The sequence below is a fragment of the Sphingobium amiense genome (genome assembly GCF_003967075.1).
Classification (GTDB): Bacteria; Pseudomonadota; Alphaproteobacteria; order Sphingomonadales; family Sphingomonadaceae; genus Sphingobium; species Sphingobium amiense.
The window spans coordinates 562,379-676,746 of sequence record NZ_AP018664.1 but is presented as its reverse complement, the minus strand read 5'-3'; the positions used below and the strand labels follow the sequence as shown (position 1 = coordinate 676,746).

General features: G+C 63.5%; 104 protein-coding genes and 1 pseudogene (2 of these 105 running past the window's edge). 43 read left to right on the top strand and 62 right to left on the bottom strand.

Annotated features, from left to right (window positions below; all coding sequences use genetic code 11):
- Positions 1–486, bottom strand: the 5' portion of a protein-coding gene (gene gpmA / locus SAMIE_RS03155; protein ID WP_066702900.1) for a 2,3-diphosphoglycerate-dependent phosphoglycerate mutase. 201 nt of this gene lie to the left of the window's left edge; only the first 486 of its 687 coding nucleotides appear in the window; its start codon is at positions 484–486; the stop codon falls past the left edge of the window.
- 157 nt (positions 487–643) lie between these two features.
- Between gpmA and sppA the strand changes: the two genes are divergently transcribed.
- Positions 644–2,521 carry a signal peptide peptidase SppA gene (sppA, locus tag SAMIE_RS03150; protein WP_066702864.1) on the top strand — a complete coding sequence of 626 codons (1,878 nt, stop codon included), beginning with the start codon at positions 644–646 and terminating at the stop codon, positions 2,519–2,521.
- Positions 2,522–2,576: 55 nt separating this feature from the next.
- Here sppA and desA read toward each other — a convergent pair whose 3' ends face one another.
- Both desA and SAMIE_RS03140 read right to left on the bottom strand, forming a co-directional pair.
- Entirely contained in the window at positions 2,577–3,980 is a 1,404-nt protein-coding gene (desA, locus tag SAMIE_RS03145; RefSeq protein ID WP_066702866.1) for a syringate O-demethylase, read from the bottom strand.
- A 38-nt stretch (positions 3,981–4,018) separates the two neighbouring features.
- Positions 4,019–4,729, bottom strand: coding sequence for an alpha/beta fold hydrolase (locus SAMIE_RS03140; RefSeq protein ID WP_066702869.1), 711 nt, complete (start codon positions 4,727–4,729; stop codon positions 4,019–4,021).
- Positions 4,730–4,845: 116 nt separating this feature from the next.
- On the opposite strand from SAMIE_RS03140, the gene SAMIE_RS03135 reads away from it, so the two are divergent.
- From SAMIE_RS03135 to SAMIE_RS03120, 4 genes are all read left to right on the top strand, one after another.
- The gene (locus SAMIE_RS03135; protein ID WP_066702904.1) at positions 4,846–5,715 is read left to right on the top strand and encodes a methylenetetrahydrofolate reductase; all 870 of its coding nucleotides are present in this window, start codon (positions 4,846–4,848) and stop codon (positions 5,713–5,715) included.
- 28 nt (positions 5,716–5,743) lie between these two features.
- Entirely contained in the window at positions 5,744–6,598 is an 855-nt protein-coding gene (gene purU, locus SAMIE_RS03130) for a formyltetrahydrofolate deformylase (RefSeq protein WP_066702872.1), read from the top strand.
- 3 nt (positions 6,599–6,601) lie between these two features.
- Positions 6,602–6,964, top strand: coding sequence for a dihydroneopterin aldolase (locus tag SAMIE_RS03125; protein ID WP_066702874.1), 363 nt, complete (start codon positions 6,602–6,604; stop codon positions 6,962–6,964).
- A gap of 175 nt (positions 6,965–7,139) precedes the next feature.
- Positions 7,140–9,644 carry a TonB-dependent receptor gene (locus SAMIE_RS03120; RefSeq protein ID WP_066702878.1) on the top strand — a complete coding sequence of 835 codons (2,505 nt, stop codon included), beginning with the start codon at positions 7,140–7,142 and terminating at the stop codon, positions 9,642–9,644.
- Positions 9,645–9,715: 71 nt separating this feature from the next.
- Here the strand turns inward: SAMIE_RS03120 and SAMIE_RS03115 are convergent, their stop codons facing one another.
- The gene (locus SAMIE_RS03115) at positions 9,716–10,393 is read right to left on the bottom strand and encodes a response regulator transcription factor (protein WP_066702881.1); all 678 of its coding nucleotides are present in this window, start codon (positions 10,391–10,393) and stop codon (positions 9,716–9,718) included.
- Between the two features lie 205 nt (positions 10,394–10,598).
- Between SAMIE_RS03115 and SAMIE_RS03110 the strand changes: the two genes are divergently transcribed.
- Entirely contained in the window at positions 10,599–11,963 is a 1,365-nt protein-coding gene (locus SAMIE_RS03110) for a cation:proton antiporter (protein WP_066702885.1), read from the top strand.
- Here SAMIE_RS03110 and SAMIE_RS03105 read toward each other — a convergent pair.
- The 12 genes from SAMIE_RS03105 to rimP all read right to left on the bottom strand — a co-directional run bounded on the left by SAMIE_RS03105 (position 11,960) and on the right by rimP (position 24,703).
- Complete coding sequence (locus SAMIE_RS03105) at positions 11,960–12,976, bottom strand: sensor histidine kinase (RefSeq protein ID WP_066702888.1); 1,017 nt, start codon at positions 12,974–12,976, stop codon at positions 11,960–11,962. The two genes, SAMIE_RS03110 and SAMIE_RS03105, sit on opposite strands and share 4 nt — an antisense overlap.
- A 163-nt stretch (positions 12,977–13,139) precedes the next feature.
- Positions 13,140–15,461 (bottom strand): polyribonucleotide nucleotidyltransferase, encoded by a 2,322-nt coding sequence (gene pnp / locus SAMIE_RS03100; RefSeq protein WP_066702890.1) that lies wholly within the window; start codon positions 15,459–15,461, stop codon positions 13,140–13,142.
- 174 nt (positions 15,462–15,635) lie between these two features.
- Complete coding sequence (gene rpsO, locus SAMIE_RS03095) at positions 15,636–15,905, bottom strand: 30S ribosomal protein S15 (RefSeq protein ID WP_009822385.1); 270 nt, start codon at positions 15,903–15,905, stop codon at positions 15,636–15,638.
- 17 nt (positions 15,906–15,922) lie between these two features.
- Positions 15,923–16,909, bottom strand: a complete 987-nt coding sequence (gene truB / locus SAMIE_RS03090) for a tRNA pseudouridine(55) synthase TruB (RefSeq protein WP_126516720.1) — start codon at positions 16,907–16,909, stop codon at positions 15,923–15,925.
- Between the two features lie 33 nt (positions 16,910–16,942).
- Positions 16,943–17,521: a thymidine kinase gene (locus tag SAMIE_RS03085; protein WP_066703511.1), complete on the bottom strand. Its 579-nt coding sequence runs from the start codon at positions 17,519–17,521 to the stop codon at positions 16,943–16,945.
- Positions 17,522–17,533: 12 nt separating this feature from the next.
- Positions 17,534–18,430: an alpha/beta hydrolase family protein gene (locus SAMIE_RS03080; protein ID WP_066703513.1), complete on the bottom strand. Its 897-nt coding sequence runs from the start codon at positions 18,428–18,430 to the stop codon at positions 17,534–17,536.
- Positions 18,431–18,495: 65 nt separating this feature from the next.
- Positions 18,496–18,897 (bottom strand): 30S ribosome-binding factor RbfA, encoded by a 402-nt coding sequence (rbfA, locus tag SAMIE_RS03075; protein WP_066703516.1) that lies wholly within the window; start codon positions 18,895–18,897, stop codon positions 18,496–18,498.
- 95 nt (positions 18,898–18,992) lie between these two features.
- On the bottom strand, positions 18,993–21,557 hold the full coding sequence (gene infB, locus SAMIE_RS03070) for a translation initiation factor IF-2 (protein ID WP_066703519.1): 2,565 nt from the start codon (positions 21,555–21,557) through the stop codon (positions 18,993–18,995).
- A 65-nt stretch (positions 21,558–21,622) separates the two neighbouring features.
- Positions 21,623–22,285 (bottom strand): DUF448 domain-containing protein, encoded by a 663-nt coding sequence (locus tag SAMIE_RS03065; protein ID WP_066703522.1) that lies wholly within the window; start codon positions 22,283–22,285, stop codon positions 21,623–21,625.
- Between the two features lie 63 nt (positions 22,286–22,348).
- Positions 22,349–22,585 carry a tautomerase family protein gene (locus tag SAMIE_RS03060; RefSeq protein WP_066703530.1) on the bottom strand — a complete coding sequence of 79 codons (237 nt, stop codon included), beginning with the start codon at positions 22,583–22,585 and terminating at the stop codon, positions 22,349–22,351.
- Between the two features lie 7 nt (positions 22,586–22,592).
- Positions 22,593–24,164 (bottom strand): transcription termination factor NusA, encoded by a 1,572-nt coding sequence (gene nusA, locus SAMIE_RS03055; protein WP_066703533.1) that lies wholly within the window; start codon positions 24,162–24,164, stop codon positions 22,593–22,595.
- Between the two features lie 14 nt (positions 24,165–24,178).
- Positions 24,179–24,703: a ribosome maturation protein RimP gene (gene rimP / locus SAMIE_RS03050; protein WP_066703536.1), complete on the bottom strand. Its 525-nt coding sequence runs from the start codon at positions 24,701–24,703 to the stop codon at positions 24,179–24,181.
- A 231-nt stretch (positions 24,704–24,934) separates the two neighbouring features.
- On the opposite strand from rimP, the gene SAMIE_RS03045 reads away from it, so the two are divergent.
- Entirely contained in the window at positions 24,935–26,071 is a 1,137-nt protein-coding gene (locus SAMIE_RS03045) for a PQQ-dependent sugar dehydrogenase (RefSeq protein ID WP_066703575.1), read from the top strand.
- 69 nt (positions 26,072–26,140) lie between these two features.
- Here the strand turns inward: SAMIE_RS03045 and SAMIE_RS03040 are convergent, their stop codons facing one another.
- From SAMIE_RS03040 to tpiA, 3 genes are all read right to left on the bottom strand, one after another.
- The gene (locus tag SAMIE_RS03040; RefSeq protein ID WP_066703539.1) at positions 26,141–27,772 is read right to left on the bottom strand and encodes a CTP synthase; all 1,632 of its coding nucleotides are present in this window, start codon (positions 27,770–27,772) and stop codon (positions 26,141–26,143) included.
- Positions 27,773–27,862: 90 nt separating this feature from the next.
- Complete coding sequence (secG, locus tag SAMIE_RS03035; protein WP_066703545.1) at positions 27,863–28,237, bottom strand: preprotein translocase subunit SecG; 375 nt, start codon at positions 28,235–28,237, stop codon at positions 27,863–27,865.
- Between the two features lie 98 nt (positions 28,238–28,335).
- Positions 28,336–29,100 carry a triose-phosphate isomerase gene (gene tpiA, locus SAMIE_RS03030; RefSeq protein WP_066703549.1) on the bottom strand — a complete coding sequence of 255 codons (765 nt, stop codon included), beginning with the start codon at positions 29,098–29,100 and terminating at the stop codon, positions 28,336–28,338.
- A 207-nt stretch (positions 29,101–29,307) separates the two neighbouring features.
- Between tpiA and SAMIE_RS03025 the strand changes: the two genes are divergently transcribed.
- Together SAMIE_RS03025 and trpE are read left to right on the top strand one after the other, a co-directional pair.
- Positions 29,308–31,257 (top strand): peptidylprolyl isomerase, encoded by a 1,950-nt coding sequence (locus tag SAMIE_RS03025; protein WP_066703552.1) that lies wholly within the window; start codon positions 29,308–29,310, stop codon positions 31,255–31,257.
- Position 31,258: 1 nt separating this feature from the next.
- Entirely contained in the window at positions 31,259–32,779 is a 1,521-nt protein-coding gene (gene trpE / locus SAMIE_RS03020) for an anthranilate synthase component I (RefSeq protein ID WP_066703555.1), read from the top strand.
- Positions 32,780–32,783: 4 nt separating this feature from the next.
- Here the strand turns inward: trpE and SAMIE_RS03015 are convergent, their stop codons facing one another.
- Positions 32,784–33,509, bottom strand: a complete 726-nt coding sequence (locus tag SAMIE_RS03015; protein WP_066703558.1) for an extensin-like domain-containing protein — start codon at positions 33,507–33,509, stop codon at positions 32,784–32,786.
- 3 nt (positions 33,510–33,512) lie between these two features.
- Entirely contained in the window at positions 33,513–34,286 is a 774-nt protein-coding gene (locus SAMIE_RS03010; protein WP_066703561.1) for an NUDIX domain-containing protein, read from the bottom strand.
- A 178-nt stretch (positions 34,287–34,464) separates the two neighbouring features.
- Here SAMIE_RS03010 and SAMIE_RS03005 point away from each other — a divergent pair, with 178 nt between their 5' ends.
- The 5 genes from SAMIE_RS03005 (at position 34,465) to SAMIE_RS02985 (ending at position 42,588) form a co-directional block, all read left to right on the top strand.
- Positions 34,465–37,572 carry a response regulator gene (locus SAMIE_RS03005; protein ID WP_066703564.1) on the top strand — a complete coding sequence of 1,036 codons (3,108 nt, stop codon included), beginning with the start codon at positions 34,465–34,467 and terminating at the stop codon, positions 37,570–37,572.
- Entirely contained in the window at positions 37,569–38,432 is an 864-nt protein-coding gene (locus SAMIE_RS03000; protein ID WP_174522259.1) for a CheR family methyltransferase, read from the top strand. The genes SAMIE_RS03005 and SAMIE_RS03000 overlap by 4 nt, the downstream gene beginning before the upstream one ends.
- Positions 38,422–40,284: a response regulator gene (locus tag SAMIE_RS02995; protein ID WP_066703569.1), complete on the top strand. Its 1,863-nt coding sequence runs from the start codon at positions 38,422–38,424 to the stop codon at positions 40,282–40,284. The genes SAMIE_RS03000 and SAMIE_RS02995 overlap by 11 nt, the downstream gene beginning before the upstream one ends.
- A gap of 131 nt (positions 40,285–40,415) precedes the next feature.
- The gene (nhaA, locus tag SAMIE_RS02990) at positions 40,416–41,597 is read left to right on the top strand and encodes a Na+/H+ antiporter NhaA (RefSeq protein ID WP_066703572.1); all 1,182 of its coding nucleotides are present in this window, start codon (positions 40,416–40,418) and stop codon (positions 41,595–41,597) included.
- Between the two features lie 262 nt (positions 41,598–41,859).
- Positions 41,860–42,588: a tyrosine-type recombinase/integrase gene (locus SAMIE_RS02985; protein ID WP_126516719.1), complete on the top strand. Its 729-nt coding sequence runs from the start codon at positions 41,860–41,862 to the stop codon at positions 42,586–42,588.
- A gap of 78 nt (positions 42,589–42,666) precedes the next feature.
- On the opposite strand, the gene istB is transcribed toward SAMIE_RS02985, so the two are convergent.
- Together istB and istA are read right to left on the bottom strand one after the other, a co-directional pair.
- A complete protein-coding gene (gene istB / locus SAMIE_RS02980; protein ID WP_126516718.1) occupies positions 42,667–43,449 on the bottom strand; it encodes an IS21-like element helper ATPase IstB in 783 nt (260 codons plus the stop codon).
- Positions 43,439–44,962, bottom strand: coding sequence for an IS21 family transposase (gene istA, locus SAMIE_RS02975; RefSeq protein WP_126516717.1), 1,524 nt, complete (start codon positions 44,960–44,962; stop codon positions 43,439–43,441). The genes istB and istA overlap by 11 nt, the downstream gene beginning before the upstream one ends.
- A gap of 73 nt (positions 44,963–45,035) precedes the next feature.
- On the opposite strand from istA, the gene SAMIE_RS02970 reads away from it, so the two are divergent.
- Together SAMIE_RS02970 and SAMIE_RS02965 are read left to right on the top strand one after the other, a co-directional pair.
- Positions 45,036–46,610: a PAS domain-containing sensor histidine kinase gene (locus SAMIE_RS02970; protein ID WP_332004663.1), complete on the top strand. Its 1,575-nt coding sequence runs from the start codon at positions 45,036–45,038 to the stop codon at positions 46,608–46,610.
- 306 nt (positions 46,611–46,916) lie between these two features.
- On the top strand, positions 46,917–49,985 hold the full coding sequence (locus SAMIE_RS02965; protein ID WP_066697710.1) for a TonB-dependent receptor: 3,069 nt from the start codon (positions 46,917–46,919) through the stop codon (positions 49,983–49,985).
- Between the two features lie 138 nt (positions 49,986–50,123).
- Here SAMIE_RS02965 and SAMIE_RS02960 read toward each other — a convergent pair whose 3' ends face one another.
- The gene (locus SAMIE_RS02960) at positions 50,124–50,945 is read right to left on the bottom strand and encodes an alpha/beta fold hydrolase (protein ID WP_197724664.1); all 822 of its coding nucleotides are present in this window, start codon (positions 50,943–50,945) and stop codon (positions 50,124–50,126) included.
- Positions 50,946–51,711: 766 nt separating this feature from the next.
- On the opposite strand from SAMIE_RS02960, the gene SAMIE_RS02955 reads away from it, so the two are divergent.
- Both SAMIE_RS02955 and SAMIE_RS02950 read left to right on the top strand, forming a co-directional pair.
- The gene (locus tag SAMIE_RS02955) at positions 51,712–52,311 is read left to right on the top strand and encodes an HD domain-containing protein (RefSeq protein ID WP_232037357.1); all 600 of its coding nucleotides are present in this window, start codon (positions 51,712–51,714) and stop codon (positions 52,309–52,311) included.
- Positions 52,312–52,528: 217 nt separating this feature from the next.
- Positions 52,529–53,827: an NAD(P)/FAD-dependent oxidoreductase gene (locus tag SAMIE_RS02950; RefSeq protein WP_066697723.1), complete on the top strand. Its 1,299-nt coding sequence runs from the start codon at positions 52,529–52,531 to the stop codon at positions 53,825–53,827.
- Positions 53,828–53,856: 29 nt separating this feature from the next.
- Here the strand turns inward: SAMIE_RS02950 and SAMIE_RS02945 are convergent, their stop codons facing one another.
- Positions 53,857–54,429, bottom strand: coding sequence for a carboxymuconolactone decarboxylase family protein (locus SAMIE_RS02945; protein WP_066697725.1), 573 nt, complete (start codon positions 54,427–54,429; stop codon positions 53,857–53,859).
- Positions 54,430–55,571: 1,142 nt separating this feature from the next.
- On the opposite strand from SAMIE_RS02945, the gene SAMIE_RS02940 reads away from it, so the two are divergent.
- Positions 55,572–57,026, top strand: a complete 1,455-nt coding sequence (locus SAMIE_RS02940) for a catalase (protein ID WP_126516715.1) — start codon at positions 55,572–55,574, stop codon at positions 57,024–57,026.
- Between the two features lie 181 nt (positions 57,027–57,207).
- Here the strand turns inward: SAMIE_RS02940 and SAMIE_RS02935 are convergent, their stop codons facing one another.
- The gene (locus tag SAMIE_RS02935) at positions 57,208–58,137 is read right to left on the bottom strand and encodes a retropepsin-like aspartic protease (RefSeq protein ID WP_066697729.1); all 930 of its coding nucleotides are present in this window, start codon (positions 58,135–58,137) and stop codon (positions 57,208–57,210) included.
- A 366-nt stretch (positions 58,138–58,503) separates the two neighbouring features.
- Positions 58,504–59,157 (bottom strand): TetR/AcrR family transcriptional regulator, encoded by a 654-nt coding sequence (locus tag SAMIE_RS02930; protein ID WP_083952379.1) that lies wholly within the window; start codon positions 59,155–59,157, stop codon positions 58,504–58,506.
- An 11-nt stretch (positions 59,158–59,168) separates the two neighbouring features.
- Between SAMIE_RS02930 and SAMIE_RS02925 the strand changes: the two genes are divergently transcribed.
- The gene (locus SAMIE_RS02925) at positions 59,169–59,795 is read left to right on the top strand and encodes an isochorismatase family cysteine hydrolase (RefSeq protein ID WP_066697734.1); all 627 of its coding nucleotides are present in this window, start codon (positions 59,169–59,171) and stop codon (positions 59,793–59,795) included.
- A 103-nt stretch (positions 59,796–59,898) separates the two neighbouring features.
- Here SAMIE_RS02925 and SAMIE_RS02920 read toward each other — a convergent pair whose 3' ends face one another.
- The 6 genes from SAMIE_RS02920 to SAMIE_RS02895 all read right to left on the bottom strand — a co-directional run bounded on the left by SAMIE_RS02920 (position 59,899) and on the right by SAMIE_RS02895 (position 65,355).
- Positions 59,899–60,696 carry an alpha/beta fold hydrolase gene (locus tag SAMIE_RS02920; RefSeq protein ID WP_066697737.1) on the bottom strand — a complete coding sequence of 266 codons (798 nt, stop codon included), beginning with the start codon at positions 60,694–60,696 and terminating at the stop codon, positions 59,899–59,901.
- A 245-nt stretch (positions 60,697–60,941) separates the two neighbouring features.
- Positions 60,942–61,331, bottom strand: a complete 390-nt coding sequence (locus SAMIE_RS02915; protein WP_197724663.1) for a nuclear transport factor 2 family protein — start codon at positions 61,329–61,331, stop codon at positions 60,942–60,944.
- Between the two features lie 29 nt (positions 61,332–61,360).
- Entirely contained in the window at positions 61,361–62,260 is a 900-nt protein-coding gene (locus SAMIE_RS02910) for an alpha/beta fold hydrolase (RefSeq protein ID WP_197724662.1), read from the bottom strand.
- A gap of 156 nt (positions 62,261–62,416) precedes the next feature.
- Positions 62,417–63,943, bottom strand: a complete 1,527-nt coding sequence (locus SAMIE_RS02905; RefSeq protein ID WP_197724661.1) for an MFS transporter — start codon at positions 63,941–63,943, stop codon at positions 62,417–62,419.
- A gap of 34 nt (positions 63,944–63,977) precedes the next feature.
- Positions 63,978–64,526 carry a carbonic anhydrase gene (locus SAMIE_RS02900; RefSeq protein WP_066697750.1) on the bottom strand — a complete coding sequence of 183 codons (549 nt, stop codon included), beginning with the start codon at positions 64,524–64,526 and terminating at the stop codon, positions 63,978–63,980.
- A gap of 436 nt (positions 64,527–64,962) precedes the next feature.
- The gene (locus SAMIE_RS02895) at positions 64,963–65,355 is read right to left on the bottom strand and encodes a response regulator (RefSeq protein ID WP_066697753.1); all 393 of its coding nucleotides are present in this window, start codon (positions 65,353–65,355) and stop codon (positions 64,963–64,965) included.
- A 986-nt stretch (positions 65,356–66,341) separates the two neighbouring features.
- Between SAMIE_RS02895 and SAMIE_RS23270 the strand changes: the two genes are divergently transcribed.
- Genes SAMIE_RS23270 through SAMIE_RS23265 form a run of 3 tightly spaced genes read left to right on the top strand, consistent with a single transcriptional unit; the run spans position 66,342 to position 68,013 of the window.
- Positions 66,342–66,860 (top strand): RNA polymerase sigma factor, encoded by a 519-nt coding sequence (locus SAMIE_RS23270; protein ID WP_162849024.1) that lies wholly within the window; start codon positions 66,342–66,344, stop codon positions 66,858–66,860.
- Positions 66,857–67,867 carry a FecR family protein gene (locus tag SAMIE_RS02885; protein WP_066697756.1) on the top strand — a complete coding sequence of 337 codons (1,011 nt, stop codon included), beginning with the start codon at positions 66,857–66,859 and terminating at the stop codon, positions 67,865–67,867. The genes SAMIE_RS23270 and SAMIE_RS02885 overlap by 4 nt, the downstream gene beginning before the upstream one ends.
- Positions 67,867–68,013: a hypothetical protein gene (locus SAMIE_RS23265; RefSeq protein WP_157077753.1), complete on the top strand. Its 147-nt coding sequence runs from the start codon at positions 67,867–67,869 to the stop codon at positions 68,011–68,013. The genes SAMIE_RS02885 and SAMIE_RS23265 overlap by 1 nt, the downstream gene beginning before the upstream one ends.
- A gap of 359 nt (positions 68,014–68,372) precedes the next feature.
- Here the strand turns inward: SAMIE_RS23265 and SAMIE_RS02880 are convergent, their stop codons facing one another.
- From SAMIE_RS02880 to SAMIE_RS02870, 3 genes are read right to left on the bottom strand one after another with little or no spacing between them, the layout of a single operon-like run.
- Positions 68,373–69,566, bottom strand: a complete 1,194-nt coding sequence (locus SAMIE_RS02880; protein WP_066697760.1) for an acetyl-CoA C-acyltransferase — start codon at positions 69,564–69,566, stop codon at positions 68,373–68,375.
- 48 nt (positions 69,567–69,614) lie between these two features.
- Positions 69,615–70,040 (bottom strand): muconolactone Delta-isomerase family protein, encoded by a 426-nt coding sequence (locus SAMIE_RS02875; RefSeq protein WP_083952382.1) that lies wholly within the window; start codon positions 70,038–70,040, stop codon positions 69,615–69,617.
- A complete protein-coding gene (locus SAMIE_RS02870; protein ID WP_066697762.1) occupies positions 70,037–70,906 on the bottom strand; it encodes an alpha/beta fold hydrolase in 870 nt (289 codons plus the stop codon). The genes SAMIE_RS02875 and SAMIE_RS02870 overlap by 4 nt, the downstream gene beginning before the upstream one ends.
- Positions 70,907–71,186: 280 nt before the next feature.
- Here SAMIE_RS02870 and SAMIE_RS23260 point away from each other — a divergent pair, with 280 nt between their 5' ends.
- Entirely contained in the window at positions 71,187–71,663 is a 477-nt protein-coding gene (locus SAMIE_RS23260; protein ID WP_232037356.1) for a DUF302 domain-containing protein, read from the top strand.
- A gap of 47 nt (positions 71,664–71,710) precedes the next feature.
- Here SAMIE_RS23260 and SAMIE_RS23705 read toward each other — a convergent pair.
- Positions 71,711–71,983 (bottom strand): annotated as a pseudogene (locus SAMIE_RS23705) (LytTR family DNA-binding domain-containing protein); the annotation flags it as partial.
- A gap of 115 nt (positions 71,984–72,098) precedes the next feature.
- Here SAMIE_RS23705 and SAMIE_RS23700 point away from each other — a divergent pair.
- Entirely contained in the window at positions 72,099–72,320 is a 222-nt protein-coding gene (locus tag SAMIE_RS23700) for a hypothetical protein (RefSeq protein WP_066697777.1), read from the top strand.
- Positions 72,321–72,519: 199 nt separating this feature from the next.
- Here the strand turns inward: SAMIE_RS23700 and SAMIE_RS02855 are convergent, their stop codons facing one another.
- Complete coding sequence (locus SAMIE_RS02855) at positions 72,520–73,011, bottom strand: hypothetical protein (protein WP_066697783.1); 492 nt, start codon at positions 73,009–73,011, stop codon at positions 72,520–72,522.
- A 570-nt stretch (positions 73,012–73,581) separates the two neighbouring features.
- A complete protein-coding gene (locus SAMIE_RS02850; protein ID WP_066697786.1) occupies positions 73,582–74,076 on the bottom strand; it encodes a response regulator in 495 nt (164 codons plus the stop codon).
- A gap of 80 nt (positions 74,077–74,156) precedes the next feature.
- Between SAMIE_RS02850 and lpdA the strand changes: the two genes are divergently transcribed.
- Complete coding sequence (lpdA, locus tag SAMIE_RS02845; protein ID WP_197724660.1) at positions 74,157–75,614, top strand: dihydrolipoyl dehydrogenase; 1,458 nt, start codon at positions 74,157–74,159, stop codon at positions 75,612–75,614.
- Between the two features lie 34 nt (positions 75,615–75,648).
- Here the strand turns inward: lpdA and SAMIE_RS02840 are convergent, their stop codons facing one another.
- Genes SAMIE_RS02840 through SAMIE_RS02830 form a run of 3 tightly spaced genes read right to left on the bottom strand, consistent with a single transcriptional unit; the run spans position 75,649 to position 78,018 of the window.
- Positions 75,649–76,503 (bottom strand): SAM-dependent methyltransferase, encoded by an 855-nt coding sequence (locus SAMIE_RS02840; protein ID WP_126516713.1) that lies wholly within the window; start codon positions 76,501–76,503, stop codon positions 75,649–75,651.
- Between the two features lie 30 nt (positions 76,504–76,533).
- A complete protein-coding gene (locus SAMIE_RS02835) occupies positions 76,534–77,538 on the bottom strand; it encodes a nitrilase-related carbon-nitrogen hydrolase (protein WP_232037355.1) in 1,005 nt (334 codons plus the stop codon).
- Positions 77,539–77,574: 36 nt separating this feature from the next.
- Positions 77,575–78,018 carry a MarR family winged helix-turn-helix transcriptional regulator gene (locus tag SAMIE_RS02830; RefSeq protein ID WP_083952385.1) on the bottom strand — a complete coding sequence of 148 codons (444 nt, stop codon included), beginning with the start codon at positions 78,016–78,018 and terminating at the stop codon, positions 77,575–77,577.
- Between the two features lie 155 nt (positions 78,019–78,173).
- Here SAMIE_RS02830 and SAMIE_RS02825 point away from each other — a divergent pair, with 155 nt between their 5' ends.
- Positions 78,174–78,464: a hypothetical protein gene (locus SAMIE_RS02825; RefSeq protein WP_126516712.1), complete on the top strand. Its 291-nt coding sequence runs from the start codon at positions 78,174–78,176 to the stop codon at positions 78,462–78,464.
- A gap of 336 nt (positions 78,465–78,800) precedes the next feature.
- Here the strand turns inward: SAMIE_RS02825 and SAMIE_RS02820 are convergent, their stop codons facing one another.
- The 5 genes from SAMIE_RS02820 to SAMIE_RS02800 all read right to left on the bottom strand — a co-directional run bounded on the left by SAMIE_RS02820 (position 78,801) and on the right by SAMIE_RS02800 (position 82,064).
- Positions 78,801–79,373, bottom strand: coding sequence for an RNA polymerase sigma factor (locus tag SAMIE_RS02820; RefSeq protein ID WP_066697795.1), 573 nt, complete (start codon positions 79,371–79,373; stop codon positions 78,801–78,803).
- A 291-nt stretch (positions 79,374–79,664) separates the two neighbouring features.
- Positions 79,665–80,117 carry an SRPBCC family protein gene (locus tag SAMIE_RS02815; protein ID WP_066697797.1) on the bottom strand — a complete coding sequence of 151 codons (453 nt, stop codon included), beginning with the start codon at positions 80,115–80,117 and terminating at the stop codon, positions 79,665–79,667.
- 60 nt (positions 80,118–80,177) lie between these two features.
- Positions 80,178–80,456 (bottom strand): DUF1330 domain-containing protein, encoded by a 279-nt coding sequence (locus SAMIE_RS02810; protein WP_066697806.1) that lies wholly within the window; start codon positions 80,454–80,456, stop codon positions 80,178–80,180.
- Positions 80,457–80,458: 2 nt separating this feature from the next.
- Positions 80,459–81,325, bottom strand: coding sequence for an NAD(P)H-dependent oxidoreductase (locus SAMIE_RS02805; RefSeq protein ID WP_083952387.1), 867 nt, complete (start codon positions 81,323–81,325; stop codon positions 80,459–80,461).
- Between the two features lie 49 nt (positions 81,326–81,374).
- On the bottom strand, positions 81,375–82,064 hold the full coding sequence (locus tag SAMIE_RS02800; RefSeq protein WP_083952388.1) for a flavodoxin family protein: 690 nt from the start codon (positions 82,062–82,064) through the stop codon (positions 81,375–81,377).
- 125 nt (positions 82,065–82,189) lie between these two features.
- On the opposite strand from SAMIE_RS02800, the gene SAMIE_RS02795 reads away from it, so the two are divergent.
- Positions 82,190–83,092 carry a LysR family transcriptional regulator gene (locus SAMIE_RS02795; protein WP_066697808.1) on the top strand — a complete coding sequence of 301 codons (903 nt, stop codon included), beginning with the start codon at positions 82,190–82,192 and terminating at the stop codon, positions 83,090–83,092.
- Positions 83,093–83,116: 24 nt separating this feature from the next.
- Here the strand turns inward: SAMIE_RS02795 and SAMIE_RS02790 are convergent, their stop codons facing one another.
- The 6 genes from SAMIE_RS02790 to SAMIE_RS02770 form a co-directional block, all read right to left on the bottom strand.
- Positions 83,117–83,905 (bottom strand): SDR family NAD(P)-dependent oxidoreductase, encoded by a 789-nt coding sequence (locus SAMIE_RS02790; RefSeq protein WP_066697810.1) that lies wholly within the window; start codon positions 83,903–83,905, stop codon positions 83,117–83,119.
- A gap of 37 nt (positions 83,906–83,942) precedes the next feature.
- Positions 83,943–84,476 (bottom strand): MFS transporter, encoded by a 534-nt coding sequence (locus SAMIE_RS23695; RefSeq protein ID WP_332003986.1) that lies wholly within the window; start codon positions 84,474–84,476, stop codon positions 83,943–83,945.
- Between the two features lie 38 nt (positions 84,477–84,514).
- On the bottom strand, positions 84,515–85,369 hold the full coding sequence (locus tag SAMIE_RS23690) for an MFS transporter (protein ID WP_232037354.1): 855 nt from the start codon (positions 85,367–85,369) through the stop codon (positions 84,515–84,517).
- Between the two features lie 16 nt (positions 85,370–85,385).
- The gene (locus tag SAMIE_RS02780) at positions 85,386–86,669 is read right to left on the bottom strand and encodes an MFS transporter (RefSeq protein ID WP_066697812.1); all 1,284 of its coding nucleotides are present in this window, start codon (positions 86,667–86,669) and stop codon (positions 85,386–85,388) included.
- Between the two features lie 58 nt (positions 86,670–86,727).
- The gene (locus SAMIE_RS02775; protein ID WP_066697828.1) at positions 86,728–88,341 is read right to left on the bottom strand and encodes a Na+/H+ antiporter; all 1,614 of its coding nucleotides are present in this window, start codon (positions 88,339–88,341) and stop codon (positions 86,728–86,730) included.
- Between the two features lie 103 nt (positions 88,342–88,444).
- The gene (locus tag SAMIE_RS02770) at positions 88,445–89,263 is read right to left on the bottom strand and encodes an SDR family NAD(P)-dependent oxidoreductase (RefSeq protein ID WP_066697830.1); all 819 of its coding nucleotides are present in this window, start codon (positions 89,261–89,263) and stop codon (positions 88,445–88,447) included.
- 410 nt (positions 89,264–89,673) lie between these two features.
- On the opposite strand from SAMIE_RS02770, the gene SAMIE_RS02765 reads away from it, so the two are divergent.
- The 5 genes from SAMIE_RS02765 (at position 89,674) to SAMIE_RS02745 (ending at position 93,059) form a co-directional block, all read left to right on the top strand.
- Positions 89,674–90,291 carry a glutathione S-transferase family protein gene (locus SAMIE_RS02765; RefSeq protein ID WP_066697833.1) on the top strand — a complete coding sequence of 206 codons (618 nt, stop codon included), beginning with the start codon at positions 89,674–89,676 and terminating at the stop codon, positions 90,289–90,291.
- 52 nt (positions 90,292–90,343) lie between these two features.
- Complete coding sequence (locus SAMIE_RS02760) at positions 90,344–91,033, top strand: SDR family NAD(P)-dependent oxidoreductase (protein ID WP_066697835.1); 690 nt, start codon at positions 90,344–90,346, stop codon at positions 91,031–91,033.
- 35 nt (positions 91,034–91,068) lie between these two features.
- On the top strand, positions 91,069–91,686 hold the full coding sequence (locus SAMIE_RS02755; RefSeq protein WP_066697837.1) for an isochorismatase family cysteine hydrolase: 618 nt from the start codon (positions 91,069–91,071) through the stop codon (positions 91,684–91,686).
- Between the two features lie 62 nt (positions 91,687–91,748).
- Positions 91,749–92,222: a DUF4126 family protein gene (locus SAMIE_RS02750; protein WP_066697840.1), complete on the top strand. Its 474-nt coding sequence runs from the start codon at positions 91,749–91,751 to the stop codon at positions 92,220–92,222.
- A 147-nt stretch (positions 92,223–92,369) separates the two neighbouring features.
- Complete coding sequence (locus SAMIE_RS02745) at positions 92,370–93,059, top strand: type 1 glutamine amidotransferase domain-containing protein (RefSeq protein WP_066697842.1); 690 nt, start codon at positions 92,370–92,372, stop codon at positions 93,057–93,059.
- Between the two features lie 74 nt (positions 93,060–93,133).
- Here SAMIE_RS02745 and SAMIE_RS02740 read toward each other — a convergent pair whose 3' ends face one another.
- Positions 93,134–93,706 carry a TetR/AcrR family transcriptional regulator gene (locus SAMIE_RS02740; RefSeq protein WP_066697844.1) on the bottom strand — a complete coding sequence of 191 codons (573 nt, stop codon included), beginning with the start codon at positions 93,704–93,706 and terminating at the stop codon, positions 93,134–93,136.
- A 205-nt stretch (positions 93,707–93,911) separates the two neighbouring features.
- On the opposite strand from SAMIE_RS02740, the gene SAMIE_RS02735 reads away from it, so the two are divergent.
- The 7 genes from SAMIE_RS02735 (at position 93,912) to SAMIE_RS02705 (ending at position 101,619) form a co-directional block, all read left to right on the top strand.
- The gene (locus SAMIE_RS02735) at positions 93,912–95,567 is read left to right on the top strand and encodes an MFS transporter (RefSeq protein WP_066697846.1); all 1,656 of its coding nucleotides are present in this window, start codon (positions 93,912–93,914) and stop codon (positions 95,565–95,567) included.
- A complete protein-coding gene (locus SAMIE_RS02730) occupies positions 95,564–96,682 on the top strand; it encodes an HlyD family secretion protein (RefSeq protein ID WP_066697848.1) in 1,119 nt (372 codons plus the stop codon). Before SAMIE_RS02735 ends, SAMIE_RS02730 begins: the two co-directional genes overlap by 4 nt.
- Positions 96,683–96,708: 26 nt before the next feature.
- Positions 96,709–98,103: an efflux transporter outer membrane subunit gene (locus tag SAMIE_RS02725; protein ID WP_126516711.1), complete on the top strand. Its 1,395-nt coding sequence runs from the start codon at positions 96,709–96,711 to the stop codon at positions 98,101–98,103.
- Positions 98,103–98,990: a hypothetical protein gene (locus SAMIE_RS02720; RefSeq protein ID WP_066697857.1), complete on the top strand. Its 888-nt coding sequence runs from the start codon at positions 98,103–98,105 to the stop codon at positions 98,988–98,990. The genes SAMIE_RS02725 and SAMIE_RS02720 overlap by 1 nt, the downstream gene beginning before the upstream one ends.
- A gap of 61 nt (positions 98,991–99,051) precedes the next feature.
- The gene (locus tag SAMIE_RS02715; RefSeq protein WP_066697858.1) at positions 99,052–100,035 is read left to right on the top strand and encodes a quinone oxidoreductase family protein; all 984 of its coding nucleotides are present in this window, start codon (positions 99,052–99,054) and stop codon (positions 100,033–100,035) included.
- Positions 100,036–100,091: 56 nt separating this feature from the next.
- A complete protein-coding gene (locus tag SAMIE_RS02710; protein ID WP_066697859.1) occupies positions 100,092–100,721 on the top strand; it encodes an isochorismatase family cysteine hydrolase in 630 nt (209 codons plus the stop codon).
- 157 nt (positions 100,722–100,878) lie between these two features.
- Positions 100,879–101,619, top strand: a complete 741-nt coding sequence (locus tag SAMIE_RS02705; protein WP_162849023.1) for a DJ-1/PfpI family protein — start codon at positions 100,879–100,881, stop codon at positions 101,617–101,619.
- 121 nt (positions 101,620–101,740) lie between these two features.
- Here SAMIE_RS02705 and SAMIE_RS02700 read toward each other — a convergent pair whose 3' ends face one another.
- The 7 genes from SAMIE_RS02700 to SAMIE_RS02670 form a co-directional block, all read right to left on the bottom strand.
- Positions 101,741–102,022: a hypothetical protein gene (locus SAMIE_RS02700; protein WP_066697864.1), complete on the bottom strand. Its 282-nt coding sequence runs from the start codon at positions 102,020–102,022 to the stop codon at positions 101,741–101,743.
- Positions 102,023–102,151: 129 nt separating this feature from the next.
- On the bottom strand, positions 102,152–103,396 hold the full coding sequence (locus tag SAMIE_RS02695; protein WP_066697866.1) for an MFS transporter: 1,245 nt from the start codon (positions 103,394–103,396) through the stop codon (positions 102,152–102,154).
- Positions 103,397–103,642: 246 nt separating this feature from the next.
- Positions 103,643–105,721: a catalase gene (locus SAMIE_RS02690; protein WP_066697868.1), complete on the bottom strand. Its 2,079-nt coding sequence runs from the start codon at positions 105,719–105,721 to the stop codon at positions 103,643–103,645.
- A gap of 175 nt (positions 105,722–105,896) precedes the next feature.
- The gene (locus tag SAMIE_RS02685; protein ID WP_066697873.1) at positions 105,897–106,901 is read right to left on the bottom strand and encodes an alpha/beta fold hydrolase; all 1,005 of its coding nucleotides are present in this window, start codon (positions 106,899–106,901) and stop codon (positions 105,897–105,899) included.
- A gap of 81 nt (positions 106,902–106,982) precedes the next feature.
- Positions 106,983–107,840, bottom strand: coding sequence for an enoyl-CoA hydratase/isomerase family protein (locus SAMIE_RS02680; RefSeq protein ID WP_066697875.1), 858 nt, complete (start codon positions 107,838–107,840; stop codon positions 106,983–106,985).
- Between the two features lie 68 nt (positions 107,841–107,908).
- Positions 107,909–108,337 carry an OsmC family peroxiredoxin gene (locus SAMIE_RS02675; protein WP_066697883.1) on the bottom strand — a complete coding sequence of 143 codons (429 nt, stop codon included), beginning with the start codon at positions 108,335–108,337 and terminating at the stop codon, positions 107,909–107,911.
- A gap of 90 nt (positions 108,338–108,427) precedes the next feature.
- On the bottom strand, positions 108,428–109,222 hold the full coding sequence (locus SAMIE_RS02670) for an alpha/beta fold hydrolase (RefSeq protein ID WP_066697885.1): 795 nt from the start codon (positions 109,220–109,222) through the stop codon (positions 108,428–108,430).
- Between the two features lie 253 nt (positions 109,223–109,475).
- Here SAMIE_RS02670 and SAMIE_RS02665 point away from each other — a divergent pair, with 253 nt between their 5' ends.
- The 3 genes from SAMIE_RS02665 (at position 109,476) to SAMIE_RS02655 (ending at position 112,964) form a co-directional block, all read left to right on the top strand.
- A complete protein-coding gene (locus SAMIE_RS02665; protein WP_083952393.1) occupies positions 109,476–111,593 on the top strand; it encodes an ATP-binding protein in 2,118 nt (705 codons plus the stop codon).
- Between the two features lie 120 nt (positions 111,594–111,713).
- Positions 111,714–112,544, top strand: a complete 831-nt coding sequence (locus SAMIE_RS02660; protein WP_083952394.1) for a response regulator transcription factor — start codon at positions 111,714–111,716, stop codon at positions 112,542–112,544.
- A gap of 48 nt (positions 112,545–112,592) precedes the next feature.
- Positions 112,593–112,964: a response regulator transcription factor gene (locus SAMIE_RS02655; protein WP_066697889.1), complete on the top strand. Its 372-nt coding sequence runs from the start codon at positions 112,593–112,595 to the stop codon at positions 112,962–112,964.
- 172 nt (positions 112,965–113,136) lie between these two features.
- Here the strand turns inward: SAMIE_RS02655 and SAMIE_RS02650 are convergent, their stop codons facing one another.
- Positions 113,137–114,368, bottom strand: the 3' portion of a protein-coding gene (locus tag SAMIE_RS02650; RefSeq protein ID WP_066697892.1) for an NAD-dependent succinate-semialdehyde dehydrogenase. It continues 145 nt past the right edge of the window; 1,232 of the gene's 1,377 nt are visible here — the last part of the coding sequence; the start codon falls outside the window, past its right edge; its stop codon occupies positions 113,137–113,139.

The following is a 114,368-nucleotide window of genomic DNA, read 5'->3' as shown; positions in this document are numbered from 1 at the left end:
CGCCTCCCAATAGGGCAGCACGCGGGCGATCGTGTCCTTGAGGCTTTCGGTCGAGGGAATGGCGATGCCGTCATAGCGGCGGTCCTTCGTCAGGTCGAACTCGCCGCCCGGCTCCAGCACCGGCGGCGGAATGTCGAAGCTGCGCCGCCACACCTTCACCTGATCGTCGCCATGCTTTGCCGCCGTCTCCGCCTTGTTAAGGCCGGTGAGGCCGCCATAATGGCGTTCGTTCAAACGCCAGTCCTTTTCGACCGGAAGCCACAGCCGGCCCATTTCCTCCAGCGCCAGATTGAGCGTCTTGATCGCGCGCGTCTGGAAGCTGGTATAGCACTGGTCGAAATCCAGCCCCTTTTCCGCCATCAGGCGGCCCGCCGCCCGCGCTTCCTCCACGCCCTTGTCGGTCAGGTCCACGTCCCACCAGCCGGTGAAACGGTTTTCCAGATTCCAGGCGGACTGGCCATGGCGGATGAGGACGAGTGTGGGCATGAGGCGCGTCTCCTGCACGATAGCGGCAAATGATGCGCATCCCATAGCGAGCAAAATCGCGCGCGCAAGCTTGTCGCCCGCATGGGCCGCCCCACATTGCAGTCGAACAAGGCTTGCGATAGCCAGAAGCGGCCTGACTTTTTGAAGGACTGAACATTTGGCTTTTGTGAAGGGCGCCTGGCGCATCCTGGTCGCGATCAAGGACGGACTTGTGCTCCTGTTCCTGCTGCTGTTTTTCGGTGCGCTTTACACCGCCCTCTCCTATTCGCCCAAGCCCGCCCAGACGGTGCAGGCAGGCGCATTGCTGCTCGACCTCGACGGCAGCATCGTCGAGCAGCCGACCGAGATCAGCGCGTCGCAACTTTTGAGCGGATCGGGAAACGAGGCGCGCGAATATCGGCTGTCCGACATCGTCACCGCGCTCGATGCCGCAAAAGGCGACGCGAAGGTGAAGGCGGTGGTGCTCAACCTCGACGGCTTTACCGGCGGCGGGCAGGTCGCGCTGGCGCGCGTGGGCAAGGCGCTGGACGCGGTGCGCGCGGCGAAGAAGCCGGTACTCGCCTTCGCAACGCTCTACACCGACGACAGCTATCAACTGGCGGCGCATGCGAGCGAGGTTTGGGGCGATCCGCTGGGCGGCGTCGCGATCATGGGGCGCGGCGGCTCTAACCTCTATTACAAGGGGCTGATCGACAAGCTGGGCGTCAACACCCATGTCTATCGCGTCGGCACCTACAAGAGCTTCGTGGAGCCGTTCGTCCGCGCCGACCAGTCCCCCGAAGCCAAGCAGGCGAACCAGGCGCTCGCCAATGCGCTGTGGGAGGATTGGCAGCAGGATGTGGCCAAGGCGCGGCCCAGGGCGAAGATCGCATCCTACGCCGCCGATCCGCTGGCGGCGGCGCAGGCGAGCGGCGGCGACATGGCCAAGGCCGCACTGGCGGCGGGCCTGGTCGACAAATTAGGCGATGAAAGCGCTTTCGGCGCGCGCGCGGCTTCGCTCGCGGGAGAGGCTGCCGCGAACAAGGCGGGCGACTTCGCGACCATCGACCTTGCCGCCTATGTCAAGGCGCGCAAGCCCGCCAATAACGGGCAGATCGGCGTGCTCACCGTGGCGGGAGACATCGTCGATGGCGAAGCCGGGCCGGGAACGGCGGCGGGCGACACGATTTCCGACCTGCTTCTGACGGCATTGAGCGAGCGGAACCTCAAGGCGCTGGTGGTGCGGGTAGACTCGCCGGGCGGATCGGTCATGGCGTCGGAGAAGATCCGCAGCGCGATACTACAGGCGAAGGCGCAGGGGCTGCCGGTCGTGGTGTCGATGGGCAATGTCGCGGCGAGCGGCGGCTACTGGGTATCGACGCCAGCCGACCTGATCTTCGCCGAGCCGGATACGATCACCGGCTCCATCGGGGTGTTCGGCATCATCCCGAGCTTTGAGGGAACGCTGGCAAAGATGGGGATCACGACGGACGGCGTGCGCACCACGCCCCTGTCGGGCCAGCCCGATGTCGCTGGCGGAACGACGCCGGAGTTCGACCGGATCATGCAACTGGGCGTCGAGGATATTTACCGCCGCTTCGTCGGCCTCGTCGCGCAGTCGCGCCGCAAGACGCCGCAGGCCATCGACGCCATCGCGCAGGGGCGCGTGTGGGACGGCGGCACGGCGCGGCAACTGGGCCTCGTCGACCGCTTCGGCGGCCTGGACGACGCCATCGCCGAAGCCGCGCGCCGAGCGAAGGTCGATCCCGCGACCGCCCGCCCCTATTATATCGAGAAGCAGCCCGACAAATGGGCGCAGTGGCTGGAGTCGCTGGCCAATTACGATCGCGAGGATGCGCGCGCGCCCCGCGACATGCTGGCGCGGCAGGCGTGGGTGCAGCGGCAGTGGGCGGTGCAGGCGGTCGCGGACGTGAAGGCGCTGGTGACGGGCGCGGGCGTGCGGGCCGACTGCCTGGAATGCCGGGGCTATGGCGCGCCGCGTGCGGGCGGCAACGAGCGAGGGGTGATGGCGACCATTGCAGCGCTCTGGCGCTGAATCGAAAACGAGGGCGGCCGACGCCACCCCCGTCTCTGCCCTGCTCAGGTGAGGATCAGGCCGCCTGCGTGCGCCAGCCGTCGGCATAGGCATCGCGCGCCACTTCCGAATAGGGCGCGGGCGACACGATCGCCTTGATTTCGGTCTGGACGTGCGGTTCGACCGTGGGCTTCGTGGTGCCGCCGTCCGGCTCGCCCCACAGTAGCGTCACTTCGGTGCCGGGTTCGGCGACCGATTCGTCTACCATCGCCAGTGCCAGCATCCGCCCGGCGTTGACGGTATAGCCGATCCAGGTGGAGAGGCCCACGGGCTTTCCGTCCTTCAGCACCGTGTCATAGGGGTGCATGGCGTAGACGGCGCTCGGAAATTCGATGAACTTCGCCTTGTCACTGCCCTGCGTCAGCATCGAACTCATGACACGGACGACATCGGCATTGTCGAGCGCCAGAGTCACCTTGCGGCGGTGCGGCTGGTCCTTCATCTTCTCCAGCGCCTCGCGGCCGATGAACTCATGGTCGAACTTGACCATGATGCCGTAACCCAGATCCCACGGGGTCAGGTAATAATCCTCGATATTGCCGGACACGAAGCTGCCGCCGAGCGACGTCATGCCCTCATAGGATTTCGCGCCCAGCCATTCCCTGAAAGCGCGCGTGCCTTCGCCGGTGTAGACGGCAGGCAGCGGCGAAGGAATCCAGCCCGACTCCAGCGTATTGGAGCTGTAGGTGCGGCCGCCGACCAGCGTCAGCCCATCGTCCTTGCCCGCTTCGATCAGCGCGTTGCGGACGGTGTCATAATCCTTCCACGGGCCGAACAGTTCGTAGCCCGGCTGACCTGCCATGCCGTGACGCAGGGCGCGCACCTTCGCACCGGCGATTTCGATTTCGGCCATGTGGAAGAATTTGAGATCGGGCGGCGTCTGGCCCATCGCCTTTTCGAGGATCGGCATGGCGTTGGGCCCCTGCAACTGGAAGCGATAGTTGCGGCGATAGCCCTTTTCCGCTTCGGGGCGGGCGGCGGTGCGCTCGTCGCGCTCGACCGTGACGTTCCACTTGCCACTTGCGGCATGAAATTCGACCCATTCGATAGAAGGCGCGCGACCGACGAGTTCGAATTTATTCTCTTCCAGATAGAAGAGGATGACGTCGCCGATGACATAGCCTTCGGGCGTGACCGGCGCGAACTGCTTGGCGCGGTTGGGGACGAAGCCCTTGAAGCTGTTGGGCGCGAGATAGGCGAGCATGTCGAACGCGTCGGGACCAGTCACGAGCAGATCGACCATGTGATAGCTCTGGTTGAACAGAACCGCGGTTTCCGCCCACGCCCGCTGCTCGTCGCGCCAGTTGGAATATTCCGCCGGAACGCCGGGATAGGCATTCGGCCCGGTCTGCTGGTTGCGCAGAAATTCGACGATGTCGCCCTTTTCGTCGAGCAACTGTTGCAGGGTCTTGCCACTCATTCAAACTCTCCTTTGGGATAGAAAAGGCATGGATCGGGTCATTGCGCCGGCGCCGCCAGCCATTGCGCCAGCACCGCGCTGAAGGCTTCGGGCTGTTCCGCGGGCATCATGTGCCCCGCGCCTTCGACGATGCGAAGCTGCGCGCCGGGGATGGCGGCGGCGATCTCCTCATGCTGGGAGACGGGCGACCAGAGATCTTCGCGTCCGACAATGGCATAGGTCGGGCAGCGGATTGTGGGGAGAAGACCGGACAGGTCGGGGCGGTGAAGCAGCGCCTCGACCTGCGCCCGGAACACCGCAAGCCCGCTGCTCACAGCCATGGCGTGAAGCCGCGCGATCAGGGCCGGGTCGCGCAGCGCGCCCTCCCCCACCATAGGCGGCAGCCATTCGTCGACGAGCGCGATCATGCCTTCGCGGCAGCCTTTCTCGTAAAGGGCGTAGCGCTTTTCACGCTCACCGGCCCGGACTGTATGAATGCCCGTGTCCACCAGCGCGAGCCGTTCCACCCGCTCGGGCGCACGGCGGACGATTTCCAGAGCCACGCGCGCGCCCATGGAATGACCGATCAGCGCGATCCGTTCGGGCAGGCGCGCAAGCGCATATTCCGCCATCGCCTCGATACGGTCGCAGCCTGCGTAGAAGCCGTCGATGACAACCGCGCCGGGCAAGCGCTCGAGCACGGCGGCGAACATGCGCGAATCGCACATCAGCCCCGGCAGAATCGCTGGAACGGCATCCCTCACAAGCATATTTTCTCATTCATGAAATTTCATCTATACGAATTAATTCCACCGGGCTAGGGGTAAAAGCATCGGCGTCGGCAGATAATGGCCCTGACGACCGGCCGCCCGCACAGGAGAGAATGATGTCGGCATCCATGATCCATCCCAATTGGGAGCGGCCGCCCGTGCACATGATGGACGGCTATTCGCTGGAGATTACGGCTAAGGATGTCGATGCGCTGGCGCAGGCGTCGGCGGCCATCCTGCCCGAGACACCGGTCGCGATCACGTTCCTGCCCGGCGAGACGCTGGAGGCCCGCGTTGATGCCGCGCGGCAGGTGCGCGCTCTGGGTTTCGAGCCGATGCCGCATTTTTCGGCGCGGCGTCTGGTTTCCGGCGACGATTTCGAAACCTATCTGGCGACGGTAGTGCGCGAAGCGGGCGTCACGCGCAGCTTCGTCATCGCCGGCGATCCCGCCGAAGCCGCCGGTCCCTATTCCGACAGCATGGCGCTGATCCGCACGGGCGCGTTCGAACGCGCGGGCATCAGGGCGGTCGGCATCGGCGGCCATCCCGAAGGCCATCCCAACATGACGGCAGAGCAGACGTTCGAGGTGCTGGTCGCCAAGTGCCGCGAGATCGAGGATCGGGGCATGGCGCCGCTGATCGTCACGCAGTTCAGCTTCGATGCGCAGCCGGTGCTCGACTGGCTGCTTCTGTTGCGCGCGCGCGGGATCGACGCGCCCGTCAGGATCGGCGTTCCGGGACCGGCGGGCATCAAGACACTGATGCGCTTTGCGGCCCGATGCGGCGTGGGCGCTTCGGCGGCGGTGCTGGGCAAATATGGCATCTCGATCACGAAATTGCTGGGCACGGCAACGCCGGACCGGCTGGTCGATGCGCTTGCCAAGGGGCTTGGTCCCGACCATGGCAAGGTCCGGCTGCATTTTTACCCGTTCGGCGGCATCGCGAAGACCGTCGAGTGGATCAACGATTACAGCGCGCGCCAGTGACCGGCAGCGCGAACAGCGGAGGAGCGACGTGACCCAATATTGCACCCTGACCCTGCAATGCGCCGACCGTCCCGGCCTTGTCGCGGATGTCGCCGGACTCCTCGCGCAGCAGGGCGGCAACATCACCGATGCACAGCAGTTCAACGACCGCTTTACCGACCGCTTCTTCATGCGGATCGAGTTCGCGATCGCCGATGAAAAGGTCGAGTCGTTCCGCGACGCCTTCGCCCCGCTGGCGGAACTGCGCGGCATGGAGTGGGCGCTGCGGCTCAGGAGCGAGCGGCAGAAGGTGCTGCTGTTCGTGTCGAAATTCGACCATTGCCTCGGCGACCTGCTCTATCGCTGGCGGATCGGGGAAATCGCGATGGACGTGGTGGGCATCGTGTCCAACCATCCCAGATCGGTGCTGACCACATCGCTGATCGACGACGTGCCCTATCACCATCTGCCCGTCACAAAAGACAGCAAGGCGGAGCAGGAAGCGCAGATCAAGGCGCTGGTCGAGGAAAGCGGCGCGGATCTGGTCGTGCTGGCCCGCTATATGCAGATCCTGTCGGACGATCTTGCGGGATTTCTGTCGGGCCGCTGCATCAATATCCATCACAGCTTCCTGCCCGGCTTCAAGGGCGCCAAGCCCTATCACCAGGCCTATGATCGCGGCGTCAAGATGATCGGCGCGACGGCCCATTATGTGACCGCCGACCTCGACGAAGGGCCGATCATCCATCAGGATGTAGAAGCCATCAACCATGGCGATACCCCCGACGATCTGGTGCGCAAGGGGCGCGACATCGAACGCCGCGTGCTTGCGACGGCGGTGCAGCATCATCTGCAGGGCCGGGTGTTCCTGAACGGCGCGCGCACGGTCGTCTTCCGGGCCTGATCGGTGTCGGGCATTAAGGTGAAGGTGCGCGACCTGCCGTTGCTGGCGGACATCGGCATCAATCCGGACGAGATCGGGCGGCGCCAGCCGCTCGTCGTCACGGTCGAACTGAGCCTCGTCCCCGGCAGCGTCGAGGGCATAGCCGACACGGTCGATTATCGCCGGATCGCGCAGGCGGCCGAGGATCTGGCGGCCGTCCATATCCCGCTGATCGAAACCTTCGCGCAGCGTCTGGGCGCATTATGCCTGCAATTCCCCCGCGTCGTCGAAGCGCGGGTCGCCATCGACAAACCATTCGCACTTACACGCGGCCTTGCCGGGGTGGAGGTGACGGTGAGGCGAGGTGATGCGGCTTCCGAAGAATAGTTTGCGCGGAGGAGGGAGATCGCGCCCCCGCAAATCAGCGGCCCGATCCATTTATGAAGCGAAAATGAAGATTATGATCCGCGACTGTCTTCAGACTTAAATCTAACTGTCTTCATAGCGCCATATCAGCCGGCCCGACGAACACCGACTCGTTCCAGAGGGGCCAATTACCGCTATGTTTGACCGTATTACCAAGGCAACCCTGCTCGCCAGCGCGGCTCTTGTCGCGATGAACGCGCCTGTCGCCATCGGGCAGGATCAGGCGCCGCAGACGTCCACCGCTGCCGATGCCGACATGGGCCTTGGCGAAATCGTCGTCACCGCGACGAAGCGCGAAACCAATCTTCAGGAAACGCCGATCGCGATGGCGGTTCTGGGCACCGAGGCGCTGAAAGACCGCCACGTCCAGAGCCTCTACGATCTGGCAGACGGCTCCGTCCCGTCGCTGCGCATCGCCACGTTCGAGGCGCGGCAGAGCGCTCTCACCATCGGCATTCGCGGCATCGTACCGCTCGACGCCAACCAGCCCGCGCGCGAACAGGGCGTCGGCATCTATGTCGATGGCGTCTATCTCGGCCGCCAGCACGGCCTCAACGCCGCGCTGTTCGACGTGGAGCGCGTCGAGGTTCTGAAAGGGCCGCAGGGAACGCTGTTCGGCCGCAACACCGAAGGCGGCGCTCTCAGCATCGTCAGCAAGGCGCCGTCCGGCGAATGGGGCGGACGCCTCGACGCGGGCATCGGCAATTACGGCGCGCGCACCGGCAGCTTCCACATCAACCTGCCGAAAACCGCCGGGTTCAGCATCAAGCTGGACGGCGTGATCCAGCATCAGGACGAAACCACCAAGAACCCGCTCGCGGGACAGGTCGGCTGGAACTATTATAACCGCAAAGGCCTGCGCGCCGCGGTTCGCTGGGAACCGACCAGCAGCATCACCAACGATTTCAGCTACGATGTCGCGAAGGACGAAAATACGCCCTTCTACAGCCAGTTGCTGAACTATAACCCCAACAACTGCGTCGCCGGTCCGGTCGCCAACTCGCCGCGCTGCCAGTTGCCGGGCATCAACTACACCACGCTTAGCGGCACCGTGCGGCCCGTCCTCCCCGGCGTGGTCATCAACGGCGACACGCGCATGAAAACCGCCGACATCGGCGTGCCGCAGCAGGTCAGCACCGACAAGACGCACGGCTTCACCAACAATCTGCGCTGGACCGTGTCACCCGAGATCGAACTGCGCTCCATCACCGCGTGGCGCGGCGTCGATGTCGAACAGTGGGACAATTCAGGCGGCGCGCACCGTCCGCCGATCGTCAACCTGACCGCATCCTGCACGCAGGCCGCCCCGTGCGGGTTCAGCCGCTATAGCCTCGCGGGTCTGCGCCAGCGCCAGTTCACGCAGGAACTGCAGGCGGTCGGCTCGGTCGGCTCGGTCGATTATGTCGCTGGCCTCTTCTACTTCAACGAGCATGTCAGCGACGACGCGTCCACTCCGAACTCGAATGGCGTCTACCTCAACGGGCAGGGCCAGCCGGTTTACGTGACCCTCGATCCCTGCCGCGGCTCGGGCGGTTTCGGTTCGATCCGGGGCTGCCGCTCGATCGACCGCGCGTCCGAAGTCTGGTCCAAGAGCTATGCCGCCTACGGCCAGCTCACCTGGAACGCTACGTCCCAGCTCCACTTCACGGTCGGCGCGCGTTACACGCAGGACAAGAAGCGTGGCGTGCTGCATTTCTTCCGCAACGTGAACTACGACCTTCCCGCAAACGCCGCGATCGTGGCCGGCAATGGCTATAAGCCGCTGGATGAGAAGTGGAACCGCTTCAACCCGATGGCGACGATCGCCTATGACGTGACCAACGACGTTCATGTCTATGCGAAATATGCGACCGGCTATCGCGCAGGCGGCGCGAGTTCGCGCACGGCCAATTATGAGGCGTTCGATCCTGAAGACGTGAAATCCTACGAAGCGGGCCTGAAGGCCGACTTCTGGGATCGTCGCGCCCGGTTCAACCTCGCAGCCTATATGATGGACCGCAAGGACAGCCAGATCGACATCAGCTTCATCCAGTTCGCGGGCGGCTCCAGCGTCAATGTGCTGCGCACGATCAATGCGGGCGGAACGACCAAGATCCGCGGCATCGAAGCCGACCTGACGGTGCAGCCGGTGGACGGCCTGACGCTGAACGCCTCCTATGCCTACACCTATACCAAAATCCCGCTGGTGCCGATCACCTTCACTGCCGGGGGCGTGACCTCACAGCCCTACCTCCAGCAGTTCTACATCCCCTTCACGCCGCGTAACGCGGCGAGCGGGTCGGTCGATTACAGCCTGCCCATCGGCGGCGACGCCGCCGTCAAGTTCCACGTCGATGCGAACTATGCGCAGGCGACACAGGCTTTCGACCAGTTCGAAACCAAGGCTGACGCGTCCTTCCTGGTGAATGGCCGCATCTCCTTCGCCGATCTGGACGTGGGATATGGCCGCAAGCTGACCCTGAGCGTCTGGGGCCGCAACCTGTTCGACAAGCAATATGTGTTCCGCCGCGATCCGTCGAACAGCCTGCCCGCCGCGCCGACGACCAACATCACGACCGGAAACATCGGCAACGTGCTGGGCGACTACGGCAACTTCAACGCGCCGCGCACTTTCGGTGCCGAAGCCAGCATCCGCTTCTGAACGCAAGCACCTGACGCGGAAAAACCGGTGCGGCCCCCTCGCCGCGCCGGTTTTTTCATGGAATGGAGACGTCACGCCCGCAGCGTGTAGCCGATGCCGCGCCGGGTGCTGATAGGATCATCGCCGCGCTCCATCAGTTTCACGCGCAGATTGCGGATATGCGCCTCGATGACATTGGCAGCGGGCACGACGCTCAGTCCCCATATTTTTTCGATCAGCATGGGCCGGGTGACGACCGATCCCGCATTGCGCGCCAGTTCCAGCAGCAGCCTGAATTCCATTTGCGACAGGTTGAGCGGATCGCCGCCGCGCCAGGCCTGCATTCTCGACGGGCTGACGACGATGTCCCCGGCGCTGACGGTATCGGCAGGACTTGCCGACATGCGGCGCGCCCGCACCAGTGCATTGATCCGCGCGTTCAGCTCCAGAGGATCGACCGGTTTGACGACATAGTCGTCCGCCCCGGCCTCCAGCCCCTCCACTTTGTCATAGACGCGGCCCATCGCGGTCAGCATGAGGACAGGAACCGTCACTCCCGCGTCCCGGAGCTTACGCACCACGGTGATCCCGTCCATCACGGGCATCTTCCAGTCGAGAATCACGACATCGAACGCCCGGCGGCCCAGCAGTTCCAGCGCAGCGCCCCCGTCATCGGCGGTTTCGACCTCGTGCCCGAAATCGGAGAGCTGCCGGACCAACTGCCCCTGCAACAGGCGATCATCTTCGGCAACGAGGATATGGAAGGTCATTGGGCATTGTCCGACGCTGGTCTGTCAGCTTTCGATCCTAGCCGGACATAGCGTCGTTGGCGATGGAGCCGCGCGCATGTTTGCGCTATCATGGACGCGGCGGCGCGGCAGCTTGTGGAAATCGCTTGCAACAGGGCGGAGGGTTGCGCTCTGCTCAAGGCGATAACTGCACGCATGCAGAAATGTCGGGGATGGGAGGCAATCGGTGAGTCTGGCAAGCGAATCCTGGGCTGTGCTGGCGGATCTGCTGGGACCGCACGGCCCGGTCGTCAATGGCGTCCGCGCCTATACGCCGTCCGATTTCAGCGTCCATTTCTTCCTCCAGATTGCGGTCATCATCGGCGTCTGCCGCCTTGTCGGATGGCTGGGGCAGCGCTTCCTGAAGCAGCCGCAGGTGGTCGGGGAGATGATCGCCGGCGTATTGCTCGGGCCGTCGCTGCTTGGCCTGTTCTTTCCCGAATTCCAGAATGCGCTGTTTCCCAAAGAAACACGCAATATCCTCTATGTCGGCGCGCAACTGGGTGTCGGCCTTTATATGTTCATCGTCGGCCTGACCCTGCGCCTCGATCATTTCCAGTCGAAGGCGCGCAGCGCCGCAATGGTGTCGGCAGCAGGCATCCTCGCCCCATTTCTCTTCGCGGTGCTCATCACGCCGACACTCCTCACGGTGCCCGGCCTCTTCGCGCCCGGCATCAGCAACGGCAACGCGACCCTGTTCATGGGCGCATGCATCGCGCTGACCGCCTTTCCCATGCTGGCGCGCATCATCAATGAAAATGGTCTGGCCCATTCGTCGCTGGGCACGCTGACCCTGACGGCGGGCGCGTTCGACGACGCCGCTTCCTGGTGCGTGCTGGCTCTGGTGCTCGCCGCGTTCGGGGCCGGACCTGGCGTGGCGGTGATCGCGATCGGCGGTGCCGTGCTCTATGCGGCGTTCATGCTGCTGCTGGGCCGGCGGCTGCTGGCGCCGCTCGGCCGCGCGGTGGAGCGGCGCGGCAGCATGAGCATGCAGGTGCTGGCGATCACCATAGCGCTGTTCTGCCTGTCCGCGTTCCTGATGGACGCCATCGGCATCCACGCGATCTTCGGCGGTTTCCTGATCGGTGTCTGCATGCCGCGCGGCCTGTTCGTGGAGCAGATCAAGGAGAAGGTCGAACCCATCGCCGTCGTGCTGCTCCTGCCGATGTTCTTCACCTATTCCGGGCTGAACACGCGGCTCGACATGGTCAATTCGCTCGACCTGCTGTTGCTGGCGCTCGGCATATTGGCCGTTTCGATCATGGCGAAATTCGGAGCATGCTATGCCGCCGCGCGGATTGCGGGAGAAGATAACCGCACGGCGCTGGGCATCGGCGCGCTGATGAACTCGCGCGGCCTGATGGAACTCATCATCATCAACATCGGCTTGCAGAAGGGCATCATCCAGCCTGCGCTCTTTTCGATGCTGGTGCTGATGGCCGTCATCACGACCGTGATGGCGACGCCGCTGTTCGAGGCCGTCTATGGCCGCAGGGCGCGGGCGTCAGGCCTGCTGGAGCCAGTAGACCCCACGCTGGCGCGGGCGGGCTAGACGCAGGCGGCGGGCAGGTCGAGCCGGGCGATGGCCCCCTGCTGCGGTCCGGGAAGCAGCGCAAAACGTCCGCCAAGCTGACTGGCGAGCGCGCTCGCGATCCGCAGGCCGAGCGATGGCCCCGCTTCGATTTCGAAATCGGACGCGACGCCCCTGCCATCGTCGGAAATTTCGAGCGACAGCCCCTCCCCCGACTGTTCGAGCTGCACATGAATGCGGCCGGAGGTGTCGGGCAGCCCATGCTCCATCGCGTTGCTGACCGCTTCTGCCACCACAAGCGCGAGCGGCATGGTGATGTTGGGGTCCAGCATGAGGCCATCGGGCGCGCTGACCGAGATATGGACATCCTCACGCCCGGACGCCGCCAGAAGATCCTCCGTCAGCATCACGAGGAAGGCGCGCATGTCATTGCCGGCGCCCGAAGGATCGTAGAGCGCGCGGCTGATCCGGCCGATCAGGGCGAGCCGTGACGAGGCGTCGTCCAGCGCGCGTCGTGCCGCATCATGGTCGATATGACGCCGCTGCAAACCCAGCATCGCAGCGGCTACCTGAAGATTGTTCGACACGCGATGCTGAAGTTCGCGGAAGAGCAGCTCGCGATTGTCGGCGAGCGCGCGGCTCCGTTCGCGCTCCACCGCCAGATTATAATTTGCCCGCTGCATGAAATGGATGAGCGTGATGTCGATGACGACGACGCCCGTGTAGAAAAGCATCGCGACGGCGACCGCCGGGTTGAAAACCAGATCGCGATAGGGCGGGATAAAAAAATACCAGGAAAGCATGCCGCATGAAATGGCGGCGAACATTCCGGGGCGAACGCCGAACAGGAAGGACGCGAGAATCACGGCGGGGAAGAAGGTGACGAACGGATAGCCGGTCGGCAGAAGCGGCTTGGCCGCGAACCGCAGCGCCATCGCCCCGACGCAGAAAAGCGCCGTGAACACATAGGCATAGACCGGCCTGTCAAGGACAAGCGGCAGCCGTTCCACGAACCGCTCGTTATTGCGCTGCATGATATTCCCCGACAGTCTGTCGTTACCCTAGCAGAACTTTCGCCTCTTGCCTTGATCGAGGTTTATAAGCCGGTCGGTGCCAAAGCAATATGGGGCGCCCGGTTAACCGGACGCCCCATATTTCGGTCATTTCATCCCGATGGCGCGCGGAGACGCCGACCGGTCAGTCTTGGGTCAGGAAGTCAGGCAGACCGGCGCTGGAACCATCGTCATCGCCGCCCTTCCCGCCTTCGCTACGCGGGCCGCGATCCCGGCGGGGACCGCGGTCACCGCCACGACCACCACGGTCGCCGCCGTCACGGCGCGGGCCACGGCCCCGATCGCCACGATCACCCCGGTCGCCGCGCGGTTCGCGCGGTTCGCGGGCGGGACGGGTGTCTTCCAGTTCCTCGCCGGTTTCCTGATCGACGACGCGCATGGACAGGCGAACCTTGCCGCGCGGGTCGATTTCGAGAACCTTGACCTTCACTTCCTGGCCTTCTGACACGACGTCGGTCGGCTTTTCGACGCGCTCGTTACGCATTTCGGAGACGTGGACGAGACCGTCCTTGCCGCCCATGAAGTTCACGAATGCGCCGAAGTCGACGATGTTGACCACCTTGCCGGTGTAGACCTTGCCGACTTCCGCTTCCTCGACGATGCCGAGAATCCACTTCTTGGCGGCTTCGATCTGGGCGGTGTCGGAAGAGCTGATCTTGATGATCCCTTCGTCGTCGATGTCGACCTTCGCGCCGGTTTCCGCCACGATCTCGCGAATGACCTTGCCGCCCGTGCCGATGACGTCGCGGATCTTGGACTTGTCGATCTGGATCGTCTCGATGCGCGGGGCGTGCGCCGACAGTTCGGTGCGGGTCGAGGACAGGGCTTTGCTCATCTCACCCAGAATGTGCGCGCGGCCTTCCTTCGCCTGACGCAGCGCGACCTCGAAGATTTCCTGCGTGATGCCGGCGACCTTGATGTCCATCTGCATGGTGGTGATGCCCGCTTCCGTGCCCGCCACCTTGAAGTCCATGTCGCCGAGGTGATCCTCGTCACCCAGAATATCGCTGATGACGGCGAAATCCTTGCCTTCCAGGATCAGGCCCATGGCGATGCCGGACACAGGACGCTTCAGCGGGACGCCCGCGTCCATCATCGAGAGCGAACCGCCGCAGACGGTCGCCATCGAGGAGGAGCCGTTGGACTCGGTGATGTCGGACAGGACGCGGATCGTATAGGGGAACTCGTCCTTGCTCGGCAGCACGGGGTGCAGCGCACGCCACGCCAGCTTGCCATGGCCGACTTCGCGACGGCCCGGCGCGCCGAAGCGGCCCACTTCACCGACCGAGTAGGGCGGGAAGTTGTAGTGCAGCATGAAGTTTTCATAGTGCAGGCCGGTGAGGCCGTCGATCATCTGCTCCGCATCCTTGGTGCCGAGCGTGGTGGTGCAGATCGCCTGCGTTTCACCGCGGGTGAACAGCGCCGAACCGTGGGTGCGCGGCAGGAAGCCGACCATCGCCTCGATCGGGCGGATCTGGGTGGTGGTGCGGCCGTCGATGCGCTTGCCTTCCTTGAGGATGGCGGTGCGGACGATTTCGGCTTCCAGCTTCTTGGTGAGCTTGATGCCCGCCATCACGGTCTGCGCGTCGAGGCCGTCAGCCGCGAACTGGGCCTTCGCCTTGGCGCGGGCTTCGTTGAGCGCGTTCGAACGGGCGGACTTGTCGGTCAGCTTGTAGGCGGCCGCAATGTCCTTGCCGATCAGCTTGGTCAGCTTCTTCTTGAGATCGCCGAGATCGTCGCCCTTGGCGATGTCCCACGGATCTTTCGCGGCCTGCTCGGCGAGGTCGATGATCGCATTGGCGATCTTTTTGCTCGCTTCATGCGCGAAGAGGACGGCGCCGAGCATGACGTCTTCCGAAAGCTCCTTGGCTTCGGATTCGACCATCATCACGGCGTCGTGCGTGGCGGCGACGACGAGGTCGAGTTCGCCGGTCTTCACTTCGTCGAGCGAGGGGTTGAGCTGATATTCGCCGTCCTTGTAGCCGACGCGCGCTGCGCCGATGGGACCAAGGAAGGGCACGCCCGACAGGGTCAGCGCGGCCGATGCAGCGATCATCGCCACAATGTCAGGCTCGCTTTCACCATCGAAGCTCAGAACCTGAGCAATAACGTTGATTTCGTTATAGAAACCTTCGGGGAAGAGCGGGCGGATCGGGCGGTCGATCAGGCGGGAAACCAGCGTTTCCTTTTCCGTCGCGCCGCGTTCACGCTTGAAGAAGCCGCCGGGGATACGGCCGGCAGCGGAATATTTTTCCTGATAGTGGACGGTCAGCGGGAAGAAATCCTGCCCTTCCTTCACCGACTTGGCGGCGGTCACGGCGCACAGCACCACCGTCTCGCCATAGGTCGCCAGCACGGCGGCGTCGGCCTGACGCGCAATGCGACCGGTTTCGAGAGTCAGGGTCTTTCCTGCCAGCTCGATCGAAACTTTCTTTACATCAAACATGCTTGTTCCTTCGCCCGCCACGGCCCTATTGCCCGGCGGGGCCTCATCTGCGGGCTAACCGGCCCGCTGCGGTGTGGGGCATCCTGTGGCCCCTTGAACGAAACGGGTCGCCGAATTGCGCCCGCCCCGGAATCGGAAACGGCCCCGCTTGGGGCCGTTCCTTCTGTAGCAGACTTACTTGCGCAGGCCCAGCTTGGCGATGAGGTCGCTGTAGCGCCCCTCATCCTTCTTCTTGAGATAGTCCAGCAGCGAACGGCGCTTGTTGACCAGCATCAGCAGGCCGCGACGGCTGTGGTTATCCTTGTGATGACCCTTGAAATGCTCGGTCAGGTTCGAAATGCGCTCCGACAGGATCGCAACCTGGACTTCCGGCGAACCGGTGTCACCTTCGGCGCGGGCATGTTCCTTGATCAGCGCTTCCTTGCGCTCAGCGGTAATCGACATCGGGCTTCCTTTCGTATCTAGAGATTGAAGCCGCGCACCACCCGGATTTCCGGGCCACTGGACTGCACCAGCGCGATGGGCGTTTCGCCCAGCATCGCCAGCAGAAGACCGGTGTGCGGTTTCCCCACGAGCGCCTTCCCCTGGCGGAGAGCGAGCGCTTCATCGGGAGTGACGGGGAGAGCCGGGATGTCGTCCAGCCCCGCCGTCAACGGCAGCATAAGACTGCCGAGGCCGCCGCCCCTAGCAGCTTCGTCCAATTTGTCCAGTGAAATCGCCGGATCGAGCGTGAACGGGCCAGCCTTCAGGCGGCGCAGCATGGTGACATGGCCGACCGTGCCCAGCGCCAGCGCGATGTCGCGGGCGAGGCTGCGGATATAGGTGCCTTTGGAGACGTGGGCGGTGAGGGTGATCTGATGAACATCCTCCCCTGGAAGGGGAGGTGGCTGGCCACCGGCCAGACGGAGGGGTATCGCCCTCTCGATAGCCGGATACCCCTCCACCGGCTGCGCCGGTCCCCCTCCCCTTGCAGGGGAGGATCTGATGTGCAGCGCGTGGATCGTCACCGCCCTCGTCTTCATCTCCACTTCCTCGCCCTTGCGCGCGAGGTCGTAGGCGCGCTGGCCGTCGATCAGGATCGCGCTGTAGGCGGGGGGTGCCTGTTCGATAGGGCCGGTGAAGCGGGGCAGGATCGCCTCGACCTGCGCCAAGGTCGGGCGACGGTCGCTGCGGGCGACCGCCTTCCCCTCCAGATCGAGCGTGTCGGTCTGGACACCGAAGTGAACAGTAAAATCGTAAATTTTGTCGCTGTCGAGCATCCGTCCCGCGAGCTTGGTCGCCTCGCCGACCGCGATCGGCAGCACGCCGGTCGCCAGCGGATCGAGCGTGCCGCCATGCCCGACCTTGACCTTGCCCGCGCCACTATGACGCAGGGCGCGCTTGACCGCGCTGACGGCCTGGGTGGAGCCGAGGCCCAAGGGTTTATCGAGGATGATCCAGCCGTGCATGGCGGCGGGACTTAGCCGGACGGGCGGCGACTGTCAGCCCTGCATCTGTTCGACGAAATGACGGCGGCAGAGCGCGATGTAGCGGTCGTTACCGCCGATGTCGGTCTGTGCTCCATGCAGGATCGCCCTGCCCTGCGCATCGACACGCAGGTTCATCGTCGCCTTGCGCCCGCAGTCGCACACCGTCTTGATCTCGCTCAGCACATCCGCAATGCCCAGCAGGTGCGCGCTGCCGGGAAAAAGTTCGCCCTGAAAATCGGTGCGCAGGCCGTAGCATAGGACAGGAATGCCCAAGCGGTCGGCGACGGCAGCCAGTTGCCACACCTGATCGCGGGTCAGGAACTGCGCTTCGTCCAGCAGCACGCAGGAGAGCGGCGTTTCACGATGCCGGGCGGCAATGGCGGCGAAGATGTCGATCCCCGGTTCGAACAGATGCGCCTGCGCCTCCAGCCCGATGCGCGAAACGATCCGTCCGCGCTGGTAGCGGTCGTCCACTGCTGCGGTCCAGAGCATCGTCGCCATGCCGCGTTCGCGATAGTTGAAGTCCGATTGCAGCAGCGTCGTCGATTTGCCCGCGTTCATCGAGCTATAATAGAAATAAAGCTTGGCCATCGGCGCGATCCTCTAGCGGATCGTGGGCGCGACGCCAGCGAGGAAGCGGACGAGCGCGTCGGCCAGCGCGATCCGCCTGTCGGAAAAGCTGTGATCGGTCGGCCAGATGGTGAGCCGCGCTTGCGGATTGGCGGCCTGCGCATCGGCGGCGGCGCGGCGTGCCTGATCGCCGATGCCCCGCTCCGCCCCGACGATGCTGAGCGGGCGGCGGCCGTAGCCGGCGAGGCGGCGGCCAAGGTCGAACTTGGCGGGGTCGCCCCTGATCTCGGCAGTGAGGCTTTCATAGGTCGCGCCCGCGAGCGGGGGCAGATCGCCCGCCACCTCCGCTTTCCACGCCGCTTCGCCCTGCGGCGTAGAGAGAGCCGATACCGTCTGCGACGGGTCCCACGGGTCGATCAGGAACAGGCCCGCGACGCGCGGCTCCGCCGCCGCCACATCGGCCGCCATGAAGCCGCCCATGCTGTGCCCGGCAACGACGATGGCGCTGGTGTCGATGCGGAATTTCGCCACGGTTGCGGGCTGCTGGAGGAACTGGAGCGCGGTGAAGGCATCATCCGACGCATGACCGAAGGAGAAAGTGCCGGGGCTGCCCCAACTTCCGCGGTAATGGAGCGTCAGGACGTTCCAGCCCGCGCGGCGCGCCGCCTGCGCCAGATCGAGATTCTGCTCGTTGCCGGGAAAGCCGTGGAGCAGCAGGAGCGTGGGATGGGTGCCGGGGCCGGACGCGGTATACATCACCGCATTCATCGCCCCGTCCTGCGCGGGAATGACGAAGGCGCTCATGCCCGCCGGATAGGCCGCGTCGGGCGCGGGATCGGCGATGACGGCGGACAGCGGCGCAGGTTCTTTCGCAAGGCCGGCGCCTGTCGTGGCCAAAAGGGCCGCCGTCGCCCACATGATGCTCTTCATCCGCCTGCCCTTCGCGCTTTAGTCAACCCCGTCACGGTAGCGCGGTGGCGTGGCGGCGTCGAAGATTATTCCTCGGCATCCTCGTCCAAAGCCAGATCGCGGGCGACCTTGGGATCGCGCAGCAGCCGGTCGATATGCGTGCCTTCGTCGAAGCTCTCGTCCGCGAGGAATTTGAGCTTTGCCGCGTATTTGAGGCGGATACGGGTCGCGACCTCACGCTGGAGATAGGCGGTATTGGTGCGCAGCGCCTTGAGCACTGCTTCCTCATCCTGCCCGAGAAGCGATTTTATGAACACGGTGGCGTGGCGCAGGTCGGGCGACATGCGCACTTCGGTGACGCTCACGACATGGCTGGCGAGCACATCGTCATGCACGTCGCCGCGCTGGAGGATGTCGGACAGGACATGACGCACCTGTTCACCGACGCGGAGCAGGCGGACGGACGGGCCTTCGGATGAAGCAACCATATGCAATCCTCGTCACCCCAGCGAAGGCTGGGGTCTCAGGCGACAGCGTGATGGGCACGAGACCCCAGCCTTCGCCGGGGTGACGCGTTTCCCTGTCACAGCGTGCGCTGGCGTTCCTCGACCTCGAACAGTTCGAGGGTGTCGCCGACCTTGATGTCGTTCGTGTCCTGAAGCACTGCGCCGCATTCCATGCCCGCACGGACTTCGGAGACGTCGTCCTTGAAGCGGCGGAGCGAGGCGATGTTGGTGCGCGACACGATGACATCGTCGCGGGTAAGGCGCGCGGCCAGCCCCTTGCGGATGATGCCGTCCATGACCAGCAGCCCTGCCGCCTTGTCCTTCTTGCCCGCCGGGAACACCTGGAGCACTTCGGCGCGGCCGACGATCGTTTCGATGCGCTCGGGCGCGAGCTGACCCGCCATTTCGCCACGAACCTCTTCGAGCAGGTCGTAGATGACGTCATAGTAGCGCAGCGAGATTTTTTCGCGCTCGGCGAGCTGGCGCGCCTTCGCATTGGGACGGACGTTGAAGCCGATCAGCGGCGCGCGGCTGGCGGCGGCCAGCGTGACGTCGCTTTCGGTGATCGCGCCGACGCCCGAATGGAGAATGCGCACCTTGATCTCGTCGGTCGAAATGCGGTTGAGCGAAGACACGATCGCTTCGACCGAACCCTGCACGTCGCCCTTCACCACAACGGGATATTCGATGACGGTCGTGTTGAGCGCCGAGAACATATGTTCGAAGCTGGTCGGCGCGGCGGTCGTGCGCTTCTTGGTCGCCTGTTCCTGACGGTAAGAGGCGACTTCGCGGGCGCGGGCTTCATTCTCGACGACGGTGAGCTGGTCGCCCGCCATCGGCACGCCGGACAGGCCCAGCACCTCGACCGGGGTCGAGGGACCGGCGGTCTTCACCTGCTGGCCCTTGTCGTTGATCATCGCGCGGACCTTGCCGCTTTCCGAACCGATGACGAAGGTGTCGCCGATCTTGAGCGTGCCCTTGCGGACGAGAACGGTGGCGACCGCGCCGCGGCCCTTGTCGAGCTGCGCCTCGACCACATTGCCTTCGGCGGGGCGGTCAGGATTGGCGGTCAATTCGAGCAGTTCGGCCTGCAGCAGGATCTTGTCGAGCAGTTCGTCGAGGCCGGTGCGCTTGAGCGCGGAGACTTCGACATCCTGCGTTTCGCCGCCCATATCCTCGACCACGATTTCATGTTCGAGCAGGCGTTCGCGCACCCGCTGCGGGTTGGCGTCGGGCTTGTCGACCTTGTTGATCGCCACGATCATCGGCACGCCGGCGGCCTTGGTGTGATTGATCGCCTCGATCGTCTGCGGCATCAGCCCGTCATCGGCCGCCACCACCAGGATGACGATATCGGTGACGTTCGCACCGCGCGCGCGCATTTCGGAAAAGGCTTCGTGGCCCGGCGTGTCGAGGAAGGTGACGAGATCGCCATTCTTCGTCTTGATCTGATAAGCGCCGATATGCTGCGTGATGCCGCCGCTTTCGCCCGACACCACATTGGTGCCGCGCAGCGCGTCGAGCAGCGAGGTCTTGCCGTGATCGACATGGCCCATGATCGTCACGACCGGCGGACGGGCCTTCAGCGTTTCGGGCGCGTCGACTTCGCCCTCCATGCCGATTTCGACGTCGGCATCGGACACGCGCTGGATGCGGTGGCCAAATTCCTCGACCAGCAGTTCGGCGGTGTCCTGATCAATCGGCTGATTGAGCGTGACGGCGGTGCCCATCTTGAAGAGAGCCTTCACCAGATCCGCGCCCTTTTCGGCCATACGGTTGGCGAGTTCCTGCACGGTGATGCTTTCGGGCACCACAACATCGCGGACCTGCTTCTCCCGCTGCTGGCTGCCGCCCGAATAATGGGCGCGGCGTTCCTTTTCGCGGGCGCGCTTGAGGGCAGCGAGGCTGCGCGCGCGGGCGCTGTCGTCATCCGCGAGGGCGCGGGTGACGGTGAGCTTGCCCGACTGGCGGCGATTGTCGTCGGCGCGCTTGGTGCGGTCCGGCTTGGCGGGTTCGGGGCGCTTGGCGGGCGTCACCGGCGTGAAACGGCGCGGCGGCGGAGCGGCCGAAACAGGCTGCGGCGTCGCGGCTTCGTCGCGGACCTCGGGCGCCGCCTCGGCCACAGGCGCGGCTGGCGTCTCGACCGGATCGGCGGAAGCAAGAGCAGGAGCAGGAGCAGCCTCGGGCGCGGCGGTTTCGGTGGAGAGGCGATTTTCCTCTGCCCGGCGCTTTTCTTCCTCGCTCGCGGCGGCGCGCGCGGCATCTTCGCGACGGCGCGCGTCTTCCAGCGCGGTCATGCGCGCTTCTTCCGCCTCGCGCAGCAGCTTGGCCTGCAGTTCCTGACGCGACATCAGGCTCTGCGGCGCGGGACGCGCGGGCGCGGCCGGCTGCGGCGCGCGCTGCTCCGGCGCAGGCGCTGCGGGGCGCTGCGCAGGCGTCGGATCGGGCTGGGGCGCAGTCGCGGGAGCAGCGCCGACGCTTTCGCCCGGCTTGCCCAGGACACGGCGCCGCTTCACCTCGACCACGACCGTATTCTTGCGGCCATGGCTGAACTGCTGCTGCACCTGACCGGATTCCACGGTCCGCTTGATGCCCAGCGGCTTGCGACCCAGAACCGGCTTGTCTTCCTTGCTGTCACTCATACGACTGAACTATACCCTTCACTTACGTCCGACCGGAAAGGCCCGTCGGCGCCTTATACAGATGCTTAGCCGCTGACGCCCGCCGCATCGGCGGAGCCATGCTCCGCCTGCGCAGGCGTTCCGGTAACGCAACCCAGATAGCTTTCCAAGCGGCCTATGGCCGCGCGCAGGCGTGAAGCAGCGCGCGAGTCGATCACCGCGATATGGACGACATTATCGCGCCCCATTGCCATAGATAGGGCATGCCGGTCCACAGGCAAGGTGATACCCGCCAAATCCGTGCCTTCCGCCTCCTGCCCGACGCGCAGCGCCTGATCGAGCTTGCGATTGCCGTCCGGGGCGGCATCGCTGGCGTGGAGCAGCAGGTGAACCTGCCCTTTTCGGCATGCGACGTCGATCTTTTCCGATCCCGTCAGAGCCATCGAAGCGCGCGCCTCCAGCCCCAGCCGGTCGAGCAGCGCGCGGCGCAGGCCATCCTCGATCAGTGCGGGCAGGTCGTCCGGGATGGCGAGGTCGTTCGTCTTGAACGCGCGGGCGAGCGCGCCCCGGAGCTTCCCCTTCGCCAGCGCGGTTTCGAGTTCGGCGCGGCTGACGCCGATCCACGCCCCCCGCCCCGGCGCCTTGGCGCGAATGTCGGGCAACACCTGCCCTTCCGGTCCCACTGCGAGCCGGATCAGCATTTCAGGATCGGCGCGGTCGCCGGTCAATATGCATTTGCGTTCGGTCATGCGCGCTCCTCCGTCCAGGCGGATAGCAAGGCAAGTCCGACGCTAGGGAGGGCGGCTATTCTCTCATCGGGGAGTGACCGCGGCATTGGCGTCCTCCCTTGGTTGCGCCGCCGAGGCGCGGTCGGCGAGCAGTTGCCCGCCGGCCGCGTAATTTTCGGTGGAGATTTCGGAGATCACGATCTGGACGGCAGCCGCTGGCTTTCCCAGCCGCTCCACGAGCGACCGGGTCACATCGGCAGCGATCGCGGCTTTCTGCTCGCGGGTGGCGCTGCCGGCCAGGCGGATGTCGACGAAGGGCATGAGCTGCTTACGCTTCCTCTTCGAACCAGTGGGCGCGGGCGGCCATGATGATTTCATTGCCCTGCTCGTCGCTGAGGCCATAGGCGGCAAGAATACCGCCCTTGTCCTCATTGCCGCTGTCATTCTTGCGACGGCGCTGATCGACGCGCTTCTTCTGCACCAGTTCGTCGGTGGCGAGATCGGCGAGGTCGTCGAGCGTCTTGATGCCCGCCTTGCCCAGAGTCACCAGCATGGCTTCGGTCAGATGCGGCATGTCGGCCAGCGCATCCTCGACGCCCAGCGCCTGACGCTCTTCGCGCGCAGCGGCTTCGCGGCGCTCCAGCGCTTCCTGCGCACGGCTCTGAAGCTCGGCAGCCAGTTCCTCGTCGAAGCCCTCGATCGAGGCGAGTTCGTCCACCTCGACATAGGCGACTTCTTCCAGTTCGCCAAAGCCTTCGGCCACCAGAAGCTGCGAAAGCGTCTCGTCCACGTCCAGTTCGTTCTGGAACAGTTCGGAACGGGCGACAAATTCCTTCTGGCGCTTCTCGCTCGCGTCGGCCTCGGTCATGATGTCGATGGCCTTGCCGGTGAGCTGGCTGGCGAGACGAACGTTCTGGCCGCGGCGGCCGATGGCGAGGCTGAGCTGATCGTCAGGGACGACGACTTCGATCCGCTCTTCTTCCTCGTCGATCACGACGCGGGCGACCTGAGCGGGCTGGAGCGCGTTGACGACGAAGGTCGCGGTATCCTCGCTCCAGGGAATGATGTCGATCTTCTCGCCCTGCATTTCCTGCACGACGGCCTGCACGCGGCTGCCCTTCATGCCGACGCACGCACCGACCGGGTCAATGCTGGAATCGCGGCTGATGACGCCGATCTTGGCGCGGCTGCCCGGATCGCGGGCGGCGGCCATGATGGTGATGACGCCGTCGTAGATTTCGGGGACTTCCTGCGCGAACAGCTTCTTCATGAATTCGGGATGCGCGCGGCTGAGGAAAATCTGCGGCCCGCGATTTTCGCGGCGCACGTTGAGCACGACTGAGCGGATACGATCTCCGACGCGGACCACTTCGCGCGGGATCTGCTGGTCGCGGCGGATAACGCCTTCGGCGCGGCCAAGGTTGACGACGACATGGCCGAATTCGACCGACTTGACGACGCCGGTGATGATCTCACCCACGCGATCCTTATATTCCTCAAACTGGCGCTCGCGCTCGGCATCGCGGACCTTCTGGAAGATCACCTGCTTGGCCGACTGGGCGTCGATACGGCCCAGGTCGATGGGGGGCAGCGGATCGACGATGAAGTCGCCGACGACGGCGTCCTTCTTGAGCTTGCTCGCCTGCTTGAGATCGACCTGCTTGAAATAGTCCTCGACCGTATCGACCACTTCGACGACGCGCCACAGGCGCAGGTCGCCGCTGTCGGGATCGAGCTTGGCGCGAATGTCGTTTTCCGCACCGTAGCGGGCGCGCGCGGCGCGCTGGATCGCATCCTCCATCGCCTCGATGACGATGGCCTTGTCGATCATCTTTTCGCTCGCCACCGAATTGGCGATGGCGATCAGTTCGGCCTTGTTGGCGGAAATGGCGTTGGCCATGTCGTTATGAACCCTTATTCTTCGGTTTCAAATTCATCCGCCCCATCGGAGGAGAGCGGCATCGTAGCAGAAATCAGCCGGTCGGTCAGCACCAGCTTGGCGTCATGGACCAGCGCGAAGGGGATGCGGACATCGCCCGCCTTGGCGTCGGTGAAAAGGATGTCCTCCCCCTCGATCCCGCCCAGCACGCCGCGAAAGCTCTTTCGCCCCTCGACCAGTTCGGTCGCGGCGATCTTCGCTTCATGCCCGGCCCACTCGCGATAGTCATGCAGGCGGGTCAGCGGACGGTCGATACCGGGCGAGCTGACTTCGAGGCGATAGGCTTCCTCGATCGGGTCGGCTTCGTCCAGCACGTCAGACAGGCGGCGCGAAATGGCGGCGCAGTCCTCGATGACGAGCTGCTTGGTCTTCGGGTCTTCGGCCATGATCTGAAGCGTGTGATCGTCGCCCGACCCAAACAGCTTGATGCGCACGAGGTCGAAGCCCAAAGCCTTCACTTCGGGTTCGATCAGTGCGGTCAGGTCGGCGATGTCCGCCATGCGGTCTCCAGATACGAAATATGTGCAGCTTCCCGCGCCGCGAGCGATCCGCCCGCGACCCCGACATGTTTGACGATGTAAGGAAGCAAGGGCGATATATGCGCGGCCCCGAATTTCTGCAACAATTTTAATCCTCGCTCATTTCTGTTGGGGCTAAGAGTCAAAGCCCGTTTCTTTCGGCCGGAAAAAGCACGGCCCTTCGACAGGCTCAGGGCGAACGGAGAATATATGATGAAGACGGCTTCCCTCGCCACCCTGCCCCTCATCCTCATCGCCTGTTCGGCCGAGAATGCGACGGGCCAGAATAGCGCCGCTTCCGCTGAAAAGCCGTTCAGGACATCGACCATCGCCGATTTCGATGCGCCGTGGGCGATGGCCTTCCTGCCCGATGGCCGCGCGCTGGTGACGGAAAAGGCGGGTGAGATGATCCTGTTCGATCCGAAGAACGGGACGAAGATTCCGGTGGCGGGCATCCCGGCGGTGGATAGCGCGGGACAAGGCGGGCTGATGGATGTGGTGCCCTCCCCCGGCTTCGCGCAGGACAAGGCCGTGTATTTCAGTTTCTCCGAGGCGCGCGATGGCGTGAAGGGGGTGGCGCTGGCGCGCGGCACCTTCAGTCAGGCGAGCGACGGGACGACGAAGCTGGACAAGGTGCAGGTCATCTTCCGCGCCACCCCCTATGTAGAGGGAAACGGCCATTATTCCGGGCGGATCGCTTTTTCGCCCGACGGCAAACATCTCTTCTTCACCAATGGAGAGCGGCAGAAGTTCGATCCGGCGCAAGACCCGAAGGCGACGCTGGGCAAGGTGCTTCGCCTGAACCTCGACGGCACGCCCGCAGCAGGCAATCCGCTGGCGGCGAAGGGATTTCATCCGGCCATCTGGTCCTATGGTCATCGCAACCTGCTGGGCATCGCGTTCGACAGGGACGGACGGCTGTGGGAGCAGGAAATGGGGCCGAAGGGCGGCGACGAGGTGAACCTTATCAAGCCGGGTCTCAACTATGGCTATCCGCTGGCGTCCAACGGCGACCATTATGACGGACGGGACATTCCCGATCACAGGCCGGGCGACGGATATGAAGCGCCCAAAGTCTGGTGGAATCCGGTCATCTCGCCGGGCGGCCTGCTTTATTATTCGGGCGATATGTTTCCCGAATGGAAGGATTCGCTCTTCATCGGCGGCCTGTCCAGCCAGAGCCTCGTCCAAGTGAAGCTGAACGGCGAGAGCGCGAGCAAGGCCGACCAGTGGGACATGGGCGCGCGCATCCGGGAAGTAGAACAGGGACCGGACGGCGCGCTCTGGCTGCTGGAGGACGGCGATCGGGGATCGCAGGGAAGATTGCTGAAGGTGACGCCGGCTTCGTAGAGGCCCGGCCTTCGCTTCGAGCGGGTCGGGAAAGGCTTCTCGACTTCGCTCGAAGCGAACGGCGGTGCGTCAGACCAGCCGGCTCTGTTTGACCGCCGCGCCGATGAAACTCGCGAAAAGCGGGTGCGGGTCGAAGGGTTTGGATTTCAGTTCCGGGTGGAACTGCACGCCCACGAACCAGGGATGGTCGGGGCGCTCCACGATTTCGGGCAGCGTGCCGTCCGGCGACATGCCCGAAAAGATGAGGCCGCCCTTTTCCAGCCGGTCGCGATAGCCCGCGTTGACCTCATAGCGGTGGCGGTGGCGTTCGCTGATGTCGCTGGTGCCGTAAATGCCCGCGACGACGCTGTTGCCGTCGAGCTTTGCGGGATAGGCGCCCAGACGCATCGTCCCGCCCAGATCGGTTTCGGCGGTGCGCTTCTGAAGCCCCTCGGCGCTCATCCATTCGGTGATGAGGCCAACGACAGGCTCAGACGTTTCGCCAAATTCGGTGGTCGAGGCTTCCGCAATGCCCGCCGTGTTCCGCGCGCCCTCGATACAGGCCATCTGCATGCCGAGGCAGATGCCGAAGAAGGGAACGTTGCGTTCGCGCGCGAAGCGGACCGAGGCGATCTTGCCCTCCGACCCGCGCACGCCGAAACCGCCGGGGACGAGGATGCCGTGCATCGGTTCAAGGCTGGCGGCGAGATCGTCGCCCTTCTCGAACAGTTCGGCGTCGATCCACTTGATGTTGACCTTCACCCGGTTGGCGAAACCGCCATGGGTCAGCGCTTCATAGAGCGACTTGTAGGCATCGAGGAGGCCCACATATTTGCCGACGACGCCGATCGTCACTTCGCCTTCGGGGTTCTGCTGCCGGTCCATGATGTCGGTCCAGCGGTCGAGCTTCGGCGCGGGGGCATCGGCGATGCCGAAGGCGCGCAGCACTTCCTCATCCAGCCCTTCGGCATGATATTGTTCGGGCACCGCGTAGATGCTCTTGGCGTCGAGCGCGGGGATCACGGCTTCGGGGCGGACATTGCAGAAGAGCGCGATTTTTCTGCGTTCCCCCTCCGGCAGCGGCTTTTCGCAGCGGCAGAGCAGGATGTCGGGCTGGATGCCCAGCGAAGTTAGTTCGCGCACGCTGTGCTGCGTGGGCTTGGTCTTCAGCTCGCCCGCCGCCGCGATATAGGGCACCAGAGTCACATGGACGAAGATCGACTGGCCGCGGTCGAGATCGTTATGGAGCTGGCGGATCGCCTCCATGAAGGGCAGCGATTCGATGTCGCCCACGGTGCCGCCAATTTCGCACAGGACGAAATCCAGATCCTCGGTATCGGCGGTAGCGAACGCCTTGATCTCGTCGGTGACGTGCGGGATCACCTGCACCGTCGCACCCAGATAGTCGCCGCGCCGTTCGCGCTGGATGATCGTCTGATAGACGCGGCCCTGCGTCACATTGTCGGACTGGCGCGCCGAAACGCCGGTGAAGCGCTCATAATGGCCAAGGTCGAGGTCCGTTTCAGCCCCGTCGTCGGTCACATAGACTTCGCCATGCTGGTAGGGCGACATCGTGCCCGGATCGACGTTCAGATAGGGGTCGAATTTCCGGATTCGCACACGGAAACCCCGCGCTTGCAGCAGTGCCGCAAGGGATGCGGCCATGAGGCCTTTGCCAAGCGAGGAGACCACGCCGCCGGTGATGAAAATATACCGCGTCATGGGAGGAGAGGCTTAGCCTTTCGGAACAACAAAGGGCAAGCGCGCGAATCCACGCGCGCTTAAAAAAAGATCGCCGAAACGATGGACGGTTTAGTTGGCGAGCGGAACCGCGCCGTTGGTCGCCGGAGCGGACGCCGCGTTGGTCGCAGCGCCTGCGAGCGGATCGGCATTGGCCGGAGCGGGCGCGCTCTGCGAGGCCGGAGCCTGCTTCACCAGCGAAGTGTCGATGTCAGCAGGCGCGTGACGGACCGACGCGATGACCGCCATAACAATCGAAAGCAGCACGAAAATGCTGGCGAGGATCGTCGTCGAGCGCGTCAGGAAATCCGCCGCGCCCCGCGCCGACATGAACCCCGAGGGGCTGCCGCCGACGCCCAGGCCGCCGCCTTCCGACTTCTGCATCAGGATGACGGTGACCAGCAGAGCCGCCACGATGGCCTGCACGACGAGGAGGAAAGTGAACATGCGACGATTTTCTGTCCGGTGATAAGGGCGTTGGCGCGCACATAGCGACGAAGGAGCGCGGGGGCAACCTGTGTGACCCCGCACCCCCAATCAATCGGTCAGGCGGCGGCCTTCATCCGCTGGTCCGCCGCTTCGATGATCGGCGCGAATTTCGCTGCGGACAGGCTTGCGCCGCCCACCAGCCCGCCATCGACATCGGCGAGCGCCATCAGGTCAGCTGCGTTGTCGCCGTTCATCGAGCCGCCGTAGAGAATGCGCACCTTCGCCGCTTCGTCAGCGCCGATGCGGCTGGCAAGCGCGGCGCGCAGGGCGGCGTGCATCGACGCGACCGCCTCCATCGTCGGGATGCGGCCGGTGCCGATCGCCCAGATGGGTTCATAGGCGACCGCCAGCCAGTCGGCCGCCGCGCCTTCGGGCAGCGAAGCGAGCAGTTGGTCCGACACGACCTCTTCCGCGCGGCCGGCGTCGCGCACTTCGATGGTTTCGCCCACGCACAGGATGACCTTCATGCCCACGCGATGCGCGGCGGCGGATTTCGCTGCGATGTCCTCATTGGTCTCGCCCCGTGCTTCGCGCCGTTCGCTATGGCCGGTAATGACCCAGCTCGCGCCTGCCTCACACAGCATTTCCGCCGAAAGCGAGCCGGTATAGGCGCCGCTGATGTCCATATGGCAGTTCTGCGCGCCGATGAAGGCCGCGCCGCGCCGCTCCGAACCCGCCATGATGAGAGTCGCGGGAAGGCAGAGGCCAACTTCCACCGCCGGGTGCGCCGCCGCAACCCGACCGATCGCTTCCAGTTCATCGAGATGCGCGCGCATCCCGTTCATCTTCCAGTTGCCGACAACCAGCTTGCGCCTGCCCATCGCCTGATTTCCTCTTGTTGCTGCACATCGCCCCTTTCCCGCCGCCGCCACGGCGAGTCTGCGCTCGCATCCATGGCGTCTCCCCGGCTGCCAGGGGCTTGCCAATGCCGATGAACGGCGCTCACGCATTTGTCCAGAGCAAGCCTTGCCGCCGGGCGCTTCCGCGCCTAAAGCGTCGGCCAGTTTGCCGCATATTCCGGATCTTCCATGCTGTCAGTCTTCCGCCGCTTCATCCATTCCAAGTTCGGCGCGCTTTTCGCCATCCTGTTTCTGGGCGTCATTGCCGCCGCCTTCATTCTGGGCGATGTGACGAGCGGCAAGTTCGGCAGCGGCTCGATGCTGGGCGGCGGCACCGCGGCGAAGGCGAAGGGTTACAGCCTCTCCGACGCGGAGCTTCAGGATCGGGTGCAGCGCGTGTTCGAAAATGCGCGGCGGTCGAACCCCGGCCTTCAGATTGGCGATTTCCTGGCGCAGGGCGGCGCTGCGCAGGTCTATGACCAACTGGTCGCGGCGCTGACGCTGAAGGCCTTTGCCGACCGGCAGGACGTGCATATTTCCAAACGGCTGGTCGATGCGCAGATTGCGCAAATTCCGGCCTTTCAGGATGCGGCGGGCAATTTCAGCCAGGACGCGTTCCGCGCGCTGCTGACGCGCGAGCGGCTGACCGAGCAGGCGCTGCGCGACGATATCAGCCGCGAAATCCTGCAGCGCCATCTGCTCGCGCCTGTCGGCCTCGGCGTCAGGCTGACCGACAGCCAGGTGCTGCCCTATGCGTCGCTCCTGCTCGAAGCACGGCAGGGCACGGTCGCGGCGATCCCGACCATCGCCTTCCTTGACGAAAAGAACCCGACCGACGCGCAGCTTGCCGACTATTACAAAAAGAACAGCGCGCGCTTCACCATCCCCGAACAGCGGCGCATCCGCTATGCCGTGATCGACGCCGAGCGTTTTGCGCAGGCGGCGCAGCCGACCGACGGGGAAATTGCAGGTTACTACACCCAGAACAGGTCCGCTTACGCCGCGAAGCAGAGCCGCAGCGTGGAGCAACTGGTGCTGCCGACCGAAGCCGCGGCCAAGGCGGTCGCGGCGCAGGTGAAGGCTGGCAAGACGCTTGCGGCAGCGGCTCAGGGCGCTGGCCTTGCCGCATCGACGCTGGCCGATCAGAGCCGCGAGGGGCTGACCGCTTCGGCGGGCAAGGCGGCGACCGATGCGGCATGGATGGCGAAGCAGGGCGATCTGGTCGGCCCGATCCGCGCGCCGCTCGGCTGGCTGCTGCTGCGCGTGACGGCGGTCAAGGAAACCCCCGCCCGTCCGCTCGCCACGGTGCGCGAGGAGATTGTGACGACGCTGCGCGCGCAGAAGGAAAAGCAGCTCCTCACCGACTTCACCGGCAAGATCGAGGACGCCATCGCCGATGGCGGCACGTTCGAAGAGGTGGTGAAGGACAACGGCCTGAAGCTGGAGACCAGCCCGCCTGTCCTCTCGACCGGCAAGCAGGTCAAGGATGCGGCCTTCACCGCCGGGCCAGATCTCCAGCCGCTGATCGCTCCCGTGTTCCAGATGGGCGCGGACGATGACGCGCAACTGATCCCGATCACGCCAGACAAGCGCTATGCGCTGGCGGCGCCGGGCGACATCATCGCCGCCGCGCCTCCCCCGCTGGCGGAAGTGAAGCAACTGGTGCTCGCGCAATATAAACTCAACGCAGGGAACCTGAAGGCCAAGGCGATGGCCGAGCAGATCCAGGCGAAGGTGGCCAAGGGCGCGAAGCTGGCCGATGCCATCGCGCAGGCGGGCGTCAGGCTGCCTGCGCCGCAGACGCTGGGTGGCCGCCGCGCCGACATCATGCGCGGGCAGCAGCGCCCGCCCGCCGAAGTCGCCATCCTCTTTTCGATGGCCGCCAACACCGTGAAGACCCTGCCCATCGGTCAGGACCGCGGCTATTTCGTGGTGCAGCTCAACAGGATCGAGCGCGGCGACGCCAAGGGGCAGCCCGAATTGCTCAATCAGGTCCGCACACAGCTTGGCGACGTGGTGGGTCAGGAATATGGCCAGCAGTTCGAACGCGCCATTGAAAAGGAACTGGGCGTCACCCGCAACGCGAACGCGCTGACGAAGGTGCAGCAGGCTTTGTCCGCCACCAATAGCGGCCAGTAAGATGGCGGCGACGGGGGCGACAGACGGCGTCGAAAGCGCCCGCGCGGCACTGTCGCGGGGCGAATCCGCGCTGGTGTGGCGGCGGCAGATCGCCGACACCGACACCCCCATTTCGGCAGCGCTCAAACTGTTCGTTCCAGACCGGGGCGACTATCTGCTGGAGTCGGTGGAGGGCGGCGCGGTGCGCGGGCGATACAGCCTGATCGGCCTCGCCCCCGATCTCGTTTTTCGCGCGCAGGGCAACGCGGCGGAAATCAACCGCCAGTGGGCGACCGACCGCGACGCCTTCTCCCCCGAACAGGGCGGCGCACTCGCAGCGCTGCGCGCGCTGGTGGCGGAATGCCGGGCGGCGATGGACCCGCAGCTTCCCGCAGCGCTCGCCTGCCTCGTCGGCTATTTCGGCTATGAGACGGTCGGGCTGGTCGAAAAGCTCCCCCGCCCCGCCCCCAATCCCATCGGCGTGCCGGACATGCTGTTCGTGCGGCCGACCGTCATCCTGATCTTCGACCGGCTGGCGGATCAGCTCTATCTCGTATCGCCGATCTGGAAAGGCAGCTTTGCCGATGCCGACAGGGCAATCGACGCGGCGCTGGAGCGGATCGACGCGACGGCGGCGAAGCTGGCCGCGCCCCTCCCCGCCGTCGCGGCGCCCGCTGAGATCGCCGATGTCGATGTGGAGCCCGTGCTTGCGCCGGGCCGCTACGCGCAGATGGTGGACCGCGCGAAGGACTATATCGTGGCGGGCGACGTGTTTCAGGTGGTGCTGGCGCAGCGTTTCACCAGCCCCTTCACCTTGCCGCCCATTGCGCTCTACCGCGCTTTGCGGCGGATCAACCCGTCGCCTTTCCTCTATTATCTCGACCTGCCGGGCTTCGCGCTGATCGGATCGAGTCCCGAAATCCTTGTGCGGGCGCGCGATGGGGAAGTCACGATCCGGCCCATCGCAGGCACGCGCCCGCGCGGAAAAACCGCTGTGGAGGACGCCGCCAATCGCGAAAGCCTGCTGGCCGATGCCAAAGAAAGGGCAGAGCATCTGATGCTGCTCGACCTTGGGCGCAACGATGTCGGCCGTGTCGCGGCGGCGGGGTCGGTGACGGTGACGGAAAGCTATTCGGTCGAATTCTACAGCCATGTCATGCACATCGTGTCGAACGTGGTCGGGCGGCTGGCGGAGGATAAAGACGCCATCGACGCCCTGTTCGCGGGCTTCCCGGCGGGGACAGTGTCGGGCGCGCCCAAGGTCCGCGCCTGTGAGATCATCGCCGAACTGGAACCGGAAACGCGCGGAGCCTATGCGGGCGGAGTCGGCTATTTCGGGCCGGACGGCAACATGGACAGTTGCATCGTCCTGCGCACCGCCGTCCTCAAGGACGGCGTGATGCATGTGCAGGCGGGGGCCGGCATCGTCGCCGATTCCACTGCGGAATATGAACAGCGCGAGTGCGAGGCGAAAAGCGGCGCGCTGCTGGCCGCAGCGCGGGAAGCTGTTGCCGTCGCGCGGCAGGCGGGTTTCGGCCAGTAAGGCTTCAGCGGCAGGCGCGCCAGCCGGTCGCGCCGCGTTCCGCCTGATCGAGGTGGAAATGGTCGCGGTGCGCGGCGTTGTAATCCGGGGACAGCACCGTCGAGAAGAGATCGCAGGCGCCGTCGCGCACTTCGCGAAGGAAAGCGGCGTCTTTCCCCTGCCCTTTCCAGTCTGACACGATGCTGATCCTTCGCCCGTCCCGCAGGACGAAGGCCGCGATGTCGATGGCGTCGGCGGTGGCATGTTCGCTGAAATCGCCCTGACTCCGGCCATAGAGGCGGCGGCAGCTATAGCTGCCGAAATGGCGGATGCCGCGAACCGGCTGACCGTAGAAGCGCTGGGCTGCGGGCTGGACCACGTGCCATTCCCAGAGTTTTAGCGCGGCGGCGACCGGGCAGGACGGTGCGACCGAGGCTGGCGACAGGGCGATGGCGTCCCGGTCGCTGCGCAGACGGACGGCGTCGGAATATCGGCACTGGCCCGATCCGCCGGGATGGAGGGCAACATGGTCGACGCCCGCGCTGTCGAGGAGCGCCTTGCACGAGGCTGGCTGCTGCGTCAGCGCGGCGAGCTTTCGCCCGGTGAACAAGCCGACGGGCTGGGACAGATCGAGCGGCGTCCAGGGCAGATCCTGCGGCCGCTGCCGTAGCCACCCAAAGGCCAGCAATAGCAGGAAGAGGATGACGGCGAGGATCAGGATACGGCGGACGATCAGGTGCAGGCGGCGCATCGCCTAAGCACGCTGGACCTGCGCCATTGGTTCCGCGGTGACAGGATAGCCGAGATGATCGGGGATACATAAATGCACGACCCCGTCCCGCTCCTCGCGCCACGGACGGATTTTCTCGACCGGGAAAGCGGCGGCATGGTCGACCGCCTGCGCGAAGGAGGAAAATAGCGCCAGCCGCTCCAGATTGCGGCGCGTAGGGTAGATGATCCGCCCCTCTCCCCGGTCGCACTGGTCGATAACCTCGCTGGCGGCGGCCCATAGCAGCCGGACATTCTCGGTCGTGTCGACGCTGGCCACCTGCCCCAACGGCGCGCACGCGAGGTAGAAACGGGCATCGAAGACCCGCCTCGCCTCGTCGAACGGCGCGGGGTGCCACCGGGCGAAGGGCGTCAGCGCCGCCAGGTCGAGCTTGAGGTCGTGCCGGGCCAGAAGCCCCGAAAATAGCTTTCCGTCATGCAGCCCGTCGCGCAGCCGAAGAACCGTTGCGGCATCAGCCCCCTCAATCCCGACGCCCAGCCCCGCTTCCTCGACGGTTTCGCGGATGGCGGCGACGCGCGCGGCGGCGTCCTCCGCGTCGATGCCGTCATGAAAACGCGATGCCAGCACAGCATCATCCTCATCGACAGCACCGCCGGGGAACACGAGAGCGCTCGGCGCGAACGCCATCGACGCGGCGCGTTCCACCATCAGCAGATCGGGCGGCGCCCCGGCGCGATCGCGCAGGATCACGAGAGTCGCCGCCGGCCGGCCCGGCGCATCTTCCTTCTGAGCAGCCATGCAGGTGCGTGTAAGGAAAGTCCGCCGCGGTGAACAGCCTTGCGCAAAACATTGCGCAGCGCGGGAACCATCCGGCGCAGCAGCGCGTTCGTGCGCGCAAACGCACGATCGGCTTATCTTTTCGAAAAGGGGGTTTGGGTCGGATCGCGATCATCCGGTCGCGCCGACCCCTGTTGACATGAACAATATCGAAAACGGCAGCAGCGCGCGTCTCACTCCCTGGATTTATGGCGGCCTGACCGTGATGGTCGCCCTGCCCTTCGCCGCCGATCTGGTCTTTCCCCTCGGCACGGCAGTATGGGCGGCATATCTGCTGCCGGTCGTCCTCGCCTTCACCGCTCCGCACAGGGCTGCGCCGCTGGCCACGGCGGCGGCGGCAACGCTGCTGACCGTCGTCGGATTTTTTCTGGCGCCTGTCGGCGTCGATCCGTCGCTGGCGATCGCGAACCGGACGCTGGCGACCGTCATCTTCTGGATATTGGCCGCCATCGGCTTTCTTTTCATCCGCAATCGTCAGGCCATCGCCCATGCCGAATGGCTGCGGAACGGGCAGGTCGGGCTGGCGCGCGCGGTGGGGGGAGAGCAGCCGCTGGACCGGCTCGCGGGCAGCGCCCTGACCTTCCTTGCGGACTATCTGGATGCACAGGCCGGTGCGCTCTACATCGCCAATGGCGAGGGCTTTCGCCGTCACGCGACCTATGCGGTGCCGGCGGACGCCAATCTGCCCGAGCGATTCGACGTGGGCGAAGGTCTGCTGGGACAGGCCGCCAGCGACCGGCGCAGCTTCCTGATCGACGATGTGCCGGACGGGTATCTGTCCTACGGATCGGCTCTGGGGGCTGCAAAGCCGGACACTCTCCTGATCGCCACGACCGAGGCGGACGGCACCGTCAACGCCGTCATCGAACTGGGCCTGCGCAGGCGGATCGGGCCGGACGCGCGCGCTTTGCTGGCGCAGGTGGGCGCGCAACTCGGGGTCGCGATCCGGTCTGGCAAATATCGCGCGCGGCTGCGCGAACTGCTGGAGGAAACGCAGCAGCAGGCGGAGGAATTGCAGGCGCAGAGCGAGGAATTGCGCGCCAATAACGAGGAACTGGAACAGCAGAGCCGCCAGCTTCAGGAAGCCGCCGCCCGGCTGGAAGCGCAGCAGGCGGAGCTGGAACAGACCAACGTCCAACTGGAAGAACAGACGAGACAACTGGAAATCCAGCGCGACGACCTGTCGCGCACTCAGGGATCGCTGAAGGCGCAGGCGAACGAACTGGAACAGGCCAGCCGATACAAGTCAGAATTCCTCGCCAATATGAGCCACGAACTGCGCACCCCGCTCAATTCGCTGCTCATCATGGCGCGGCTGCTCGCCGAAAATCGTGCGGGCAATCTCAGCGGGGAACAGGTGCGCTTTGCCGAGACGATCGAATCGTCGGGTAACGACCTGCTGACGCTCATCAACGACATTCTCGACATTTCGAAGATCGAGGCAGGAAAGCTGGAGTTGCAGCCGCGCCGGATGCGGATCGCGGCCCTCACCGGCAAGCTGGCCGACGTGTTCGGACCAGCCGCAAAGGCGAAAGGGCTGGCGCTGACTATCGACGCGGAGGCCGATGCCCCCGAGGAGATCGAAAGCGATCCCCAGCGGATCGAACAGGTGCTCAAGAATTTCCTGTCGAACGCCGTTAAATTCACCGAGGCGGGCTCCGTCACGCTCGCCATTGCCCGGCAGACGGACGGGCGGGTCGCCTTCACGGTGAAGGATACCGGCGTCGGCATCCCGGCCGAACAGCAGCAGGTGATTTTCGAGGCGTTCCGGCAGGCCGACGGGACGATCAGCCGCAAATATGGCGGCACGGGCCTTGGCCTTTCCATCTGCCGCGAACTTGCCCGCCTGCTGGGCGGCGAAGTAACGGTCGAGAGCGTGCCGGGCGAAGGAAGCGCCTTCTCGCTCGTCCTCCCCGAAATCTTTCAGCCCGACATGGTTAAGGCGGCAGCGCCGGTTGCGACTTCTGCCCCCCTTCGCGCGCCGCCGTCCAACCCCAAGCCGGGCCGTCCGCGTTCGAGCGCTCGGGCGCAGGACGACCGCGAGCATCTGTCGGGCGATTCCCGCGTCATCCTGATCGTGGAGGACGATCCCGTCTTCGCCCGCATCCTCTGCGATGTTGCGCATGAGCTGAATTTCCAGTGCCTGATCGCGGGGACGGCCGACGAAGGCGCGCTGATGGCGCGGCAATATGTGCCGAGCGCCGTCATCCTCGACATGAACCTGCCCGATCATACCGGCCTGTCGGTGCTGGACCGGATCAAGCGCGACGTGCGCACGCGTCACATTCCGGTGCATGTGGTGTCGGTGGACGACGACAGTCAGGCCGCGCTGTCGAGCGGCGCGATCGGCTATCTCTTCAAGCCGGTGAAGCGCGAGGCGCTGATCGACATGCTGGAGGGGCTGGAAGCGCGCATGGCGCAGCGCGTCCGCCGCGTGCTGGTGGTGGAGGACGACGCGCAACAGGCTGAGAGCGTGAAGCTGCTGCTCGGATCGCGCGATGTGGAGACCGTCGAAGCGCATAGCGCGGCGCAGTGTGTCGAAATGCTGGCGCAGGAAACCTTCGACTGCATGGTGCTCGACCTCAACCTGCCGGACGCGTCAGGTCTCGATCTGCTGGATCGGCTGTCGGGCGACGAAGCGGTCGGCTTTCCGCCGGTCATCGTCTATACCGGCCGCGATCTGGAGCCGGACGAGGAAATGCGGCTGCGGCGCTATTCCAAGTCGATCATCGTCAAGGGCGCCAAAAGCCCCGAGCGTCTGCTCGATGAAGTCACTCTGTTCCTGCATCAGGTCGTGTCGGACCTGCCCGAGCCGCAACAGGCACTGATCGCCCGGTCGCTGAACCGCGACGCGGCGCTCGACGGACGCAATATCCTCGTCGTCGAGGACGACATCCGCAACGTCTATGCGCTGACCGCCATCTTCGAACCGCACGGCGCCAATGTCCGCATCGCGCGCAACGGGCGGGAAGCGTTGCAGGCGCTCGACGAGTCCGCGCGCGGGCTGGCGGAGCCGGTCGATCTTGTCCTCATGGACGTGATGATGCCGGAAATGGACGGCCTCACGGCCACGCGAGAGATTCGCGCAAGAGACTGGGGGCGGACACTGCCCATCATCACACTGACGGCAAAGGCGATGGCGCGCGACCAGCAGGAATGCCTCGACGCCGGGGCCAATGATTATCTGGCCAAGCCGCTAGACGTGGACAAGCTGCTCAGCCTCACCCGTGTGTGGATGCCGCGATGAACGAGGAGCATTTCGCGCCGCACGAGGATCTGGAACTCGACCTTCTGCTCGAAGCGCTGTTTCGCCACTATCATTATGATTTTCGTGGCTATTCGCGTGGATCACTGCATCGCCGCCTCGCGCGCGCGCAGCAGAGGCACGGGTGCGAGAGCCTGTCGCAGCTTCAGCATCTGGCGCTGCGCGATCAGGCGGTGTTCGCCGACCTTATGGGCTTCCTCACAATCCAGGTGAGTGAGATGTTCCGAGACCCCGCCTATTTCCGCGCCCTTCGCGAACAGGTGATCCCGCACCTCAAGACCTATCCGTCGCTCAAGGTCTGGATCGCCGGATGCGCCAATGGCGAGGAATTTTACTCGCTCGCCATCCTGTTTCGCGAGGAAGGACTGGAGGATCGCACGATTTTCTATTGCACGGACATCAGCCCGGCGGCCCTGCAAAAGGCGGAGGCGGGCATTTACGGCCTCGACCGGATCGCGCAGTTCAGCGAGAATCACCGGCTGGCGGGAGGGCGCGCTTCGCTGTCCGACTATTATACGGCGGCCTATGGCGCGGCGGTCTTCGACAAGAGCCTGCGCCGCCGTGCCGTCTTCGCCGAACATAATCTGGCGAGCGATTCGGTATTCGCGGAGGCGCAGCTCATTTCCAGCCGGAACGTCCTCATCTATTTCGACCGCGCGCTACAGGACCGGGCGCTGGGGCTGTTCGGCGAATCGCTGGTGCGCGGCGGTTTCCTCGGCCTCGGTTCCAAGGAAACACTCCGCTTTTCGCGCTATTCCGACGCCTTTGCCGACTTCGACGATCATGAGAAAATCTACCGACGCAATCTGGTGGACCTGAAAGGCCTCGACCATGCTGCCTGAAAAAACAAAGATCCTGGCCGTCGACGATATCGAAGACAATCTGACGGCGCTCGAAGCCCTTCTGAGCGGTGAGGGCATCGAACTGGTCAAGGCTCGGTCGGGGGCGCAGGCGCTCGAAATGCTGCTGGTGGAGGATGTCGCGCTCGCGCTGCTGGACGTGCAGATGCCGGGCATGGACGGGTTCGAACTCGCCGAACTGATGCGCGGCACGGAGCGGACGCGGCGCGTGCCGATCATCTTCCTGACTGCCGTGGGCCGCGACGAACAGCGGCGCTTTCGCGGCTATGAGAGCGGCGCCATCGACTATCTGGTCAAGCCCGTCGATCCCGACATCGTGCGCGCCAAGGTCGCTCTGTTCGTGGAGCTTTTCCGGCAACGGCAGGAACTGGCGCGCGAGCGCGACCAGCACGCCGCTGCCCTCGCCCGCAATCAGGCGCATACCGACAACAGCCCGCTCGCCATCGTGGAGTTCGACGCGGGGCAGCATATCGTCTCATGGTCCGCCGGGGCCGAGCGCATGTTCGGCTGGCGCGCGAGCGAGGTCGCAGGTTTCCGCGCGCTGGAACTGGACTGGCTGGACCCGGAAGATGCCGCTGCGTTCGGCGCGCTGATCGGCGAGATGATCGCCGGTCGCCAGTTGCGCGCGATGCAGCCGCTGCGGATGCGCACATCGGTCGGCGTCACCATCGACTGCGAATGCTATTGTTCGGCGCTGCTCGACGGACGGGGGCGCCTGCTGTCGGTGAATGTCCAGATCCTCGATGTGACAGAACGCAAGCGGGCCGAAGACACGCAGCGCCTGCTGATCGGCGAACTCAATCACCGTGTGAAGAACACGCTGGCGTCGGTTCAGGCGATCGCGGTCCAGACCCTGCGCCATTCGTCGGGGCCATCCGATTTCGCGCCGACCTTCACCGGGCGCATCCACGCCCTTGCGCGCGCGCATTCCCTGCTCAGCAGCACGACCTGGCAGGGCGCGAGCCTGCGCGAACTGATCGAGGGGCAGTTGGACATCGGCACGGTCAACCCGACCCAGTTGCTGATGGACGGGCCGGAACTGGAGCTTGCCCCCGAACTCGCGCTGCACGTCGCGCTGATCCTGCACGAACTGGTGACGAACGCGCATAAATATGGCGCACTGTCCACCGCGACCGGGTCCGTGTCGCTGGTCTGGGGGATCGACGCGGACCAGTTGCAGATCGTCTGGCGCGAACAGGGCGGACCGCCGGTCCTCCCGGCGACGCGGAAAGGCTTCGGGACCGCACTGATCGAGCGCAGCCTCAAGGCGGAGGGCGGCAGCGCGCGGGTCGATCATGCACAGGACGGTATCGTCTGGACGCTCACCCTGCCCCATTCGCCCCGCATCAGCCGCGTGACGCCGCCCCGCCCGAAGGAGGAGCCGCTGCTGGTCGAGATCATCGACAGCGACCGGCAACTGGCCGGGCGGTCCGTGCTGATTATCGAGGACGAGCCTCTGGTCGCGATGGAGATCGCCGACCTGCTGGAGGAACGCGGCGCGCGCGTAAGCGGCATCGCCGCGTCGCAGATGGAGGCGCTGGCGGCGATCGCCGATGGCGGCATCGACGCGGCCCTGCTTGACGGCAATCTTCAGGGGCGCAGCGTGGAGACGGTTGCAGCGGCGCTGGCTGAAGCGGCGATCCCCTTCGCCTTCGTCACTGGCTATGGCCGCGAAAATCTGCCCGACGGCTTTGAGCGGCACATGATCCTGACAAAGCCCTTCAGCCGCGACGCCCTGTTGCGATGCGCTGCCATGCTGTTTGCCGGACATCCCACCGATGTGCCGGCGGGAATCATCGACGTGGCGGTTTTGCCGGGCAGCGGCGCGGCCTGACACATCGGGCGGTTGCCACTTCCCCCTAGCGCTGCAATAGAAAGATCGGGTGTCACGCCGGTTTGAGCGGGGCAGGTTTTTCAGTCGCCGGTCGGGCCGCCGGTGCCGCCTCTTTGCCGGAGACGAACATCATGGTCGCTCGCCTGCGCTTTTCCAGCGCCCTTCGCCAGTTCCTGCAGGGCCAGTCTTCGTCCGGCCTGATGCTGATGGGAGCCGCGGCTCTTGCACTCCTGATCGCCAATTCTCCGCTGGGGAAGGGATATGAGGCGCTGCTCCACGCGAAAGCCGGGCCGCTGTCGGTCGAACACTGGATCAATGACGGGCTGATGGCCCTGTTCTTCCTGCTCGTCGGGCTGGAGATCAAGCGGGAGACGATAGACGGGCAATTGGCGACATGGCCGCGTCGGGTTCTGCCCGGCATCGCCGCGCTGGGCGGGATGCTGGTTCCCGCGCTGGTCTACAGCCTGTTCAATTCGGGCGCGACGCTGCGCGGCTGGGCAATTCCGGCGGCGACCGACATCGCCTTCGCCCTTGCGGTGCTGTCCCTGCTCGGAGACCGCGTGCCGGTGTCGCTCAAGATTTTCCTGACCGCGCTGGCAATCATCGACGATCTCGGCGCAATCGTCATCATCGCGATTTTCTACACCGCGGGCGTATCGCTGCCCGATCTCGCAGCGGCTGGCGTCACCCTCGCGATTTTGATCGCGCTGAACCGGATGAAGGTGCGTCGCCTGATGCCCTATCTGCTGCTGGGCCTGCTGCTGTGGTTCTTGGTGCTGCGGTCGGGTATCCACGCCACCCTGGCGGGCGTGCTGCTGGCATTCACCATTCCGATCGGAGAAAGTGAGGCCGGTGACGACAGCCCCCTCCATCGTCTGGAACATTGGCTGCACGTCCCGGTTGGTTTTCTCGTCGTGCCGATCTTCGGCCTTGCGAATGCGGGTGTGTCGCTCATCGGCCTGCCTGCCGAAGCGCTGGTGGCGCCGGTGACATTGGGCGCGGCGCTTGGCCTCCTCGTCGGCAAGCTTGTGGGGGTGTTCGGCTTCACCATGCTGGCGGTCCGGCTGCGGCTCGCCGACATGCCCGCTCATGCGACCGGAGCGCAGACGGCGGGAACGGCGCTGCTGTGCGGGATAGGCTTTACCATGAGCCTGTTCATAACGCTGCTGGCTTTCCCCGACGCGCCGCTGCTTCAGGCAGAGGCGAAGATCGGCATCCTCGCCGGATCGCTGCTCGCCGGACTGCTCGGCGCCGCCGTCCTGCGGCTGGCGAAGAGCGAGTGTCCGCCCAGACCGGTGGCGGCAGGACACTGAAATCCTGCCATTATCGTCAGATGCAGGGAAATGGTGGAGCCGAGGGGGATCGTATCCCCCAAATTTACGGCTCGGAAATCGATCATTTTTCTTCCAATAAGCCAGTGATTTCGCTATGTTTTTATCCCGCAGCATGCACATGACGTTTCCGCTATCGACCGCCAACGCTCGCCCATGATCGCCTACTTCTGGCGCCATTTTTAGGGCAATTTTTAGGGCGGGAATTCGGGCCGGAAGTGCAGGGACCGAAGGAGGAACACGGATGGCGAAAGCGATCCACAAACTGACCGCGAAGAAGATTGAATCCTTGAAGAAGCCCGGATGGCATAGCGACGGCGGCGGGCTGTATTTGCGCGTTCGGCCAGACGGCTCGAAGCGCTGGATCTATCTTTGGATGCGCGAGGGGAAGCGTCGTGAAATGTTCCTCGGGAGGAATCCCGAGTACACGATCGAACAGATCAGAGAGATGGCCGCCACTGCGCGGGAGCTGATTGCAAGAGGGAATGATCCTCTTGCGCTTCGAAAGACTGCCGCGATTGAAGCGAGGGAGGCACAAGAAGCCGTGGCGGCGGCCGAGGCCGAGGGCACCGACGTGACGCCCACGTTCGGCACTTTCGCCGAAGAATATATCTCGACCCATGAGGAAGGCTGGAAGAACGAGAAGCACCGATGGCAGTGGCGGAATTCGATCACGAACCATTGCAAGCTTATCGTCGAGAAGCCTGTGAACGAGGTCACGACGGACGATGTGCTCGACGTGCTTCGGCCGATTTGGACAACGATTCCGGATACGGCCGGACGAGTTCGCGGCCGCATCGAAACCATCCTTGATGCCGCCAAGGCAGGCAATCACATCGAGAGCCCCTGGGAGAATCCGGCACGTTGGAAAGGCAATCTGATCCACCGTCTTCCGAAGCGGAAGAAGCTGAGCACTGGCCACTACACCGCGATCGCTTACGAGGAGATGCCAGATTTCTTCAAGGCCTGTTGATTGCTGCTGAGAAGTGACCCGGGGTTTTCATCGAGAAGTGACCCACCTTGCGATTATGTTTCGGATGTCAGGGGTGGGTCAAGATGGGGTTTTCTCCTTCCGGGTTTTGGGCTGCTGAGCGGAGCTGTTCTTGAACCTGAAGCTGTCGTTGCCGGTCTCGAGGATGTGGCAGTGATGGGTGAGCCGATCGAGGAGCGCGGTGGTCATCTTGGCATCTCCGAACACGGTGGCCCATTCGCTGAAGCTGAGGTTGGTGGTGATGATGACGCTGGTGCGCTCGTAAAGCTTGCTCAGCAGATGGAACAGCAGGGCGCCGCCTGAGGCGCTGAACGGCAGATAACCAAGCTCGTCGAGGATCACGAGATCGGAGTGGGCAAGCCTTCCGGCGATCTGCCCTGCCTTGCCCTGCGCCTTCTCCTGTTCCAGCGCGTTGACCAGCTCGACCGTGGAGAAGAACCGCACGCGCTTGCGATGATGCTCGATGGCCTGGACGCCTAGGGCGGTGGCGATGTGGGTCTTGCCGGTTCCGGGTCCGCCGACCAGCACGATATTGTCGGCCACGTCCATAAACTCGCAGCGGTGAAGCTGGCGGACCAGCGCCTCGTTGACCTCGCTGCTGGCAAAGTCGAAGCTCGCCAGATCGCGATAGGCCGGGAACCGTGCGATCTTGAGCTGATAGGATACCGACCGCACTTCCCGTTCGGCAGTCTCCGCCTTCAAAAGCTGGGACAGGATCGGGACGGCCGCGTCGAACGCGGGCGCGCCTTGCTCCATGAGATCGGTGACGGCCTGCGCCATGCCATGCATCTTGAGGCTGCGCAGCATGACGATGATGGCGCCGCTGGCGGGATCATGACGCATGGCGGTTCTCCCCGCGCAGCGCATCATAGCGTTCCACATTGGCAAGGGGCTCGCTGACCAGCCTCAGCGCCTGGGGCGCCGTGATCGGCGGTGTCGTCAGCGGCTTGCCGTCGATCAGCCGGTGCAGCAAGTTGAGGATATGGGTTTTGGTCGGAACACCGGACTCCAGCGCCATGGTAACCGCGCGCAGTACGACCTGCTCGTCATGATGCAGCACCAGGGCAAGGATCTCGACCATCTCTCTGTCGCCGCCGGGAGCGCGCAACAGATGGCGCTGTAACCGCTGGAAGGCATCGGGCATCTCTAGGAACGGCGCGCCATTGCGCAGGGCGCCAGGCTTGCGCTGGACCACTGCCAGATAATGGCGCCAGTCATAAACAGTGCGTCCTGGCCCATCATGGGATCGTTCGATGATGCGCTGGTGTTCGCACAGCAACTGCCCCTCGGCCACCACGAGGAAGCGGTCGGGATAGAGCCGCACGCTGACAGGGCGGTTGGCAAAGGATGCCGGCACGCTGTAGCGGTTGCGCTCCAGATGGACGAGGCAGGTCGGTGAGACCCGCTTGCCATATTCGACAAAGCCGTCGAACGGCCTGCCCATCGGCATCAGGCTTGCCACCTCCTCGGCCCAGGCATCAGCGACAGAGCCCGGTTCGATCCCGTGCGGGATATCCTGCCACAGCGCCTTGCAGCGATCCTCCAGCCAGCTGTTCAGGGCGTCGAGCGTCTCGGTCTGGGGAACGGGCTGCCACAGGCGATGCCGCGCATCCTGGACGTTCTTCTCGACCTGCCCCTTCTCCCAACCCGCTGCCGGATTACAGAACTCTGCCTCGAACAGATAATGGCTCACCATCGTGAGGAAGCGGGCGTTGACGGTCCGATCCTTGCCGCGCCCGACCTTGTCGACGGCAGTGCGCATGTTGTCATAGATGCCGCGGCGCGGCACCCCGCCCAGCACGCGGAACGCGTGATTATGGGCGTCGAACAGCATCTCGTGGGTCTGGAGCAGATAGGCTCGAACGAAGAAGGCCCGGCTGTAGCTGAGCTTGAAGTGTGCAACCTGCAGCTTGGTGCGGACACCATCGATGATCGCCCAGTCCTCGCTCCAGTCAAACTGGAATGCTTCACCCGGTGCGAACGACAACGGCACGAAGGTGCCCTTGCCGCTCATCTGCTGCTGGCGGCGATAATCATCGCGCCAGGCACGAGCAAAGGCCGCGACACGGCCATAGGACCCGTCAAAGCCCAGGCTCACCAGATCGGCATGCAACTGCTTGATCGTGCGCTTCTGCTTGCGCGATCGGCCCATCTCTCGCCTGAGCCAGACCGTCAGCCGATCGACGAACGGATCCAGCTTGCTCGGCCGCTCGGGCACTTTGAACTGCGGCTCGACTGTGTCTGACCGCAGATATTTACGGACCGTGTTGCGGGATAGACCGGTACGCTTGGCTATCTCCCGGATCGACAGATGATCGCGGTAATGCCAGCGCCGGATGACGCTCAATAATGCCATGTCCAACACTCCATGGTCCCCCGCTCAAAGCCAGGGACGTGTTCAAACATGGGTCACTTCTCAGTGAAAATTACTGGCTTCCCCGGGTCACTTCTCAGCGGCAATCAACAACCAGACCCACGATAGCGTTTCTGTCCGCACGCTCGACGGCATCCTGACGTATTGGAACCAGGGCGCGGTGGATCTCTATGGATGGACGTCGGAAGAAGCTTGCGGCCGGGTAGCATGTGAAATGCTGCGCCTTGGTGGTGCCGTTCCCCCAATGAGTGCCGACGACTTTATTGCGGTAGGAAGCTGGGATGGCGAGGTCGAGCCGTTCTCGAAGGATGGGCGACAGCTCGTCGTCCAATTGCGCTGCTCATTGTTGCTCGACGATCGGGGGCGGCCGGCGGGTGTCCTGTCTACCGGGAACGACATAACGCAGCGGAAGCGAGCCGATATGGAGTTGCGCCGAAGCGAGGCGCGCTACCGCAATATCTTCCAGACTACGAGCGTCTCGATCTGGGAATGCGACTTCTCAGCCGTAAGGGCCAGGATTGGCGAATTGGCCGCTATGGGCATGACCGACCTACGCCAGTATTTGCGCGATCATCCGCGGTTCGTGCGCGAGGCGATAGACCTGACGCGCGCCATTGCCGTCAATGACGCGAGCGTTTCGATGTTCGGCGCCGCGACGAAACAGGACCTGATCGGCTCGGTCGGCCACATTTGGCCAACAGAAAGCGAAGTGACCTTTGCCGAGGCCATGATTGCGGCTTTCGAAGGTCGGCCGAGCTACGAGACGGAGACCCGGTTGCGGAGGCTCGATGGGCGACCTGTCGATCTCCTTTTCACGACCTCTTTTCCGCCGGAAGCGGCATCGCGAGATAGCGTCTTTATCTCCGTCGCCGACATTACCGCGCACAACGAGGCCCGGGCCGCCCTGCTGGAGGCACAGACCGACCTCGCCCACGCGATGCGGCTTACGAGCCTGGGACAGTTGACCGCTTCGATCGCTCATGAGGTGAACCAGCCGCTCGGCGGCATCATAAGCAATGGTCAAGCTGGACTGCGCTGGCTGAAGCGCGAGAAGCCAGACATTGAAGCCGCAGCCAGGTCATTGGAAGGCCTTATCCAGGAGGCTCGCCGTGCAGGGGAAGTGATAAATCGCTTCCGATCGCTTGCGAAGAACGACGCGCCCATGATCGAGGATGTCGACTTCAATTCTCTCGTCGAGGAAACAATCTTGTTGCTCGGGCACGAATTGCGAAGAGCCAATATCGAGACTGGAACCAATCTCACTCGAAACCTGGCAACAATCAGAGGAGATCGGATCCAACTCCAGCAGGTCGTTATCAATCTTGTTATGAACGCCGTACAGGCGATGGCGACAGAGGAAGCTGTGGAGCGGGAGCTAACGGTCGAAACCGGTCAGTCGAACGACAGCATCGTCGTGGCCGTCAGCGACACCGGTCCGGGCATTGCAGAGGAGATCAAGGGCCGCTTGTTCACCGCGTTTGCTACTACGAAACCTGACGGAATGGGGATGGGCCTGTCGGTGTGTGGGTCGATCATCCATCGCCATGGTGGCAAGATCAGGGTCGCGGAAAATGTTGGCAAGGGAGCCAGATTCGAGTTCAGCCTGCCCATTGGCGGACATGAAAAGTAAGCGAGATAGCGCCCTCACCTGGCTGCCGGCGCTCGGATCGCGGGGTCTCGAATCTCATCAGGCAGGCCGGCCCCTCTTCGGCAGCATCCTGGCAGACCCGCAGGCAATTAGCAGCGTGGGTCGAGGCGCTGCGGCAGTTCGCTATCGCGGCACGAGAAGACTTCGCGCAAGGCCTTGGTATTCACATGATCGCTACAGGATCGATGACCCGCATGATCCCGCCAGCTTTCTTGGTGGGACCCGAACGGCATACTCGTGATTGCGGGCCAGCGACCGCGGAGCGTCGGCTCGCTCGCTTTCGGTCCAATGACCGCCGCGCTGAAAGCAGCAATTCTTTTCCTCGCGGTCCTGGCGACCCTTTCATCAGTTCGTGCCGAAGCTGGCAAAAGGGCAGATCTAATCGAGGCGCTGACTCGTCTAGCGCGGCAAACGCACATCGAAATTCTGTTCGACGAGCGACTCGCGATCGGAAAAGCGGCGGGCATTGATCGGCCGAGAGCCGGGCCCGAGCAACGACTTGCAGCTTTGCTGACGGGTACCGGGCTTAGTTTCAGGAGGACGGCCGGCGGAGCATATCTCGTTTTTGCTGCAGCCGTGGGACCCAGGGGAGCGTCGCCCGCCCCGCCCGAGGAACCGATTGCGGAAATCCTGGTGATCGGCCAGCGGACGTTGAACGCTGATATTCGCCGAAGCGCCGACGACATCCAGCCCTATGCGATCTTTGACAGGACGGAGATCGATCGGTCGCAGTCCGCTACCGCCGATGAGTTTCTTCGCGCTCGCTTGCCTCAAAACGCCCAGTCGACGTCGCTAAATCAGATGCCCCATATGGGGGGAGCATCTGTGAGGTCCGAGGTCGACATGCGCGGTCTCGGCACTGAGCAAACACTCGTGTTGGTGAATGGGCGCCGCATGCCCAGCGTGCCGGGCATAGGCGACTTTCTTCAATCGGACATAAGTGCGATCCCGATCACAGGCATCGACAGAGTAGAGACGATCGGGACGACCGCGGCAGGGATTTTCGGAATCGGCGCGACCGGGGGTGCAGTCAATATCGTCACCAAAAGCGAATTCGAGGGAGTTGAGCTGGTAGCGCGATCAAGCATAGCGCAGCAGGGCGACGCCGCCGGAAGAGCCCTAAGCGGACATATCGGCTATACGAGCCGCGGTGGACATACCAGGCTCTCCGTTCGTGCCAGCCGGACTGATGACGGAGGCCTCGCCTTTGGGGACCGCTCATACATCAAGGATGCGCGGCAACTTCGTATCAAGCGCGATCCTTCGAGCTTCTTGCCGGTATCTGGCAGTATAAACATCCAGACTTCGAGAACCCAAACCTTGGAGCTGTTGCCGAGCTTCGGAGGCAAGGCGTTGAACGGCTCGACCACCTTCCTGCCATTCAACGCTCCGGCTGTTGGCGCAGGGGGAGCGGCAGTGCTTGTCGCAAACGCGGGCCGCCTCGATTCTTCAAGCGCGCCCGACGGCCAAGGTGACTTGGCGAGCCTCGTCACCCCGAGTCGAATGACGTCGCTATTGGCAACTTTGCGGCAGGACATCGGGAGCCATGCCGCTATCTTCATCGACTACCTCCGGCTTGTTTCGGCGGGCCGGTCCAGCATTGGAGCCGTCGCACAGGGCCAGACAACTCTCGGGCCGGGTGAAGGCGGCAACCCTTTCCAGCAGATCATCAGTGTAACCTTTCCAACCCCGGGATTGGTCGGGCACGTTCGAAATCGGACGACGACCGATCGCTTGATGATCGGCACAATCGTCGAGCTGGGGAACGGCTGGACCTCGAGCCTCGACGCTGCGACTGGCCGCGCTGAAGTGACGACAGCCACCGATGGATCCTTGATCGCCAGCAGGGGAATCAACTTCTTCCAGGACGGCGCGGCGATCGCCTCCCAGTTATCGGCGGCCGGATATGGGCGGGTGTCGGAAACGCGCGCCACTGACAGGTTGCGCGACGTAAATCTGAAAATCGCCGGCTCGCCGCTTCGCCTTCCCGCCGGGCCAGCGTCCGTGACGATTACCGGCGAGCTGCGAGAGGATCGGTCGCCGGGCGAGGTCGATCAGCGGAATGCAATTTTCCCTTTTCCCCCGTCCACCACATCCTATTCGAGCCAAAGGTTTCGGGTCGGGTCGGCCTTCGCTGAGGCGCGCGTACCACTGGTTGCCGATGACAGTCACCTTGCAGCTCTTCGAGGCTTGGAATTCCAGTTCGCACTCCGCCAGGATTTTTACGAGTTGAAGGTCCCTCTAGAAGCAACGCTGCTTCAGGCCGCAGGAGTTTATGGGTCAAGCGTAACAGCGCGGGGCAGCGTGACCGCCCTGACCGCTGGCCTGCGCGTCACGCCCGTTAGCGGGGTTATGCTTCGAGCCAGTTTCGCAAGCGGATACACGCCGCCAACGCCCTCGCAGATCGCTCCGGTGGGCACTGTGACCTACGATTCCATTATTGACGATCCGAAGCGGGGAGGTCTCCATCCGGGCAGCACCAACCAAACCGTGTATCTGCTCGGCGGCTCGCCCAACTTGCGCCCGCAGCGAGCGCGGACGCTTTCGATCGGAGCGGTGCTTCGACCCGGTTTCGCGCCCGGCTTCCGCCTGTCGATCGACGACAGTTTTCTCAAGACCACTCACGAGATTACAGATTACGCTCTTGGCGACTTCCAGTATTTCGTCGACCGGGAAGACTCCTTTCCCGGGCGGATCACCCGCGCCCCTCCCACTCCCGCAGATATCGCCAGCGGCTATTCTGTAGGGCCGATCACAAGGGTGGACGCGAGCTATCTCACGGACGGCCAATCGAGCTTGCAGGTGGTGGACGCCGCCTTCGATTATGCGCGCGAGACCGCAGTTGGCAAATTTCAGGTTTACGGCAGGTTCGCGTGGCAACCCACGCTCAAAAGGCGGGGAATTCCGAACGCGCCGGCATTCAATATGGCCAACAGCTTCAACGGTCCTCTAGCACTTCGCGGCAACGCAGGCATTGACTGGAGCCGCGATGCCTGGTCGGCAGGAATGAATATTCAAGGCTATGGGTCCTATCGCATCACCTACGCCTATCAGCCAGGATCATCGTCCGCGTCGAGCTTTGAGGCCGCCAACGCATCGAGGCTACTTGAACAGGGCGCGCTACATATCCCGGCGCAATTTTATGTAGACGGCTACGTGGGCTTCCGTAGCGGATCATTTTCTTCATCGAGCCACGCGCCCGCCATTTCTTACCGCCTGGGAGTGCGCAACCTGCTCGGCACACGAGCGCCCGTCGTAGTGCCGCCGCTTGCCGGAGCGTCCGATGAGGTCGGCTACAGCACGCTTGGTGATGCTCGTGGCCGTCAATTCATTCTGGAGATTGCCACCCGCTTCTGAGGGCATTGGGGGCGCGGGGCGCTGGGGGCGCTGCACCGGCCGAGGTTCCTGCGCGGCTGCGCGGGTGATCCAATCTCGCAGCTCCCAAGCGGCCGGCGGGCGAAGAGTTTCTCGCCAACCGGCCGCCCGGCGTGACGTTTACGACTGGATGAAGGCGAGCAGGTCCGCGTTGACCCGATCGGTGTGCGTCGCGCTGAGCCCGTGCGGAGCGCCGGGATAGTAGATTTCCTTCGCGCCCTTGATGAGCCGCGCCGACTTCCGCGCGGAGTCATGCACCGGCACGATCTGGTCGTCCTCGCCGTGGAGGACGAGGGTCGGTACGTCGAACTTCTTCAGATCCTCGCTGAAATCGGTCTCGGAGAAGGCCTTGATGCTCTCATACGCGTTATGGCGGCCGGCCTGCATGCTCCACAGCCAAAACTGGTCGAGGATGCCTTGCGACACCTTGGCGCCAGGCCGGTTGGCGCCATAGAACGGAATCGCCAGGTCCTTGTAGAATTGGGAGGCGTCGCCTGCCACGCCCTGGCGCAGGCCGTCGAACACGTCGATGGGCAGCCCCTCCGGGTTGGTTTCCGATTTGAGCATGATTGGCGGAACGGCGGCGAGCAGCACCGCCTTCTTGACCCGGCTCGTACCGTGACGCCCAATATAGCGCGCAACTTCGCCGCCGCCGGTCGAATGGCCGATCATGGTGGCGTCCTTCAGGTCGAGCGCCTCGACCACCGCCGCGAGATCGTCGGCATAGCCGTCCATGTTGTTGTTGACGAAGGACTGGCTGGAACGCCCATGCCCTCGGCGGTCCACGGCGACGCAGCGATAGCCGTGATGCACGAGGAACAGCATCTGCGGGTCCCAGGCATCGGAGTTGAGCGGCCAGCCGTGAGAGAAGGTGACGACCGGTCCGGTGCCCCAATCCTTGTAGAAGATCTTGGCGCCGTCTTTCGTGGTGATCGTGGTCATTTCGTCATGGTCCTTCACGGTTGAGGGGAAAGGGGTTGCGGAGTGCGTGGGTCCCAGAGCGGACAGCGCAGCACGCGGCAGGGCTATCGCGGCCACGGCACCCCCGGCAGCCGCCAGAACGGTCCGTCGCGATGCAAGTGATCTGACAGGCCGATCATCGCTGTTCATTATTGATTCCTTAGAAGGCGAGTTGGTGGCCGGGGACAACATCGACGTTGTCAGTACCTACTTATCGCGCCTGATATTTCAGTTACTCACGACATAACTGTTTAGATATTCACAATATTAGCAAAGATGCACCTTAAGACCACGATATTTACATGATCTATATTCTACGAATGGACGCATTTTCGCCAATTGCGATGCCAGTCGGATGATCTGAAAGGGCACGCCAATCAATTATACGTGGGTCTAATCGGTGCGCACTTCTTATACCGGCTCGCCGGACGCGCCGTTTATCCGCGATCGCCCGGGAGTGGACACCGCCGGTCCGTCGGTCGTGACGGTATGCCGAGGCGCAAGTTGGCCGCCGGCTGGAGCCGTCCCCATTCGCCTCGTTGGCGAACTCGGGACAATGGCGCCAGCGAACAATCGTCCCGCGGTATCGCGTACACCTAGGTATAATTGCTCTGCGCCGGTGGAATCGTCAGGAGGCGTCGCTAAAATAGCGCGAACAGGAGAAATATGTCCTGCGGTCGCTCGCTATTGCGGAAGGAAGGCGATGCCCAGCTTCGAAATAGACGGAGTACGAATTCCGGACAGCGCCATGGCCCGGGAACTGACACAACTCATCCGTGACACGGAAAGTGACCTCCTGTTCCATCATTCAACGCGCGTTTATTTTTGGGGCTCGCTTGCCGGGAAAAGGAAGGGCCTGATATTCGATCCGGAACTCCTTTATACCGGAGCGATGTTCCACGACATCGGCCTCACCGAGCGCTATCGTGACAGCGAATTTCGCTTCGAGGTGGACGGCGCCAACGCGGCGCGCGACTTTCTGGAGCGCCACGGCCTCAGCGAGCGGGATATCGAGAAGGTCTGGACGGCCATCGCTCTCCACACAACGCCAGGCATACCCGAGCACATGCATCCGGAGATCGCGCTTGTAACGGCAGGGGTGGAGATGGATGTGCTGGGACTTGCCTATGATCAGGTCCCGGATCAGCAGCGGGATGCAGTGGTGCAGGCCCATCCCCGTGGCCCGAGCTTCAAGAACGATATCATCGACGCATTCTATGCCGGAATGAAGCATCGTCCCGATACTACGTTTGGCACCGTGAACGACGACGTGCTCGCCTTGCGGGATCCCAGCTTCAGGCGAATGGATTTCTGCACGATCATCCTGGGCTCCGACTGGCGCTCCTAATACTGTAAGGCCGGCTGCACCGATCCGCCTTCCGTCGTCGGGGCCACATTGAGTACACGCCTGGAAGCGCTCGCGTGAGCGCCAGCACGAGCTGAGCAGCGCGGCACCAGCGGTGAACACCGTGGCACATCTATGTCGGAAACAGCATCGGACGCCGCCGTTCGGTTCCGTGGTACTTTGGCCGGCGACGAGATATAACCATAGCGGAGCAGAGAGAATGCTTTCTCATGCGCATCGCGTCGTCATCGTCGGAGGGGGATTTGGTGGTCTGGAGGCCGTCTCTGGCCTGGCCGGGCTACGGGCCGAAATCACGCTGATCGATCAGCGAAACTATCATCTGTTCCAGCCGCTTCTCTATCAGGTGGCCACTGCCTCCCTGTCGACCTCGGAAATCGCATGGCCTATCCGCAACCTGGTTCGAGGGCGCAGTGAGGTGTCGACGCTTCTAGCGACCGTCACAGGGATCGACGCAAGCGCGCGGCAGGTGATCCTCAGCGACGGAGAGAGAGTCGGATATGACACTCTGGTGCTCGCGACCGGCGCGCAGCACACTTATTTCGGGCATGACGATTGGGAAGGGATCGCGCCGGGGCTTAAGACCCTCGAGGATGCCACGACGATCCGGCGGCGAATCCTGCTTGCGTTTGAGCGAGCAGAGCGCGCCGTAGACCCCGGGCGCCAAGCAGCGAATCTAACGTTTGTGATTGTGGGCGCCGGGCCCACGGGCGTCGAGCTTGCGGGTACGATCGCCGAGCTTGCACGGTCGACGCTGGCTCCGGACTTTCGCCGCATCGACACCAGGACGGCGCGGGTGATCCTGGTCGAGGCAGGACCTCGTATTCTGCCAGGCTTCGCCGAGGACCTTTCGGCTTATGCCCATAAGGCTCTCGAGGCGCTCGGCGTCGAGGTGGTGCTTGAGCGGGCAGTGACGAACTGCACAGCCGACGGGGTTACTTTTGCGGACACATTTCTGCCAACACGGACAATCATCTGGGCGGCGGGCGTCAAGGCGTCAGCCGCGGCGGCATGGCTCGGCGTGACGGCGGATCGCGCCGGTCGCATTCTCGTCGAGCCCGACCTCACGGTGCCCGGCTATCCCGAGATTTTTGCCATTGGCGACACGGTTGCGATCACCGGGCCCACGGGAGACCAAGTCCCCGGCATCGCACCCGCCGCGAAGCAGGAGGGGGCGTATGTTGCGAAGACCATCGGGAGGCGCTTGCGCGGGAAGCCGGCGCCTCCGCCGTTCCGATACTGCCATCAGGGCAGCCTTGCGACCATTGGCAAGCGTCTCGCCGTGATTGATTTCGGCCGGGTGAGGCTTCGAGGATCGCTCGCCTGGTGGATTTGGGGCTTCGCCCACATCTATTTTCTCATCGGCCTGAAAAGCCGGTTGAGCGTCGCCCTAAGTTGGTTGTGGATCCATCTTCGCGATCAGCGCGGAAGCCGGCTGATCACACAAGGTGAGGTGCCAACGGACAAAATCTCTCCCGACCTCCACTCAACAGCTCGCTGAGCCGGCGATCATCGCTAGACTTTCGAACTTCATCGATCGTCGTAGTCGGGGGCCGGGACGTCAAACCCGTTGAGAGTTGTGGCGACGAACGCATAGAGGCCGACAAGATAGACCAGCTGCGCTGCTCCGCCATCGCCGAACGTCGCGACCGCAAGCCGCCAGAGTGGCTCTGCGAGCGGCCCTCTCTGACAGAGCGCGTGAGCAACGTCGAAAGCGACGCTCTGTTGCGCGGACAACTCGTCCGGCTTCACGCCCGCGACCAACCCCGCAATCCGGTCAAGCGGGATACCGATGTGGTTGGCCGCCGCCACATGAGCGTAGATCTCGTAGGCAGCGTTGTAATGGCCACCGACAACAAGGATCGCGACTTCCTTCACCTCAATGGGCAGGACACCCATCGCGTTCATGGCCTTGGTAAGATCCCAGAAGGCCCTGCCGACGCCGGTATGGTGCAGGGATGCATTCCATGGTCCGATCAACGTTCCATCGTCGAGCGCGGTACGGAAGGTGTTGAAGCCGGTGGCGATGCCGGCACGCATGTCATCGTAAAGCTCGCGCTGAACCTGGTTGAGCTCGGCAGGATTGAGAAGCGGTAGGCGCATAGATCATCTTTCTTGGACTGGGGTGGAAGGCCCTTCCCGCGAGGCAGAAAACTGAGTGCGCGCGGGCCTGCACATCGGGGCGAAGCGAGGATGGGATCGCGAGGGTTGGCCTCGGAAAGTCGTGAGATTGGTGCGACGTGACGCGGAGATTCCGCTGGCTCTTGCCCATTCTGGCGCGGCAGGCAGGGACGATGCGGACTGGCATAGACGGTCCTTTCGATCTTCCCGGCGGTGCCCGTTAGCCTTGAGCCGACGCAGCGGTCGGCAGTGCAATGGCGCTGTTGCCCAACCCCGCCAAATCCGCGCCATCAGGGTGGCGCCTCTAGGTTGCGCGCTCAATTATACGTGGGTGTAGCGAACAACGTCGCTGGGCACCTCAGCATCTGCGGCCCGCCCGGCAATCACTGTAATTGACGGGATATGACGGCGCGCCGTGCTGGTGTTGACGCGGGTGAGGTTCCGAGGTCGAGACGGACGGGCATGGCAAGCCTGACGGCCTCGAAATCTGCACGGCTGACGATGCCTTCGTATAATTTCCATCAATTCTTTGTCCTGCCAATGTTTTCATCCGTTCGACGACGTGAAAGCGGCGGCCAAGGCGGTTGCGCAATACTGGCAAGCTGCCCGCTTGCGGCCCGAAAGCGTTCAGGATGTTCGCTCTCTCGCGACATATCGGCAGCGATCGAAAGGGGGAACCGCCTCTGTTCGTAGGGCCAAGGCAGGAGACAAGGGATGAAGAAAGTGCCGCGAGTCTCTCCCGGGCGGCGGTCGACGCCAAGAAGCGTGAGGCAGCCGAAGCAAGGCGATGCTGTGGATCGGAGACTGGATCGAGCGCTTGAAGATACGTTCCCGGCAAGCGACCCGGTCGCGTCCAACGAGTTTGAGTAGAGCCTAGGTTGGCAGGTCACCTCGGCCCTCCCCTACCCGTCCGAGAACAGCTGAATCCACACTACCAGGCCGTTCCCGGCCGAGCGTTTAAAATCCGGATGTTCGATGGGCGGTAATCGGCCCGATAAAGAACTGCGGATCGATCGGAAAATTGCGGCGCTCCCCCGCAAGACGATGCCATCGTATAATTCCATTCCCGTCGACGCAGGATCATCCTCGGTGCGAATGCTTCGTCCAACGATCGGGGAATGACTATGTCCGAGAATGATCCAATCGCAGCCGACAAAAGGCTTACCACCGCCGCTGGCGCTCCGGTTCCCGACAATTTCAATATCGAGACCGCGGGCCCGCGCGGCCCAGCCCTGCTCGAGGATGTCTGGCTGATCGAGAAGCTGGCGCATTTCCATCGCGAGGTCATCCCCGAGCGCCGGATGCACGCCAAGGGGGCCGGCGCGTTCGGCACGTTCACGGTGACGCACGACATCACCCGCTTCACCAAGGCCAGCATCTTTGCCGAGGTCGGCAAGAAGACCGAGATGTTCGCGCGCTTTTCGAGCGTAGCGGGCGAGCGCGGCGCAGCGGATGCGGAGCGCGACATCCGCGGCTTCGCGCTCAAATTCTACACGGACGAGGGCAATTGGGATCTGGTCGGCAACAACACCCCGGTGTTCTTCTTCCGCGATCCTCTGCGCTTTCCCGACCTCAACCATGCGATCAAACGCGATCCGCGCACCGGGCTGCGCAGCGCGGAGAGCAACTGGGATTTCTGGACCATGCTGCCGGAGGCGCTACACCAGGTGACGATCGTCATGAGCGAGCGGGGCATCCCCAGGAGCTTCCGCCACATGCATGGTTTCGGCAGCCATACCTACAGCTTCATCAACGCAGCTAACGAACGCGTGTGGGTGAAATTCACCTTCAAGACGCAGCAGGGCATCGCCAATCTCTCAGACGAGGAGGCGGTTCAGCTGGTCGGGCTGGACCGCGAGAGCAATCATCGCGACCTCTATACCAGCATCGAGAAGGGCGAGTTTCCGCGCTGGACGATGTACGTCCAGGTCATGACCGAAGCCCAGGCCGCCGAGCATCCGGTCAACCCCTTCGACCTGACCAAGGTCTGGCCGCATGGCGAGTTTCCGCTCATCGAGGTTGGCGTGTTCGAGCTCAATCGCAACCCGGAGAATGTCTACGCCGATGTCGAGCAGGCCTCGTTCGCGCCGTCGACGATCGTGCCAGGCATCAGCTTCTCGCCGGATCGGATGCTGCAGGCGCGCCTCTTCGCGTACAATGATGCCGCGCGTTATCGTCTGGGCGTGAACCATCACCAGATTCCGGTCAACGCCCCGCGGTGTCCCGCGCATTCCTATCATCGCGACGGGCTGATGCGGGTGGACGGCAATCACGGCGGCACGCTCGCCTATGTGCCCAACTCGCGCGGCGAGTGGGAGGAACAGCCGGCCTTCGCCAATCCGCCGCTACCCTTGAGTGGCGCGGCCACGCATTACGATCATCGGCTCGATGACGATCATTATCTCCAGCCCGGCAACCTCTTCCGCAAGATGACCCCCGTCCAGCAGCAAGTGCTGTTCGAGAACACCGCGCGCGCGATGGAGGGTGTTTCGCGCGCTGTGAAAGAGCGGCATGTCAGCAATTGCCACCGGGCGGATCCCGCGTATGGCGAGGGAGTGGCGAAGGCTCTGGAACTCTGAGGCGTCCCTAATAAGTCGCGCGGCGCGACGGGCCACCGGCCCGTGGCGCCGCCTGCCGACCATGCGGCAAGACCGCTCCTACCATTTCATGGATGCATGGCCGGCGGCGCAATCGCGGCCAACCTGATCAAGCGCAAGATTCACGCCGCAGCCATTCCTTCCCCGCAGCCGCTGACCATGCTCACCGCTGAGGCCCGATAAATATCGTTTCGCTACCGAAATCGATCACAACCCGGTTCGCGATCATGAAGTCAGCACCAAGTCTCGCCGTATGGGCCGCGTCGCTGGTCGCCGGGCGCGGGGCGGAATCGTAGGCATAGGTGTCGAATATCTGGGGTCGGATCGGGGCGGCTTCCTGGCCGTCGATAGCGATTTCGACATCGCGCTTTGGGAAATAGACGTCGCCCTGCGCGCCGTCGGGGCCGCCATAATGGTCGGCGACCGGACCCAGCTCGACGCCGGCCGTGCGCGCGAGCGTCACGTCGAGGACGTTCTCGGCGACGGTGTTGACGCCGATCCTGACTGCGACGCCGTTGATGGTTCCTTCGACAAAATAGGACTTGTCTGCGCTATCGAAGATCATCTTGTGCGCCTTGTAGCCTGCGGCCAACAACTTATGGTCGGCCGCTTCGGTGTCCTCTTCTGACTGGGGAAGACCCAGCCGTTTGCGGCCATAGTCCAGCATCACATGCTGCTCCCGAAGCCAGGTAATGCCCAGCATTCCATCCATCGGCGGATCCTGGGGCACTTCGAATATCAGCGCTGGCACCTTCGAATAGGTCCGATCGCCGACCTGGAGCCTTTCCAGCGTCGCGCTCGCCCGCCCGAGATTGCTCACTTGGCCCGGCGTACTGATACCATAATGGTCCTTGAATATGAGGTTGGTGACGCCGGCCAATGCGGCGTTCTTGTGGGTCGTCATGACGGTGAATCTGGCGTTCGAATGAAGCATGAACAGGAACGGCTTCCCGTTCACGCGGACAGGAGCGAACGGCCTGACGCCCGAGACGACACGCAGCTTGACCGGGACATACGACATGCGGGCAGAGACCGGCGAAGCGCCCAGGAGGCACGCGGCGCCGGCGAGCATGCCCGTCACGAAGCGCGGCATCAGCGCAGTTCCAGAATGGGGAATCGCTTTCGCAGTCGCACGATTGAAGGCTTCCCTGATCCAACCGTTCCCGCAACTGAAGAAAGGCAGGTTGGTGATTTTACCTCCCTTTCGAAGAGCCATGGCGGCTTTCGGCCGGCTGGCATGCGTGGAGCGGCGGGTTTGGCGAGACATTGTTTTCACTTCATTCTTCGTGTCGCTACGGCTACTCAAGAGCTACAGGGAACGGCGAAAGCCGGACATTATATTCGTGTATCGCACGCCTATTGGCACACGAACCGCTTAAGGGGCGGAACCAGCCAAGTTCTCTCGAGCGCTGGGTATGAAACGGCCAGACGAAGAAACGGTCCGGCTCCTCGAAATTCTTTAGTTTTTGCTAGCTCTTTCGACAACCGACTGGAGCTCCTTCGCCCAGTCGGCGCCATAGGTAGCGCGCGCGAGAAATTCGGCTCCAACCATCGCAGAAAATAGCAACCTTCCGCGATCACCTTGATCTTCATCCGCGGCGCTCGGAGCGCACTCGTGCCGCAGGAATTGCTCAAGCAGCGCTCTTGCCCCCTCGGCATAAGCCTCACGCGATGTGGGCGATGCCGCGTCATCGGCAACATACGGCGCAAACGCCTGTATCGGGCACGTCTGGTCCGCAGGCTTCTTAGCGAAATAGTGGGCTACTATCGATGAGGCCGCCCGCCAGGAACGCAGAGATCCGTCAAATGCCAGTTTCATGGATTCTGCGACAAGATCATCTTTCGACCCAAAATGCTTGTAGAAGCCTCCGACCGTCATACCGGTCGCCGCCATGACGCCGGCGACCGAAATCGGCTCTACGCCAGAGCGACGAAACAGCGCGCTGGCCCGGTCTACGATCTTCGCGCGGTTTCTCGTTGCCTGCTCATTGGACGAGCGTCCCATCTTCAAACCCTCGGTTTCTGCCCTCCCCTCGTAAGGGGGCTGTTCAAATAGATTATAGCTATTATCTATTTTTGCAAGGCGAACGGATAAGGCCGCTTGCCAGCGCATGAGGTTCGACCATGACCACCACCTATGACCCGTCGATCACGGCCCTGCTCTGCATCGATTTCTACAACGACTTCCTCTCGGAGGACGGCAAACTCTGGCCATGGGTCGAGGAGATCGCCACGGAAAATCACCTTCTCGACAATCTGCGGACCATCGTCAGCACCGCTCGCGCGGCCGGGATCAAAATCTACCATGTCCCGCATCATCGCTGGGAACCCGGCGACTATGTGAACTGGAAGTATCCTTCACCCTACCAGCTCGGCGCAGCACAGCGGCAAGCGTTCGCAAAGGACACTTGGGGCGGCACTTTCCATCCTGATTTCCCGGTGCTCGAAGGCGACATTCTTGTGAAGGAGCACTGGGGGTCGAGCGGCTTTCCCAACACGGACCTCGAACATCAGCTCAAGGCCTATGGCCGGGAAAAGATCATCTGTGTGGGCCTGCTCGCGAACACATGCCTCGAGGCGACGGGTCGGTACGGCATGGAACTCGGCTTTCACGTGACGTTGGTTCGGGATGGAACGGCCGCCCGCTCGCCCGAAGCATTACATGCTGCCCTGGACATCGATGCGCCGACCTACGCACATGAAGTCCTGACGACCGACGAATTGGTGCGGGCGATCAAGGCAACCGTCTGAGCGCCAATGACGCCGATGTGTGGACGCCGTTCGACGCGGACCGCTCATTGTTGGTTGAAAGGTTGTGGGCCGCTCGCAAAGCCAGCGGCCCACGGAATGCCGCCTACTTGGCGGCGTCCTCGATCAGCTTCACCAAGCCCGGGGGGTTGACGATGAACGGAATATGGCCGGTGTCGATGCTGAGTTCGGACCGGACGGGCGTCGCCGCAACCATCTGAGCCTGGAAGGGGGGGCTCACCACCTGGTCGCGCAGCGTGTGGATATAGACCTTGTCGACCTTACCGAAGCGGTCGGCAGTCAGATGAACGGGCATGGTCAATGGCGGGAGGGGTTCGTCGACGATACCCTTGGCAACGGCATCACCGACCGGAGCCGGCGCGCCGTTCGCGAAGAGCCCGGCGCGCGCCTCATATTTGATGCCGGCGATACCCTTGTCCTTGTCGATGATGAGGGCTTCGCCTGCCTTGCTGCCGGCATCGGTGGTCGCGAGGCCGAGCAACGACTGGCCGTCGAGCGGAAGATAAGCGGCGACGTAGACGAGCGTCTTGATCTTCTCGGGCTCTGCCTCGCCCTCCGCCGAAATCACGAAGCCACCGAAGCTGTGCCCGACCAGGATCACCGGCTTGGTCTCGCCCGCGATCACCTGCGCGACCGCCTTCTGATACGCGTCGAGGGTGACCTCGCCTGCGGGCATCGGGTTGCCTTCGCGACCAGGGAGGTTGACCGTCTTGACCTTGTATCCGTCCTTCTCGAGGCCGGATTCCACCTCGGCCCAGACGCCGGCGGTCTCCCAGGCGCCGTGCACAAGGACGATGGTCGGTTTGTCGTTGCTCTTCGCCAGAGCGGGAGTGGCGGAGGTTGCGGCCAATGCCATTGCCGCAATGGTGAGAAGAGATTTCATAGCTAATCCTTTAGTGCAGGAACCGGATAACAAAGTCCGGGCGACGGACTTCAATCCGTGTCTGCACCGCTATTCGATCTTGCTCGCTGGTCCCATTATACGCTGGTGCAATAGTCTTGCCGGTTGCTCGTGATAATTCGGCGCCCCGGATAAAATAAGCGCTTCAACAGGCGGTAGCGCGCGCTGGCGGGACGCCAAGTCGTGGCCAGGTTATAGCAAATCAAGTCACTTGCGCGCTTTGGTTATTATGAAAGCGCTTGAGGATTGGTGAACATCGCGTTTCCCGAGGCGGTGGCTGCGGCTACGACCTCTTCTTGCATGACGTCCCAATGCTCTGCGAGTTTGCCGTCAACGACACGGAAGACATCGACTGCGATCATCGGGTTAGGTGCCCAGCCGGTATATCGACCGTGCACCATCACATATTCGCCTTCTGCCGCGACCATGCCGATCTCGTATTTGAAGTCGGGGCCGAGAGAACCAATGACAGCCTTGATCGCCTCGCGCCCATTTGGGATCGCGGGGTTATGCTGCTTGTAGTCCGGCGAAAAAATCTCGTCGACCACGCCCGCATCCTTGTCGACAAAAACGCCTGTCAGAGCTCGGATGACGATCGCCTTGTTGTCTGCGCTCACAAAAGTATCTCCCATGGTTACCCCTGTAGTCACGGCAGGAAGGAGTCGCGGATTTCCGCGACGACCTGCTCCGGTGCCTGATTGTGAGGATAGTGACCGATTCCCGGCAGAAGCTTGAACTCGGCACCCAGTCGCTCCGCGAGTTCCACGCCCATTGCCTTGTCAATGTAGGGATCGAGTTCGCCCCAGACGACCTTGACCGGGGCCGAGAAGCCTCCGACCCGCTGCTCGAAATAGTCCTCGTCGCGGGTGAAATAGGAATAATAGTGGTAGAAGGCGTCCATCGTGGTCAGATCGCTGTGCTTCCAGGACTGCGCCATGTCGTCCTTGAACTCACGAGCGACATCGAATTGCGCTTCCGGCGGCAGCCCGGCGCCGAAGCCCCGGGCCTCAACCAGGTCATTCCAGGCGGCGTTCCATGTTTCCCGGATCTGCTCCGACAGCGGCTTTACCTTCAGGTCCCGCAGGTCCGGATGCATAAGGTCGGGCCGGTTGAACGGAGCAAAATCGCCGACGATGATCTTGCGGGCGATATCCGGCTCTTGCAACGCCAGAAGCAAGGTCGGCAGTCCGCTGATGTCGGTCGCATAGATGGTGAGGTTCGACCGATCGATTCCCGCCGCGGAGATATATTGACGGAGAAGGTTGGCGTAGTTGCTCGGCGCATAAGAGAAGGCATCAGGCGACGGCCGCGTCGAAAGCCCGTATCCCGGCCAATCGAACGTATGGACCTCATATTCGTCCGCCAGGGCGCGCGCGATGCCTCGCCACGCGTAAAGAGTCTCGGGAAAGCCGTGGAGCAGGATCACCGTGCCCTTGGGTGATTCCGGCTGGGCGACCATGCGGCGGACTGAAATTCCATCCGCGAGGGCGATCATCCCGATCTCGGTCACAGGTTCCGATTTCGCGCCAACCACATCCATGTTCATTGCCCGACCCCAAAGCGCATTTTCCCTGAGAAGCTTCGAATTGACCGCGAATTTGTATCCGTTGGGGTCGGTCGGGAAAATTGTACGGCAGTATAACTCGCACCGTGCAACGAGCCAGATGACGTTTCGACAAGACGTGACGTTTCGAGCAGTCGCTCAGTCGATTTCCGCGATCGGGACTTCGACGTTGGAGAGCGAGGTCGATGGCTTGACATAGGCCACTAACGTCCAGCTCGCCACCGCGCCTAACGCCGCAATCACGCCTGCCGCGAAAAACACGACCTGGTAACCTTCCCCGAAACCGGCGAGTAAGGTTGCCTGCACACCGGGCTGGAGACGATTTGCAGCCGCAATGTTGCCGGAAGCGATGAACCCGCTGATCTGGTGAACGCTAGCCGCCGACAGCCCGGGAATGGATCGGCTGATCGAGAACGCGACCCTTTCATAAAGTACGGCGCCGAGCGCGGCAAAGCCGACCACGATCCCGGCAAATCGGACGGTGCCGCCAACGCCGGCGGCCATCCCTGCCCGTTCGGGGGGGATGACGCTTAAGCCGACCTTGGCGGTCTCGCCGTTCAGGACTCCGGCACCGACTCCGGCAATGAGCATCGCAACGAGCATAGGCTCGAAGCGATGGCCTGGCACAAGTGCGGCGAGCGCGAACATGCCACTGCTCACCAGAATTAGGCCGGTGGTCAACAGGCCACGGCCCGAAAACTTATGGACAAGATATTTGCCGACGATCCTCGGGACGATGAACAGGGGGAGCGCCATCGGCACCATCAATATACCGGCGGTCGATGGCGACAGCCCGAAACCGCCCTGGAAATAAAGTGGGATATAGGTCAGCATCGTCAGCAGGGCCGCGGCGTAGGCAAGCCCGGCGAGGTTGGCCCCGATATAGGTTGGCCGCCGAAAGAAGCTGAGATCCAGCATCGGACGTCTTTGCCGCTTCTCGGCGATGATGAAAGCCGCGAAAAGCACCGCCGAGGCGATCAACGCCGCGACGATCTGTGGGTCGGACCAGCCTCGGCGATTTCCGGAGATGAGCGCGAAAGTCAGGAGGAACAGTGATGACGCGAAGCTGACAAAGCCAGCCCAGTCGATCGAGGAGCTGTCCGGATCCCGCGACTCCTCGACAGTGTAGGCGGTCAGCACGATCATCACGATGCCAACCGGCACGTTCACGAAGAACGCCCACACCCAGCCGAGCTTCTGAGTGATGACGCCGCCGATGAGTGGTCCTAGCGTGATCGCGATGCCGATGACGGAGCCCCAGAAGGCGAAGGCGGGCGCGCGCTCGGCTCCCTGGAACTCTTTCGAGAGCAATGCCAGCGCGGCGCTCAGGAGGAGCGCCGCCCCGATGCCTTGAAATGCGCGCGCCACATTGAGCGCCGTCGATGTCGGCGCCGCCCCGCAGAAGAACGAGGCCAAAGTGAAAAGCGCGAGACCGATAAGCAGGATGCGTTTTCGGCCGTAGCGATCGGCAAGAGCACCCGCCGGCATCACGAGCGCGGCGAAGGTCAGCGTGTAGGAACTGATAACCCATTCGACCGCGGCGAAGCTCGCATTCAGCTTGTGCGCGATCGATGGCAGCGAAACCGCGACGATGTTGCCGTCCAGGTTGATCATGAAGGACGGAACGGAGACACACAGAAGCACCAGCAGCTTCTCGCGGCTCAAGCTTGCATTTGCCACCACCGACCTCGCAGTTTGGTCAGGCCGCCGCCTCTTCACGGAGACGGGTCGGTGGTACGATGGTCTCGACCTTGCCATCTGCGACGTCATAGACCACTCCCGAGACCATGAAGCCCGCGGGAAGGTTGGGGTTGGCCTTCAGCGCCGCAACATCCAGGCGGACTGCTTCATACGGGTCGTCGATCGCCATCTGCTCGAGTTCCTGCGTAGTCACGTTGAGGTGCTTCGCGAGAAGTTCAGGCGCGTGCTTGTGGGCCGGGATTATGCCGCAATCGGTGTGGTGCAGCACGATCAGATTCCAGCCATCGCCGATCGGCTTGCCGGCGACGCCAGCGACGGTCCTGAGGATCGCCATTGTCTCCAACAGCGCCGTGTTGATGCGTCCGCCGACGTTACGGATAACGACAGCCTCACCCGTCTTGAGATCGAACAGGTCGGCCGGGTCGACGCGCGGATCGACGCAGCCAATGATGACCGTCTTCTCATAGGGAAGCATCTTGAGCCCTTCGACGAAGCCGCTCGAGGCAAATCCCTCGTTCCGTCCGGTGATCGTTTCAAGAAAGTCCATTTGAGTCTCCATGTTTTCAGGCACTGGCAGATGGTGTGTGGCGGGTAATGTCGGACGTCGAGCCGTCGAATTGCAGGCGCGGGCGGGCTTAGGCCTGCTTCGTTCAGCCCGTTCGACGTGACCGCACTACGAGGAAAATGCGAGGTCGGGTTTGGGCGGACGCAGGCAGCGGTAGCGAGGTTGCCATCACAGCAGGGTTGGGCCGCAGGCCGCACCCTTCACCTGGACGGCCCCTGCGCGAACGGGGATGCGCCTTTGTCGGCGCAATATCTCCTATCATCGTTAATCCTTCGCCACAAAAGCCCGTCCAGTTTCGTGATTGTCGCTAGCCGGAGGAAACACCGCGCCTATTGTGGTCCATCAGGTGTGGGACAGGCCATTATACGGGCGTATCAAAATCGAGCGTCGCCGATGCCTTGCAGATGACTTTTCGAGGTCAGAAAGAACCGTTGAGGTCTGAAGGCTTCGGCTTGAGGCCCTGCTCAATCATCTCGAGTAGATGGTCGGCAACGAATGGCTTTTCGAGAAATCCAAGAGCGCCCGCAGCAAGCGCCCGTTCTCGCAAGATTTCACCGTCGTGGGCGCTCATGACCAGCGCTGGAATCAAATCACCGGAATTACGGAGTATTCGAATCAGCTCGATTCCATCGATCCCGCCCAGGTTGTAATCCGTAAGCAAAAGATCAGGAGGGGCCTCGCAAGTGCGGGCCAGGAATGCCTCGGCGGACGAGAATTGTACGACCAAATATCCGGCGGAGCGGACAAGATTGTCCAATGCGTTCCGCAGATAATCGTCGTCATCGACGATTGCTATGCTTTTTTGGCTCAAGACAATTCCGATCGCGTGAGAGTGAGCCGGAATAAATTGCCGGAGCCGCGCGCTGGAGAGGGGCCGGCCTCCACGACTGGCGCTCGATACAGCTGCGCGGCGCTAAAGAGAGAGGGCAGCTGTAGGTCGCCGAACGCAAAGCACAGTCCCTTCAAACTGTCGGACACCCACATCTCCCGCGTTCTTTTTGCGCTTCTATTCAGAATTTCGGGGCTCACGCCACGATACGGCTGTATAGTCGGTTGGAGGCGCAGGATGGATGTTGGGCGGTAGCTCGCGGCAAGATTGCGTCCGGAATGGGGGCGCCGATTTAGCCCTTTAGCAGGATCCGCGAGTGCGGCTGTCCGATGTTCGCTGACGCTCTTCCAACCCAATTAGCTTCAGTTCGGACCGAGGCGAGCCATCCCGGCGGTGGAGCGTGTCGATGGCACATCACTCGATCGGCCGCGATTCGATGCCCCCTCCCTCCGTAGAACACTCGAACGATCACGGTCGGCTGCCTTCGAAGATTTTTTGAAATCGAAAGTGTGGGTTTGGTCCGGAGTTGCGTTTCTGGGTGTCGAGGAGGCCTGGTGTCGAGGAGGCCTGGTGTGTCCCAGTCCAATTTGGAGGCCGCTTGAAATGGGGACGGACCGTGGGTGTGTCACTGCGCTGACGGACGCGTCGGGGGCAGGCCCATGCCGGGCTTCTACCGGGATTCATCCGCGCGAGCGCGCGTCGCGACGGTGTCCAGCACGGGTGGTGCGCTAGTCGTGGCGTCGCTTGGTGGGCCCCTCCGCTGCTCCGGGCCGCTCCTTGCGTTTGCCGGCGCGCTGGGATCGACAATACCGATTCGGCGTCCTACTCTTGGCCTGGGCCTGATCTCGGAAAGCCTGAATAGAAGCTTCATGCTATGCCCCGTCGCTCGCTCCAATTCATGGATCGAGCTCCGTGGAGCCATAGAGAATGATTGCCGTTGGACTGACCAGACCGAAGATTCTCTGCTTGTGACCGATGACCGGGGAGCGGACGAGGAACTCGGCATTCGGATGGCCGCGCTTCGGCCTGCGCTGACGCGGTTCTTCATGCGCTCGGTAAAGAATCACGCAGATGTCGAGGATCTGGTGCAGGAGGTTTTCCTCCGGATCGTGCGGCGTGGTTCGTTCGACACCTATGCCGGGTTTGCCAGCTATGCGCTACAGGCCGCGGCCAGCGCCCTCAAGGACAGGAACCGGAGGCGGGTCGTTCGCCTCTTCGCGCAACACGTCTCGTTCGATCCAGAGGTCCACGGAGGAGAGTTGCCTGGGCTCGAGCGGGAACTCTTGTCGCGGGACGAGCTTCGCTCGACCAGCGTGGCGCTGGCCCAATTGCCCGAGCGGACTCGGTCTGTCTTCTCGCTCCGGCGGCTCGACGGCCTATCCTTCGCCGAAATATCACAGCGCCTCGGCATATCGGTAAGTGCCGCTGAGAAACATATGCTCCGCGCAACCCGACATCTCATGGCCGCGACCCGAGACGCTTCATGAGCGCCGAGCGTCCCTGCGCTGGCATCGACGCCGAGGTGGCCGAATGGCTTGTCGCGCATGATCGCGGGCTGAACGCTGACGAGGATGCGCGTTTCAGGGAATGGATCGCCGATTCCGTCGCCAATCGCGAAGGCTGGGCTCGCGGGCAGGCGATGTGGGCGGATTTCGACCGCGCGCCCGACCCACTGCTCTCCTCAATTCGAGACGAGGCGCGATCCCTGGGCCGGCCTGTCTGGCGATCCCTGTCGTTTCAAGGAGTTGCCGTGGCTGCGAGCATCATCCTCTGTATCAGTTTTCTCCTTTGGGGGCAGATTGGTACGATCGCTCCCAACAATGGGCCAAATATCACCGCGGCGCCCCAAGTGACGCGATATTCCTCGGACACCCAGCGTCGGGAGGTGATGCTGCCAGACGGCAGCCGCGTCATGCTCGACGCCCGGTCAAAGATTTCCTTCGCGCAAGTGGGCAGCCGCCGCGAGGTCGCCCTTCTTGACGGCCAGGCCTATTTCCAGGTGGCGCATGATGTGACCCGTCCGTTCGTTGTTTCGACAGAGGGTCACACCGTGACGGCTACGGGAACCGCATTTGGAGTGTCTTTGATAGCGAGTAGGCTCTCCGTCGTGCTCGAAGAAGGTTCGGTGGTCGTTTCATCGCTGGCGAACGGCACGAGCCATGCTCTTTCGCCCGGGCAAGCTTTCACCGTTTCGGCTAGTGGCGAAGAGAAAGTCGCGAGCGCAGACGTCGATACGGCGCTGGCCTGGCGATCGGGCTATCTTGAACTGCACAACATGACGATCGCGGAGGCGGTCGAGCGAATGAATCACTATGTCGAAAGGCCGGTAACCGTCGGTGACGCCCAGGCTGGCGCGCTGCGCGTCTCTGGACAGTTCCGGACTGACGATCCCGGTCGTTTCGTAGACACGATTGCCGAACTCTATCCCGTTCGGGTCCGCCGTAATGCGCGCGGTGGTCTCGAAATAGTTTCGTCACGGAATCGTGGCGTTTAATGAAGGATGCTGTCAGCATCTTCATCGGCCAGCCGGTCGGCCACAGAAAGGGAGGAACCTATGATGCAACCTTCCAGCCTTTCGTTGATCGCGAACCTTCAGCGGCGATCGACAGCGGAAATGGAGGCGCTGAAAATTGCCGGTGATCCAGCGTCGCGGACCTGGATCACCTCGCTTCATCTGGCCGCTTGCAGAAGGTGGCTGTCTCATGAACCGCCGCGTCTGGTGGAAGCGGAGGCAACGTTGCACCTGCTTCACGGAATCGTAGCTTCACTGGAGGACGCCTCGTCAGACGAGGACGGGGCTGCAGGCTTGGCGGACTGTCCTCTGCCCGTGATCCGGCCCGAGGAGACGTCACCGATAATGTGGCGGCTCATGGAATCACTGGAACGGTCGCTTACCACCAGGATTAACAACGCGGAGAGATGACCGTGCGGACCGCAAGATGTGCACGGCCCCGGGGAAAGTGTCCGTAAGTCTTGGCCCGTCCCTAGCTATGAGATGCTCAGGCGCCAGATACTTCGATCGCAATCGCGGTGGCCTCGCCGCCTCCTATGCACAGCGATGCAATCCCGCGTTTGAGGCCGGCGCCGCGGAGACCGTGAACTAGAGTCACGATCAGCCTTGCGCCGGTCGCACCAATTGGGTGGCCGACCGCGCAGGCTCCGCCGTGAATGTTGATGATTTCGGTGGTGATGCCGAGCTCTATCGCTGCCACCATTGGTACGACCGCAAAGGCCTCGTTGATCTCGAACAGGTCGACATCGGCAATGCCCCAGCCAATTTTCGCGAGAAGCTTGCGGATCGCAGGTGCGGGAGCGGTGGTGTACCACTCGGGGGCTTGGCTGTGCGTGGCGTGGCCGATTATCGCGGCCAGGATTGGGAAACCCGCCTGTTCTGCCGTCGACCGACGCATCAACACCAGCGCCGCCGCACCATCTGCGTTCGCAGACGCGCTTGCGGCGGTAATCGTCCCGTCTGGTCGAAACGCCGGCTTGAGCAGCGGAATCTTCTCGGGTGACACCTTGAGCGGATGCTCGTCATTCTCGACCAGCCGCGATCCGCCTTTGACGGGCACCTCGACAGAAACGATCTCGGGGCGGAAGGATCCTTTGTCGATTGCCGCGCGAGCGCGGTTCAGAGTCTCGATTGCATAAGCATCCTGGTCTGCGCGCGTGAGGCTATAGGCGGCGGCTGCCGCCTCGCCAAAGTCGCCCATTGGGCGACCCTTGTCATAGGCGTCCTCAAGCCCGTCGAGCATCATGTGATCGAGCAGTTCACCGGATCCGGCACGGTACCCAGTGCGGGCCTTGGCCAGCATATAGGGCGCGTTCGACATCGACTCCATGCCACCGGTGACGACGATCTCGGCGGCCCCGGCGACGAGAAGATCGTGACCCAGCATCGTCGCCTTCATGCCCGACCCACAGACCTTGTTGATCGTGGTGGCGCCGGTGCCGTCGGGCAATCCGGCCGCCCGGGCAGCCTGGCGGGCCGGAGCCTGCCCCTGCCCTGCCGGCAGCACACATCCCATAAGCACCTCGCTGATCTGGCCTGCCGCGACACCGGCACGCTCGACTGCCGCCTTGATGACCTGAGCGCCGAGCTGGGGCGATGCGATCGGGGAGAGGTCACCCAGAAACTGGCCTAGTGGCGTGCGGACCGCTGCGGCGATGACGATGGGATCGTGAGCGGGCAAGACGTCTCTCCTTCAGAGGGTGGATTGGCCCCTGTCCTCCTTCAAACGCTACTTCGCTGAAAGCGGCAACAGGCGTCCGAGCGGCAGGAGCGGACCGAGCGGCGTCAGCTCGAAGGTCATCATTCCGGCCTGACCGAGCGGCAGAGCCTCGAGCAGCGCGTGGGCTTCTTCGACGCTCGTCACGTTGAGCAGGAACACGACGCCCGTCTGGTCCGGCTTGGCATACCAGTCGGCGATCTTGCCGTTAAGGTAGAGTTGGAGCGTCGCGGGCACCTCATGGGCCAAAACCGCCGGTAGCTTGTCCGGTGTGGCCTTCTCTGTCAGCTTTCCGACCGCGAGGATTCGGGTGATCAACTGCGGTTTGGCGGCATCCTGCGGCTGGGCTGCCGGCGCCGCCTGAGCAAGTGCCGGCGCGGCGGCGCAAGCGGTGAGCAAGGCCACGGCCGCGAACGCGAGGATGTTTCGTCGGCTCATGCCAGCATCTCCTTGGCGACGGCTTCGGGCATGTCGGACTGCAGCCAGTGGCCCGCCGGGAGCAGCGTCAGCCTCGCGTTCTTGAAATGTGACGCCCGGTCGCGGCCGACCTCAGTCGTGATGTAGGGGTCGAATTCGCCCCAGATGACCTTCACTGGCATTGTCAGGCCGCCAAGTTCGGGAAGCCTCTCGGTGTTGCGGGCCAGTTCAGGGAAAAACTGCGCGACGAGTTGCACGAAGGCCGGACCGCTGCTCGGTTGCTGAATAAAGTTGTCGGCGATCAGCTGGCCGATCTCACGCCTGAATCCGGCTGCCTGCTCCGGCGGCTGGAGGACGGTGAACCTGGTCTGCTGCCAGCCAAGCAGCCAGCCGAACTGCGCCGGGTCCGTTGCAAACGCCATCGCCAGCGCAGACAGGCTCTCGGTCGCAAAGAGCGTAATAAGCTCCGGCCAGAGGATAGGCTTGGCATCGTCATAGCCGGAATTGAGGATGACGAGTTCCGCGACCTTGTCGGGATTGTCGAGCGCGAAGTTGATGCCGGTCGGCCCCGAGGAATCATGCGCGACGGGGACGATCGCCCCGAGGTCGAGCTGGGATATGACGGCCTCGAGATCGTCGCTTTGGTCGGCAAACGTGTAAGTTGCGCCAGCGGGCTTGTCGGACTTGCCGAACCCTAGGAAGTCGAACGTCACGACCCGGCGGCCGGCGGCCACAAGGTGAGGCACTAGAGCATCATAGATGCCGAGGTGGTCAGGGAAGCCGTGCATCATGACGAAAGCCGGACCAGCGCCGGCATAGTCGCGCGCATAGAGCTTGCCCTGTTCTCGCGTGATCAGGTGCTCGGTGAATGCTTGGGTATCGGTCATGGCTGCTGCTCGCGCCTTTCAGGATGGACGGGCAACGAACCGCCGCCGTACCCGCAAGATCGCCGCCCGGTTCGGTTCGCTCAATTATACGCGCGTATCGAAGTATTTTGGCCTACCTCGCGGGGGCCGGATTGCCCGATTACACCCAGATATAATTGCGCGAGCGCTTACCAGGAATTCAACAGGTGGGCGTTCATCAACCTTGGTCCCGGCCCCTGTGCGGCCGCGGCCCCTTTGCGGAGCACCGGTAGCGATGCACATCGACCCACAACCGACTTCGATGTCTTCGTCGCTTGATCGAGTGATCTTCACGAGCGATCTACCCTATCGGGAACTGGTGCCCGCGTTCGAGGCCCAACTCGGGCGTTATGATCACCCGATCGGGGAACAGCTGGTGCGCGACCAAGCCACATGGTCCGATGCGGAAGCGACAATCGGCCGGATGCAGGGACCTCACGGGATGATGATCTTCTTCCGAATCGATCTTGGGCCGACGGCGTCGCTCAAGGGCCAGCGACGCGAATGCACACTCTACCTGATCGGCAATCCGTTGATCGCGACCCAGATCGTCGCCCATGACATCCGCGCTGGTCTGCTCGTGCCCTTCGGCGTGCAGATCTATTCGGACGGCGGGAACGCAATGATCTCCTATAATCGGCCGTCTTCGGCTCTGGCCAGCCTCGGCAATGCGGAGATCGACAAGATCGGCCAAGGCCTTGACGCCAAGATCGAGACGGTAATCAAGGCAATCGTCTGACCCGCTTGCGACGCTTGGGATCTGCCGGATCCCGCCTGGCGTAGTTGTCACAACCGATCAGGCGACTGAAACAATAGCTTGGCGGCAGCGAGATAGGATCGGCCAATCCGAATTGCTGTGTCGTCGGCGAGCGTCGCTTGCCAGGCGCCCAGGCCGTTATGGCCGAGCCGCCTGATGAAGTCGCGCCGAACGATCGTCGAGCGGCGCAACCGGATGAAATGAGCGGGGTCCAGCGCCTTCTCCAGCGCGGTTATGGTCTGGTGGAGCATGTAGCTGCGGCGACCGATATGCAGCCGCATATAGTCCCGCTCTGCCTCGAGGGCCGCGCCGATGTCGTGGGGCAGGCCAGTCGCGCTCGTCCCGGTCCAGCGAGACGCCGGCAGGCTGGCCTGGATCGGCCGACTGCATGCAGCGGCCTGCACGAAGTGGCTCGCTTTGGAAAACCTGCACGAAGCCATGCGATCGCTGCGCAGCCTCTCCGCGATCGCCAATCTTGCTTCGGGCCGGTGCGCCGATCTGATCGAAGGAGAACCTACCGGCCGAGAGCGTAAAGGTTCAGACAGCCTTGGAACGATGTCGGCGGCCAAAATCGAGCGCAAGCTCAGCGACCTTAAGGGCAAAATCGCTCTCCTGATCGATAGTCCTGCCGGCGTCTGAACGGCGTCTCGCGACCAAGCTCGCCAACCGTCGGCCGTCATGGGGCTAATAGGGCAAGCGGTTACGGTTTGCCGCGTTGGCGTTTCTTCACCATTATACGAAGGTGTAATTTGGGAGGCGGGCGACGTTGAGTGGCGATCGACCGTTTTAATCGAATTGCGCCGCGAGCCAATGATTGACAGGCGTCGACTGGCGTCAGCTAGAGACGAATGTTGTCGGCCTCCGGAAGTCGGCGACAGCTATCGCAAAGTTCAGCAGCTAGGGTCTTCCGCACGCGACTGCTTGTTCCGGCGCCTCGAATCCAGGCCGGCACCCAGCGATAGCGATCAGGACGCGCTGCATCCATCAGGACGATGATTGCCGAAATTTGTTCAGGTGAGAGCCCCGCCTCGGCCGCCTTTGCGAGGGTCTCCCCCATTGCCTCGGCGGGGGCAAAGCGCAACGAGACCACTAGCCGCCGGAGTGCCTCGAGTCGCGCATTGGCGAGGCCCGGAGCTGGCTTCGTGAAGAGCGATGAGACAGTCCAGAACCAACCTTCGCGCGGCATGATACTGAAGCGGTCATCGTGTTGCCCAAGTGCGATCACTTGCCGCTCGAGCGCATTGAACAAACCGGTAAATTCGGCGGAAATCTGCGGCGCGCGGCATTTGGCGGCTGGCGCCACGAAGCATGTATCTCCGTCGAGGAACATGTCTCTCTCCCGCAATTGCTCACAACCGCTGCGACAAAGGCGCGCGCAGGGACAGAAAGTAACCGGGGCCAACTTGGGATAAATTTGCTGGAAGACGCAATTATACGGTAATATCGCCCAAACGCGCTCCGTGCGCTTTCCTGCGATACACAGCAGAATTGTCTGAGCTAGCCAGTGATTCCCCGTACACGCACGTATAATTGTTGAGAGTGCGGGCCGGGACCATAGTTGGCCAAGCTCGCTCCGGCACCGTTCAACAAGAAATGGATCGAGGCGGCTGGAGGTCAGCAGCGTTGGTTTGGCCGGGTCGACCTGGCCTGCTCTTTGTCTGCGTTGCTCTCCGAAATTGTACGGCTTCGGCGATCACTCCCCCGCCCCCCCTCGTGATCGTCGATGGTGTCGCGGCCGGGCCACTCCCAGCCCAGCCTACGGGATACTGGCGCACCCGCCCCGGTCGCCAGGTCCGGCCGCGGCACCTATTGTCAATCTGCCGAAGTGCATGGGGGACTCGAGGAGCAGTCGCTCCGAGCGAATGGTCCAAACAGATTCAGGCTGCCGGAATAATTTTCCTCACGCTTTCCTGTTGCCGTCCGGCGCGCGCGAGAGAGATTCCTTGATGATGTCGAGGAACCCATCTTCATCAAAGGGCTTCCTGATGCAAGTGACGGCGCCGGCGGCGCGCGCTTCGATCTCGACTTCGGCGAGGGATTGAGCGGTCATGATAATAACCGGCGCGACACAGCCACTAGCGCGTATCGACGAGGTCAGCTCCGCACCATTGGCACCGGGCATTCGATAGTCGGTGAGCACAAGGTCGTATTGCCCTGGGGAAATGCCATCCATTATGTGTTCCGCGTCTTCGAAAAGCTCGACGTCATAGCCAGCCGAGCGCAACAGATTGCCGAGCGCGAGGCGTAATGGCTCATCATCGTCAACGATCGCGATCAGGGGCGTCTCTCGCAACGCGGACTCCTTTGTGCTGCCGCCGTCGCTTTTCCGATAGGGAACGTGAGACGCATCGAACGTACACCCGATTTTGACGGTTGGCGCCACAGAAGACAACATCGAATGCCGCCGCCGCGATACGCCCGTATAATCCTTCGCGGGTCATTGCGATGCTAGGTTCCCCCCGACTGTGGGTACGGATGAACGACCAGACACCTCTGGCCTTCCGGATCCAACCATCGATCGAGAGATCATTCGGAGGGTTCATGTACGACGTCGCGATCATTGGTGCCGGCTCGGGCGGGTACAGTGCCGCGATCAGAGCCGGACAATTAGGCATGAAGGTCGCGTGCATCGAGGGAAGCCCGCACCTTGGCGGTACATGCCTCAACATTGGGTGCATGCCGTCCAAGGCGTTGCTTCACGCATCGGAACTCTATGAAGATGCGCGCCTTGAGTTCGCGAATCTTGGCATTGACGTCCAGCCGAAGCTCAATCTCGAACAGATGATGGCTCAAAAGGCCGATTCCGTTTCCAAGCTCATCAAAGGCGTTGAGTTCCTGTTCCGGAAGAACCACGTGGAGTGGATAAAGGGATGGGCAAGCTTCGCCGCCCCCGGGCAGCTCGACATCCGCCACCTCGACGGCACCACTGGCCGGCTGGAGGCGCGTCACGTAGTTATTGCGACGGGCTCGGTTCCAGTCGACATTCCTGGCGTCTGCGTCGACCATAAGACCATCGTCACCTCGACCGAGGCGTTATCGTTCAGCGAAGTTCCGCGCCGCCTCGCGATCATCGGCGCCGGCGTGATAGGCCTTGAGCTCGGTTCCGTCTGGCGCCGGCTCGGCAGCGAGGTGATTGTCCTAGAATACCAGGACAGGGTTCTGCCTGAGGTGGATTCAGAAATCGCGACAACCTTTGGAAAGCTCATCGCCAGACAGGGAGTGCAACTCAGGCTCGGGGTACGAGTGTCTGGTGCGGTGACGACGGCGAACGGTGCGACGGTCGAGTTCGGACCGCGTGATGGCAGTGCGGTCGAGCAGCTGGAATGCGACAAGGTGCTCGTCGCGGTTGGGCGCCGGCCGTTCACCAACGGTTTGAAGCTAGAGACGATTGGCCTCAAGACAGGTCCTCGCGGCTTCATTCAAAACGACGCCTATCGGACCGGAATTCCGAATGTCTGGGTGATAGGCGACGTCACGAACGGCCCGATGCTTGCGCACCGGGCCGAGGACGACGCGATCGCATGCATCGAGTCTATCGCCGGCATGGTAGACGGAACCGATCACCAGATCATTCCCAATGTTGTTTATACGAAGCCGGAGATCGCCACGATCGGCGCGACCGAGGACCATCTCAAGGCGACGGGCGTGGCTTATCGCGCCGGGCGCTTCCAGTTCATGGCAAACAGCCGCGCGCGTATCAACCATGAGACGGCCGGCCTCGTGAAGGTGCTCACCGACGAGAAAACTGACCGAATCCTAGGCGTGCACATGGTTGGACCATCGGTTAGCGAGTTCATCGCCGAAGCGGCTGTCGCGATGGCGATGGGCGCTACGTCCGAGGATGTCGCCTACACTGCCCATCCCCACCCGACCCGTTCGGAAGCCTTCCGGCAAGCCTCGATGGACGTGACGGGCTGGGCGATGCAGGCGTGACAGGGCCCCGGCCCCTCCCCCCCTGCCGGGGCGCTCAGAATGCCCGAGCACGCCCCATCACGACCCGCAGGCGGCCCTCGCGCAGATTGCGGGCATAGTTCTGCGCCATCAAGGGAAAGCGCGGACCCATCACCGACGCGAGCGAAGGTCCGACTGGCTTCGATGCGATCACCGCGCCGATAGCTTCGATCGAAGACTTGGTCACGTCTTCCCAAATTTCGAGGCGGAGATTGGCGCCTAGCAGGACTGCGGTCGTCTCACCTTCGTCGAGCAGAAAGCTCGACATCTGGCTGTCTGCCCAAGGCGTGGGATAGATCGGGTGCTCGCCCGTACCCGACGCGATCACGTCATGGAACGCAAAGGCGGCGCCGGGCTTTAGAACTCGGCGGATTTCGGTATATAGCCTCGAGCGATCCTTGATATTCATCACCACATGCTGGGTGTAGGCGCCGTCGAAGGAAGCCCCGTGAAACGGCATGTCGAGGAGGTCGCCCACCTGATAGGTCACCTGGTCTGCGAGATCGGTGCGGCTCGCCAGCCTGTTTGCAAGGTCGACATAGGAAGGCGTGAGATCGATTCCGGTGACATGGACGCCGAAGCGCTCCGCGATGAGCCGCGCCGGACCGCCGAGGCCCGCTCCCGCGTCAAGAAGGCGCGCGCCCTTGGCTGGCGCGAGCAGGTCGGCCAGCTCAATCGTTGCGGCCGCACCGCCTGCGTGGAATTGGTCAAGCGGTGCGAGGTCAATCGCACGCGAGACGGCGCGGCTCCGATCAAGCGAAAGCATCACATCGCCGACTGGGTCGGCGCTTGCCGTGCCTGATTGATAGTGGTCGCGGACAATTTCGGTGGTGTTAGGCATGGGTATTTCCGATCTGGTGCGTGTCGGCACTATGCCGGGGGAAATGTACGGTCTGGGCCCTCAAACGATTTCGATGTCGCGAGACGTGCCGGTAGGTGCGCTGGCATCGGAGGGCGGGTTGCGATTCCGCTCGTAGACTTGCTGGTATGGCGTGCGGTCGATCATCAAACTGAGCAGTTCGGGGCGGCTGTAGTGACCGCGCGAGTCCATCATCCGCTTTCGCTTCTCAATCTGCCAGAAGTCGAGTTCGGCGATGATCTCGCCCTCACCTTCGCGGAGCGGCGCGCCACCCAGATATTCGCCTTGCGGCGAGACGATCGCGGTAAAGCATCCGCTGGAAATTGGTTCGACTGATGTGGTCTCGGTGTCCTTAAGGATCTGGGCCTGTTGTTCGGGGGCGAGCCAGGCGGTGGCGCTCAGCACGAAGCAGCCAGCTTCGAGCGCGTGCTGCCGGATGTTGACCGAGATCTGATCAGAAAAGAGGTCGCCGGCGATCGATCCCGGGTACATTGCCGAATGGATTTCCTCGCCATCGGCGATCAGCGCGTAGCGAGCGAGCGGATTGTAATGTTCCCAGCACGCGAGCTGGCCAACCCGCCCGACAGTCGTATCGATGGCGTGCAGGCCTGAACCGTCGCCCATCCCCCAGACCAGGCGCTCGTGATAGGTGGGCGAAATCTTGCGGCGGCGCTGCGCCAGCGTGCCGTCCGCGTCGAACAGGAGCTGTGCGTTGTAGAGGCTCTGGCCGTCTCGTTCGTTGACTCCGATCGACACCACCATGCCGGCCTGGCGGGCGGCTTCGCCAATCGCGCGAGTTGCATCTGACGGAATGACGACGGCCTCGTGAATGAGCTTGTAATGTTCGCGGCCCATCATGTGCGGCGATTCCAGAAACGCGAAGTAGGGATAGTACGGCACTATCGTCTCTGGGAATGTCGCGAACTGCACACCTTGGCGGCCGAGCTCGCCGATCTTGCCGACCACCTTCTCGACGGTGCCTTCCCGACTGTAGAGGACGGGGCTGATCTGGACCGCTGCGGCCCTCACTTTCTTCATCGTCGCCATCCTATGTTGTTGTAGATACACCATGTGAGAGGCAGTTCAGCCGAGGCCGCTCCTGTCAAGCAGGTCGTCCCCGACCGCGAACATCTCTCGCACCGCCGCCGCCCCGAGAAGTTTAGCCGATCGTGCCTGACTCGCTCGCCAGGCAGGCTCGAGATCCTCCAGCGCGGCGAGGCCGGCCGACGTCAAGGCGATTGGACGACTGCGGCCTTTCCCTTCAGTGCTCTCCGCGATCCATCCGTTGTCGAGCATGATCTGCAGGTTCCGGCTGAGCGTCGAACGATCCTGCTTGTGGAACCGCCCCAGAGCCGATCGAGTCATTGGACCGAATTTCGCGATAATGACGAGAAGGATGAACTGAGGGCTGTTCATCCCGAACGGACGGAGCGCAGTGTCGTAGATACCAGTGACCACTCTGGAGATCAGCCGCGAGCGAGTAACTATGCACCCTGCGGCCATTTCATCGATCAGCGCCTCGGACATCTACGACTCGATCCCTTCGCAGACAATATGGTGCATATACACCATATTGTCAATATCTTCATTGCGTAGCGTCTCAATGTGCCCGAGTTCAAAATGATTAAAGCCGGCGCGCGCGCGGTCGTTCATAGAGACAGGCCGGAAACCGAGGCGAGAAAATGACTTCCCTTTCTATCAGTGTCTCTGGAACAGCCTACCTTCAAAAGTGCGTGGCGGCGGGCAAACTGCCGGGGCAAATTCCCTACGATGGCGGCGCGAAGCCGACGACGACCGACCCAAAAAGCGGGAAGCCTTCGGGCGCGGAAGCGCTGGCGCTCGCGGCGCCCTCGGTCAAGGCAGCGATCTTGGGCGGCCTGAAACTGTATGATCCCAAGGCATCGATTGTCGGCTACCAAGATGGGACAAATTTCTTCGATGCGGTGGGCAATAGCATCAACATCGTAGCATAGTGGTCGAAATCTGACGGCAGCTACCCACTGAAAGATTGGTCACTGCCGCCCCGTTTCCGCTGTTCAAGGCCATTCTCTCGGGCGATCTCACGCTATCTCGCCAAAGCGCTACGGACCCCGCTAGACGGTAGGCCGCGTCGAAGGGTCGAGCGCGGCCACCACCACAAGACGTCAAGGCGCAGGCCGAGGCGCGTTCGAAGGAGGAAGCCCTACTATTCCCAAGGGGAGGACACCGGGGCGGGCCGAAAGGCGCCCCATTTTTTCTTGCCGCTGGTACAGGGCTTTCCAAAATCGCCGATGACCAACGCTTCGCGCAACGTGCGACAATCGAATTGGTCACCTGGGACGACGCAGGACCTTTCTGAGATGGCTTTCCGCCCGGGCGAGCTCCTTTTGAACCGAGCGCTTGTGCAGGCCGAACTCGACGGCGATGTCTGCCTGCGATTTCTCATCACGCCACCTGGCCAGGAAGATCGCCTGCCGCCTGCGCGGGAGCGCATGAAGCGCCAATAAGGCTCGGTCCATCTCGTCTGCGGCGAGGGCGGCCGACTCCTGGTCCGGGGCGTTATCCGCAAATTCGGGCAGCTCTCCCGTGTCCATGTTCACCGTGCGCCAATCTCCTCGACGCTTGTTCAAGGCGACATTGACGGCCATTCGATAAAGATAGGAGCGCGGGCTGCGGAGCTCGCCGATATCTGGCTGCGCCCGCAGCTTGAGATAGACATCGTGGAGCGCGTCCGCCGCGGCCTCCGGCGAGCGGAGATGTGCCGAGAGGCGCGTCAGTAGCGGCTCGTATTCGACCTCGAGCAGGGCAAGAAGCTGTTGAACCGGGCCTTGGGTGGTCGCTGAGTTGGAGGTATGGAGTTCGCTTGCCTGCGTGGACCGGATTGGTTTTGAGTCGTCAGTCATTGCCTTCCGGGTTCTGGCGGCGACCCGCTCGCCCAGGCGTCCGACGCAATGTATTTGGTAAACTCGGAGCCACATGGCGGCTCGGAAAGCACTCGATAGGCGGCTTCATACTGATCTCTCCGTCCGCCTCGCCTGAGCCAAATCGTGTCAACGACAGCGCCTGACTGTTGGTCATTCGCGCCGCCTATGGGTTGAGCCGGCTGCGATCCTCCGAATTCTTCCGGTCCCGCCCTCGAGATACTCTCGTCCGGCTAATGTCGGTGCCCACGCGCCGGATCAAGGAAAGCGATGCTACTGTCGTTGATCGTTCTCGACAGCGCGCTTCATCGCCTCGGCGGCTCCCTGGAACCGGCCGCTGAGTCGCCTCCGCTCGGCTTCTTTGGTTGCCGCGCTCATCGACGCCTGATTGTAGGTGATGGTGTAGATCAGCCTGCAGCTTGCCGGCCCCCTCTTCGATAGAGCGACGCAGCCGTGATAGAGGTAGGCCGCCATCGGCCCCTCGGTCTGCACGTATGTGTATGAAGCGTCGCTTTGCCCGACCATAGCCTCAAGGATCGTATCGCCAATCTCCCTTACGCTCCCGATGCCACCATCACCCGAGATCAGCTGGCTGGGAACGTTCAGGAACCTTCCGGCATCGCCGAAATTGCGGATGCATCTCCAGCAATCTTCGACAGACATGGCGATGTCGACCGTACATGTGACCACAGCGACGTCGATCGTGTTCGAGGTGTGCTCAGCCATATGTGGTCTCCAGACTGGTCGGTGTCGAGGCTTGTGCGCCTGGCTTTGACGTCCGGTCGCTCATCCGACGATGTGTATGGAGCATTGCATGGCCTCACCGCGCAGTTCGGCCAGGCTGCGATAGGCCTCGCTCTCATGCCAATCGATCGCAGCTGCGCGGTCGGGAAAGGAGAAAATCGCCCCGCGCTGGTATGGGGTGCCATCGTGGAGCGGATGCAGCGGCCCGAGGATCACGGGCGATCCCCCGTGATCGGCGACCGTCGCGAGCGCCTTCGCCGAATATTCGGCCAGCTTGGCTTCGTCGATCGGCGTGGAATAGAAAACGACAAAGGCTGCCATCGTCATTCCTCCAGGGCGTCGCGCGAGGTCGGGGCGATGTGCCGCGGTGTGTAGTCGCCTTCAATGCCCAGCCAGGTGTTGGAGACGTAGACTGGGTCACGCTGGTGCAGTGCGTGTCCCGCCGCCTCCCCGTGCTCGGCTCTCAGCACCTGCACGTCATTATAGTCACCGCCGTTCTGCGCTCGCAGCGGGATAGGGTCGACCTCCTGGACCGTCAGGAGACGCCGCACATAGTCCTGAGCCATCGTCTCGACAGCCGCTGCGTCGGCGCGGCCTACCTCGTAATAGACCGCCGGCGGTACAACGGCGAAACCGGGATAGAAGAGAACTCCGTGCTGGACCGGCCACAGCAGGTCGTCCATCGTCCCGTTGACGCCGCGCGGCCCATAGTGCGCCATCCGGCCGCCGACCGTCATGGCGACCATTCCTCGTCGTCCTTCGAGCGTCCCTTCGCCGAAACGCTTGCCCCAGAATCCGCCACCGTGGGGGCCGATCCCATAAGCAAATCCATAGGCGTAGACACGATCGACCCAGCCCTTGAGGATGGCCGGCATGCCATACCACCAGAGCGGAAACTGCAGCACGACCACATCTGCCCAGAGCAGCTTGCGTTGTTCCTCGACGACGTCGGGCGCCTGCATGCCTTCGACGAAGGCGTCGCGCGAAGCGCGGGTGTAGTCGAGCGGCCCCTCGACCGCCTGGCCTCCAAGGAAGTCGTCGCGATCCGCAACCGCCTTCCATTTCATCGCATAGAGGTCCGACACGATAACCTCATGGCCGGCCTCCGTCAGCGCTTCGACCGCACGATCGCGAAGGTGTCCGGAGAGCGAGGCGGGCTCGGGATGGGCGTAGACGATCAGGTATTTCATTGGATCACGGCTCCGGAAACAAGGAGAGAGGGTTGGTCGTTGCCGACGTTCAGTCGTCGAAGGCGCGCCATTCCTGGTGCCCTGCCCGATTGCGCCGATAGGATTCGCGCTCGCTGACCGGTCGCGGCGGGAAGTCCGCTGCCGCCGCCATCCAGCGCGCGGTGACGCGCGCGATGCGGCGCCCGAACCGCTCGGCGGTGAGCAGGTCTCCCGGATGGGGTGCGGTGTCGGCATCTCCGTCGGCGACGCTCTGGGTCATCAGGCCGAGCCACGATCCGGTGACGTTGACGTCGGTCGGTGCGCTGTCGGTCGTATTGCCACCGGGCTGGTCACCGACGCCGACCCACACCATCGCCATCTGCGCTGCGAAGACGGCCATCTGTTCCAGGGCGATCAGCTTGTCGCCAGAGCGAGATGCCGAGTTGGTGAACCCGGCCGCGATCTTGTCCTTCCAGACCTGGTCCAGCCACGGCGTGAACGCGGCCTCGAGGAACAATTTGAAGAGGCCATGCGCCGAGCCCATGTAAGTCGGAGCGCCGAACACGATGGCGTCGGCCGCGGCCAGCCGCGTCAGGACGTTGCCGTCGTGCCAGCGGCCGTCCTGGCCGATCTGACGTGCAGTGATCTCGATCAACTCAACTTGTGTGCCGGGAAACGCCGTTGCGCCGTCGCGGATACGCTGCGCCACAGTGCCGGTATGCCCCCGCCCGGATGAATAGACGATCGCAATATTGGCCATTTCTAGTCTTAATCCTTCGGTTCAAGTGCAGCCGGCGAGCGACGGAAACCCTGAAAACGGACCGCACCTAGCCGCCAGCGAGCTATCGATTGAAATTGGAACTTTATGGTGCTGGTATCGCCAGCATGGATGGCAAGAAGCTCGATCTGAACCTGCTGCTCGCCCTTGAGGCGCTGCTCGCCGAGCGGAATGTGACCCGCGCGGCACGGCGACTGAATCTCAGTCAGCCGGCCCTCAGCGCGCAGCTGACAAGGCTCAGGGACATTTTCGGCGACCAGCTGATGATCCCCACGTCGAGAGGGGTGAATCCGACCGCGATGGCGCTCGAACTCCAGGCCCCGCTCCGCGAAGCGCTCGATCAGGCCCGGGCGGTCGTATCCCGGGCGCAGGCCTTCGATCCGGCTAGTGCCGAGATCACCTTCACCATTGCGGCAAGCGACTATATGCAGGTCGCGGTGTTGCTGCCATTCCTGGTGAAGTTGAACACCAACGCACCCGGACTGCGACTGATGGTGCGGATCCTCGACATTCCCTCGGTCGCCTCCGAGCTGGAGCGCGGTGTAATCGACATCGCATTCGTTCAGCCGATCGATGCCGAGGGTCCCGGTCTGCGCAGCACCACGGTTCTGCGCGATCGTTATATCGGCATCATCCGAAGGGGTTCGCTTGGAGCGGACGGCATGAGTATCGATCGATTTCTCGACGCTCGCCACATCATTGTGTCGCTGAACTGGGATGGCTTCGCTGGTCCCACGGACATCGCGCTCGCCGCGATCGGCCTGAAGCGGAACGTCGCGTTCGCGGTTTCCTCGTTCGTGTTCCTGATCGAATCGGTGTCGCGATGCGATCTGATCGCGTTGGTCCCACAACGGCTGACCACGCGGTATGTTGACCGGATCGACACGTTCGAGCCGCCCGTCGCCGTCCCGGGCATCGAGCTCAAGATGCTGTGGCATGACCGGACCCACGACCACCCCGGCTATCAATGGCTCCGGAGCGAGTTCGAGGCATTCTGCGCGCGACACTGACGGCGAGAGATTGAACGGTTTCCATCAGTGATATCGTGGCGCGATATGGTTGTGGGACACATTGACGCCGACCACGCGCTCGGCATCCGCGTAAGCCCGCCAGTCGGCGATATCCGGTAGCGAAGGGATGCAGACCGGCTCTCCCATCTCGAGTGCTCGCAGCGAGGCGACGACGACATCGTCTGCCCGCATCACCCGCTCCTTGGGGAAATCTGATACGCGACCGCCGGCGACTTCGTGGAAGCCCGTGTCGACCACGCCCGGCATCAGGAGTTGGATCCTCAGGTCGGTCCCGGCGGCTTCCACCTGCATATGACGGGTGAACGCCATGACGTAGTTCTTCGACGCCCCATAGCCGGCGTTGGTGGGGAACTGGAGGAATGCGGTGCCAGACGAGATGTTGATGATGCTTCCCCGCCCCTCGGCCATCATCCGTTTCATCGCGATGTGTGACAGGCGGCTGAGCGCCACGACGTTCACCAGGATCATGCGCTCGAGTGCGTCCGGGTCGAGTTCAGCGACCTTGCCGCGCGACGAAAAGCCGGCACTGTTCACCAGGAGGTCAACCCGGTCGCCCGAGGCGATCCGCTGTGCGACCGCGGTCACTCCGGCGGACGTCTCGAGATCGGCCACCAGCACCTCGGCCTCAATCCCGTGGTCCGATTGCAGCCGATCCGCGATTTCCGCCAGCCGATCACCGCGGCGCGCGGCGAGAATGAGATCGTGGCCGGTCCGGGCAAGGTGCTCGGCGAAGCTGAGCCCGATACCGGCGGAAGCGCCGGTGACAAGGGCGCGGGGGCGATGCGAAGACATTATGATTCTCCTGGTTCGAATGGCGAATGGTCGCGCGTCACGTGGCAGACGGCCCGCGCGGCAAGGCTCCAAGGGTTGCAAAGGCGACGATCCCAGAGGCGCCTGCCAATGCGGCGAAAATGAGCGTCGCGACATGGAATGCGGGAAGGAGCGCGGTGCTTGTCCGGGCAATCACCGCCCCCGAAAAGGCGGTCGCCAACAGACCGCCGGTACGCGCGATGGCATTGTTGAAGCCCGATGCTGTGCCGGTATGGTGGCTGTCGACCGAAGACAGCACGGCCGCGGTCAACGGCGCCACGCAGATCGCCATTCCCAAAGCGATAACGGCGATGCCGGGGAATATGCTCGTCCAGTATCCCGCACGCGGGTCAACCCGCGCGAGCAACGCAAATCCGAGCGCCGCGAGTATAGGCCCGGCCGAAAGCGGAAGGCGCGGACCGATGCGTTCGCTGATCCGGCCCAGCAACCGCGATGCGGTGCCAATCCCCAGCGGAAGCGGGAGCAGCGCAATCCCGGCCTCGACGGGTGCATAGCCCCCGGTGATGAGGATGTAAGGCAGGAGGACCAGCATCCCGCCGAGCGCGCCGTAGAGCAGAAAGGTGGTGACCGTCAGGCCGACGAAGGGGTCGACGCGAACATGCGGACCGGCATCATCGCGCGCTCCCCCGCGCGCCGCTCGTGCAGCACCAGGATGACGAGGAGCACGGCGCCGGCAGTCCCGGTGAGCATCGGCAATGCGGTCAACTCGCGCTGCTCCGACAATGTCGTCAGGCTAAGGGTCACCAGACCGAGCGCCAGCGTCGCGAGCAGAGCGCCGAGCCAGTCGATCGGGCGATCTCGCTCACCGCTTTCCCGGACGAAACACGAGGTTGCGATGATTGCGAGAGCAGCGACCGGCAGGTTCAACAGGAAGATCGCGCGCCACCCGATCGAGCCCACCAGCCAGCCTCCGAGCGGCGGCCCCACCGCGCTGGCGATCGCGCCAATGGACGCCCAGGTTCCGATGGCGCGGCCTCGCGCCTCTCCCGCAAAGGCATCGCCAAGCACTGCCAGGCTGTTGGGCATAAGCAGAGCGGCGCCAATCCCCTGAAAACCACGCCCGGCGAGAAGCAGCCCGGAACGGGGCGCGAGCGCGCAGAGCACCGAGGAAAAGGCGAACAACGTCGTCCCGACGATGAGAAGTGACCGGCGTCCGAACCGGTCGCCGGCAGCCCCGCCCAGTAGCAGCAACGCGGAGAGCGGCAGGAGGTATGCGTTGATCGTCCATTGCAGGTCGGACGGGCTCGCGCCCAGGCTTCGACCGATGGAGGGAAGCGCGACGTTGACGACCGAACCGTCGATGAATGCGAGACTCGACGCGGCGATAGTGGCTACCAATATCCAGCCTGGGTGCCGTGCGCCGCCGTCGCTGTCAGTCGCCGACGCAAGGGCGTGATCGCCGGCGGTTGGCAACGAGACGCTCATAGGAGGCGGTCGCGCGTCATGCGGTCGCATCCCCTTGGGCGCGACCCAGTTGGTTGCCGCGCGCCGAAACCGCGACGACCACGACGGACGCCACCAGCGCGAGCATGCCAGAGGTCAAGAAAGCGGGCGTATAGGTGCCCAACGCTTCGCGAACGACGCCCGCGCCGAACGCCGCAGCTGCCGCACCGGCCTGATGCCCAACCGCGATCCAGCCGAAAACGATCGGGGCGTCGCGGGCACCGAAGGCTTGATTGGCGAGTTTCACGGTCGGCGGAATCGTCGCAATCCAGTCCAGGCCGAAGAACACCGCAAAAATGCCCAGGCTCACCGGACCGAAGTCGATGAAGGGGAGCGCCACCAGCGACAAACCGCGCAGGCCGTAATAGACGGCGAGAAGGCGGCGCGGGTCGTAGCGGTCGGTGAGCCAGCCCGAGCCGGTGGTCCCGAACAGATCAAAGAATCCGATCAGGGACAGCAAGCCGGCGGCCGCAACCGGCGCGACGCCGTGGTCACCGCAATAGGCGATCATGTGGGTGCCCACGAGGCCGTTGGTTGTTAGGCCGCAAACGAAGAAGGTGCCAAAGAGCAGCCAGAACATCGGATGGTGCGCAGCGCGAAACAGAGCCTCGAACGCGAGCCATGGTGTCGCAGCCTGTTTGAGCGGAGGTGGCGGCGCGCTTTGGTCGGTTTCGCCGTGACGTCGCGCGCCGACGTCATCGGGATGTTCCGCCACGAACAGGGCGACCAGCGGGATCAGGAGGGCGCTGGCGGCGCTCACTGCGATCACCACCGGACGCCACGCGCCGCCCTCGGCCAGCCACGCCAGGAATGGCAGGAAAACAAGCGATCCGGTCGCTGTGCTCGCGCTCAACATGCCCATCACGAGCCCCTGCTGGGTGGCGAACCATCGGTTCACGACAGCGGCGCCGAGCACCGACGCCACGGCGCCTGTGCCGATGCCCGAGAAGAGGCCCCAGGTCAGGACATAGTGCCACGGTTCGGTCATCCAGAGACTGGACAGAGTCGCGAACGACATGAGCGCGAGCCCGGCAAGCATTGTGCGCTTGATGCCATAGGCGATCATCAGCGCCGCCGAAAACGGGCCGACCAGCCCGTAGAGGAAGATCCCCACGGCTGCCGCGAAGGATATCGTCGCCCGATCCCAGCCGAAGTACGCCTCGAGCGGCACGATCAGCACGCCTGGCGTCGAGCGAATGCCAGCGGAGACGAGGAGTGCGAGAAAGGTCACCGCGACCACGATCCAGGCGTATGCAGCCCTCTGCCGGAAGCGAAAGATCATGGCCGATCTCCACGGTGGATGACGTCCCCGGTCGGTGTCATCGAGGGCAGGACAGTGGTCATCGTCTTGCGCCGGCCGTGCTGCGAGCGGGCGAAAGCAGGTGACGCGCGCGGATCTCGTCGGCGTCCAGTTCGCGTTCGAGGACTCGGAATACGTCGATACCGATCTCGCCGGCGCGGAACATCCTGATCAATTCGGTGCGCCCGGCCCCAAGGGAGGCCAGCAGCGTGTCGAAATGGTCGGTTCTAACCGAATCGAGGGCGCCATCAGCGTCGATCGCGCGCGTGATCGCCGCCAGCCGGAAGCGCAGCTGCTCGACCATTCGCGGATGACGGTGGACGCCGGCATCGTCAGCGGAAAGCCTTTCAAGCGCGGCGAGCTCGGCTGCCACCACATGCCTGCGAGCGATGCTTTCGATCAGCCGGTCATCGTCGAGGAATGCGCGATCGAAGCCGAGCCATCGCACGAGCGGCGCCAAGGTCGCTCCCTGGACAACAACCGTCACCAGGATGACTGTGAACGACGCGAGAAGGATGAAGTCGCGTCCTGGAAACCCGTCAGGCAAGGAAAGCGCGGCGGCGAGGCTGACCACGCCGCGCATGCCCGCCCAGCTCATGACGAGAGGGATGCGGAATGCAGGATAGGGATCTCGGCGCCGCAGCGCCGGGAACATCGCCCGCACGCCGTATGACATCGACACAATCCAGATGAAGCGGGCGATCACTACGGTGGCCACGACGGCGGCCAGTTGAAACAGTATCTGCTGCGAGGCGATCGCGCCCAGCGACATCCGGCTTAGAACACTGCGCAACGACAGGCCGATCAGGATGAAGATGAAGCTCTCCAGGATGAATCCGATCACCTCCCAGACCGCCTGCGACTGGAAGCGCTGCTCGGCGTCGAGAAGCTCGTGCTGACGCCACCCCATGATGATGCCGCAGACGACGGTTGCGAGCACGCCGGAAGCTCCGAGAGCGTCTCCGAGGATGTAGGAACCCCATGAAACGAGAAAGCTCGCGGTAACGCCCAATTCCCCGGCGAACACCCGACCCGTGGCGAAGCTCGCAAGGAGACCACAGGCCAGACCGATCCCAAGGCCGCCGAAGACAAGATAGAGGAAGCTGCCGGCCGCCCCCGAGCCGCTGAAGGTTCCCGTCAGCGCGGCGACGACGGCGAAGCGATAGAGAACCAGACCGGTCGCATCGTTGAGCAGGCTTTCGCCTTCGAGGAGGGTCACGGTGCGCGATGGCAACGGCATGCCCTTGAGTATCGCCTTCGCGGCTATCGCATCCGGCGGCGAGACGATGGCGCCGAGTGCAAAGCAGGCTGCCCACGGGAGCTGGGGCAAGAGCCAGTGCGTTACCCAACCTACGGTGAGCGTAGTGAACAGCACCGCGCCGACCGCGAGCTGCAGGATGATCCGGAGGTCGGCCCGAAAAGCGCGCCAGTCGGTCAGGTATGCACTGAGCAGCAGCAGCGGCGGAAGGAACAGCACCAGCACAAGGTCCGGGTCCAGTTCGAGCGAGGGCATCCCGGGCATCAGGGCAAGGACGAGGCCGCCAAAGATGAGTGCGCCGGCCTGCGGCAACCGCCACCGTCTTGCCGCGAGGGTCAGCACCAGGGAGGCCGATATCAGCAGCAAGACGATCTCGAAGCGGTGCGTAATACTCATACGCTAGAGGCCGGCCGCCAGCCGCGCGGTCGAAGCGCCGCGCCGCACGGGACACCCCGCGCGCCTGTCCGTTTTCGCGAACCGAGCGCGGGGATGTCGAAAATCATGCTGTCACATTCAGGTATCGCGACGCCGGAGCGCTCTTCTGGGACGCCCCCAGCAGCGCCAGGGTCGAGGCATCAAAATCCGCAATGAGCCGATCGGCTTCCTCGACCGACGGCATGGTGATGGTTTCGCCGGCGTCGAGCCCGGCGAGCGCTGCATCGACCATCGCCTCCACGGTCATCACGATCGCGGGATCGAGCGCGGAAAGCGGGACGCCGGATATGTCCCACAGGTCCGTCGCCGTGGCAGCTGGCGCGACCAGCTGGACGGACACATTGGTGCCGGCAAGCTCATCGATCAGCCCTCTGGTGAAGAGCATCACATAGGCCTTGGTGGCGCTGTAGATCGTGCTGACTGGAAGCGACCGGAAACCCAGCACCGAACCGATGTTCACGATCGCCCCCCGGTCACGATCCTTCATGCCCGGAAGCACTGCCATGGTGAGCCGGACAAGCGCGCGGATGTTGAGGTCAGTCATCGCCTGAGCCGCCGCGACCGAAGTATCGGCGACGGGTGCCAGGGTGGAAGTGCCGGCATTATTGACGAGAAGCGTGACCGTATCGTCGGCCCCGATCTCGGCCGCAAACGCTTCCAGCTGATCGGCGTCGGCCAGATCGGCGGTGGCGGCGCGCACGGCCACGCCGAACTTGTTGCGCAAGGTTTCGGCCAGCGCCTCGAGACGGTCGGTTCGGCGGGCGGCGAGCACAAGATCGAAGCCGCGCGCGGCAAGGCACTCGGCATAGGCCGCGCCGATCCCCGCGGATGCTCCTGTCACCACAGCCGTCCCGTGCCGATCACCGTTCCTGTCGTTCGCCATCGATCTATCCCGTCTATCTTGAGGCCGATGCGGCGGCATCCGACGCTGGACCTGCTTGGGCATGTTACCTGATATTCATACGGCATAGAGTCAAGCCAGGGTCCGGTGATCCCTCGCTATATCTAGGTATAGGTCGGCTTGTTGGGGAATTGCGGGTAATGCTGGCAATCGACAATCAAACATGACAGTTATCATGGATATGAGCGGAATTTGCGCATTCGCGACACGGCATTCGAAACGGGCGCCATTCCCAGGTGGGTCGTCCGCGTTGGCGCCTGGGGCGAGTGCGGGGCCTTTCCTGCGCCCGCTCGCAGGCGAGCGACCGACGGACGGTGACGCCACCGGCCTCCTGGAACCGTTGACGGTGCGCCCGCTTGTGGTCGCCAGACAATGGGTGCGGGACTGACGCGATGGTCACAGTCCACCATCTGAATTTCTCGAGATCGACACGTATCCTCTGGCTGCTCGAAGAGATCGGCATGCCTTACGAGATCGTCGGGTATGTAAGAGAGCCGGGGTTTCGCGCACCGGCGGAGCTTCGCGCCGTCCATCCCCTGGGCAAGGCGCCGGTGATCGAGGACGGCGGCCATCTCATCGCCGAGTCTGCGGTCATCCTCGACTACCTTGACCGGACCTATGCGGATGGCAGGTTCACGCCCCGGGACGGCGCGGCTCGGCTTCGCCATTCGGAGATGATGCACTTTGCCGAGGCTGCGATCGGCAGCTCCCTGAGGACCAATCTCTATGGGCGTCTCACCGGAGGACTGACCGGCACGTTCGCGGCCATCATCGAGCGGGACACGGGTGCGGCGCTCGGGCATGTGGAGACGCAGATCAGTGAGCCCTATTTCCAGGGCGACGGACTGACCCTCGCCGACGTCCAGCTCGGCTACCTGCTCGACCTGGCAAGTTACCTCGGGCTCCTGTCCGACTATCCCAGCGCAACCGCATATCTCGGGCGGCTCAAGGAACGTGACGCATTCAAGAAGGCGGTGAGCGTCGGCGGCCCAATGACGCCGCCGGCCTGATCAGCGCCCGCCCCTGCCGCGCTCCATCAATCAAACCCCGGAATCAGCCGACATGGAACCCACACACTACAAAACAGCGCTAATCATCGGAGCAGGCAGCGGGATCAGCGCGGCTGCGGCCCGGGCCTTCACGGCGTCGGGCATGAAGGTCGCCCTGGCGGCCCGGGACGCGCGAAAGCTCGATGGGCTCGCCGCCGAGACTGGGGCCGCGGTCTTCGCCGTGGATGCCGCGGATCCCGCGGGAGTGCGCTCGCTGTTCGATCAGGTCGACGGGTCGATCGGATCCCCGGAGGTCGTTCTCTACAATCCGGGCGCCCGGGCACACGGCCCGCTTGCCGATATCGATCCCGAAGACGTCCGCACTGCGATCGAAATATGCGCGTTCGGCGGGTTCCTGGCGATACAGCAGGCTGCGCGGCGCATGGTGCCGAAGGGGTACGGCGCCATCCTGCTGACGGGAGCCACCGCGAGCATCAAGGGATATCCGCTCTCAGCAGCCTTCGCGATGGGCAAGTTCGCGCTGCGCGGCCTTGCGCAGAGTGCTGCGCGCGAACTGGGGCCGCGAGGCGTGCATGTGGCCCATTTCATCATCGATGGAGCGGTGAGCAAGGTTGGGTCGGACCCGGATGCCGCCCAGCTAAGCTCCGAAAGCATCGCGCGCGTCTTTCTGGATGTGCTGCGCCAGCCGCGTGACGCCTGGACCCAGGAAATCGACCTGAGGCCCTGGGCCGAGGCTTTCTGATTCCCAATCGGACACCCCAATACGGAGAGATCGAGATGACCACCGCAACCTACACCGCCGCCGATACCGCCCTCCTGGTGGTTGACCCTTATAACGATTTCATGAGCGAGGGCGGCAAGCTCTACGAGGCGATCCGGCCGACGGCCGAGGCGTCCGGCCTGTTCGATAACCTTCGCAAGATCCTGCCGGCATTTCGCGCGGCCGGGGTGAAGGTGTTCATCGTGCCGCATCATCGGTCGCGCGCCGATGATTATGCCAAATGGGATCATCTCAACATGTTCCAGAAGGCAAATATCCCGAGCCAGGCGTTTGGCGAGGGCACCTGGGGCGGCGAATTCAATCCCGAGTTCGGTCCCCAGGAAGGGGATATCGTCGTCAAGGAGCATTGGGCTCAGAGCGGATTCGCCAACACCGATCTCGACTTCCTGCTCAAGCAGCACGGCGCGCGCAAGCTCGTGCTCGTCGGTCTGATCGCCAACAGCTGCATCGAATCGACGGCCCGCTTCGGCATGGAGCTCGGCTACCACGTCACGATCGTCCCTGACGCCACCGCTGCGTTCAGCCACGAGGGGATGGTCGCCGCGGCAACGAATGCGCCGATGTACGCGCATGCCATTCTCAAGACCGAGGAGCTGCTGGGCCAGCTCGGCTGACCTCATCGCTGCGTCTTCGCTCCTCCTCCTTTCGGCTCAACGCACAATTCGGGAATAGCTCGATGATCTACCTACTAGCCACCCTGATCGGAATCGTTGCCGGCCTGAGGGCCGTGCTCGCCCCGGCGATCGTGAGCTGGGCTGCATCGCGCGGCGCGATTACGCTGTCCGGCCACTGGCTCGCGTTCCTCGGCTACCGCTGGACCCCATGGCTGTTCAGCATCGCTTCCGTCGGGGAGCTCGTAAACGACAAGCTTCCCGCGACCCCGTCCCGACTGATTCCGCCCCAGTTCGGCGTGCGTATCGTCACGGGCGCGCTCAGCGGCGCGGCCGTGGCGGCCGGTGCTGGAAACTGGATTTTCGGCGGCGTGCTCGGGATCGTGGGTGCAGCGATCGGCACGGTTGGCGGTGCCCAGGCGCGGCGCGTGCTTGCCGCAGCTTTCGGACGGGATCTCCCGGCGGCGCTGGTGGAGGACGTGATCGCGATCGTCGCCGGCGTCGCGATTGTGGCAAGCGTGGCGGGCGCCAGCAGCTAAATCGCGGGACGAAACGAGCATAGCTTTCGAGCAGCAATCCATCCGGGTGATGGCTCGACCAATAACTTCGAATTTCAGTCAATACCTGCCGCGCTCTACTCCTTCGGGCGGGACCGGCAGCACAGCCGATTAGAAAGCAGAGCCGACATGAAGATCCTGATGATCATAACGAGTTCGCCACTCGGCACCTGGCTTGCCGAGGTGACCCGTCCCTACTGGCATTTCAGCGAGCGCGGCCACGAGGTGACCTTCGCCAGTCCGCAGGGTGGCGCGATCGTCTGGGACAAACTGAGCGATCCGACCCTCGACGGCTCGTTCGAAGCGAACGATCTGGTCAGCCTGGGATTCCTGTCCAGTGTGGCCCTGCGCAAGCGTCTCACCGAGACGGTGCCACTCGCCGATGTCGATCCCGAGGAATTCGACGGTGTCCATGTGGCCGGTGGCACGGGCGCGGCGGTCGATCTCTACCCGAACTCCGACGTCGAGCGGATTCTCGAGCATTTCTGGGCTGCCGGAAAGGTCGTTGGCGCCATCTGCCACGGCTCGATCGCGCTCGCCAACAATGTGAGCCGGGTCGCTGGCAAGGCGGCGACAGGCTTCACCCTGGCGGAGGATATCGAGGCGGAGGCGATCTACGGGCCTGGCTTCATCCCGAACTTCCCGCAGCCTGTCATGGAGCAGGCCGGCATCGAGTTCGTCCACGTCGAGCCCCAGGGCGTCAAGGTAGTGGTCGATGGCCAATTGATCACGGGCCAGAACCAGCAGTCGGCTTCCGAATATTCGCTACAATTCCAGCATCTGCTTACGGGCGGGACACCCGTGACGACGGTGGCATGAAGAATCGGGTTGCCCTGTCCGAGGCGACGCAGGCCGGAGGCGGTCTGCGTTTGCCGCAGGGCATCGCCAGCAGATCAGGACTCGCGAAACCCGTCTTTCAGACCATCCGCGACTTCGCGCAGGATCTCGAGCGAAAATTCCTCGTCGTTAACCGCTCGGGCGAGCAGCAGGCCGCCGACCATCGCGGCAGTTGCGCGTATGGCGTCGCGCCGGGCCGAACGCGGCTTCTGCCACGGAAAGCGCGTCGAGAGCTTGTCGACGAAGGCGTGCACGAAACGGGTCATCGCCCCTTGGGCATAGGGTTCGCGGCGCACTTCGGACGCGAGGGCGGACATCAGGCATCCACTGCCTGGATCGTCCCTGTGGGAGACGCTCAGATACTCGTCGACATAAGCCTTCTTGCCGGCGGCGGTCGGCTGTTCGAGATCCATGTTGGCGAGCGACGCCGTCGCACCATGCACGATGCAGGCGCTGACCAGATCGTTCTTGGATTCGAAGTGATTGTAGAAGGAGCCGTGGGTCAGCCCGGCGGACTTCATGATCTCGGAGATATTGACGCCGTCGAAGCCCCGGTCACGGAACAGGCGGGTCGCCTCATCCAGTATGCGTTGATGCTTCTCGGCGGTTTCGGCAGCCGGGTAACGCACTGACTTCGATCTCCTCAAGGCTCATCGCTACCGTGACCTCCTACGCCGTAAGGGTCAATTATGCAAGGTCATACCTGATAAACATCAGGAATATGAAACATGGTGGCGTGATGGAATCGCAGACGATCGCTATATCGCCCATACAGGCGAAAGCCGGCCTAGGGGCCGATGGTCGTGCTGATTCCCTTGGTGCCGTGGTGCTGCCGTGATCGGCTTCTTTCAGGAGCAGCAATGGGAGTTCGCGCCCCATGAGCGCTCGCCCCTTCCCGGCGCGCCTGCGACGCCCGACCATCCCGCGGCGCGAAGATTGCTCTATGGCCTGATAGGCGTCCTGATTGCGGTAACCGGCGGTTTCGGCACGGCGCTGATCGCGGTCAACCTCACCTACCTCCAGGGGACGCTCGGCCTCTATCAGGATGAAATTTCCTGGCTTCCTGCGGTCTATGTGATGACCAACGTGCCGACCGGGATGGTGTTGATCAAGTACCGGCAACAGTTCGGCCTTCGCTCGTTCACGCTCATCTTCCTCGGGCTCTACTGCCTGCTTGCCTTCGCTCATCTGTTCTCGAGCGGCTTCTGGGCGGCGGTCGCCGTGCGCGCGGCCAGCGGGATCGCCGGGTCCGCGCTGACCACGCTGAGCCTCAACTATTTCGTCCAGGCGCTCCCGGCGGCGCGCCGGCTCGGCGCGATCACGCTCGGCCTGTCGGTCCCGCAGCTGGCATTCCCGATCGCACGGCTTTTCTCGGTCGAATTGCTTGGGTTCGACCAATGGCGGACCCTCTATCTGTTTGAGTTCGGCCTATCGCTGGTCTCGCTCGCGCTGATTGGCCTTGTTCGCCTGCCGCCCGCGACCCGCGAGCAGGCTTTCGAGTGGCTCGACCTTCCGACGGTGATCCTGTTCACGCTGTTCGTTGGCCTGATCAGCGCGGTGCTGGCGCAGGGCCGGTACGAATGGTGGATGGACAGCGCCTGGATCGGTTGGGCGCTGGCCGCGAGCATCCCGCTCTTTGGCGCGGTGTTTCTGCTCGAATATCATCGCGCCAATCCGATGATCGACATGCGCTGGCTCGGCCGTGCCTATTTCATAAGGCTCCTGCTGGTCGGGACCATGGCGCGGATCGTCCTTTCGGAGCAGACCTATGGAACGGTCGGGCTGCTCTACGCGCTCGGCTACACCAACGACCAGCTCTTCCTTTTCTCGGCGCTGACCGTCGTCGCAGCGATCGCGGGCATCATCGTCGGCGCCCTCGCCGTCGGTCCCGACCGGTTGAGCCAGCCGGTCGCGTTCGCGATCGGTCTCGTCGCGGTGGCCGCCTTCATCGACTCGCATGCGACGAACCTTACGCGCCCGCCCCAACTCTACGTCACGCAGATGGTGATCGCGTTCTCGACCACCATGTACATCGGTCCGGCGATCCTGGTCGGGTTGACGCAGGTTATCGCGGATGGCGGCAAGAAGCTCACCAGCTTCATCATCCTGTTCGCGACGACGCAGTCGCTGGGTGGCCTGATCGGCACGGCGCTGCTGAGCACTTACCAGTCCTATGCCGAGAAACAGCACTCGTTCGACATCGTCGAGCATCTGACGATGACCGACCCGCAGGTAGCCCTCGCAATCCAGCAGGGTGCCGCCCGCTATTCGCCGATGCTGAGCGACCCGGCGCTGCGCACCGCCGAAGGCGCTGCCGCGCTTTCGCAGCGGGTCGCCATCGAGGCCAACGTGCTTGCCTATAACGACGTCTTCCGCCTGATCGCGATCATGGCGGCGGGTACAACCGTCTTCCTCATGCTTGTTGTGCACCAGCGACATCGGATCGCTCGCCGCCAGGCTCGGATGGCCCTTGCCGGACTTTCCTCATGACCACTCCTGCCCTCGCCAAGACGGCCTCGCCGCAGACGCCCGCGCCGCCGGCCCCATCCGGCTGGCAGCCGGTGCGGAACAGCCGCACGGTCGTCGTGATATCGATCGCGGCCGTGCTGGTGGGCGTGCTTGCGATCCTTGCAGCCTGGCGACTGCCGCCGTTCGACAGCGCGGTACAGCGTACCGACAACGCCTATGTGCGCGGACAGACGACTGTGATCAGTCCGCAGGTCAGCGGATATGTCTGGCATGTTTACGTGCAGGACTATGAGGTGGTCCGGCGCGGCCAGATTCTCGTCAAAATCGACGATCGTATCTATCGCCAGCACGTCGAGCAGGCGCGCGCAGCGCTCGACGCCGCCCGCGCCAACCTCGCGAACAACGTGCAAAGCCTTGCATCGAAGAAGGCAGCGCTTGCCTCGGCCGAAGCCTCGGTCCGCAACGCGCAGGCGCAGCTACTGCGTGGCCAGGCCGATCAGCGGCGCGCGGACGATCTGGTCAGGGACGGATCGCTTTCGGTGCGCGAAGTGGATCAGACGCGCGCGGCGCTTCGTCAGGCCGAGGCTGGCGTGGCGCAATCGATCGCCGCGCGCGACAGCGCGACCCAGGACGTGTTGTCGGTCGATGTAAACCGGGGCAGCCTGAAGGCGGCCGTCGAAGGGGCCATGGCCGCGCTCCATGCGGCCGAAATCGATCTCGAGAACACTGTGGTCCGTGCGCCGCAGGATGGAAGGCTCGGCGATGTCGGCGTGCGGGCAGGTCAATATGTGACGAACGGCACGCAGCTTGTCTTCCTGGTGCCTCGCCGACTCTGGGTCACGGCCAACTTCAAGGAGGCGCAGACGGCGCGCATGGCGCCGGGCCAGCCCGCCTGGTTCACCGTCGATGCGCTGGAGGACGCGAAGGTGCGGGGCCATGTCGAGCGCATCGCTCCGGCGGCGGGCTCCGAGTTCACGGTTCTCAAGCCCGACAACGCGACGGGTAACTTCACCAAGGTCGCGCAGCGCATCTCGGTCAGAATCTCGGTCGATCCCGGTCAGCCTCTTGGCGAGAAGCTGCGGCCCGGCATGTCTGTCGAGGCCCATGTCGACACCACCGGCGCGCGCCGGCCGTGACAGACCCGATGGTCCGGATCTGGCTGATGGCCGCCCTGATGGCGTTACCCGCCCTGCAAGGCTGTGTCGGGACGCGACCGGCCATTCCGGCGGCAGCTCGCACAGCCACACCTCCCGGTTGGCGCTTCGCCGCGGCTCCGGCGGGCCCGATCGAAGCGGATTGGTGGCGCGGATTCGGCGATCCGCGACTGACCGAGCTGGTCGAGCAGGCGCTCGCCCGCAACACCGACATCGCGATCGCCGCATCGCGCGTCGAAGAGGCGCGCGCGCTGGCACGCCTCGCGCAAGCGCAGCAGACGCCCAACGCGACCATCGGCGCCGGGACCGGAGAGTCGCGAACGGTCGTGCTTGGAAAGGGCGTCGACGCCTTCGCCGGCACACCCCAGGCGTCGATCTCCTACGACCTCGATCTGTTTCGCCGCCTCGCCTCGGCCACCGCCAGCGCACGCGCCTCGCTTTTGGCGGCATCGGACACCAAGGCGTCCGTGATGCTGGCCGTGGCAAGCACCGCGGCATCCTCGTACATCTCCCTGCTTGGGCTGGATGCGCGCCTGGCCACGACCCGCGCGACGCTCGCGTCCCGTGCCGACGCGCTGCGGCTTGCCCAACGCCGCGCCGGGGCCGGCTACACCTCGAAGCTGGAACTGGCCCAGGCCCAGAGCGAATATGATGCAGCCGCCCAACTCGTGCCGGTCGCGGAGCTTGCGATCGCGCGGCAGGAGAATGCCCTGAGTATCCTGGTGGGCGATGCGCCGGGCGCGATCGCGCGAAGCGCGCGCCTTGAAGGTCTGACGACGCCCGTGGTGCCGGGCGACCTCCCCTCGGACGTTCTGCGGCGGCGTCCCGACATCGCTGCGGCCGAGGAGACGCTGGTCGCAAGCGATCATTCGCTCGATAGCGCGCGTGCGGCGATGCTGCCGAACGTGTCGCTTACCGGTAGCGGCGGCGTGGGGCTGTCGACCGCGCTATCCAATCCGATCAGCCTGTTCGCGTTCGGCGGGAGCGTTCTGTCGCCGCTGTTCGACGGCGGACGCTTACGCTCGCAGGCCGGTGCCGCAGCGGCACGGCGCGACCAGGCGGCTTTTGCTTATCGCCGCACGGTGCTGACGGCTTTCCGGGAAGTCGAGGACAGCCTTGCCGCAGTCGATCGGCTCGATGCGCAGCGGAAGCTTGTCGACAACCAGGTCGCGGCGCTCACCGAGACGTTGCGCTATGCCACCAACCGCTACCGCGAGGGCTATGCGCCCTATCTCGACCAGATCGACGCCCAGCGGAATCTGCTCGCAGCTCAACTGGTGGCGATTCAGGTCGAGACCGACCGGCTGAATGCGGTCGTCACACTCTACCAGGCGATGGGCGGCGGGTGGCGCCCGGCCGACGAGCCGCCCTTCCCTATCGCAACAAATGAACGGACACAGTGATGAGCGCTCCCATCCGGATCCTTCTACAGACATCGATCGTGCCGACCGAGAACGACTGGCACATCGGCCGCTTTTCGAGGCTGGCGGACCTGCTTGCCGGCGAGCGCGACCGGAATGGCGATCCGGTCTTTCTGGTGGCGGCGCGCGATCGCGACCCGCTGGGCTCGGCCGACCCTGTCCTGTCGACGCTCGACACTTCTCCATTCGACGAGCTGTGGCTGTTCGCCGTTGATACGGGCGAGGGTCTCGATGACGCGGACCGAGCGGGGATCGACCGGTTTCGCCGCCGCGGCGGCGGGCTGATGCTGACGCGTGATCACATGGACCTGGGGTGCTCGATCTGCGCGTTGCCCGGCGTCGGCGCAGCTCATCTCTTTCACACGCACAATGTCGACCCGGGAAGGCCGGTCGCCGAGCCCGACGACAAAGGCACCCCCGAGATTCTGTGGCCCAATTTCCACTCGGGCCTCAATGGCGACTTTCAGGAGATCGAACCGAGCGAACCCGTGCATCCCATCCTTTCCGGGGGGCGTGCGAACAGCGACATCATTCGCTACCTCCCGGCCCATCCGCATGAGGGCGCCGTGGCTTCGCCGGCGGGTGACAGATCGGCGCGCGTGATCGCGACGGGAACGAGCAAGACCACGGGCAACCGCTTCAATGTCGCGGTAGCGTTCGAGGCATCGTCCCATGGTGGCCGGGCGGTCGCGCAGTCGACCTTCCACCATTTCGCCGATTACAACTGGGACCCTGCTTCGGGCGCGCCGGATTTCGTGAGCGAGCCGCCCGGCAGCAGCATCCTGGAGCACCCGACCGCGTTGGCGGCGACCCACGCTTATGCCCGCAATCTGGCGCTCTGGCTCGCCGGACGACTCTCCCCGGTCTGAAACCCGCTTCGGCGCGGCGGCCATAACCCCGGCAGATCGTCACCCCAGAATGGAAGTGAACATGAAGGCACTCGTACAAGACGAAATCGGCAAGCCGCTCGACGTTCTTCGCTTGAGAGAGATCGAGGTGCCTACGCCGGGACCCGGCGAGGTCCTTGTGAGAATGACGACGGCATCGATCAATCCAGGCGACTTCCTCTTCGTCGAAGCGCTCTATCCGGAACCGAAGAAACCTGCGCTTCCTGGGCAGATCGCCGGGAATCACGGCGCCGGCGTCGTCGAGCGTGTCGGTGCTGGTGTGACGATCAAGCCGGGCACCGAGGTCGGCTTCAGCTATTTCGACACCTGGTCGGAATTTGCGGTCGTCCCGGAGGAATGGCTGATCCCTTTGCCGCGCGGGATGAACCCGGAGCTCGGCGCGCAGCTCGTGAACCTGATCACAGCGTGGGACCTGCTCGAGCGTTCGCGCGCCAAGCCGGGTGATTTCCTCGCGCTGACCGCCGGCCATTCGACCGTGAGCATCCTGACCGCGCAATATGCGGCATCAAGGGGCATCAAGGTGATCAGCGTGGTCCGCCGGAAGACGCCCGATATCGATCTGCTCTCCTACGGGTCAGAGCATGTGATCGAGACGTCATCCCCTATCGGGATTCGGGATGCCGTTCTCGAAATTACGAGCGGCAAGGGTTTGAACGGGGTCATCGATCACGTCGGCGGCCCTCTTTTCCCGGAACTTGTTCGCAGTTCGGCTCTCGGATCGAGGATCGTGGTGAATGGCGTGCTGAGCAGCGCTCCATACGAGCTTCACCATTTCGACATTCTCATGAACCTGATCGAAATCGTGAACTATGTTTATCGCTACTTCTTCGAGCCGCCTACGACAGACGATCGGGTCTATCTCCAGCAATTATTAGCTGTCTCGACGATTTTGGACCTGCGTGTTCCGGTCGCCGGGTTCTTCTCGCTCGAGAACTTCCGGGAGGCGATCGAGGGAACACTTGATCGGCCGGAGGAAGGAAAGAGGTTTTTCAGCATGCGGCCCTGAAGCACGCATGCACGACGAATTTCCACAATTTGTTTCTGCCAAGAAAGGACAATGAAATGGTTGCCGAGACTTATTCAACCAGCGATACGGCGCTCCTGCTGGTCGATCTTCTCAACGACTTCCTCGATGAAAAGGGGAAGCTTTCGGAACGCATCGGGCCGATGCTCGCAAAGACCGACCTGAAGACCCATCTGGCGCGACTGATCGCCGGCGCCCGGGCAGCAGGGATCAAGATATTCTACGTGCCCCACGGGCTCGACGAGCACAGCTTCGAGGAGGTTCAGCATCTCCATCCGCGCTGGCAGTGGGCCATGGCCAACAAGATCTTCTGGAAGGGAGAATGGGGCGCCGACTTCTACGAGGCGTTCGCGCCGCAACCGGGCGATACGATCATCAGCCGACACCGCGCCTTTGACAGCTTCATCAACACCGACATGCTGGAGAAGCTGAAGGCAGCCGGGATCGAGAAGGTGGTTCTGGCTGGCCTGACCTCGCACACCTGCGTCGAGAGCGCAGGCCGGCATGCGCTCGAGGAAGGGTTCCATGTCACCTTCCTGACCGATGCCGTCGCGGAGTTCACCGAGGAGGCTCACCGGGCGGCCATCGACCTTTCCTATCCGACGTTCGGCCATGAAATTCTGACAATCGACGAGTTCCTCGCGGCGATCGAGCCGGTCGCGGCGTAACAATCCTGCGGGGGCCGCCACTAAGGCGGCCCCCGAAGAATGCCTGCCCAATCATGACTCGGGGAATGGCAACATGCCACCCTCGCGCCAGCCTGGCCCGCCGGCGCAGACCGGCGCCTCTTGGCGTCCTGCCAGCCGGCATAGCCCAAATATAGGAATGTTGCTGATGGTCACCGCCTCTTCCCCCTACCGGGCTCTTCTCGCGGCCGAAACGTCGGCGGCGCACCCACGCATATCGGCCGCTCAAATGCTGGATGCGCCGGACAACGCAGCGCTGCGCCAGATCTGGACCGAAGCCCCGGCAGATCCGGCCGTTTATGCCGGCAAGCGCATCGTCGTCATAGCGACGGACGGTGTCGAGGAGATCGAGCTCACCACCATCCTTCATTTCTTCAAAACCCGCGGCGCCACGGTTCATCTGGCTGCACCGAAGAAACCGAAATATCCCGCCTATCACGGCATACAGATTCCGGCGGTGCGTGAGACGCATATCCTGACAATCCACTATATCGAGACTGCGGGCTGGGCGGCGTTCAACAAAACCGTGGATGAGGTAATGGTCCCGGATTACGACGCTTTCATCGTGCCCGGGGGCGCCTGGAATCCCGATACGCTGCGGTCCGACCTTCAGGTCCGGAAATTGCTCCAGGAGGCGGCGGCCGCGGGAAAGCTGCTCGCCGCGATTTGCCATGGACCGTGGGTGCTATCCGATGCCGGTCTGCTCAAGGGCAGACGCGCGACTGCGTGGTGGTCGACGCAACCCGATCTCGAAAATGCCGGCGCGACATATGTCGACACGTCGGTGGTCGTTGACGGCAACATCGTCACCTCGCGTGCGCCGATCGACCTCGCTCCCTTTGTTCAAGCGGTGGGTGAGAAACTGTCCGCGTCGCGATGAAAACCGGAGCCGGCCGGGCGCAACCCAGCACCCTGCACGCGGCCATAAATCAAGCGAGCACGACTTGGCTTCGGCCGGTATGTCGCGGCAGCGTGCGGACTGCCGCGACATACTGCCGATTCTAGGCAAGTTTGGCGATCAAATCGCTGAACGACTGGGCGCTGCCGTTCTGGTGGCTGGTCGATTTCAGATGGAGCGCGGCCGTGCCGGTGCTGCCACCTCCCACCGTCGGCGCGTTCGGGATGATGGGATTGACCGGCCCCACGCCACCGTAGCGAGTGGCCTCGCTGTTATCAGGGATGATCCCTGACGGTCCGCCGGGCAGCGTCCCCGGCATCACGCCCAGGGCGATACACCGCCGGGTATAGGCCGTACCTGCGGCACTATAGGCAAGACCGATCACAGGCAGCTCCTTTCAAGCCTTACTATAATCAGGCTTGGATAGCCCCGACCGTTTAATAAAAGGTTATCTGGCCGGACTAAGGTAAGCACACGGAGCGCCGGGCAGGCCGATTAGGAACGATCGACGGACCTACCCCTGGAGCAACAGTAGGCAGCCGACCAGCGCAAGCCCGGCACCGAGTCCGAAATTCGCCGGGAGTCCTAACCCTTGCACGGCTAGAGCACCCGCCGCCGAGCCGAGCGCGATCGCGATCTGGACGGTACTGACATAGAGCGCCGAACCGGCCTCCGGTGCCTCGGTTGAAGCGCCTTGAACCCAGTGGTTCAGGCAGAGCGGCACCGCCCCGAACGGCACTGCCCAGAGGAGTAGCAGCAAGAGCGTGACGGGAAGTGTCCCTGCCGATAGCACGAGGCCGAGAAGACCGATCGCGATGGCGGCCGCCTGGCCCGCCACCACGGCTCGGGGATGGCGCTCGAGGGCGCCCGGTATCACGAGGTTGGCGAGAAAACTGGTGATACCAAACACCAGCAGCACGACCGGGACGGCGCGGGATCCAAGACCGGGCTGGGCCTCAAGATAGGGGGAGAGATAGGTATAGGCAGCCAGATTTCCGCCAAACAGGCAAAGGACGAGCGCGAGCGCCCGTCGAACCTTCCCGCGCCTCAGAAGCAGAAGAAAGTCCGATCGAACGAGCTTTTCGGCGACCGGGAGGGACGGCAGAAACACGGCTTGGCCGAGAATGGAGATCCCCGCGAGGATCGCCGCAGCCGCGAACGACGCGCGCCAGCCCCAGACGCTTCCGATCAGGCTGCCGGTGGGCAAGCCGAGGATAGTGGCGCAGGTGATGCCGGCGACGATCAGCGAGACGGCGCGCGCGATCAGCCTAGCGGGGACGAGGCGCCCTCCCGCGGCGAGCGCCACCGCCCAGAACCCCCCCAGACCTGCTCCAAGGAGCGCGCGTCCGAGGACGACGACCAGGAAGTTGGGGGCGAAGGCGCAGCCGAGATCCGCCAGAAGGAGAAGTCCGGTCAGGACGATAAGCAGGCGGCGGCGGTCGATCGCGCCAGCCAGAAGGAGAGTTGCCGGCGCTGACATGGCTGCCACGATACCCGGAGCGGTGAGCATCAGGCCGGCGGTGGACAGCGAAACGCGAAGGTCTGCAGCGATCTGGGGCAGTACGCCCACAGGCAGAAACTCGGTCGTTACGAAGGCGAACACACCGAGCGCCAGCGCGCCAACGCCGGCCCAGCGGGGCGATCCGAGCGGATGGTGCGTATTGCCCGGCGCACCGGGCTGCACCCCTTCTTGAAGCCTATCCCCATGCTCGTCTCGCAGCATTCTCGAATAGCCCCATTCCAAAGCCATGATGATCATTGAATTAATGAAACCTGATAATGCTCATGCTTGGAGTCAATGGAAGTTAGGCATATCCGCATCGTGCCAGAGGCCTTCGATGCGCGAAGGCATCGGCGCAGGCCCAACGTCCGCGGTCGTGCGGCCATGGTGTCGGCCTCCGCGGCGATCCGCAGATAGGAGGATGGGAGGCCGGGAGATTGATCCCGGCGCTCCCCCTTCAGGCTGCGCTGCCCTTCGACAGAGACGAGAGCCTTCCGGGCTCGGTCACGCCAGCGTTCTGAGGGCCGGCTCACGATCATAGAACCGCTTGGCGGCAGCCTCGATGAAGTCGCTGCCAAGACCGACAATGTCGTCTTCCTCACGGAGGCCGGCTTTTTCGGCCAGAGGCAAGGCAGCAGCGGTCGCGCCCACGGCCTTCAGATGCGCGAACGCATCCACGACCCACTGCACCACGGCGCTCTGGTTCACGAGAGCGGAACAACCTCCGGCCGACAAGACAAGCGCGACTGCATCGAAGATCTGCGACGGCGATCCTGCGAGTTGCCCGTCGGCCTTCTGCCGGCTGCCGTCGGACAGGGTGACGCCGCCGATCTTGGGCGCGACCAGAACAGCCTTGGCTTTCGCCTTGATGATCGCGGCGACCAGAGATTTCAGCTCATCGGCCTCAGTGCCGTCGGCGATCAGCACGCCGATGACACGCCCTTCAAGGACCTGCTTCATGTTCTTGTGGATCGAAAGCGCGTCGGAAGGCGCCATATCGACCGGCTCCTTGGCCGCGCGCGCCTTGGCTGGCAGCTCGATGCCAAGTCCATCTGCGACACGTTGGGCCAGATCCTCGTCGACGTTGCGCAGGTTGGCGAGCATGCGCGGCGGAACCTGCTCGAGATGGCCAACCTTCGAAAGCTCAAACACGAATGACGAAGCAATGTGGGCCTGCTCGCTCTTCGTCTGCGATCGATAGAACAATCGCGCCTGGCTGTAGTGATCGGAGAAGGCCTCGGCGCGGATGCGCAGCTTGCCCCCCGTCTCGTCAGGGCCGCTCGACAGATTGGTCGTTGCGAAGCCGCGGGCCGGACTCTCGCGCGGGCCTCCCTCTTCACCATGCTCGGCAAGGCTGTTGGGCTCATAGTTGGCGCGGCCCTTCGGAACCTTGGTCTGCATCATGCCGTCGCGCTGAAAGTTGCCGAACGGACAGCGCGGGGCATTGATCGGGATCTGATGGAAATTGGTCGTGCCGAGACGCGATTTCTGCGTGTCGAGATAGCTAAAGAGGCGGCCCTGGAGCAGCGGATCGTTCGAGAAGTCGATTCCGGGCACAACATTGCTCGGGAGAAACGCGACCTGCTCGGTTTCGGCGAAGAAGTTGTCGACGTTACGGTTGAGCGTGAGCGTGCCGATAAGCCGCACGGGCACGTCCTCTTCTGGAATCAGCTTGGTCGCGTCGAGGACGTCGTAAGGCTGCGCGTCGGCGAACTCCCGGTCAAAGACCTGGATGCCAAGATCCCACTGGGGAAACGCACCCGCCTCGATCGCTTCGAACAGGTCGCGCCGGTGATAGTCGTTGTCGGCAGCCTGCAGCTTCAGCGCCTCGTCCCAGATCGTCGACTGTACGCCGAGGCGCGGCTTCCAGTGGAACTTCACGAACCGCGCCTCGCCTTCCGCATTGACCAGCTTGAACGTGTGGACACCAAATCCCTCCATCATGCGCAGGCTGCGCGGCAGCGTGCGGTCCGACATCGCCCACATCAACATATGGGTCGTCTCGGGCATCAGGGACGCCCAGTCCCAGAAAGTGTCATGGGCGCTTCCGGCCTGCGGGTATCCTCGGTCCGCCTCCATCTTCACGGCGTGGACCAAGTCCGGGAACTTGATCGCGTCCTGGATGAAGAAGACAGGGATATTGTTGCCGACGAGGTCCCAGTTTCCTTCGCGCGTGTAGAACTTCACCGCAAAGCCACGAACGTCGCGCGGCGTGTCGACCGAGCCAGCGCCACCGGCCACCGTCGAGAAGCGGACGAACACTTCGGTCTTCTCGCCCTTGGTGAAGACGGCTGCACGCGACAGGTCCGAGATATCGGCTGTCGCCTCGAATATACCGTGCGCGCCGGATCCGCGGGCGTGCACGATCCGCTCCGGGATGCGCTCGTGGTCGAAGTGGAAGATCTTCTCGCGGAGCACGAAGTCTTCGATCAGCGTGGGGCCGCGCCCACCGGATCGCAGCGAATTCTGATTGTCGCTGACGGGCGCTCCATGATTGGTGGTGAGCACGTCGCCGCTGCCAGCCGCGCGCTGATGGGTCTCGCCGCCATTGCCGAGGCCGGGGCTGGCGTTGTTCGTGGTCATGGGAGTTCTCCGGTAGGCGCGCAGCAGATGCCGCGCAGATGATCGGTCTGAACGCGCTCAAGCGTTCGTGGCGGCTGTTCGCGCAAGCTGGCCCTGCCGCTCGGAGGAACGCCGCGGCGCCTGGGTCGGCGACCGAAGTCGTGCAGTCCATGGTGGCGCACGATCGTCAGCCCGCTCAGTCCGAGCGATCCAGAAAGCCGCGCAGATAATCGAGAAGCGCTGAAGGCTTCTCTTCAGCGATGAAATGCCCTGAACCCTCCACGCGGATCGTGGCCGCGCCCGGCGCACGCGCGTCGATCGATGCTTTCAGGCGGGTGTAGCCGGGTCCGGCCAAGCCAAGCACCGGCATCTTGAGCTGGCCGTATGTTGCATCGTCGGCGATGTCCCGATCGAACGCCTGGTACCAGGCATTGCCGGCTCGCGTCCCCTCGCGAGTGGAGTAAGCTGCTGCATAGACCGCGCGCGACCGGGCGTCGATCGCGCGCTCGTCCTTGGCCATGTAGCGGAAGAACCATGCCTGCTCGATACCTGCGCGGCCCTCGAGCAATTTTTCCGGCATGCCCTTCACCTGATGGAAGGCGAACCACCACAAATAGGGATGATCCTCGTCGATCGTGTCGCCGAAGGTTCCGGGTTCCGGCAGCAGCTTCAGCGCGCGGTAGCCTGCAGATGGGTGTCCGACGTCCAGCAGGACCAACCGGCGCGTCAGCTCGGGATAGTTTTCGGCGAAGCTGAATGCCACCATCGCGCCGATGTCATGGCCTACGACGTCAACCCGGGCGTTCCTCGTGAGGCGGACCAGAGCGGCAAGGTCGCCCGCCATCGTCTTCTTGTCATATCCGCCGGCGGGCTTGCCGGAACTGCCCATTCCGCGGATGTCGATCGCGTAGACGCGGTGAGTCTTCGCAAGCTCGGGCATGATTTTGTGGTAGGACCACCACGTTTCGGGCCAGCCCGGCAGGAGGAAGACCGCAGGCCCCTTCCCTCCGACCACATAGTGGAGGCGAAAGCCGTTGACCGGTGCCGAGCGGTTCACAAAGCCGGGAAGCGATCTGACCAGATCCTTGTCGGAAATCCCGCGCGTCACCTCGGGGGCGTGCGCCGGCCTGGCGAGGACGCCAGTGCCGACAGTTACGGCGAGCCCCACTATGGCTGTCGCGCTTGTGAGCCGGATGTGCATGGGTGTGCTGGACCTTGGTCGCTGCGGGGGATCGGCCGCCTGATGGGCAAGCCCCGCCCGTGGCGGCGGGGCCCTGGAGGCTCAGGCGTCAGTGACGTCGCGCGGGAAGATCGCACCCACCTGCGCGCCGAGATCATATTCGAGGGCACCGCGGGTCTGCAGGCCGCGCTCGAAAAGCTGCTCGTTAATCGACTGGAACGCCGGCCGGCCGGCCGACGCCCAGAAGGCATCCGACTGCGGCGGGAATTCCTCGTCGGCGAGCAGCGTGTATTTGTTCACATAATGCTTGATGTCCGCGATAACCCGGCGATCCCACCGGGAGACGCGCAGCGCCCACGCATCGATGAACGCCGAAAATTCGGCATCCGGGATTGCCCGGTTCACATAACCGTATTTTTCGGCGAGCTCGGCGGAGTAGTCCTCGCCGCTCAGTAGAATCTCGAACGACCGCCCTCGCCCGACGAGCGCGGGCAGCCGGCCCGCGGCGCCGCCGCCGGGCAGCGCGGTGAACCCGACTTCCATCTGGCCGAGAATGGCCTTTTCAAAGCTGGCGAAGCGGACGTCCGTTGCGAGAATGAACTCGCTACCGGCGCCGCGCGCGATGCCTCGAATGGCGGAGATCGTGACGGCAGGCAGGTGGCTCAGACGCACGAGCACATCGACCCAGGCCGCATAACCGGTGGGGCTTGGGAGCGCCTCGGTCTCAGCCGGGTTCGCAGCCAGATCCCAATGCGCGAGGAAAAAGTCCGGATCGGCGCTCTCGAACACGACGGCGTTCACGGTCGTGTTGGTTTCGAGTTCGGTCAGGAGCAGCTTGAGGTCGCGGATCATCGCCGTGCCGATCACGTTGACCGGAGGATTGTTGAACGCGACCCGCCAGAGCTGGGGTGTCTGGACCGTCAGCGTGAAATCGGTGGGCTTGAAGTCGTCGACAAACATGATGGACTCCGTTCCGTTGCAAGAGGCCAGACCAGCGCGGCGCGAACGCCGCGCTGCCTCGGCAGTCATCAGGCGAGTAGCGTCGCTTCCATGCCGATCTCGATCTTGAGCAGCATGGCGATCGTGCAGAAGGTGCGCGCACGCTCCGCGCAGTAGTCGAAGCGATCCTGCGGGATGCCGGGCACCTTCGCGCTCGTCGTGACGAAGGTGCTCAGGATCGCCGGGTGGCCATTCTCGCCGTAGCCTAGCTCGACGGCGACCGAGGTCTCGATGCTCTCGGCCTCGAAGCCGATCATGCCGAAGTTGTTTGCGAGCGCCTGATTGAAGCAGCCGGCAAGCGCGACGGCGAGCAGTTCCTCCGGGCTCGCGCCCGGCGTCCCCTCGAAGCGGCTGGAGAAGCTGTACGGCTTGTCCTTGAACGTATCCGTCTGGGTCGAGAGCGTGCCGGTTCCCTGCTTCCAGTTGCCCTGCCAGTTGGCCAATCCGATCGCTTTCATATGTCTCTCCTGCTTCTTCGGGGGTACGCTGGCCGCCGCTGGGGGGCTTGGGGGCGATTGGCGGCCAGCGTTCGGGAAAGCCGCGAGCCGTCAGCCAGCGGCCTTTTCGATTTCTGCCGCGAGCGCATCGGGCTGCGTGAGGAAGGGGACGTGCCCGGTGTCGATAGTGAGCGACAGACGGACGGGCGTGGCCTTGATCATCGTGGCCTGGTAGCCGGTGCTGATCACCTGATCGCGCAACGTGCGGATGGCCACCTTGTCGACCTTGCCAAAGCGGTCGGCGGTCAGGGTGACGGGCGTCGCGAGCGGGGCGAGCGGTTCGGCGACGACCGCCCCCGAAACCGCATCCTGAACCTGCTGCGGGCCGTCGCTGGCGAACACGCCGCCGCCGGCACCCGGCTTGACCGACGCGAGACCATGCTCCTTGTCGATGTCGAGAACCGGACCGAGCTTGCTTCCGGAATCAGCGGTTGCCAGCGACAGGAGTGAGTCCCCGTTGCGCGGGATATAGGCCGCGACATAAACCAGCGTCTTGATCTTCTGCGGCTCCGCTTCCGCCTCGGCCGAGATCGTAAAGCCCCCGAAGCTGTGGCCGACGAGGACGACCGGGCCGGTTTCGTCCGCAATCGCGCTCGCAACGGTCCGCTGGTAGAGGTCGAGCGAGATCTCGGTCACCGCTCGCTCGTTGCCGGGCCGGCCGGGAAGCGCGATATTCTTGACCTTGTATCCGTCCTTCTCGAGCTTCGCGACGACATAGCCCCAGACCTCGGCTGTCTCGAACGCGCCATGCACGAGCACGATCGTCGGCTTGGTCGGACCCGCGAGTGCAGGCAGGGGCGTAGCGGCAGCGGCAATGGAAGCGGCAGCGCTGATCAACTTCTTCATGGTCGGACTCCTCATCCCGCACCGCGGTCGATGACGGGGGCGTGTGAAATTTGATGGCCCCTCATATGCTCGCCTGTCCGGCCGTCCCCACTATACATAGGTGTAGAAAACAACATTCATGCCTTATATTCATCATACGGATTTAGCTGTAAGCCTGCGGGCATGAGGGTATGTGCGGCGTATCCCGAGATAGACACGCCATTCCATACCTGATAATCATCTTGAATAGGAACACACTGGAGGGCGCTCTCAAGTGGCTCGACAGCTGCCGTCTGATTCGGATCTGCGCGAGGAAACGCGCTCCATACCGACGCCAGAGGACGCGCCAGTGCTGGGCGCACGCGCCCGCACTCTGGTCGATGCCCTATGGAACTCCGTCCAGGAAAGCCTGGTCCTTGTCGACGAGTCCGGACGGATCACCGAGTGGAACAGGGCCTCCGAGCGGATATACGGATGGTCCCGTCGAGACGTCCTGGGCCGCCTTTTTTCAGAAATCATGGGCGAGCAGGTGCGGCTGCAGGCGGGTGACAACGAGGGCGTGGAACCCGGCCGCACCGAAGCACGGCGCACCACTGCTTGCGGCAGGGAAGTCATCTTAGAGACGATAATCATCGAGCAACTGGACGCGGAGGGCAGGACGACCGGTTGGGTCGAGAGCGGAATCGACGTGACTCGCCATCGCCGCGCCGCCTGGGCAGCGGAAGCGGAGCAACGCCACTACCGCAACGTGTTCCACGCTATCCCGGCATCCGTCTGGGACATCGACTTCTCGAAAGCGCGGGCAACCGCCTTGGCGTGGCTGGACGGGGTCGACGAGCCACCCTTGACGTGGTTTTCCGCACGCCCCGACAAGGTCCGCGAACTGATGCGTTCGACCTTTGCACGCGACGTCAACGAGCAGGCGATGTCGCTGTTCGGGGCTCGCTCCCGCGACGATCTTCTCGTTTCGATCGAGCGCTACTGGCCGGACGACAGCATCGGGGACTTCACGGCCTGGCTCGTCTCGGCGCTCGACGGCCAACCGTTCTTCTCGTGCGAGACGCGTCAGCGCCGATATGACGGCCAGGAGTTCGATGCGCTGTTCACGGCGAGCTTCGCGCCGGGGACGGTCGAGGAGGGCCGGCTCGTCGTTTCAATCGTCGACCGCTCGGAGATCACCTCGAGCCAGGCGGCTGTCCGCGAGAGCGAGGCCTTCTACACCGACATGTTCAATACCTCGGCATTCTCGGCCTGGCATCTGGACGCCCGGGAGACGAAGCCGATCTATGCCGAACTTCGGGCCAACGGCGTCGTCGATCTGCGCGAGCATCTGGCCGAACACCCCGGAACTCTTCAACGCCTGATGGCGGCGATCAAGGTGGTCGATGTTAACTGCACGACGCTGCAATTGTTCGAAGCATCCGAATATAGCGATATCGTCGGTGGACCGATCACGCGCTACTGGCCGCCGGACAGGCTCGATGCCCTGATCGGGAGCCTTGAGGCATCGTTCAACGACCAGCCGATCTACAAAAGCCTGACGCGCATGTGCACGCTCAAGGGGAAAGAGATCGACGTGCTCTTCACGCGCTCGGCCTCGAGTGCTCTGCACAGCGCAGGCCAGCTGTTGCTGGCGATCGTCGACATGACCGACAAGGTTCAGGCCGAGAATGCGCTGGCGGAGATGCAGGCGACGCTGGCCCATGCCGCGCGCATCTCCTCGTTGGGAGAGCTGACCGCATCCATCGCTCACGAAGTGAACCAGCCCCTCGCGGCGATCACGGCGAACGGCGAAGCCGCGCTGCTGCGACTCCAGCAACCCGCGCCCGCGTTGGAGCAGTTGCGGCAATTGACCGAAGAAATGATCTCTGACGCGCGCCGCGCCTCCGACGTGGTGGCGCATATCCGCTCCCTCGCCTCCCCGCAGAGCGGCGAGCATCTGGAAGTTTGCGTGAATTCCATCGTTCGGGAAGCATTGACGCTGGTTGGGTCACAGCTCGAACGGTGCGGCGTGGCCGCTGTATTGGAATTGAAGCCGGGCCCAGCCGTAACTCTCGGCAACGCCGTCCAGCTTCAACAAGTCCTGGTAAACCTGATCTTGAACGCGCTCCACGCGGCGAGGGGGCGCCCGGGCGCGCGTGTTGTGCTGGGCACTTCCGAGTCCGAGGATGTAGTGGTCCTTACTGTCGAGGATAACGGTACGGGCATCCCGCCCGAAATCGTGGGCAGGCTGTTCGATAGCTTCTTTACGACCAAGGCAGATGGGATGGGAATTGGCCTGGCGATCTGCCGGACGATCGTCGAGGCTCATGGCGGCGAGATATCGGCAGCAAATATCCCTTCAGGCGGCGCCCGGTTCACTGTTCGGCTCCCGCGCGCCGGACATCGGTAGGCCGGCGAGCGCCCGAACGGACTTGGCGCGATTCACCGCCGACTAAACGAACGCATAGTTGCCCGCGCCGTCAGGGAGATTATACCTGACCCTTATAAGGCTTAAAGGAGCATCGTCGCGATGATCACCAATAAGGCCGGAATCGCTCTCGGTAGCGAGGATCCGGCTCGGACCCGAGACCGGCCAGCGAGCGTCGGGCCTCGGCCGGTGGCTGGCGACTTCCACGCGGCGACCCGGCAGGCTCCCCGATACCACAATGACGGCAGAGCGGGGCTGCAAGGGCCGCACAGTTCGCAGACGGGCGGCGAGGTCGAGGAGCCAGAGTGCGTCCACATCATCGACGACGACCCCTCTGTCCGTTCGGCTCTGGTGAACCTGATATCGGCCGCGGGCCTATGCGCCCAGGCGTATGTTTCCGTGGATGCGTTTCTCGCCGATAACGAGATCGCGGTTGCCGGTTGCTTCCTTCTCGATGTGCGATTGCCTGGGCTGAACGGGCTCGATTTCCTGACACAAATGACCGAGCTGGGCCTTTGTCTTCCCGTGATCTTGATCAGCGGCCACGGCGACGTACCGATGACGGTCAAGGGAATGAAGGCCGGAGCGGTCGATTTCCTCACCAAGCCTTTCCAACCGAGCGAGGTGCTGGAGGCGGTGGCGGAAGCACTCGGGATCGACCGTGCACGGCGCCAGGAGCAGGCGAGCCATTCGGACATCGTCGGGCGCTACGAGAGCCTGACCCGTCGCGAGCGGCAGGTCATGGCCCTTGTCACGGCGGGCAAAATGAACAAGCAAACCGCCGGTCTTCTCGGGCTGAGCGAAATCACGGTGAAGGTCTACAGGGCCGCCGTGATGCGGAAGATGGCGGTTCGAACGCTCGCTGATCTGGTGAAGGCTTCGGAACAGCTGGCAACCCAATCCCCTGACCTCTTCGCTGCCAACGAGAGCTAGGACGAGCTTTCACCCGAGCCATCTTGTGCTTAAATCGAGGGACCAGCCTTGTCCGGAATTCTGACCGTCTGCGTAGTCGATGACGATCCCTCAGTTCGAAACGCGCTGGTCAACCTGATCGCGTCGATGGGCTTCAGGGGTTGTGGCTACCATTCTGCGGAGGCGGCGCTCCGCAGCGGCGACGTCCTGGCGGCCGCTTGCATCCTGACCGATATCCATATGCCGGAGCTCGATGGCTTCGCGCTGAAGCGCCGGCTTGATGAGCTGGGCTCGGATACCCCGGTCATCATGATGACCGGGCGCGACGACGCGCATCTGGAGCGACGGGCGATCGAGGCTGGCGCGATGTGCCTCCTGCGCAAGCCGCTTCATGCAGACGCGCTGGCCAGGTGCCTGGCGGAAGCGTTCGGCCTGGGCTGACCTGAGGCAATCGTTGTGGAGTCCGCGCGAGCGCGCGGGATGCCACGATGGTCGATTGCGGCCGGCAACTGAATAGGCGACGCAAGCACGTCGCCAGCCTCCGGCGTGCGCCAACGTCGAGTCCGGGCCGTGTGAAGGGCCCTCCACCGCCAGCGCGATGGAGGGCTTTGCTTCAGCTTTCCGAATCTACGCGGATGAGCTTCTTGTTGACGAATTCATTGATCCCGAGATCGGACAGTTCGCGGCCGTATCCAGAATTCTTGACGCCACCGAAAGGCAACTCCGGCGCCGACCCGCCAGCCTGGTTGATCGAGACCATGCCGGTCTCGATGCGGCTCGCGATTTCTTTCGCGCGTTCGATATCGGACGTCATGATCGTGCCGCCGAGACCGAACGGGGAGTCATTGGCGAGCGCAACCGCCGCGTCCACGTCGGGCACGCGAAACAGCATCGCCACAGGAGCGAAAAATTCCTGGTGGAAGACAGGATTGTCGGGGGACACGTCGGCGAGAAGCGTCGGCTCGAGGAAGTATCCGGACCGGTCCATCCGCTTGCCGCCGACCAGAACGCGCGCGCCGCCGGCGACCGCGGAGTCGATCTGCTTCAAGACCAGGTTCAGCGCTGCCTCGCTGCAAAGCGGCGCCAGGGTCGTGGCTTCATCGCGAGGATCGCCGGGAATGAGTTCCGCGATTGCAGCACTGAACCCGGCGATGAAGTCGTCGGCGATCGTCTCCTGTAGAATGAACCGCTTCGCCGCATTGCAGACCTGGCCGGCATTCTCGACGCGGCCACGCACGCCCAATCTCACCGCGCGCCCGATATCGGCGTCGTCGAGCACGATGAAGGCATCGCTGCCGCCAAGCTCCATGGTGCTCTTCTTCAGCGCCTTCCCAGCCTCTGCGGCCACCGCCGAACCGGCCCGCTCGCTGCCGGTGAGCGCCACGCCGGCCACGCGGGCATCTGCAATCGCGGCAGCGGCCTGATCGTTGGAAAGGAAGACGTTGGAATAGACGCCTTCGGGTGCCCCGGCATCGAGGAAAAGCTTCTCGAACGCCAGTGCGCATTGGGGAACAGAGGGGGCGTGCTTCACGATCAGGACGTTGCCCGCCATCAGATTCGGGCCGGCGACGCGGGCGAGCTGGTAGAAGGGGAAATTCCACGGCTCGATGCAGAAGATGACGCCGATCGGCGCGGTTTCGACATAGGCTTCGGCGCCGTCGGTCACGATGGTCCTGGAGCCGAGGAAGCTTTCGGCGTTCTCGGCGTAATAATTCAGGATGCTCACGCAGACGTCGACCTCGCCCTCGGCTTCGCGCCGCAGCTTGCCCATCTCGAGCGTGGCGAGTGCAGCGAATTCGCTGCAACGTTCGGCAAGCAGCGCGGCCGCCCTTCCCACGATCTCGG

Excerpts from the sequence above, each read along its gene's own strand:
- desA (WP_066702866.1), bottom strand. The coding sequence starts at position 3,980 with ATGAGTGGCAAGACCCTGCAACAGTTGCTCGACGAAAAGGGCGACATC.
- SAMIE_RS03140 (WP_066702869.1), bottom strand. The coding sequence starts at position 4,729 with ATGCTTGTGAGGGATGCCGTTCCAGCGATTCTGCCGGGGCTGATGTGC.
- SAMIE_RS03135 (WP_066702904.1), top strand. The coding sequence starts at position 4,846 with ATGTCGGCATCCATGATCCATCCCAATTGGGAGCGGCCGCCCGTGCAC.
- SAMIE_RS03120 (WP_066702878.1), top strand. The coding sequence starts at position 7,140 with ATGTTTGACCGTATTACCAAGGCAACCCTGCTCGCCAGCGCGGCTCTT.
- SAMIE_RS03115 (WP_066702881.1), bottom strand. The coding sequence starts at position 10,393 with ATGACCTTCCATATCCTCGTTGCCGAAGATGATCGCCTGTTGCAGGGG.
- SAMIE_RS03105 (WP_066702888.1), bottom strand. The coding sequence starts at position 12,976 with ATGCAGCGCAATAACGAGCGGTTCGTGGAACGGCTGCCGCTTGTCCTT.
- pnp (WP_066702890.1), bottom strand. The coding sequence starts at position 15,461 with ATGTTTGATGTAAAGAAAGTTTCGATCGAGCTGGCAGGAAAGACCCTG.
- rpsO (WP_009822385.1), bottom strand. The coding sequence starts at position 15,905 with ATGTCGATTACCGCTGAGCGCAAGGAAGCGCTGATCAAGGAACATGCC.
- truB (WP_126516720.1), bottom strand. The coding sequence starts at position 16,909 with ATGCACGGCTGGATCATCCTCGATAAACCCTTGGGCCTCGGCTCCACC.
- SAMIE_RS03085 (WP_066703511.1), bottom strand. The coding sequence starts at position 17,521 with ATGGCCAAGCTTTATTTCTATTATAGCTCGATGAACGCGGGCAAATCG.
- SAMIE_RS03080 (WP_066703513.1), bottom strand. The coding sequence starts at position 18,430 with ATGAAGAGCATCATGTGGGCGACGGCGGCCCTTTTGGCCACGACAGGC.
- rbfA (WP_066703516.1), bottom strand. The coding sequence starts at position 18,897 with ATGGTTGCTTCATCCGAAGGCCCGTCCGTCCGCCTGCTCCGCGTCGGT.
- infB (WP_066703519.1), bottom strand. The coding sequence starts at position 21,557 with ATGAGTGACAGCAAGGAAGACAAGCCGGTTCTGGGTCGCAAGCCGCTG.
- SAMIE_RS03065 (WP_066703522.1), bottom strand. The coding sequence starts at position 22,285 with ATGACCGAACGCAAATGCATATTGACCGGCGACCGCGCCGATCCTGAA.
- SAMIE_RS03060 (WP_066703530.1), bottom strand. The coding sequence starts at position 22,585 with ATGCCCTTCGTCGACATCCGCCTGGCCGGCAGCGCCACCCGCGAGCAG.
- nusA (WP_066703533.1), bottom strand. The coding sequence starts at position 24,164 with ATGGCCAACGCCATTTCCGCCAACAAGGCCGAACTGATCGCCATCGCC.
- rimP (WP_066703536.1), bottom strand. The coding sequence starts at position 24,703 with ATGGCGGACATCGCCGACCTGACCGCACTGATCGAACCCGAAGTGAAG.
- SAMIE_RS03045 (WP_066703575.1), top strand. The coding sequence starts at position 24,935 with ATGAAGACGGCTTCCCTCGCCACCCTGCCCCTCATCCTCATCGCCTGT.
- SAMIE_RS03040 (WP_066703539.1), bottom strand. The coding sequence starts at position 27,772 with ATGACGCGGTATATTTTCATCACCGGCGGCGTGGTCTCCTCGCTTGGC.
- secG (WP_066703545.1), bottom strand. The coding sequence starts at position 28,237 with ATGTTCACTTTCCTCCTCGTCGTGCAGGCCATCGTGGCGGCTCTGCTG.
- tpiA (WP_066703549.1), bottom strand. The coding sequence starts at position 29,100 with ATGGGCAGGCGCAAGCTGGTTGTCGGCAACTGGAAGATGAACGGGATG.
- SAMIE_RS03025 (WP_066703552.1), top strand. The coding sequence starts at position 29,308 with ATGCTGTCAGTCTTCCGCCGCTTCATCCATTCCAAGTTCGGCGCGCTT.
- trpE (WP_066703555.1), top strand. The coding sequence starts at position 31,259 with ATGGCGGCGACGGGGGCGACAGACGGCGTCGAAAGCGCCCGCGCGGCA.
- SAMIE_RS03015 (WP_066703558.1), bottom strand. The coding sequence starts at position 33,509 with ATGCGCCGCCTGCACCTGATCGTCCGCCGTATCCTGATCCTCGCCGTC.
- SAMIE_RS03010 (WP_066703561.1), bottom strand. The coding sequence starts at position 34,286 with ATGGCTGCTCAGAAGGAAGATGCGCCGGGCCGGCCGGCGGCGACTCTC.
- SAMIE_RS03005 (WP_066703564.1), top strand. The coding sequence starts at position 34,465 with ATGAACAATATCGAAAACGGCAGCAGCGCGCGTCTCACTCCCTGGATT.
- SAMIE_RS03000 (WP_174522259.1), top strand. The coding sequence starts at position 37,569 with ATGAACGAGGAGCATTTCGCGCCGCACGAGGATCTGGAACTCGACCTT.
- SAMIE_RS02995 (WP_066703569.1), top strand. The coding sequence starts at position 38,422 with ATGCTGCCTGAAAAAACAAAGATCCTGGCCGTCGACGATATCGAAGAC.
- nhaA (WP_066703572.1), top strand. The coding sequence starts at position 40,416 with ATGGTCGCTCGCCTGCGCTTTTCCAGCGCCCTTCGCCAGTTCCTGCAG.
- SAMIE_RS02985 (WP_126516719.1), top strand. The coding sequence starts at position 41,860 with ATGGCGAAAGCGATCCACAAACTGACCGCGAAGAAGATTGAATCCTTG.
- istB (WP_126516718.1), bottom strand. The coding sequence starts at position 43,449 with ATGCGTCATGATCCCGCCAGCGGCGCCATCATCGTCATGCTGCGCAGC.
- istA (WP_126516717.1), bottom strand. The coding sequence starts at position 44,962 with ATGGCATTATTGAGCGTCATCCGGCGCTGGCATTACCGCGATCATCTG.
- SAMIE_RS02965 (WP_066697710.1), top strand. The coding sequence starts at position 46,917 with ATGACCGCCGCGCTGAAAGCAGCAATTCTTTTCCTCGCGGTCCTGGCG.
- SAMIE_RS02960 (WP_197724664.1), bottom strand. The coding sequence starts at position 50,945 with ATGACCACGATCACCACGAAAGACGGCGCCAAGATCTTCTACAAGGAT.
- SAMIE_RS02955 (WP_232037357.1), top strand. The coding sequence starts at position 51,712 with ATGGCCCGGGAACTGACACAACTCATCCGTGACACGGAAAGTGACCTC.
- SAMIE_RS02950 (WP_066697723.1), top strand. The coding sequence starts at position 52,529 with ATGCTTTCTCATGCGCATCGCGTCGTCATCGTCGGAGGGGGATTTGGT.
- SAMIE_RS02945 (WP_066697725.1), bottom strand. The coding sequence starts at position 54,429 with ATGCGCCTACCGCTTCTCAATCCTGCCGAGCTCAACCAGGTTCAGCGC.
- SAMIE_RS02940 (WP_126516715.1), top strand. The coding sequence starts at position 55,572 with ATGTCCGAGAATGATCCAATCGCAGCCGACAAAAGGCTTACCACCGCC.
- SAMIE_RS02935 (WP_066697729.1), bottom strand. The coding sequence starts at position 58,137 with ATGCCGCGCTTCGTGACGGGCATGCTCGCCGGCGCCGCGTGCCTCCTG.
- SAMIE_RS02930 (WP_083952379.1), bottom strand. The coding sequence starts at position 59,157 with ATGCGCTGGCAAGCGGCCTTATCCGTTCGCCTTGCAAAAATAGATAAT.
- SAMIE_RS02925 (WP_066697734.1), top strand. The coding sequence starts at position 59,169 with ATGACCACCACCTATGACCCGTCGATCACGGCCCTGCTCTGCATCGAT.
- SAMIE_RS02920 (WP_066697737.1), bottom strand. The coding sequence starts at position 60,696 with ATGAAATCTCTTCTCACCATTGCGGCAATGGCATTGGCCGCAACCTCC.
- SAMIE_RS02910 (WP_197724662.1), bottom strand. The coding sequence starts at position 62,260 with ATGAACATGGATGTGGTTGGCGCGAAATCGGAACCTGTGACCGAGATC.
- SAMIE_RS02900 (WP_066697750.1), bottom strand. The coding sequence starts at position 64,526 with ATGGACTTTCTTGAAACGATCACCGGACGGAACGAGGGATTTGCCTCG.
- SAMIE_RS02885 (WP_066697756.1), top strand. The coding sequence starts at position 66,857 with ATGAGCGCCGAGCGTCCCTGCGCTGGCATCGACGCCGAGGTGGCCGAA.
- SAMIE_RS23265 (WP_157077753.1), top strand. The coding sequence starts at position 67,867 with ATGAAGGATGCTGTCAGCATCTTCATCGGCCAGCCGGTCGGCCACAGA.
- SAMIE_RS02875 (WP_083952382.1), bottom strand. The coding sequence starts at position 70,040 with ATGAGCCGACGAAACATCCTCGCGTTCGCGGCCGTGGCCTTGCTCACC.
- SAMIE_RS02870 (WP_066697762.1), bottom strand. The coding sequence starts at position 70,906 with ATGACCGATACCCAAGCATTCACCGAGCACCTGATCACGCGAGAACAG.
- SAMIE_RS23260 (WP_232037356.1), top strand. The coding sequence starts at position 71,187 with ATGTCTTCGTCGCTTGATCGAGTGATCTTCACGAGCGATCTACCCTAT.
- SAMIE_RS02855 (WP_066697783.1), bottom strand. The coding sequence starts at position 73,011 with ATGTTCCTCGACGGAGATACATGCTTCGTGGCGCCAGCCGCCAAATGC.
- SAMIE_RS02850 (WP_066697786.1), bottom strand. The coding sequence starts at position 74,076 with ATGTTGTCTTCTGTGGCGCCAACCGTCAAAATCGGGTGTACGTTCGAT.
- lpdA (WP_197724660.1), top strand. The coding sequence starts at position 74,157 with ATGAACGACCAGACACCTCTGGCCTTCCGGATCCAACCATCGATCGAG.
- SAMIE_RS02835 (WP_232037355.1), bottom strand. The coding sequence starts at position 77,538 with ATGGCGACGATGAAGAAAGTGAGGGCCGCAGCGGTCCAGATCAGCCCC.
- SAMIE_RS02830 (WP_083952385.1), bottom strand. The coding sequence starts at position 78,018 with ATGTCCGAGGCGCTGATCGATGAAATGGCCGCAGGGTGCATAGTTACT.
- SAMIE_RS02825 (WP_126516712.1), top strand. The coding sequence starts at position 78,174 with ATGACTTCCCTTTCTATCAGTGTCTCTGGAACAGCCTACCTTCAAAAG.
- SAMIE_RS02820 (WP_066697795.1), bottom strand. The coding sequence starts at position 79,373 with ATGACTGACGACTCAAAACCAATCCGGTCCACGCAGGCAAGCGAACTC.
- SAMIE_RS02815 (WP_066697797.1), bottom strand. The coding sequence starts at position 80,117 with ATGGCTGAGCACACCTCGAACACGATCGACGTCGCTGTGGTCACATGT.
- SAMIE_RS02810 (WP_066697806.1), bottom strand. The coding sequence starts at position 80,456 with ATGGCAGCCTTTGTCGTTTTCTATTCCACGCCGATCGACGAAGCCAAG.
- SAMIE_RS02805 (WP_083952387.1), bottom strand. The coding sequence starts at position 81,325 with ATGAAATACCTGATCGTCTACGCCCATCCCGAGCCCGCCTCGCTCTCC.
- SAMIE_RS02800 (WP_083952388.1), bottom strand. The coding sequence starts at position 82,064 with ATGGCCAATATTGCGATCGTCTATTCATCCGGGCGGGGGCATACCGGC.
- SAMIE_RS02795 (WP_066697808.1), top strand. The coding sequence starts at position 82,190 with ATGGATGGCAAGAAGCTCGATCTGAACCTGCTGCTCGCCCTTGAGGCG.
- SAMIE_RS02790 (WP_066697810.1), bottom strand. The coding sequence starts at position 83,905 with ATGTCTTCGCATCGCCCCCGCGCCCTTGTCACCGGCGCTTCCGCCGGT.
- SAMIE_RS23695 (WP_332003986.1), bottom strand. The coding sequence starts at position 84,476 with ATGCTGGTCCTCCTGCCTTACATCCTCATCACCGGGGGCTATGCACCC.
- SAMIE_RS23690 (WP_232037354.1), bottom strand. The coding sequence starts at position 85,369 with ATGAGCGTCTCGTTGCCAACCGCCGGCGATCACGCCCTTGCGTCGGCG.
- SAMIE_RS02780 (WP_066697812.1), bottom strand. The coding sequence starts at position 86,669 with ATGATCTTTCGCTTCCGGCAGAGGGCTGCATACGCCTGGATCGTGGTC.
- SAMIE_RS02775 (WP_066697828.1), bottom strand. The coding sequence starts at position 88,341 with ATGAGTATTACGCACCGCTTCGAGATCGTCTTGCTGCTGATATCGGCC.
- SAMIE_RS02770 (WP_066697830.1), bottom strand. The coding sequence starts at position 89,263 with ATGGCGAACGACAGGAACGGTGATCGGCACGGGACGGCTGTGGTGACA.
- SAMIE_RS02765 (WP_066697833.1), top strand. The coding sequence starts at position 89,674 with ATGGTCACAGTCCACCATCTGAATTTCTCGAGATCGACACGTATCCTC.
- SAMIE_RS02760 (WP_066697835.1), top strand. The coding sequence starts at position 90,344 with ATGGAACCCACACACTACAAAACAGCGCTAATCATCGGAGCAGGCAGC.
- SAMIE_RS02755 (WP_066697837.1), top strand. The coding sequence starts at position 91,069 with ATGACCACCGCAACCTACACCGCCGCCGATACCGCCCTCCTGGTGGTT.
- SAMIE_RS02750 (WP_066697840.1), top strand. The coding sequence starts at position 91,749 with ATGATCTACCTACTAGCCACCCTGATCGGAATCGTTGCCGGCCTGAGG.
- SAMIE_RS02745 (WP_066697842.1), top strand. The coding sequence starts at position 92,370 with ATGAAGATCCTGATGATCATAACGAGTTCGCCACTCGGCACCTGGCTT.
- SAMIE_RS02730 (WP_066697848.1), top strand. The coding sequence starts at position 95,564 with ATGACCACTCCTGCCCTCGCCAAGACGGCCTCGCCGCAGACGCCCGCG.
- SAMIE_RS02725 (WP_126516711.1), top strand. The coding sequence starts at position 96,709 with ATGGCCGCCCTGATGGCGTTACCCGCCCTGCAAGGCTGTGTCGGGACG.
- SAMIE_RS02720 (WP_066697857.1), top strand. The coding sequence starts at position 98,103 with ATGAGCGCTCCCATCCGGATCCTTCTACAGACATCGATCGTGCCGACC.
- SAMIE_RS02715 (WP_066697858.1), top strand. The coding sequence starts at position 99,052 with ATGAAGGCACTCGTACAAGACGAAATCGGCAAGCCGCTCGACGTTCTT.
- SAMIE_RS02710 (WP_066697859.1), top strand. The coding sequence starts at position 100,092 with ATGGTTGCCGAGACTTATTCAACCAGCGATACGGCGCTCCTGCTGGTC.
- SAMIE_RS02705 (WP_162849023.1), top strand. The coding sequence starts at position 100,879 with ATGTTGCTGATGGTCACCGCCTCTTCCCCCTACCGGGCTCTTCTCGCG.
- SAMIE_RS02695 (WP_066697866.1), bottom strand. The coding sequence starts at position 103,396 with ATGATCATCATGGCTTTGGAATGGGGCTATTCGAGAATGCTGCGAGAC.
- SAMIE_RS02690 (WP_066697868.1), bottom strand. The coding sequence starts at position 105,721 with ATGACCACGAACAACGCCAGCCCCGGCCTCGGCAATGGCGGCGAGACC.
- SAMIE_RS02685 (WP_066697873.1), bottom strand. The coding sequence starts at position 106,901 with ATGCACATCCGGCTCACAAGCGCGACAGCCATAGTGGGGCTCGCCGTA.
- SAMIE_RS02680 (WP_066697875.1), bottom strand. The coding sequence starts at position 107,840 with ATGTTTGTCGACGACTTCAAGCCCACCGATTTCACGCTGACGGTCCAG.
- SAMIE_RS02675 (WP_066697883.1), bottom strand. The coding sequence starts at position 108,337 with ATGAAAGCGATCGGATTGGCCAACTGGCAGGGCAACTGGAAGCAGGGA.
- SAMIE_RS02670 (WP_066697885.1), bottom strand. The coding sequence starts at position 109,222 with ATGAAGAAGTTGATCAGCGCTGCCGCTTCCATTGCCGCTGCCGCTACG.
- SAMIE_RS02660 (WP_083952394.1), top strand. The coding sequence starts at position 111,714 with ATGATCACCAATAAGGCCGGAATCGCTCTCGGTAGCGAGGATCCGGCT.